Annotated in this window: 93 protein-coding genes and 1 riboswitch (1 of these 94 only partly in view); of the genes, 56 read left to right on the plus strand and 37 right to left on the minus strand. The window is 60.5% G+C overall.

What is annotated here, in order from left to right; genetic code table 11:
* Positions 1 to 447, minus strand: partial view of a bacterioferritin gene (locus ACQK2L_RS22500; protein ID WP_425399297.1) — the 5' portion only. 45 nt of this gene lie to the left of the window's left edge; the window shows 447 of its 492 coding nt (coding positions 1-447); its start codon is at positions 445 to 447; its stop codon lies beyond the left edge, outside the window.
* A gap of 621 nt (positions 448 to 1,068) precedes the next feature.
* Between ACQK2L_RS22500 and ACQK2L_RS22505 the strand changes: the two genes are divergently transcribed.
* The 5 genes from ACQK2L_RS22505 to ACQK2L_RS22525 all read left to right on the plus strand — a co-directional run bounded on the left by ACQK2L_RS22505 (position 1,069) and on the right by ACQK2L_RS22525 (position 9,412).
* The gene (locus ACQK2L_RS22505; RefSeq protein WP_425399298.1) at positions 1,069 to 2,175 is read left to right on the plus strand and encodes a serine/threonine-protein kinase; all 1,107 of its coding nucleotides are present in this window, start codon (positions 1,069 to 1,071) and stop codon (positions 2,173 to 2,175) included.
* Positions 2,176 to 2,244: 69 nt separating this feature from the next.
* Positions 2,245 to 3,546, plus strand: a complete 1,302-nt coding sequence (locus tag ACQK2L_RS22510; protein ID WP_425399299.1) for a hypothetical protein — start codon at positions 2,245 to 2,247, stop codon at positions 3,544 to 3,546.
* A gap of 96 nt (positions 3,547 to 3,642) precedes the next feature.
* Positions 3,643 to 4,695 (plus strand): tRNA dihydrouridine synthase DusB, encoded by a 1,053-nt coding sequence (dusB, locus tag ACQK2L_RS22515; protein WP_425399300.1) that lies wholly within the window; start codon positions 3,643 to 3,645, stop codon positions 4,693 to 4,695.
* A 171-nt stretch (positions 4,696 to 4,866) separates the two neighbouring features.
* Complete coding sequence (locus ACQK2L_RS22520; protein WP_425399301.1) at positions 4,867 to 7,953, plus strand: PSD1 and planctomycete cytochrome C domain-containing protein; 3,087 nt, start codon at positions 4,867 to 4,869, stop codon at positions 7,951 to 7,953.
* A 7-nt stretch (positions 7,954 to 7,960) separates the two neighbouring features.
* Positions 7,961 to 9,412 (plus strand): DUF1501 domain-containing protein, encoded by a 1,452-nt coding sequence (locus ACQK2L_RS22525; protein ID WP_425399302.1) that lies wholly within the window; start codon positions 7,961 to 7,963, stop codon positions 9,410 to 9,412.
* Here ACQK2L_RS22525 and xdhC read toward each other — a convergent pair.
* Genes xdhC through ACQK2L_RS22540 form a run of 3 tightly spaced genes read right to left on the minus strand, consistent with a single transcriptional unit; the run spans position 9,393 to position 14,091 of the window.
* On the minus strand, positions 9,393 to 10,178 hold the full coding sequence (xdhC, locus tag ACQK2L_RS22530) for a xanthine dehydrogenase accessory protein XdhC (RefSeq protein WP_425399303.1): 786 nt from the start codon (positions 10,176 to 10,178) through the stop codon (positions 9,393 to 9,395). The two genes, ACQK2L_RS22525 and xdhC, sit on opposite strands and share 20 nt — an antisense overlap.
* Positions 10,175 to 12,604 carry a xanthine dehydrogenase molybdopterin binding subunit gene (xdhB, locus tag ACQK2L_RS22535; protein ID WP_425399304.1) on the minus strand — a complete coding sequence of 810 codons (2,430 nt, stop codon included), beginning with the start codon at positions 12,602 to 12,604 and terminating at the stop codon, positions 10,175 to 10,177. The genes xdhC and xdhB overlap by 4 nt, the downstream gene beginning before the upstream one ends.
* A gap of 2 nt (positions 12,605 to 12,606) precedes the next feature.
* Positions 12,607 to 14,091, minus strand: coding sequence for a xanthine dehydrogenase small subunit (locus ACQK2L_RS22540; protein WP_425399305.1), 1,485 nt, complete (start codon positions 14,089 to 14,091; stop codon positions 12,607 to 12,609).
* Positions 14,092 to 14,260: 169 nt separating this feature from the next.
* Between ACQK2L_RS22540 and ACQK2L_RS22545 the strand changes: the two genes are divergently transcribed.
* The 3 genes from ACQK2L_RS22545 to ACQK2L_RS22555 are packed head-to-tail and all read left to right on the plus strand — an operon-like array spanning position 14,261 to position 17,529.
* On the plus strand, positions 14,261 to 15,511 hold the full coding sequence (locus ACQK2L_RS22545; RefSeq protein WP_425399306.1) for a Zn-dependent hydrolase: 1,251 nt from the start codon (positions 14,261 to 14,263) through the stop codon (positions 15,509 to 15,511).
* Between the two features lies 1 nt (position 15,512).
* Entirely contained in the window at positions 15,513 to 16,274 is a 762-nt protein-coding gene (gene allE, locus ACQK2L_RS22550; RefSeq protein WP_425399307.1) for a (S)-ureidoglycine aminohydrolase, read from the plus strand.
* Between the two features lies 1 nt (position 16,275).
* Positions 16,276 to 17,529 (plus strand): M20 family metallo-hydrolase, encoded by a 1,254-nt coding sequence (locus ACQK2L_RS22555; RefSeq protein ID WP_425399308.1) that lies wholly within the window; start codon positions 16,276 to 16,278, stop codon positions 17,527 to 17,529.
* Here ACQK2L_RS22555 and pucL read toward each other — a convergent pair.
* Positions 17,526 to 18,377, minus strand: a complete 852-nt coding sequence (pucL, locus tag ACQK2L_RS22560) for a factor-independent urate hydroxylase (RefSeq protein ID WP_425399309.1) — start codon at positions 18,375 to 18,377, stop codon at positions 17,526 to 17,528. The genes ACQK2L_RS22555 and pucL overlap by 4 nt on opposite strands.
* 69 nt (positions 18,378 to 18,446) lie before the next feature.
* On the opposite strand from pucL, the gene allB reads away from it, so the two are divergent.
* From allB to uraH, 3 genes are read left to right on the plus strand one after another with little or no spacing between them, the layout of a single operon-like run.
* On the plus strand, positions 18,447 to 19,754 hold the full coding sequence (gene allB, locus ACQK2L_RS22565; RefSeq protein WP_425399310.1) for an allantoinase AllB: 1,308 nt from the start codon (positions 18,447 to 18,449) through the stop codon (positions 19,752 to 19,754).
* Positions 19,751 to 20,275, plus strand: coding sequence for a 2-oxo-4-hydroxy-4-carboxy-5-ureidoimidazoline decarboxylase (gene uraD / locus ACQK2L_RS22570; RefSeq protein ID WP_425399311.1), 525 nt, complete (start codon positions 19,751 to 19,753; stop codon positions 20,273 to 20,275). Before allB ends, uraD begins: the two co-directional genes overlap by 4 nt.
* 10 nt (positions 20,276 to 20,285) lie before the next feature.
* The gene (uraH, locus tag ACQK2L_RS22575) at positions 20,286 to 20,627 is read left to right on the plus strand and encodes a hydroxyisourate hydrolase (protein ID WP_425399312.1); all 342 of its coding nucleotides are present in this window, start codon (positions 20,286 to 20,288) and stop codon (positions 20,625 to 20,627) included.
* A 33-nt stretch (positions 20,628 to 20,660) separates the two neighbouring features.
* On the opposite strand, the gene ACQK2L_RS22580 is transcribed toward uraH, so the two are convergent.
* The 3 genes from ACQK2L_RS22580 to ACQK2L_RS22590 form a co-directional block, all read right to left on the minus strand.
* Entirely contained in the window at positions 20,661 to 21,911 is a 1,251-nt protein-coding gene (locus tag ACQK2L_RS22580) for a M24 family metallopeptidase (protein ID WP_425399313.1), read from the minus strand.
* 55 nt (positions 21,912 to 21,966) lie between these two features.
* A complete protein-coding gene (locus ACQK2L_RS22585; protein ID WP_425399314.1) occupies positions 21,967 to 23,583 on the minus strand; it encodes a glycoside hydrolase family 172 protein in 1,617 nt (538 codons plus the stop codon).
* Positions 23,584 to 23,913: 330 nt separating this feature from the next.
* Complete coding sequence (locus ACQK2L_RS22590; RefSeq protein WP_425399315.1) at positions 23,914 to 25,518, minus strand: sigma 54-interacting transcriptional regulator; 1,605 nt, start codon at positions 25,516 to 25,518, stop codon at positions 23,914 to 23,916.
* Positions 25,519 to 25,744: 226 nt separating this feature from the next.
* Here ACQK2L_RS22590 and ACQK2L_RS22595 point away from each other — a divergent pair, with 226 nt between their 5' ends.
* Complete coding sequence (locus ACQK2L_RS22595; protein ID WP_425399316.1) at positions 25,745 to 26,326, plus strand: carboxymuconolactone decarboxylase family protein; 582 nt, start codon at positions 25,745 to 25,747, stop codon at positions 26,324 to 26,326.
* 58 nt (positions 26,327 to 26,384) lie between these two features.
* Here ACQK2L_RS22595 and ACQK2L_RS22600 read toward each other — a convergent pair whose 3' ends face one another.
* On the minus strand, positions 26,385 to 27,350 hold the full coding sequence (locus ACQK2L_RS22600; protein ID WP_425399317.1) for a D-2-hydroxyacid dehydrogenase: 966 nt from the start codon (positions 27,348 to 27,350) through the stop codon (positions 26,385 to 26,387).
* A gap of 265 nt (positions 27,351 to 27,615) precedes the next feature.
* Here ACQK2L_RS22600 and ACQK2L_RS22605 point away from each other — a divergent pair, with 265 nt between their 5' ends.
* The 4 genes from ACQK2L_RS22605 to trhA all read left to right on the plus strand — a co-directional run bounded on the left by ACQK2L_RS22605 (position 27,616) and on the right by trhA (position 31,620).
* Positions 27,616 to 27,780: a hypothetical protein gene (locus tag ACQK2L_RS22605; RefSeq protein ID WP_425399318.1), complete on the plus strand. Its 165-nt coding sequence runs from the start codon at positions 27,616 to 27,618 to the stop codon at positions 27,778 to 27,780.
* A 9-nt stretch (positions 27,781 to 27,789) separates the two neighbouring features.
* Positions 27,790 to 28,884, plus strand: a complete 1,095-nt coding sequence (locus tag ACQK2L_RS22610; RefSeq protein WP_425399319.1) for a DoxX family membrane protein — start codon at positions 27,790 to 27,792, stop codon at positions 28,882 to 28,884.
* 49 nt (positions 28,885 to 28,933) lie between these two features.
* Positions 28,934 to 30,814 carry a Gfo/Idh/MocA family protein gene (locus tag ACQK2L_RS22615; RefSeq protein WP_425399320.1) on the plus strand — a complete coding sequence of 627 codons (1,881 nt, stop codon included), beginning with the start codon at positions 28,934 to 28,936 and terminating at the stop codon, positions 30,812 to 30,814.
* Positions 30,815 to 30,894: 80 nt separating this feature from the next.
* On the plus strand, positions 30,895 to 31,620 hold the full coding sequence (gene trhA, locus ACQK2L_RS22620) for a PAQR family membrane homeostasis protein TrhA (protein ID WP_425399321.1): 726 nt from the start codon (positions 30,895 to 30,897) through the stop codon (positions 31,618 to 31,620).
* A gap of 78 nt (positions 31,621 to 31,698) precedes the next feature.
* Here trhA and ACQK2L_RS22625 read toward each other — a convergent pair whose 3' ends face one another.
* The 8 genes from ACQK2L_RS22625 to ACQK2L_RS22660 form a co-directional block, all read right to left on the minus strand.
* Complete coding sequence (locus ACQK2L_RS22625) at positions 31,699 to 32,997, minus strand: citrate synthase (protein WP_425399322.1); 1,299 nt, start codon at positions 32,995 to 32,997, stop codon at positions 31,699 to 31,701.
* Between the two features lie 370 nt (positions 32,998 to 33,367).
* Entirely contained in the window at positions 33,368 to 37,270 is a 3,903-nt protein-coding gene (locus ACQK2L_RS22630; protein ID WP_425399323.1) for an FtsK/SpoIIIE domain-containing protein, read from the minus strand.
* Positions 37,271 to 37,365: 95 nt separating this feature from the next.
* Entirely contained in the window at positions 37,366 to 37,590 is a 225-nt protein-coding gene (locus tag ACQK2L_RS22635) for a hypothetical protein (RefSeq protein ID WP_425399324.1), read from the minus strand.
* An 18-nt stretch (positions 37,591 to 37,608) separates the two neighbouring features.
* On the minus strand, positions 37,609 to 38,196 hold the full coding sequence (locus ACQK2L_RS22640; protein ID WP_425399325.1) for a hypothetical protein: 588 nt from the start codon (positions 38,194 to 38,196) through the stop codon (positions 37,609 to 37,611).
* Positions 38,197 to 38,229: 33 nt separating this feature from the next.
* Entirely contained in the window at positions 38,230 to 38,715 is a 486-nt protein-coding gene (locus tag ACQK2L_RS22645; protein ID WP_425399326.1) for a YfcE family phosphodiesterase, read from the minus strand.
* 18 nt (positions 38,716 to 38,733) lie between these two features.
* Positions 38,734 to 39,006 carry a WXG100 family type VII secretion target gene (locus tag ACQK2L_RS22650; RefSeq protein ID WP_252854435.1) on the minus strand — a complete coding sequence of 91 codons (273 nt, stop codon included), beginning with the start codon at positions 39,004 to 39,006 and terminating at the stop codon, positions 38,734 to 38,736.
* A 162-nt stretch (positions 39,007 to 39,168) separates the two neighbouring features.
* The gene (locus ACQK2L_RS22655) at positions 39,169 to 42,546 is read right to left on the minus strand and encodes an aminotransferase class I/II-fold pyridoxal phosphate-dependent enzyme (protein ID WP_425399327.1); all 3,378 of its coding nucleotides are present in this window, start codon (positions 42,544 to 42,546) and stop codon (positions 39,169 to 39,171) included.
* Between the two features lie 331 nt (positions 42,547 to 42,877).
* Entirely contained in the window at positions 42,878 to 44,383 is a 1,506-nt protein-coding gene (locus ACQK2L_RS22660; protein WP_425399328.1) for a BBP7 family outer membrane beta-barrel protein, read from the minus strand.
* 285 nt (positions 44,384 to 44,668) lie between these two features.
* On the opposite strand from ACQK2L_RS22660, the gene ACQK2L_RS22665 reads away from it, so the two are divergent.
* The 19 genes from ACQK2L_RS22665 (at position 44,669) to ACQK2L_RS22755 (ending at position 62,694) form a co-directional block, all read left to right on the plus strand.
* Complete coding sequence (locus ACQK2L_RS22665) at positions 44,669 to 45,634, plus strand: hypothetical protein (protein WP_425399329.1); 966 nt, start codon at positions 44,669 to 44,671, stop codon at positions 45,632 to 45,634.
* Positions 45,635 to 45,773: 139 nt separating this feature from the next.
* A complete protein-coding gene (locus ACQK2L_RS22670; protein ID WP_425267245.1) occupies positions 45,774 to 45,872 on the plus strand; it encodes a 50S ribosomal protein bL37 in 99 nt (32 codons plus the stop codon).
* A gap of 93 nt (positions 45,873 to 45,965) precedes the next feature.
* A complete protein-coding gene (locus tag ACQK2L_RS22675; protein ID WP_425399330.1) occupies positions 45,966 to 46,487 on the plus strand; it encodes a 3-hydroxyacyl-ACP dehydratase FabZ family protein in 522 nt (173 codons plus the stop codon).
* Between the two features lie 65 nt (positions 46,488 to 46,552).
* Positions 46,553 to 47,383, plus strand: coding sequence for a rhomboid family intramembrane serine protease (locus tag ACQK2L_RS22680; protein WP_425399331.1), 831 nt, complete (start codon positions 46,553 to 46,555; stop codon positions 47,381 to 47,383).
* Between the two features lie 51 nt (positions 47,384 to 47,434).
* Positions 47,435 to 48,076: a tRNA (guanosine(46)-N7)-methyltransferase TrmB gene (gene trmB / locus ACQK2L_RS22685; RefSeq protein WP_425399332.1), complete on the plus strand. Its 642-nt coding sequence runs from the start codon at positions 47,435 to 47,437 to the stop codon at positions 48,074 to 48,076.
* Positions 48,077 to 48,191: 115 nt separating this feature from the next.
* On the plus strand, positions 48,192 to 50,798 hold the full coding sequence (locus ACQK2L_RS22690; protein WP_425399333.1) for a PAS domain-containing protein: 2,607 nt from the start codon (positions 48,192 to 48,194) through the stop codon (positions 50,796 to 50,798).
* Positions 50,795 to 51,409: a response regulator transcription factor gene (locus ACQK2L_RS22695; RefSeq protein ID WP_425399334.1), complete on the plus strand. Its 615-nt coding sequence runs from the start codon at positions 50,795 to 50,797 to the stop codon at positions 51,407 to 51,409. The genes ACQK2L_RS22690 and ACQK2L_RS22695 overlap by 4 nt, the downstream gene beginning before the upstream one ends.
* Positions 51,410 to 51,736: 327 nt before the next feature.
* Positions 51,737 to 52,360, plus strand: a complete 624-nt coding sequence (locus ACQK2L_RS22700) for a response regulator transcription factor (RefSeq protein ID WP_425399335.1) — start codon at positions 51,737 to 51,739, stop codon at positions 52,358 to 52,360.
* Positions 52,361 to 52,651: 291 nt separating this feature from the next.
* A complete protein-coding gene (locus tag ACQK2L_RS22705; RefSeq protein ID WP_425399336.1) occupies positions 52,652 to 53,566 on the plus strand; it encodes a hypothetical protein in 915 nt (304 codons plus the stop codon).
* A gap of 32 nt (positions 53,567 to 53,598) precedes the next feature.
* Positions 53,599 to 54,195, plus strand: a complete 597-nt coding sequence (locus ACQK2L_RS22710; RefSeq protein ID WP_425399337.1) for a hypothetical protein — start codon at positions 53,599 to 53,601, stop codon at positions 54,193 to 54,195.
* 10 nt (positions 54,196 to 54,205) lie between these two features.
* A complete protein-coding gene (locus tag ACQK2L_RS22715; RefSeq protein ID WP_425399338.1) occupies positions 54,206 to 55,462 on the plus strand; it encodes an NAD(P)/FAD-dependent oxidoreductase in 1,257 nt (418 codons plus the stop codon).
* A 128-nt stretch (positions 55,463 to 55,590) separates the two neighbouring features.
* Positions 55,591 to 55,806 (plus strand): DUF3311 domain-containing protein, encoded by a 216-nt coding sequence (locus ACQK2L_RS22720; RefSeq protein WP_425399339.1) that lies wholly within the window; start codon positions 55,591 to 55,593, stop codon positions 55,804 to 55,806.
* Positions 55,803 to 57,428 (plus strand): sodium:solute symporter family protein, encoded by a 1,626-nt coding sequence (locus ACQK2L_RS22725; RefSeq protein WP_425399340.1) that lies wholly within the window; start codon positions 55,803 to 55,805, stop codon positions 57,426 to 57,428. Before ACQK2L_RS22720 ends, ACQK2L_RS22725 begins: the two co-directional genes overlap by 4 nt.
* Before the next feature lie 45 nt (positions 57,429 to 57,473).
* Positions 57,474 to 58,775: a glycosyltransferase family 4 protein gene (locus ACQK2L_RS22730; RefSeq protein WP_425399341.1), complete on the plus strand. Its 1,302-nt coding sequence runs from the start codon at positions 57,474 to 57,476 to the stop codon at positions 58,773 to 58,775.
* A gap of 97 nt (positions 58,776 to 58,872) precedes the next feature.
* A complete protein-coding gene (rpsR, locus tag ACQK2L_RS22735; RefSeq protein WP_425399342.1) occupies positions 58,873 to 59,148 on the plus strand; it encodes a 30S ribosomal protein S18 in 276 nt (91 codons plus the stop codon).
* A gap of 118 nt (positions 59,149 to 59,266) precedes the next feature.
* Positions 59,267 to 59,692: an acyl-CoA thioesterase gene (locus tag ACQK2L_RS22740; RefSeq protein ID WP_425399343.1), complete on the plus strand. Its 426-nt coding sequence runs from the start codon at positions 59,267 to 59,269 to the stop codon at positions 59,690 to 59,692.
* Positions 59,692 to 60,360 carry an ABC transporter ATP-binding protein gene (locus ACQK2L_RS22745; protein ID WP_425399344.1) on the plus strand — a complete coding sequence of 223 codons (669 nt, stop codon included), beginning with the start codon at positions 59,692 to 59,694 and terminating at the stop codon, positions 60,358 to 60,360. The genes ACQK2L_RS22740 and ACQK2L_RS22745 overlap by 1 nt, the downstream gene beginning before the upstream one ends.
* A 40-nt stretch (positions 60,361 to 60,400) precedes the next feature.
* Positions 60,401 to 60,898, plus strand: coding sequence for a HEAT repeat domain-containing protein (locus tag ACQK2L_RS22750; RefSeq protein ID WP_425399345.1), 498 nt, complete (start codon positions 60,401 to 60,403; stop codon positions 60,896 to 60,898).
* 137 nt (positions 60,899 to 61,035) lie between these two features.
* Positions 61,036 to 62,694 carry an ABC1 kinase family protein gene (locus ACQK2L_RS22755; protein ID WP_425399346.1) on the plus strand — a complete coding sequence of 553 codons (1,659 nt, stop codon included), beginning with the start codon at positions 61,036 to 61,038 and terminating at the stop codon, positions 62,692 to 62,694.
* Positions 62,695 to 62,804: 110 nt separating this feature from the next.
* On the opposite strand, the gene ACQK2L_RS22760 is transcribed toward ACQK2L_RS22755, so the two are convergent.
* Entirely contained in the window at positions 62,805 to 62,927 is a 123-nt protein-coding gene (locus ACQK2L_RS22760; RefSeq protein ID WP_425399347.1) for a hypothetical protein, read from the minus strand.
* Positions 62,928 to 63,218: 291 nt separating this feature from the next.
* Positions 63,219 to 65,396: an SPFH domain-containing protein gene (locus ACQK2L_RS22765; protein WP_425399348.1), complete on the minus strand. Its 2,178-nt coding sequence runs from the start codon at positions 65,394 to 65,396 to the stop codon at positions 63,219 to 63,221.
* A 200-nt stretch (positions 65,397 to 65,596) separates the two neighbouring features.
* A riboswitch (cyclic di-AMP (ydaO/yuaA leader) is annotated at positions 65,597 to 65,778 on the minus strand.
* Positions 65,779 to 65,968: 190 nt separating this feature from the next.
* Between ACQK2L_RS22765 and ACQK2L_RS22770 the strand changes: the two genes are divergently transcribed.
* Positions 65,969 to 66,391, plus strand: coding sequence for a hypothetical protein (locus ACQK2L_RS22770; RefSeq protein WP_425399349.1), 423 nt, complete (start codon positions 65,969 to 65,971; stop codon positions 66,389 to 66,391).
* Between the two features lie 34 nt (positions 66,392 to 66,425).
* On the opposite strand, the gene ACQK2L_RS22775 is transcribed toward ACQK2L_RS22770, so the two are convergent.
* The 6 genes from ACQK2L_RS22775 to ACQK2L_RS22800 all read right to left on the minus strand — a co-directional run bounded on the left by ACQK2L_RS22775 (position 66,426) and on the right by ACQK2L_RS22800 (position 73,390).
* The gene (locus ACQK2L_RS22775) at positions 66,426 to 68,801 is read right to left on the minus strand and encodes an FAD-dependent oxidoreductase (RefSeq protein WP_425399350.1); all 2,376 of its coding nucleotides are present in this window, start codon (positions 68,799 to 68,801) and stop codon (positions 66,426 to 66,428) included.
* A 252-nt stretch (positions 68,802 to 69,053) separates the two neighbouring features.
* Positions 69,054 to 69,710: a nitroreductase family protein gene (locus ACQK2L_RS22780; RefSeq protein ID WP_425399351.1), complete on the minus strand. Its 657-nt coding sequence runs from the start codon at positions 69,708 to 69,710 to the stop codon at positions 69,054 to 69,056.
* A gap of 68 nt (positions 69,711 to 69,778) precedes the next feature.
* Positions 69,779 to 70,573: a ZIP family metal transporter gene (locus tag ACQK2L_RS22785; protein ID WP_425399352.1), complete on the minus strand. Its 795-nt coding sequence runs from the start codon at positions 70,571 to 70,573 to the stop codon at positions 69,779 to 69,781.
* Positions 70,574 to 70,990: 417 nt separating this feature from the next.
* Positions 70,991 to 71,647, minus strand: coding sequence for a DUF4956 domain-containing protein (locus ACQK2L_RS22790; protein WP_425399353.1), 657 nt, complete (start codon positions 71,645 to 71,647; stop codon positions 70,991 to 70,993).
* 13 nt (positions 71,648 to 71,660) lie between these two features.
* A complete protein-coding gene (locus tag ACQK2L_RS22795) occupies positions 71,661 to 72,440 on the minus strand; it encodes a polyphosphate polymerase domain-containing protein (RefSeq protein ID WP_425399354.1) in 780 nt (259 codons plus the stop codon).
* Entirely contained in the window at positions 72,437 to 73,390 is a 954-nt protein-coding gene (locus tag ACQK2L_RS22800) for a DUF1559 domain-containing protein (RefSeq protein WP_425399355.1), read from the minus strand. Before ACQK2L_RS22800 ends, ACQK2L_RS22795 begins: the two co-directional genes overlap by 4 nt.
* 325 nt (positions 73,391 to 73,715) lie before the next feature.
* On the opposite strand from ACQK2L_RS22800, the gene ACQK2L_RS22805 reads away from it, so the two are divergent.
* On the plus strand, positions 73,716 to 74,228 hold the full coding sequence (locus ACQK2L_RS22805) for a GNAT family N-acetyltransferase (RefSeq protein ID WP_425399356.1): 513 nt from the start codon (positions 73,716 to 73,718) through the stop codon (positions 74,226 to 74,228).
* A gap of 67 nt (positions 74,229 to 74,295) precedes the next feature.
* A complete protein-coding gene (locus tag ACQK2L_RS22810) occupies positions 74,296 to 75,375 on the plus strand; it encodes a sialate O-acetylesterase (RefSeq protein ID WP_425399357.1) in 1,080 nt (359 codons plus the stop codon).
* A 17-nt stretch (positions 75,376 to 75,392) separates the two neighbouring features.
* On the opposite strand, the gene ACQK2L_RS22815 is transcribed toward ACQK2L_RS22810, so the two are convergent.
* The 5 genes from ACQK2L_RS22815 to ACQK2L_RS22835 all read right to left on the minus strand — a co-directional run bounded on the left by ACQK2L_RS22815 (position 75,393) and on the right by ACQK2L_RS22835 (position 85,296).
* On the minus strand, positions 75,393 to 76,868 hold the full coding sequence (locus ACQK2L_RS22815) for a DUF1501 domain-containing protein (protein WP_425399358.1): 1,476 nt from the start codon (positions 76,866 to 76,868) through the stop codon (positions 75,393 to 75,395).
* Between the two features lie 29 nt (positions 76,869 to 76,897).
* A complete protein-coding gene (locus tag ACQK2L_RS22820) occupies positions 76,898 to 79,801 on the minus strand; it encodes a PSD1 and planctomycete cytochrome C domain-containing protein (RefSeq protein ID WP_425399359.1) in 2,904 nt (967 codons plus the stop codon).
* A gap of 36 nt (positions 79,802 to 79,837) precedes the next feature.
* Positions 79,838 to 81,322 carry a DUF1501 domain-containing protein gene (locus ACQK2L_RS22825; RefSeq protein WP_425399360.1) on the minus strand — a complete coding sequence of 495 codons (1,485 nt, stop codon included), beginning with the start codon at positions 81,320 to 81,322 and terminating at the stop codon, positions 79,838 to 79,840.
* 4 nt (positions 81,323 to 81,326) lie between these two features.
* Complete coding sequence (locus ACQK2L_RS22830) at positions 81,327 to 83,801, minus strand: PSD1 and planctomycete cytochrome C domain-containing protein (RefSeq protein ID WP_425399361.1); 2,475 nt, start codon at positions 83,799 to 83,801, stop codon at positions 81,327 to 81,329.
* A gap of 373 nt (positions 83,802 to 84,174) precedes the next feature.
* Positions 84,175 to 85,296 carry a PEP-CTERM sorting domain-containing protein gene (locus ACQK2L_RS22835; RefSeq protein WP_425399362.1) on the minus strand — a complete coding sequence of 374 codons (1,122 nt, stop codon included), beginning with the start codon at positions 85,294 to 85,296 and terminating at the stop codon, positions 84,175 to 84,177.
* 576 nt (positions 85,297 to 85,872) lie between these two features.
* Between ACQK2L_RS22835 and ACQK2L_RS22840 the strand changes: the two genes are divergently transcribed.
* From ACQK2L_RS22840 to ACQK2L_RS22865, 6 genes are all read left to right on the plus strand, one after another.
* Entirely contained in the window at positions 85,873 to 86,439 is a 567-nt protein-coding gene (locus ACQK2L_RS22840; RefSeq protein WP_425399363.1) for a sigma-70 family RNA polymerase sigma factor, read from the plus strand.
* Positions 86,439 to 88,055, plus strand: coding sequence for a hypothetical protein (locus ACQK2L_RS22845; RefSeq protein WP_425399364.1), 1,617 nt, complete (start codon positions 86,439 to 86,441; stop codon positions 88,053 to 88,055). Before ACQK2L_RS22840 ends, ACQK2L_RS22845 begins: the two co-directional genes overlap by 1 nt.
* A gap of 39 nt (positions 88,056 to 88,094) precedes the next feature.
* Positions 88,095 to 88,544 carry a hypothetical protein gene (locus ACQK2L_RS22850; protein ID WP_425399365.1) on the plus strand — a complete coding sequence of 150 codons (450 nt, stop codon included), beginning with the start codon at positions 88,095 to 88,097 and terminating at the stop codon, positions 88,542 to 88,544.
* A gap of 83 nt (positions 88,545 to 88,627) precedes the next feature.
* Positions 88,628 to 92,713, plus strand: coding sequence for a dockerin type I domain-containing protein (locus tag ACQK2L_RS22855; RefSeq protein ID WP_425399366.1), 4,086 nt, complete (start codon positions 88,628 to 88,630; stop codon positions 92,711 to 92,713).
* A gap of 66 nt (positions 92,714 to 92,779) precedes the next feature.
* Positions 92,780 to 93,766: a DUF1559 domain-containing protein gene (locus ACQK2L_RS22860; RefSeq protein WP_425399367.1), complete on the plus strand. Its 987-nt coding sequence runs from the start codon at positions 92,780 to 92,782 to the stop codon at positions 93,764 to 93,766.
* A gap of 102 nt (positions 93,767 to 93,868) precedes the next feature.
* Positions 93,869 to 95,587, plus strand: coding sequence for a PQQ-dependent sugar dehydrogenase (locus ACQK2L_RS22865; RefSeq protein ID WP_425399368.1), 1,719 nt, complete (start codon positions 93,869 to 93,871; stop codon positions 95,585 to 95,587).
* A 398-nt stretch (positions 95,588 to 95,985) separates the two neighbouring features.
* Here ACQK2L_RS22865 and ACQK2L_RS22870 read toward each other — a convergent pair whose 3' ends face one another.
* The 4 genes from ACQK2L_RS22870 to ACQK2L_RS22885 form a co-directional block, all read right to left on the minus strand.
* Positions 95,986 to 96,675 (minus strand): phosphonatase-like hydrolase, encoded by a 690-nt coding sequence (locus ACQK2L_RS22870; RefSeq protein WP_425399369.1) that lies wholly within the window; start codon positions 96,673 to 96,675, stop codon positions 95,986 to 95,988.
* Positions 96,668 to 97,837 carry a TIGR03364 family FAD-dependent oxidoreductase gene (locus tag ACQK2L_RS22875; protein WP_425399370.1) on the minus strand — a complete coding sequence of 390 codons (1,170 nt, stop codon included), beginning with the start codon at positions 97,835 to 97,837 and terminating at the stop codon, positions 96,668 to 96,670. Before ACQK2L_RS22875 ends, ACQK2L_RS22870 begins: the two co-directional genes overlap by 8 nt.
* A gap of 31 nt (positions 97,838 to 97,868) precedes the next feature.
* Positions 97,869 to 99,254: a DUF5690 family protein gene (locus ACQK2L_RS22880; protein ID WP_425399371.1), complete on the minus strand. Its 1,386-nt coding sequence runs from the start codon at positions 99,252 to 99,254 to the stop codon at positions 97,869 to 97,871.
* Positions 99,255 to 99,411: 157 nt separating this feature from the next.
* Positions 99,412 to 100,593, minus strand: coding sequence for an AI-2E family transporter (locus ACQK2L_RS22885; protein WP_425399372.1), 1,182 nt, complete (start codon positions 100,591 to 100,593; stop codon positions 99,412 to 99,414).
* Between the two features lie 237 nt (positions 100,594 to 100,830).
* Here ACQK2L_RS22885 and ACQK2L_RS22890 point away from each other — a divergent pair, with 237 nt between their 5' ends.
* From ACQK2L_RS22890 to ACQK2L_RS22920, 7 genes are all read left to right on the plus strand, one after another.
* Positions 100,831 to 101,250 carry a CsbD family protein gene (locus ACQK2L_RS22890; RefSeq protein ID WP_425399373.1) on the plus strand — a complete coding sequence of 140 codons (420 nt, stop codon included), beginning with the start codon at positions 100,831 to 100,833 and terminating at the stop codon, positions 101,248 to 101,250.
* Positions 101,251 to 101,266: 16 nt separating this feature from the next.
* A complete protein-coding gene (locus ACQK2L_RS22895; RefSeq protein WP_425399374.1) occupies positions 101,267 to 101,716 on the plus strand; it encodes a hypothetical protein in 450 nt (149 codons plus the stop codon).
* A gap of 24 nt (positions 101,717 to 101,740) precedes the next feature.
* Entirely contained in the window at positions 101,741 to 101,923 is a 183-nt protein-coding gene (locus tag ACQK2L_RS22900) for a hypothetical protein (RefSeq protein ID WP_425399375.1), read from the plus strand.
* Between the two features lie 4 nt (positions 101,924 to 101,927).
* Positions 101,928 to 102,383: a phage holin family protein gene (locus ACQK2L_RS22905; protein WP_425399376.1), complete on the plus strand. Its 456-nt coding sequence runs from the start codon at positions 101,928 to 101,930 to the stop codon at positions 102,381 to 102,383.
* Between the two features lie 58 nt (positions 102,384 to 102,441).
* Positions 102,442 to 102,633, plus strand: a complete 192-nt coding sequence (locus tag ACQK2L_RS22910; protein ID WP_425399377.1) for a hypothetical protein — start codon at positions 102,442 to 102,444, stop codon at positions 102,631 to 102,633.
* Positions 102,634 to 102,725: 92 nt separating this feature from the next.
* A complete protein-coding gene (locus ACQK2L_RS22915) occupies positions 102,726 to 103,553 on the plus strand; it encodes an ABC transporter permease (RefSeq protein WP_425399378.1) in 828 nt (275 codons plus the stop codon).
* 83 nt (positions 103,554 to 103,636) lie between these two features.
* Entirely contained in the window at positions 103,637 to 105,043 is a 1,407-nt protein-coding gene (locus tag ACQK2L_RS22920; RefSeq protein WP_425399379.1) for an arylsulfatase, read from the plus strand.
* A 6-nt stretch (positions 105,044 to 105,049) separates the two neighbouring features.
* On the opposite strand, the gene ACQK2L_RS22925 is transcribed toward ACQK2L_RS22920, so the two are convergent.
* Positions 105,050 to 106,480 carry a DUF1501 domain-containing protein gene (locus ACQK2L_RS22925; RefSeq protein ID WP_425399380.1) on the minus strand — a complete coding sequence of 477 codons (1,431 nt, stop codon included), beginning with the start codon at positions 106,478 to 106,480 and terminating at the stop codon, positions 105,050 to 105,052.
* Positions 106,481 to 106,849: 369 nt separating this feature from the next.
* Between ACQK2L_RS22925 and epsC the strand changes: the two genes are divergently transcribed.
* Positions 106,850 to 107,773: a serine O-acetyltransferase EpsC gene (epsC, locus tag ACQK2L_RS22930; protein ID WP_425399381.1), complete on the plus strand. Its 924-nt coding sequence runs from the start codon at positions 106,850 to 106,852 to the stop codon at positions 107,771 to 107,773.
* A 102-nt stretch (positions 107,774 to 107,875) separates the two neighbouring features.
* Entirely contained in the window at positions 107,876 to 109,729 is a 1,854-nt protein-coding gene (locus tag ACQK2L_RS22935; protein WP_425399382.1) for a hypothetical protein, read from the plus strand.
* A 9-nt stretch (positions 109,730 to 109,738) separates the two neighbouring features.
* Here ACQK2L_RS22935 and ACQK2L_RS22940 read toward each other — a convergent pair whose 3' ends face one another.
* Positions 109,739 to 110,113: a helix-hairpin-helix domain-containing protein gene (locus ACQK2L_RS22940; protein WP_425399383.1), complete on the minus strand. Its 375-nt coding sequence runs from the start codon at positions 110,111 to 110,113 to the stop codon at positions 109,739 to 109,741.
* 219 nt (positions 110,114 to 110,332) lie between these two features.
* Here ACQK2L_RS22940 and ACQK2L_RS22945 point away from each other — a divergent pair, with 219 nt between their 5' ends.
* A complete protein-coding gene (locus ACQK2L_RS22945; protein ID WP_425399384.1) occupies positions 110,333 to 111,310 on the plus strand; it encodes a hypothetical protein in 978 nt (325 codons plus the stop codon).
* Positions 111,311 to 112,146: 836 nt separating this feature from the next.
* On the opposite strand, the gene ACQK2L_RS22950 is transcribed toward ACQK2L_RS22945, so the two are convergent.
* Positions 112,147 to 112,272: a hypothetical protein gene (locus ACQK2L_RS22950; protein ID WP_425399385.1), complete on the minus strand. Its 126-nt coding sequence runs from the start codon at positions 112,270 to 112,272 to the stop codon at positions 112,147 to 112,149.
* Positions 112,273 to 112,475: 203 nt separating this feature from the next.
* Between ACQK2L_RS22950 and nadC the strand changes: the two genes are divergently transcribed.
* Positions 112,476 to 113,384, plus strand: coding sequence for a carboxylating nicotinate-nucleotide diphosphorylase (gene nadC, locus ACQK2L_RS22955; RefSeq protein ID WP_425399386.1), 909 nt, complete (start codon positions 112,476 to 112,478; stop codon positions 113,382 to 113,384).
* 988 nt (positions 113,385 to 114,372) lie between these two features.
* A complete protein-coding gene (locus tag ACQK2L_RS22960) occupies positions 114,373 to 115,134 on the plus strand; it encodes a hypothetical protein (RefSeq protein WP_425399387.1) in 762 nt (253 codons plus the stop codon).
* The last annotated feature ends 209 nt before the right edge of the window (positions 115,135 to 115,343 follow it).

The following is a 115,343-nucleotide window of genomic DNA, read 5'->3' on the forward strand; positions in this document are numbered from 1 at the left end:
GTAGGCCGGCTCGCCCATCCGCTCTAGCAGGTCGAGTTGCAGCTCCAGCCAGCTCATGTGCCCTTCTTCGTCTAGCACGATCTGCTCGAAGATGCTTCGCGATCCAATATCGCCGGCCTCGTAGGCCTTCTTGGCTGCGCCGGTGTAGAAGCAAATGGCTTCCTTCTCGTCATCCAGATCCAGCTGGAACATCTCCGCCAGCGACTTCGCCACGACGGGAGTCTTGTCCAACGTCATCTCGGGCGTTCCCTTAAGGAACAGGATGCGATCGAGAAACGTCTTGGAGTGACCGAGTTCCTCGGTCATCTCTTCGCCCATCTGCGCGGCGAGGCGGTCGATGCCCCAATCGCTTAGTACGCTACCATGCAGTTGGTACTGATGAGCGGCGGTGAGTTCCATGGAGAGCGCCTTTTGCAGGTCGGCGAGCACCTCTGGGTTGGTAGGCATTTGGGGATGGACCTCCATTCCTTGATTCTAGACCGAAGGGGATGGCGCAGGCGGACTCGTCCTCGCTCCCCCGTAAATGGGTGAGAACTCAGTCTAGGAGTTGCCCAACATCGGTTCAATCGGACGCAAGTCGACCAGGTGCCGATATCGACAGACCTTTCGGTTTGGGCAGCTTTTCGACGGACGGCCGGACGCCCCCCCCTGCAGAGGGTCCTCCACGAGTTGCGTAAAACCGATCGTGCGCCACTCGTGAGTATTTCGTCGCGAACTGGCGGCGGGCCAGGAACCTCTGCTAGGCGCGCAGATGTCGAGTACACCGCGCACGTGCGCCCAACCACGCTTGCATTAGCGAGTACATCCGCACTGTGTGTTGCCATGGGACTAGAATCTCGGCAAAAACCCAAAAATAGTCGTTGCGCAGCAACTTCTGTAGAAACCGAATGAAGCTTCGCGGTATGACAATTCCAGCTGGACATTCTTGCTAGCGGCGAAGTAAAATCAGAGGACGTGGCGGGGATATCGACTCATCCCACCAAGTGCAGACAAGTGCCCTGTGGGAAGAATCTGTCCCTTGGAAAAAGGACTACGCCACGACTCATCAGGTGGAGCGACACAACCATAATGGATAGCAGCACTACGATTCTACACTCACCGCGCACGGTGGGGCCGCATGAACGCCCGCCCGGCCAAGACGTGGATGAGATTCTTCGTTCTTACGGCGAACTGATACAGCGAAGTAAACTCGGCTGGACTGAGCATCTGCGGCTCAGGCGACTGCTCGGAACCGGTGGTCAAGGACAAGTATATTTGAGCGAGCGCCGTGGCTCCGACGGCTTCACCCTGCCGGTAGCACTCAAGTTCTTCTCGCCAGAGCGGTTCGAAGGCGAACGCGACTACGTCGAAGCGATGCGGCGGATGGCCCAGGTGGGCTGCCACGTGTCGAAGATTCAGCACGACAACCTGCTGGACGTTTACAACTTCATCGAGCGCAACCGCGTCCGCATTCTCGAGATGGAATGGGTCGACGGCTATGATCTCGACATTCTGCTGACGCCCTCCATGCTCGAGCGCGCACGGCAGCAAGTGGGCTGGGAACGTTGGGAGTACATCAACAATGTCGTCGTGACCCGCGGCCCGGTGCGCCCCCGCCTGAAGCCGGGCATGGCCGTAGCGATCATGCACGAAGTGCTCGCGGGACTCGCCGCGCTGCACCGCGAGGGCATTGTGCACGGCGACATCAAGCCGTCGAACATCATGGTCAAACGCACGGGGCATCCGAAGATCATCGATATCGGCTCGGCTGTGGAACTTTCGAACCTGCCACCGCAGCGAACCTGCACACCGCAGTACGCAGCGCCCGAGATCCTGGAGCGCGAAGACGTCTCGCCTCGCTCCGACCTGGCCAGCGTGGGCTACGTACTGGTCGAGGCGCTGTCGGGTCGTCCCCTGTTCGCGGGCATTAAGGACTACGCGGCGATGCTCGAAGCCAAGCGCACCTTGCCGCAGCGGCTGGAGAAAGTGGTACCGCCCGAGGTTCGCGACAGCGAACTGCTGATGACCATTTGCCGCCGGCTCACGTCGCCCGATCCGATGCTGCGGTACGCCAGCGCCGAAGAGGCGATTACTTGCGAAGACGGTTTGGCCGAGTTCGAACGGACTCTCGTGCGTGGCGACCTGGCCAGCGAATACGAAAACGAAATGCGGGTGTGGCTGGAAGAACTCGACTGACCTTTGCAGGCAGCCGCGCACTCCGCCAAGCCCCCCAACGCAACACTCCAGTCAGGAAGGAACTGACCGATGCGTTTGCTCGCCACTCTCTTGTTGCTGCCCGCCGCGACGACGCTTGCCCAAGGCAGTCGCTACGAATCGCCGCTTGGGCCACCTCCCGAGCCCGCGGGTAGTGCGACCACTGGGAACGAAGCACGCGAGTTACTCCGCAACTTTGATGTTTCGCAGGGCAACTTGCCCGGTGACAATCGTACCGCTCAGCCCGCCAGCGAAACGCCTGCGGCGCGACCCATCGCTCCGCGCGACACCGCCACCCCGGCTCGCGCACCGGTCGCCACACCGCCCAACTCTTACACAAACGAATCGCCGTACGGGGCCGCGGCATCCGCAGCCACCAGCAGCCGCACGCCCACCGGATCTAGCGCGCCCGCGGACACCGAACACGCGAAGAGGCTCATGGAGGCGGCGCTCACCCCACCTGCCAACACGCAACTTTCCGGCAGCGCTGTCTACCTGGTGGACGTGGTGGCCCGGGTCAGTTCGCGCAGCGAGCAATCGGAGTGCATCGGCGCCTACTGGGATCTCTGCAGCGGTGCGGCCGACTACTATCTAAGCCTGCGAGAACTGTCCGACTTGGGCAACGTCGTGGCGCGGTACGGCCAAACGGCGACTCTGCAGCAGTCGATGAAGAAACTCGAGAAGCGTCGCGACACCGCGTTGGCAGCCGCTCGGGCGTCGCAACGCCGGTTGGCATCGCTGATGGGCCGCAATCAATCGTCGCCGCTACCGCTGCCAGGCGATATGCCTCATTGCAGCGGCTACAAGACGTATCACGCGCAATACTTCCCGACCAGCGACTCTCCCGAAGCGGCGGAACTCGACAAACTGCTGCCGCTGCGTCACGCCGAACTGCTGGAGGCGGCGGCCACTGTGTCGCAGGCCGAGAAGTTTTTCAACACGTTCGCCAACCGCCCGATGAACGATCAAGGCGTTGAGCTGTTGATGCACCTGGAGGGACTGGCGCTCAAACGGCGTGCATTCGTGCAGATCGCGCGCGACTACAATAAGCGAGTCGCCCGCTACACGGAACTTGCCCGCCCCGGCCAATTAGGCGCGAACCGTTTGGTGTCGATGCTGATCAAGACCAATGGCAACGTGGCGAGCCGCACTTCGGAGCCAACCCAGCCTGGGCTGAATACTCGCTCGGAGTTCGAACCTCCCCGCACCTTTCAGCCGGGCGGCAATCCCCTCCGCGATACTGCACCTCGCTTGGACGAGGACGTGATGACCACCAGCGGCGAATCGCCTAACATGGTAGAGAAGGTCGCACCGGGAGAAACCTCGGTGTTGCGCCGCACCGAAGCCGAGTAGCCCGCTCGCAAACAGAGCTTGCTCCGTTTATCCTGGTGCTATGCTCCTTTCCACCGAAGTTTCACGAAGCCCTCGTGCTTCGAAGCACCTGCGTCGATGACCACGTACCACGGCAACTCGACCCGCGCGCTGGCGCCCCCGATTTGGATCGGCCCCCTGAAGGTCGATCCGCCGATCCTGCAAGCGCCGATGGCGGGCTTCACGAACTATCCGTTTCGACAGATCGTCCGGCAGTTCGGCGGCGCGGGACTCCTGGCGACCGAGATGGTGAACGCCAAGGGATTCGTGTGGCTCGACGAACAAGAAGCCACCCACCCGGATCGTTTGTGGGGTGTCGCCGACGAACCCCGCCCGCTGGCGGTGCAGATTTGGGATAACGACCCACCGACGCTGGCCAAGGTCGGCCGGCGGCTGGCCACCGAATACAAGGTTAGCGTGGTCGACATCAACTTTGGCTGCCCAGTGCGGCAAGTCACCCAGAAGGCGCACAGCGGCTCTTACCTGCTGAGCCAGCCGGAGCGGATGGGACAGATCATCGAACAAGTCGTCGCTGCGTGCGCCCCGACACCGGTTACCGCCAAGATTCGCCTCGGCTGCACGCGCGACAAAATCAACGCCACGGACATTGCCCAAGTGGTGGAAGGTTCTGGTGCGGCGGCGCTCACCGTACATGGTCGCACAGCGGCCGACATGTTCCGCGGCGAAGCCGATTGGGAGCAGATCTCCGAGATCAAGCCCTTTCTGAAGAACATCCCGCTCATCGGCAATGGCGACCTCGACACGCCCGAGAAAGTAGTGCGGGCATTCCAAAATTTCGACGTCGACGGAGTGATGATCGCCCGAGCAAGCTTAAACAAGCCGTGGCTGTTCGCGCACGCCGCCGCGGCAGTGCGCGGCGAGCCGGTACCACCTGAGCCGTCGTTGGAAGAACAACGTCAACTGATGATGCACCACTATCACCTGGTTTGCGATCGCTTCGGCGTGGAAAAGGGAACCGTTTTGATGCGCAAGTACGCTTGCTGCTACGCCCAAGGCCGCCGCGGGGCCCGCGACTTCCGCAAGCACGTGGCCAAAGTCACCACGCGCGACGAGTTTCATCAAGTGGTGGACAACTACTTTCCCCGCGATCTTCAGCCGGCGCCGGTATAGCCAAACGGGCCCTGGACGTTTCACGAATCCTGCTTTTTTCAAGCAATTCGTAGAAACACATTTTCAGCGCAAAGCAACCACCTGGAATTGTTGATAGCATGCGACTGCGTGTGCTACGATGATGGATAGTTCCGGTTGAATCATTGCTTCCCTCTCTCACGCCAGGCGACGATGCAAACTTGTAGGCAGATTGTTTATCTATTGCTTTGTTTGTCACCCGTGGCCGCTGCTCCTTCCGCCCAAGCGGTCGACTTCCGGCGTGATGTGCTTCCGCTCTTGTCCGATCGCTGCTTCAGTTGCCATGGTCCGGACGAACATGCGCGCGAGGCCGACTTGCGACTCGACGATCGTGAGGCGGCGCTCGATTACGGCGCCATCGTGCCGAACGATCCTGACTCCAGTACGCTGGTCGAACGGATCTTTGCCGAAGACGACAGCGTGATGCCTCCCCGCGACGCGAAACAGAAGCTCTCGGCTGCCGAGCGCGAAATCCTCAAACAATGGGTGGCCGAAGGGGCCGTGTACGAGAAGCACTGGTCCTTCGTACCTCCTGAGAAAGCGCCTGCGCCTGAGGTGGAAGCCAAGAGCTGGCCAGCGGGCGCGATCGACGAGTTTGTCCTGGCGAAGCTCGAGTCACTGAACCTCAAGCCGAGCGCTCCAGCCGATCGCTACACGCTCGTGCGACGACTATACCTCGACCTGACCGGCTTGCCGCCATCGGCCGAAGAGGTGCAGGCGTTCGTCGAAGACGACTCGCCCGATGCCTACGAGAAGCTGGTCGACCGCTTGCTCGCGAGCCGTCACTTCGGCGAGCGGATGGCGCTCGATTGGCTCGATGCGGTGCGCTACGCAGATACCAACGGCTACTCAATCGACGGCGGCCGGCACATGTGGTTATGGCGCGACTGGATCATCAACGCGATGAACCAGAACATGCCGTACGACCAATTCCTGGTCGAACAGTTGGCTGGCGACTTGCTCGAAAACCCCACGGATGCGCAGTTGATCGCTACCGGCATGCAGCGGAACAACATGGTGACTCACGAGGGGGGAACCATCCCGCTAGAGAACCTGACAAACTACAACGCCGACCGCGTGAAGACCCTGGGCGAAGCGGTCATGGGCCTCACGCTTGGTTGCGCGCAGTGCCACGACCACAAGTACGACCCGATCACTCAACGGGACTACTACCGGTTGTTTGCCTACTTCAACACGGTTAGCGACAAAGGGCTCGATGGCAATGGCGGCGTCAACCCGCGTCCCTACTTCAAATCGAAGTCGGTGTTGCAAACCGGGGAAGAACCGGAACTGCGAGTCACCATCGCCCGACTCGAACAGCAGCTCGCCAATCAAAACGAGGCCGACATCGCCGTGTGGGAAGATGAGCAGCGCGCTGCACTCAGCCGTCGCGGCGTCGACCTGGAATTACACCCAACGCGTGCGCTACGAATCAGCACTCCCAACGCTGGGAGCGGATTCGACATCCAGGGTGAGCGAGAAATTCGCATCACCTCTCCTCCTTCGTTCGCTGCCTTCGACGTGCTGCTCGAACTACCCCAGATCGACACCGACATCACCGGTGTTCGTGTGCGATTCCTGCCCGATGCCGAGCGTGGTGGAGCGATTGGCCATGGCAAGGTGAATAAGAACGATTCTCGCGGCACGCTGGCCTTGTCGGCCCTGTCCATGAGCGCCGACCCCGCCCCCGGCGATCAAGTGAACCTGCACCACTTGCGCGGGGCGAAGCAAGTTACCGCGAGCAGTTGGCGCGAAGGATATCGCCCTGAATTGGTGCTCGACCCTCGCCGTCGCAATGGCTGGTCGCCCAGGACCGAAGGCAGCGGCCCGCAGCATGTAACATACACGTTCGTCGAGCCCGTTCGCGCCGACCAGACGCCCTACCTCACGGTGCAACTCAATTTTGGCATCGGCAAGAAGTTGGTCGGATCGAAAATGGAGATCGATGTGATCACCGGCAACGACGACGGTAGCACGCTGCCGCCAGAGATAATCTCGATCATCGAAACGCCGCCTGACCAACGCACGGAAGAACAAACACAGGCTATCAAGGACTACTTTGCCAAGCACTCCGCAACCACCGAACCACTTCGCATCGCGCTGGCCAACGCTCGTGAGCGTCTGCGTGTGGTGACTGAAGAGTTCACCACGATGATCATGGACCAGGCGCAGAAGCCGCGGACGACGTATATCCTGGCGCGGGGCGACTACTCGCAGCCGGGCGAGGTCGTCACGCCAGGCACGCCCGAGGTGCTACCCACCATCGAAGGCACAACTCCCGACAACCGTTTGGGCCTCGCGCTGTGGTTGGTCGACTCCAAGCACCCGCTCACCGCCCGCGTCGCGGTGAATCGTGTGTGGAAGCAGTTCTTCGGTGCCGGGTTGGTCCGCACGCCGGCCGACTTTGGCCTGCAGGGCGCGTATCCCTCACACCCTGAGTTGCTGGACTGGCTGGCCGTCGACTTCATCGAGAGCGGTTGGGACGTGAAACGCTTGGTGCGAATGATCGTTACCTCCAACACCTACCGCCAAACCGCGGCCGCGCCCAATGAACTACTTGTTCGCGATCCGCTGAATGAACTCCTGGCCCGCGGCCCACGCTTTCGCCTGCCCGCTGAACTGGTCCGTGACATGGCGCTCAGGACCAGTGGCCTGATGGTCAATCGCCTGGGTGGCCCGAGCGTGAACCCCTACACGCCCGGCGACTTGTGGCGCGAGGTGAGCCATTACGGCAGCACACCGGCCACGGCTCAAGCCTTCGTACAAGACCATGGTGAGAAGCTCTACCGCCGATCGCTTTACACCTATTGGAAACGCACCGTTCCGCCGCCCAACATGGCAGCGTTCGACGCGCCCAGCCGAGAGACTTGCGTGGTGAAACGCGGGGCGACGAACACTCCGCTGCAAGCATTGGTGCTGCTGAACGATACGCAGTTCGTCGAAGCCTCCCGCGCGTTTGCCGAGCGTATCTACGCACACGACTCCAGCGACGAGGTCCGGCTGCGCTGGGCGCTGCTCGAAACGCTCTCGCGCCCAGCTACGGAAGCCGAGTACGATGTCGTGCTGCAAACCCTCACGCGCGAACGAGAACGTTACGCCAACGACGCCGAAGCGGCGGAGAAGTTACTGGCTGTAGGCGAATCGCTACGCGACGTGTCGATCCCGGCCGCCGAACACGCCGCCTGGACACAAGTCGCAACGCTAATGTTGAATCTGAGCGAAGCTATCACCCGAAACTGATCTCACCATGAACCATCCGGCTTACCAGCACGAGTTGAATACCACCCGGCGGGCATTCCTAGGCCATTCGGCGCGTGGCATCGGCGCAGTTGCGCTCGGCACGATGCTGGCTGCCGACCAAGTGTCCGCCGAATCGGCGGTGGCGGACCTGATTCCGCACTTCGCCCCTCGCGCGAAGCGCGTGGTGTGCCTGTTTCAGGCCGGCGGTTTGTCTCACGTCGACCTATTCGACTACAAACCCACACTCCGCAAATTCCACGGCCAGGAAATCCCGCCCGAAGTGAAGGGCGATCAGCGCCTTACCGGCATGACGAGCGGCCAGTCGGCCTATCCGGTCACGCAGCCCCTCGCACCCGGACGGTTGTGTGGCGAACATGGCACATGGATCAGCGATCTGTTGCCGCACACGCAGAAGATTGCCAACAAACTGACGATCGTCAAATCGATGTACACCGAGGCCATCAATCACGATCCGGCCATCACGTTCGTCAACACGGGCAACCAACAGCCGGGATATCCGAGCATGGGCGCGTGGGCCAGCTACGGCCTGGGCAGTGCGAATCGCAACCTGCCGACGTTCATCACCATGACTTCGCAAGGATCGGGTAAATACCCTGGTCAGCCGATTTACTCGCGGCTGTGGGGCAGTGGCTTCCTGCCTTCCACCCACCAGGGCGTGGGACTCCGCCCCGGGGCGAACCCGGTGTTATACCTCGACAACCCACCCGGCGTTTCGCGCGCGCAGCGCCGTGAGCTGCTCGACGAGCTTGGGCAGATGAATCACATGGCCGCCGAGCGGATGGCCGACGCCGAAACACTGGCCCGCATCGACGCCTACGAGATGGCGTTCCGCATGCAGATGTCGGTGCCGGAACTGATGGACCTTAGCGGCGAGTCGCCTGAAACGCTGGAAAGCTACGGCCCCGACGCCATGCGCCCGGGCAGCTATGCGGCGAACTGCCTGCTGGCTCGCCGACTGCTCGAGCGTGATGTGCGATTCGTGCAACTCTTCCACCGTGGCTGGGATCAGCACATCGCCCTGGCGAAGCAGTTGCCGCGGCAATGCCAGGACATCGATCAACCGACTGCCGCGCTGGTGAGCGACCTGGAGCAGCGTGGCCTATTGGATGATACGTTAGTGCTGTTCGCCACGGAGTTCGGCCGCACGGTGTTCACCCAGGGCAGGTTCGAATCGCCAGCCGCGGGGCGCGATCATCACGGTCGCTGCTTCACCATTTGGATGGCGGGCGGGGGTGTTCGCGCCGGCATGGAGTACGGGAGCACCGACGACTTTTGCTACAACATTGCCGAGAACCCCGTTCACCTGCGCGACATGCACGCCACACTGCTGCACTGCCTGGGCATCGACTTCGAGCGGTTCACCTATCGATTCCGCGGCCTCGACGTCGGCCTCACCGGGGTCGAGCCGGCGCGAGTGGTCAACGAGATTCTGACATAAGTGCGTCGCGCACTTCCAGCAACTGCGCGGCGATGCTCACGGCAATCTCCGCGGGGTGGTTGGTGCCGATCGGCAATCCCACCGGGCAGTGAAAATCGATCTTCTCAGATGGAATGCCCGCCTCGGCAAGGTCCTTCTTCAGCACTGCCGCCTTAGTCTTACTGCCGATCACGCCAACAAACGGATACGTCGTGTCGCCGGCGAACAACCGTTTGAGCACCGGCAAGTCGCTGCGATGCCCTTGCGTCATGCACAGTACAAACGACTTGGAAGAGAGACTCTCGACGTAGTCGGCAGGCGACGCCAGTTGGATAGCCTCCACTTGCTGCGGCAGATTCGCCAGCCACTCCGCACGCGGATCGACACACGTCACACGGCAGAGCAATGCGACCAGCAAGCGCGTCAGCGCCTGCGCGACGTGCCCCGCGCCGAACACCACGATGTCCCACGCGGTGCCACCGAAGCATTCGAACAGCAACTTCACGCGGCCGCCACAAGTCATGCCGACATCGGCCTTCAGGTTCCAATCGACAAAATGGCATGTGCTCGCATCGGCCTCAAGCATCTCGCGGGCCTGATCGATCGCTTTGGCTTCGACGCGCCCGCCACCGACGGTGCCGCAAGCGAGACCGGCGGTGGTGACGAGCATTTTCGCGCCGGTATCCGAGGGCGTCGAGCCGGACGCCTCGACGAGTGTGACCATGACGCAGCGTTCGCCGGAGCTAACAAGTTCCGCACACCGCTGGAGCAGTACGTCGGGAGTCATGATCGACCCGCCCGGGGCTTCACCGCGCCCACTCCGTTAGTCGGAGCACCGTTGTCGGCCGACTTCGCGTCCCGTGGCGCGGAGGACGCGGTCAGATCGGTAAGTGTCATCAATAGCTCCTCGCCCGTGGCGGGCAGGGCTAACTCGAATGGCTTGCCATCGGCCACAGAAGCAACTGCATTGCGGGCGGCCAGCCAGACGGCGAGCCCCAGCATCAGCGGCGGCTCGCCCACGGCCTTGCTATGGCGAATGTTCTTCGTGTGTTTCGTGTTCGCGATGAAGTCGACGTTAAACGTGCGAGGCAGGTCCGTGATGTTCGGAATCTTATAGGTGGTTGGGCCCGTGGACAGCAGCCGACCGGTGTCATCGAACAGCAATTCCTCGTTGGTCACCCAACCAACGCCCTGCATGAAGCCACCGATCACCTGGCCACGGTCGATGCCCGGGTTGATCATCTTGCCGACGTCCATCAGCAGGTCCGCCCGATCGAACACCAACTCGCCGGTCAGGAGGTCGATGGTCACTTCGGCAACCGCCGCGCCGGTGGTGTAATAAAAGAAGGGATTGCCACGCCCCGTTTCGCGGTTGTAGTCGACGCCCGGCGTGGCGAAAAAGCCGCGGGCGCCCAGGTCGATCCGCTCTCGCCGGGCAATGCTGCAGAACTCACCAAACGCCAGCCGCGCGTTGGGATCGAGGTCGCGGTCGTCGTAGACCAAGCCCCCTTCAATACAAATATGCTCCGGCGACGCGACGAGGCCTTTCTCGACGTCGGCCAGCAGCACGGCGGCAAACTCCCGCATGCGGTGCTTGATCTTCTTGCACGCGTTCACCGCAGCCGCCCCGTTCAGGTCGGCGCCGGCGCTGGCGGCGGTGGGCGAAGTGTTGATGTTCTTCTCGGTCGAGGTGGTCATTAACTGCACCCGATCGATCGAGAGCCCAAACTCGTCGGCCACAATCTGCTTGAGCTTGGTGTTGAGCCCCTGCCCCATCTCGGTGCCGCCGGTCGACACCTGCACGGTGCCATCCATGTAGACATTCACCAGCGCGTTGGCTTGGTTCAAAAACTTGGTGGTGAACGAGATGCCAAACTTCACCGGCGAAAGGGCGATACCTTTCGCATGAGTGCGACTCGTGGAGTTGAACTTCTGGATCTCGCGGCGGCGACTCTCATAGCCGGAACTCTCGGCAAGTTGCTCGAAGATCTCGTCGAGCACATGGTCGCGAACAATCTGCCCATAGTGCGTCTGTTGCCGCCCGGCGACGCCGTCCTGGTAGAGATTCGCGCGTCGCACCGCGCAGGAGTCGATGCCCAGGTGTGCGGCGATTCGCTCGATGCCGTTTTCGATGACCGCAATGCCCTGCGGTCCACCAAAACCGCGGAACGCCGTGTTGGGAGGCAAGTTCGTACGGCAAACCTGCCCCGTGACGCGCATCATCGGGATGCTGTAGGCATTGTCGGCGTGCAGCATCGTTCGCTCGAGTACCGCCGTCGACAAGTCGGCGAACGCACCGCCGTTGGAGTAAAACGCCATCTCGGCCGCCAGCAGGCGACCCGTGTTGTCGAAGGCAATGCGATAGTCGCACTGGTACTGATGCCGCTTGCCGGTAATCGCCATGTCCTGGGCGCGGGTGAGCACCAACCTGGCGGGCTGGCCGGTGGCCGCGGCGACTATCGACACCATCACAGCAGTAAGCGACGATTGGGTTTCCTTGCCGCCAAAGCCGCCGCCCATCCGCGGGCACTCGCACACCACCTGATGCATGCCCATGCCGAGCGCTTCGGCCACGACCGTCTGCGTTTCCGTCGGATTTTGCGTCGACGAGATCACCCGCACCACGCCGTCTTCGCGTAGTTCGGCGAGCGCGGCCTGCGTTTCGAAGTAAAACTGCTCCTGCCCGTTGCTGTGAAACCGCCCGGCGAGCGTATGCGGTGCATCGCGAAAGGCAGCGTCGAATTGCTTATCGTCTTCCGCGGCAGGGCTCGTCATGTGCCGGTGGGGGCCAATGAACGACTCGCACTCGATGGCTTTGTCGATCGACAGAATCGGTTCGGCAGCCTCGCACACCAGTTCAATCCTAGCGGCCGCCTCAGAGGCGGCTTCTTGCGTATCCGCTCCGATGACCACGACGGGCTGGCCGATGTAGCTGAGTTGTTCGTCGACCAGAAACGGCTCGTCGGAGATGATCGGCCCAAAGTGATTTGGCCCACCAAGGTCTTCATGCGTGAGCACGCAACGCACGCCGGAAGCCGACCTGGCCGCTTCGAGTCCCTTGATTTCCTTCAGCCTGCCCGCGGCGATTGGCGAACCGACGAACGCCACGACCAACTCGCGCTCGCGACGCGGCAGGTCGTCGATGTACGCGGCCGTGCCGGTAACATGGCCAACGGCCGATTCGTGCGGAATGGCGTTTCCAACCTGGGGCATAGTCAGCTTACGGGGACAGTTAGGCTCGTGGAGAGATCGAAGTAACACTTGGTGAACAGATTCTCGACCAGTTGGCTGCGGTAGCCGGCGGTGCCGCGAACGTCGGAGATCGGCTGCACCAACCCGCGGGCAATGCTTCCCGCCAGCTGGAACGTGGCTAGCGTGAGCGGTGCGCCGGACATGACCTGCTCGGCTTTCGGAAGTCGTACGACGGTTGGACCCACACCTCCAACAGCGACGCGCACACCCGTGATTTGGTCGCCATCCAGTTCGAACCAAAACGCGGCGGTCACCGTGCTGATGTCCATGTCGCGACGCTTGGAGATTTTGTAAAGCTTGATGGCCACGTCGCTGGAGGGCAGCGGAGTTCGCACCTCGGAGATTACTTCATCCGCCGCCAGGTCAATCTGCTTATACCCCTGGTAGAATTCGCCGATTGGCAACTGCCGCGCGCCGCGGCGGCTGGCGAGCGTGAGCGTCGACTCCGCAACCATCAGGAAAGGAATCGAGTCGGCGATCGGCGAAGCGTTCGCCAGATTGCCCGCCAATGTGCCGAAGTGCCGCACTTGGGGGCTGCCGAAGCGGAGCAGCACTTGATGGAACTCCGGCAAGCGGTCGGCGATCACCTCGTCGATCTCGCTCCAGGTCGCCGCACCGCCGCAGACGAGTTCATCGCCATCGATCCCGACCGTGCGCATTGCCGGCACTTGGCCGGTGGCAATCACTTGTTCTGGCTGATAGCGACCATGGTTGTGCTGCACGCCAAGGTCGGTTGCGCCGGCCACCAGGCGAGCGTCCAGATACTTGGCGCGGACTTCAAGCAAGTCGTCAAGGCTCCGCGGCACGGCTACCAGCCGCTTGTCGCGTCTGGGTGCAATGCAGACGGATTGTTCATGCAGCTTGGCGAGTTCCTGTAACATCGCCTTCGAGTCGAACAACGTATCCATCAACTCTGCAGTGCTGAGATCGACTCCGATCGCCGCCTGCAAAATCTGTAAGTAGCCGGTGCAGCGACACAGGTTTCCCGAAAGCCCCAGGCGTACGTCCTCTTCGTCCAGATGTTGGGTCTTACTTGCGGCCTGCTGCTCCTCGACCATCCCGTGCATCGCCATGACGAAACCTGGCGTGCAGAATCCGCACTGGCTGCCGTGACAATCGACCATCGCCTGTTGGATACCGGTCAGCCCGCCTGCTTGCCGCAATCCTTCGACCGTGACCACGTGCCGACCATCCATCTGAAACACAAACGCGATGCAGGCGTCGACCGATTGATACACGACCGACGTGCTGTCCGAGTCTGGCGTGCCAACCAACACCGTGCAAGCACCGCAATCGCCTTCGGCACAAGCGATCTTCGTGCCGGTGAGCCGCTCATCGTCGGGCGGGTGATAGCACAGCCGTAGATAGTCGGCGAGCGTTTCGAGAGCCGCATCGGTGCCGACTTCTCTTCGTGTGCCGTTGACGTAGAGTACGATTGAGTCGCGCATGGCGGAGGCAGTTTCTCCCGAGGAACTTAGCGACAATCGCTTTCCGCCGGCAGCAGATTGTCTCTTAGCTTAGCACCAATTATGATCTAAGTCGATACTACATTACACGTTAGAACGAACCACCGCGGTCGTCAACTCGTTTGTTGGCCGCGTTTGCAGAGCTTCGACTATGGACTCACGCGCAACCACCCTGGCCCAAAGCGTCCTCGCACGCTGCGACGAGTTGGGACAGTGCTCGAGCGAGCCCGGCAGGATCACGCGACTGTATCTCGACGAACCGATGCGCGCGGTTCACGTGCGATTGTCGGAGTGGATGCACCAGGCAGGCCTTTCGCCGCACGTGGACAATGCGGGTAATTGCATTGGGCGGCTACGTGGGCACCGCGAAGAGAAAGTGCTGCTCATCGGCTCGCATCTCGACTCGGTACCAGGCGCCGGCCGGTACGACGGGGTGCTGGGCGTGCTGATTGCCGTGGCCGTGAGCGAGCTATTGGCCGACCACCAGTTGCCGTTCCACCTGGACGTGATCGGCTTCAGCGAAGAGGAAGGGGTTCGCTTCAAAATGCCCTACTTGGGCAGCGCCGCGGTGGCTGGCCGGTTCGATCCCGCGTGGCTGCTGCGCGAGGACGAGCAACGCATCACCATGCGCGACGCGATGAGCTCGTTTGGCCTCTCGCCCGACGACCTCGACTCCTGCAGGTACCACACCGATCAGGTGATCGGCTACATCGAGCCCCACCTGGAGCAAGGCCCGGTACTCGAGCGCAGCGGTCAGCCGCTGGGAGTAGTCACCGGCATCGTGGGGCAGAGCCGATTGCAGCTTGCGTTCCGAGGCGAAGCGGGCCACGCAGGCACCGCCCCCATGGCCGGGCGCCGCGACGCCTTGGTCGCCGCCAGCGCGTTCATTCAGGAAGTCCGCAACACGGCACTGAATATCGATGGCCTTAAGGCCACCGTCGGCTCGATGCGAGTCCACCCGAACACTCCGAACGTGATTCCTGGCAGCGTCGAACTGACGCTCGACATCAGGCACTTGGCCGACGACGTGCGAAACCACGGAGTCGAAACGCTTGTGGCTGCCGGGCATCGCTCGGCCGAAGCCGAAGGTTGTACGTTCGAGGTACTCGAAGAGACTTCGCAACATTCGGTGAATGCCGACGCACAACTCATGTCGATGCTGACCGATGCAGTGAACGAGTGTTGCGCCGGGCCAGTGCTGCTCGAAAGCGGTGCGGGACACGATGCGGTGATCATGGGACAGCATTTCCCCATGGCCATGCTGTTCCTCCGCCATCCAGGCGGCGTGAGCCATCATCCCGACGAGCGGGTAGAACTGGACGACGTTGCCGTGGCCATCGAAGTCCTTGGGCGGTACGTTCTACGGTTGGCGGAACAATTTACTCACCAGCAGAGTGTCTGATATGCAACAATCCCCGTTTGGCGAAACACGCACGCGAGTCGAGTTCAACCACGCGCTGGTGGCCGAGGATGGCCACGTCGTTTCGCCGCTGGTGGGTTGGAACAATGCTGAGGGAGTCGTGCTCATCTCTCCCGCCATGAGCCACGGTGCGGCGACTCCTCGTTTTGTACAGTACCTGGTCAATGGCAGCGAAGCTTGCACCACCACCGGCGCCGACGCGCCGATTGAACGACTGGTGTACGTGCTCGAAGGCGACGCCAATCTGGATGGCGAGACGCTCCCAGCCGATTCGTTTGCGTGGTTCTCGCCAGGCGACAGCTACACGTTGAAACTGCCCGCAGGCGCTCGCGCCTTAGTGTTTGAAAAGAACTACGAACCCCTAGATGGCCACAACACACCCGAGCGAGTCGTCGGCACACTGGCCACCGCGCCGAAGGATCCTTTCCTGGGTGATCCCGAGGCGATGCTGGCGACGCTGCTGCCGGTCGAGCCGTCATTCGACATGGCAGTGAACGTATTCGAGTACACACCCGGTACGACGCTGCCTTTCGTCGAGACGCACGTCATGGAACATGGGCTCTACATGCGGTCGGGCCAGGGAGTCTATCGCCTGGGCGATTGCTGGTATCCAGTGCAGCAAGGCGACACGATCTGGATGGCCAGCTATTGCCCGCAATGGTTCGTTGCGATGGGCAAGGAGAGTGCGTCGTACATCTACTACAAAGACATTCACCGCCCGCTGCTGACCAACCCGGCAAGCTAAAATGGAATTTCCCACCCTGCAAGTCGATGCAGCGCAGTTGGTTAGCGAACTCGAGCAGCTCGCAACCTACTCCGATTGCAGCGAACCACCACCCGCGGTAACTCGGGTGGTGTTCACCGAGACCGACCTTCGCGCGCGCGACTACTTAAGAGGGCTGTACGAAGCGGCCGGACTTACGGTGAGAGTCGACGCAGTCGGCAACACCTTCGCCCGCTGGGAAGGCACGGAGCCCGAATTGCCAGCCGTGGGAACCGGCTCGCACACCGATGCGATACCGCACTCGGGGATGTACGACGGAACGGTCGGCGTGCTGGGCGGGCTCGAGGCGATCCGCGCACTAAAGCGCAGCGGGTTTCAGCCCCGGCGATCGATCGACGTGGTAATGTTCACATCCGAAGAGCCCACGCGCTTCGGCGTTGGCTGCACCGGCAGCCGATTGATGAGCGGAGCGATGACGCCCGAAGAGCTGGCGGGACTCCAAGACGAAGCGGGAACCACCTACGACGAGGTGCGCTCACAGGCGGGATTCGAGGGCGAGCTAACCTCGGCTATGCTCGACAAAGAAGCCTACAGCGCATTCGTCGAACTGCACATCGAGCAGGGCCCTCTGCTCGAGCAAGCGGGCGAGGCCATCGGTGTGGTCACCGCCATCGCCGCCCCGGCGACCGTGCATTTCGAAGTTACCGGCGAGGGAGGCCATGCTGGCGCGGTACTGATGCCGATGCGCCGCGACGCGTTGGCCGCGGCGGCCGGCATGGTTTTGGCCATCGAGCGTTTGGCACTCGATAGCAGCAGTCCCGATCTGGTCGCTACGGTTGGAGAACTCGACGTCCATCCCGGCGCGGTGAACTCCATCCCCAGCCGGGTGCGTTTCACGCTCGACCTACGCGACATCGACGGCGAGAATCGCGACGACGTGCTCGACTCGATCATCGCCGCCTGCACGCAAATCGCCGCTGGGCGGCGGGTCGAAGTATCGCACAAGGTGCTCAACGCCGACCCGCCAGCGGTGTGCGACGAGCGAATCGTCGACGCCGCCCTGCAAGCGGCAACGAAGCTCGGACTGCCGCACCGCCAGATGATCAGCAGGGCGTACCACGATTCGTTGTTCATGGCCCGCGTCGCGCCGACAGGCATGATTTTCATCCCTTGCCGCGGCGGAGTGTCGCACCGCCCCGATGAGTACACCTCGCCTGAGCAGCTGGAATCCGGCGTGGCGACCTTGGCGCTCACGCTCGCACAGCTTGCCAGCTAACGCGCGACGGTGGCCGTGATGTAGCCGAACGGTTCGTCGGTCACCACGAACACCTCATTCTCGTTCTCCATGCCAAATCGGGCGAGGTCGGCCAGGATGTGATGCTTGTTCGGCAGCGTAAGCGTGATCTCCGTGGCCGCCGAACACGCTTCGAGCGCCGCTGCGCCCATCAGATACAGTGTCTCCTGCACGCTCTTACTGTAATGGTCGATGAACTTCGCCAGTAGCGAGTCGACGATCGCCTTCCGCGCAGCCGCGTAGTCGACCTTCGAGCCATCGTACTGCCACTCGGCCGTCACGTCGGTCGCCAGGATCCGATCATCCGTGTCGGGCAGGGTTCGATACCGGCTCTGGTGAAAGTCGGCAAATCCGGTCTCGGTGGTCTTGGCGATCAATAGGTGCTCAAACCCCGCGGCGACCTGCGGATCTTCGCCGCGGGACTGGCGAACCGTGGCGGTTGGGGTCATGCCACCGCTGGCGACAAACGAATGCGGCGAATCGAGCAAGCGGTTCCACACTCGCTCTTCCAGCATCACATGACACGCGGTCACATGTTCGTACTCATCGAGAAAGTGCCGCGTGATCGTCTGGCCGAACGACTCGATCGAGGTCATCGGATCGTCTTTGGCCAGCACATAAACCGTGTTCTTGCAGGTATCGGTCGCTACCACCGCGCGGTTGTCGCCGTCGAGATACGCCGCATCGAATGCCCCTTCGATTTCAACGTCCACCGACACTTCGACAAACTCGTGCGTCTCGTCCTTCGGTGCGGCAGTGCGTGGTCGGCGGACCTTACTCACGCGAACACGATGCTTACCATAGGTGTGCTTCGCCAGCTTTGCAGCCATATCAACCTCTTCAGGGTCCTGGTATATTTGCTCTGTGAAACGCCTATGATAGTGCGAATTCCGCCAACGATGCCAGACGACAATTCCAAATCGCCGAACCAGTGGAAGCTCAGCAGCCAACGCGTCGTGCTGGCCGATGGCGTTCGGCCAGCGACGTTAGCGATACGCGACGGTCGAATTGCCGCAATCGAACCTTATAGCGCCACCGCTGATGTCGATTACGCCCAAGTCGCGATCCTGCCGGGCTTGTTGGACGTGCATGTCCACTTCAACGAGCCGGGCCGCACGGAGTGGGAAGGCCTGCAATCGGGCACCGCGGCCGCCGCCGCGGGTGGAGTGACTTTGGCTGTCGACATGCCACTGAACAGTTCGCCGGTGACGACAACAGTCGAGGCGCTCGCAGCAAAGCGGCGAGCGGCGAGCGGAAAGCTATCTGCCGACGTCGGTTTCTACGGCGGGCTCGTGCCTGGAAGCGAGTCGAACGTTGCGGATTTGCTCGACGCTGGCGCGCTCGGCATCAAGGCTTTCCTGTGTCACAGCGGCATCGACGAATTCCCCGCGGCTACCGAGCGAGAACTTCGCACAGCAATGCCGGTGCTCGCCGAGCGCGGCGCCCCTCTGCTGGTGCACGCCGAGCTAGTCACACCAACGCCTTCGATGAGCAACCCGCGGAGCTACGCCGACTACCTCGCCACACGTCCACCGAAGTTCGAGCAAGATGCCATCGAGTTGCTCATCCGGCTCTGCCGCGAGACTGGTTGTCGTACGCACATCGTGCACCTCTCGGACGCCGGAAGCCTGCCGATGCTCCGCGCGGCCCGCGAGGAAGGGTTACCACTAACAGTGGAAACCTGCCCCCACTATTTATACTTCGCCAGCGAAACGATCCCCGACGGCGCGTGCCAATACAAATGCGCCCCACCGGTGCGCGACTCGGCGAATCGCAAACTCTTGTGGCAAGCACTCGAAGCGGGCGACATCGACTTTGTCACCTCCGACCACTCCCCCTGCCCTCCCGCGGACAAGCGACAGGACGAGGGCCGCTTCGATCTGGCGTGGGGCGGAATCAGTTCGGTGCAACTGACACTTCCCATCGTGTGGACGAAGGCTAAACAATGCGGCATCGGGCTGGATCGCGTAGCCCAATGGCTGTCCGCCGCGCCTGCTCGGTTTATCGGCGTTCCTGCCGGCATCGAAGTCGGCCACGAGGCAAACCTCGTGGCCTTCGACACCGAGGCGACGTTCACCGTTCGCGGCAGCGAACTCCTCCACCGCCACCCGATCACGCCCTACGAAGGCCAAACGCTTACCGGCATGGTGAAAGCCACTTACCTGCGCGGCGAGCCGGCTACTATCGGCAAAGGGCGGGCGTTATGAGCCAGGACTTCATCGAGCAAATCAACTCTCTCTCCGACGAGGCGACTTACGAGAAGCTGCTTGCCTGCTGCGGCTCGAAGTGGTGGAGCCAGCAGATGACCGCCGCGCGGCCGTATGCAAACGTCGATGCACTGCACGCGGCGGCCGATAAGGAGTTCGACCGGATGCCTCGCGATGCGTGGCTCGAAGCCATCGCCAGCCATCCGCGGATTGGCGACCTCGAGTCGCTGAAAATGAAGTTCGCGGGTAACAAGCAGTGGTCGTCTGGCGAGCAAGCGGGCGTCGCTTCTGCGCACGACGACGTACTAGAACGGCTGAAAACCGGCAACGACGCCTACTTCGAGAGGTTTGGATACACGTTTGTCGTGTGCGCGACTGGCAAGAGCGCAGGCGAGATGCTACAAATCCTCGAAAGCCGCCTCTCGAACGATCCGGAAACCGAACTACCAATCGCAGCGGCCGAACAACGCAAGATTACTCACCTGCGCATCGACAAACTCGTCGCAGACCACCCGCAGTAGCGAGCCTCCCATGAGCGGCATCTCCACCCACGTGCTCGACACCTCCCGCGGCAAACCAGCTGCCGACGTTCCGGTCACGCTGGCACGACTCGACGAGTCCGGTCTCGTGGCCGACACGTTTCACGGAGTGACGAACGACGACGGCCGAGTGGCCAACTTGCTGGGCGCGACATCGCTGGCCGCCGGCGACTACCGCATCTCGTTCGACCTTACGACCTACGCCCAGCAGCACTTCACCGCCTCGTTCTACCCGCAGGTCGATATCACGTTCACCGTCGGCGACGCTTCGCAGCATTTCCACGTGCCGCTATTGCTCTCGCCGTTTGGGTATTCGACGTATCGCGGCAGTTAGCGAGCAGCGAAAAATAGCCCCAGCTCGCGCTGCTCACACCAAGTGCAATTCCGTCTGCCGCCCGTCGATATAGTGTACCCCATCGGCCGTGATCGCCGCATCTTGCTCCACCGGGAACGCAACGAGCTGGTTACCCCATTCGGGCACTTCGACGTCGACGCGTAGCTCCACGGTGTAGGCCGTGTTTTCGTGCATCACCACGTCGCCACGGCCGGCGATGGCCGTTTGTTGCCAGGGCAGGCCCATCAGCGGGCCGGGTTCGTGCAGCAGGTGGCCTAACGAATGGGAGTAGATCTTCGGGTGGCTGAGTCCCTCGGCGTGGGCGCGCTGCAAGGCTCGCTCGAGAATTGCATTGCCGCTGAGGCCACACTCCCAGCTTTCGGTGAAGATGTCCTCCAACCGATTCGCTTCGTGCAGCCCACGAGTCAATCCTTCGGGCGCAGCGGTCTCGCCGGGGCGCAGCACGTAAGCGAGTTCCTGGTGGTCGCTCTTGAGTCGCAAGTACTCGACGCCCACGTCGCAGTGCAACATGTCGCCCGGGTGGATGACTTTGGGGTTGCTGCCCTCGGGCAGCGGGATCCGCTCGTCGCGGTACAAGCGGTAAAACGGCTTGAACGACAGCGGCAATCCTAGGTCGCTGGCCAACTGCCAGTACGCCCATTCGAGGTCTTCAGTCGTGGTGACTCCAGGCGTGATGACATCGCGCGAATAGATCTGGCGCATCATCGCGTGGGCGATCGCGCACGTCTGCTCGTACAGTTCCAGCTCTTCGGGCAGTCGCGTTTCCAGCCAGCGAATGCACAGCGGCTCGGCCGATTGGCACCGCGAGGCGAGTTCGCCACCGATCGACTCGAACAACCGCGCTTTGAGCGACGAAGTCAAACCGTCGGCCGCCCAGATCACGTCGGACGTGTTGATGCCGATCCGCTTGGGCGAACGTTGCTCCAACGCATCCCTCAGCAACTGCCATTGGTCCTTCTCGCCGAGCGGCTCCCACGTCGACGGGGGCATCAACCCCAGCATGCTGGTGCGTGAGATGTTGATCCGCTCGATCTCGCTGCCGTTGTCGTAAAACAACAGCACTTGCAGGATTGGCGCCCAAACTTCCATCGGCACCATGGTGTTAAACACCGGGTCATGATTGTCTTCGTGGCCAATGATCAGCCACGCGTCGAAGCCCGTCTCGCGCATCACCGCCGGGAGCAAATGCTCCAAGCGATGCCCGAGCGTCTGATTGACAATGCGCGCCTGCTCGCGGATCGGAAGGACCGACGGAAAACTCATCGCACAACACCTCCATGAGGAACCCAAAACACCTGCAGCGCGCACTCCCTCGTGCTCAGTCGTAGAGCTTGGGCTCTTTCTTCCAGTCCTTGTCCTTGTCGTGCCCCATCTCGATTACCCGCGGACGACGTTCGCGCAAGCGAACCGACTCGAGGCCCAGGTAGTTGCCCGACGACTTGTGGTTTTGTCCTACGCACTCCAGCCGCAACACGTGCTCGCCCGGCTCGGGCCAGAAGTCGAGCAGGTGGTACTCCCACTCGTCGATGCCATCCTTGTAGAAGTCCATGGTGCCGCCAATCGCCACCCCGTCGAGCGTCGCGCGATACTTGCCATAGTCTTCAGCGCGGGTGGCATTGATCAACAGCCGCAGCGGCTCCTTCTTCTTCACAGTGAACGGAATCTCAATCCAGCCCTCGTCCTGGCTTTCCGGTTTGAAGAACACATGCCCTTCCGGATAGTTGTTGATATCCTGGCGGCGGATGTGGCCGTGGCCATGATCTAAATTGTCGAGCATGGCCGTAGCGTGGAACGTCTCGCGCTCGATGCTTGGCAGCGTGCGCTCCTTGGCATGCGGCGCGCGAGCCTTGAACGTGGGCGTGCCGGTCTGGTACCAAAATGCAACACTCGAATAATCGTCTTGCCGCTCGTTCCAGCTATTGGCCACGTACTTGGGATTCTCATCGGGCGACATCCAGCCGAAGTGCTCGATGGTGACCTTGATGCTCTTATTGAACACCCACGGATCCTGCACGTGCCAGCGGTACGCGCTGGTATGGCCGCCCACAATGCCCCACTGGTCGAAGTACGGCGTGCCAAAGTATGGTGTGCTCGTTGTCTGAAGGCCCCAGGCCGACAGGAAATAGTCCTCGGTGCCAGTGCCCCAGATCGAAGGCTTCTCTTCGCCATCGATGTACACCTTCTCGTCGCCCTCGCCAAACCAGGAAGGACTCCGCGAACGCACGGCCAGCACCGTGCCCACATAGTGGCCCTTGCCCTCGGTATCCAGGATCACGTAGTCGCTGCCTTGCTTCACCGGGTATTCCTGCTTGTACTGCGCGTAAAAGTAAGGAATGTCGTCGGCGATCGATTCCTTCTTGATCCAGTCGATGTTGTAGTACAGCAGGCTCACCGGCTTTTCGCTTTGGTTCTCCACCTCGATACGAATCGACTTGCGGAACGGCATGTGCCAGAAACAGTTGTACGAATCGGCATCCTCAACCACCACCGGCACACTGATCACTTCGGCCCGCTTGCCGAAGCAGTTGGCGAAGAAGTCACCTACCGGGGCCTCGACCGCGGGACGGTCGCTGCCATCGTAGTAGATGCGAAGCAACATTTCCTGGTGATTGGCCGAACCGTCCTTCGCCCAAGTGTGCTTCTGCGGGCCGAGGAACGTCATCCAGATGTGTGTGATCACGCCGGGACCATTGGCCTCCATCAAGACGCGCGTCTTGCCAGGGTCCAGATTCTTGTTGTCCCAATTGCTGTTGGGGTCGAGTTCGCCGTTGGGATCGAACTTGCCATCCGGGCCAACACGATGGGCCGAGGTGGCGCGCATGCTGCGACCTTCCATCGGTCGCGCGAGATCTGCGAGCCCTTGCGCCAGGATGGGACTGGCAAGCGTTGATAGTGCGACTACCACAAGCAAATAGGAACGCAGCAATGAATTCATCGGTGGTGCCTCTCGAATAAGGTCCAACAATATTGGCAAGAGTTGTAAGAGTATCTCGATGTTCGGGCGACGGGTATCGAACTGAGAGAGATCCTTCCGGTCTGCGAGCGCACCGCCAGCGCGATGGGCAACCTATGGAGATATGTCAGCAATTCGAATTGTTGCAGACATTTCTTAGAACTCGCCCTTATCTCCCCTCGCACGAACGAATCCCGTTATACCTTGGCCTGCATGGGCTTTCCACTGAGAGGCGAAAAAGCAAACGACCTCAAAGGCTGAACTAAAAACCTGAACGCGGCCGCTGAAAAACGGAGCCCACCGCAAGCCGAATCAAGAGAAACCCCCGCGCCGAATCCCCATCGCCTTGAGCCGGGAGTTAAGCGTCGTCGGCTTTAGTCCCAGCAACTCCGCAGCACCGCCAGGGCCATAGACCTTCCCATCCGCAGCTTCCAGCGCCCGAAGCAGATTGGTTCTCTCGATTTCGCGCATCTGCTGGTCCGTGAGCAGCTCTGCGGCGGCGGGAACGGTCGCCGCCACTGACTCGGGCGGTGGCGCATCCAGGCTTACCTTCAATGGCCCGCCGCGCGACAGGATCACGGCGCGTTCCACCACGTGCTGCAACTCTCGTACATTGCCCGGCCATTCGTACTGTTCCAATTGGCGCACCACGGCTTTGGTGAGTCGCGGCGGCGCGACGCCAAACCGACGGGCCGCCTGCTGCAGGAAATGGTCGGCCAGGATGCCAACGTCTTCGCGACGCTCGCGCAGCGGGGGCAACTCGATCGGAAATACGCTCAGTCGGTAGTACAAGTCTTCGCGAAACCGCCGATGACGCGATTCCTCGCGGAGGTCGCGATTCGTAGCGGCAATCACTCGCACATCAACGCGCCGTGTCCGCTCCTCGCCGATCCGCTCAATCTCGCCTTCCTGCAATACTCGGAGCAGCTTGCTCTGCAGGTCGAGCGGCACTTCGCCCACTTCGTCCAGGAACAGCGTACCGCCATCGGCCAATTCAAACCGGCCCACCCGGTCGCGCAGCGCGCCGGTGAATGCTCCTTTCACGTGTCCGAAGAATTCACTTTCGAACAACTCACGCGGGATGGCCGCGCAGTTGACCTTGATCAACGGCCGCGAAGCGCGGTAGCTCCGGCGGTGAAGCTCTCGCGCCACCAGTTCCTTGCCGGCGCCGCTTTCGCCAAGCACTAACACGGTTGAGTCGGTGGGGGCAACCAGTTCGATCTGCTGCCCCACGTTCCGCAGCGCCGGGCTGGTGCCGAGCATCTCCCCGAAGCCTTGCTCTATCGCGACCTCTTCTTGCAGATACTCATTCTCTTCTTCCAACCGCGTACGAAGTCGCTCCACTTCGCCCCACGCCTGCGAGTGAGCGATGGCGACCGCCGCATGGTCAGCAATCATCCGCAACCAATCGAGACACGCGGTGCCGATCTTCACGCGGCTGAACACTCCAAGCACGCCGAGCACCACGCCGTGGTGCATCAGGGGCTGGCCCGCGAAACCAGTCACGCCTTCACGCTTCACCCAATCGTGGTCGACGATCCACTCGGGCGCTTCGGCCAGGTCGGGCACCTCGAGGGCTTCGCCGGTATCAGCAATCCGGCCAACCTTGCGCACCCCGATCGGGAAACGGCGAAAACGCCCGTCCAGTCGACCGAGGTCCTCCGGCGGCTCGGCGATGGAACGCCCGCTGCTGGCCACCAGGTGCAGGCACTCCGTACGGTCGGGACACTCGCCGGCCATCGGGCAGGTCTCGCATCCCTCTCCCGGCTTCACCAGCCAGAGCCGCGCCAGGGCAACCGCCTCGGAGCTGCCAATCCGTGTGACCAATAACTTGAGCAGCGACGCGGGATCACGCTCCTGCGCCAAATCGAGCAGCAGTCGCTTGGGATTGCCAAACAGCGCGGTCATGGGAGGCATGGCGTTCATACCTCAAGAATAACGACATTTCGTGTGCTCGAACCGACATTTCACTGTTTTGCGATATTTCGTTACGTGTCGCTATCACGGGAAAATTGCCACAACTCCTTCAAACACAACCACTTAAGTTGGCCCATGTGATTTTGGCACGGCGTATGCCTAAGCAAGGAAACAACGAGCCTCGAGCTCAAATGATCACAAAACTTCGTTTCAAAAGGAGAGTGTCATGTCCCGTCTACCTCAAATCCAAGACGATCAAGCTACTTCGCCGCAGGCTGGTTTGTTTGCCGCAGCCAAGTCGAAGCTGGGCAAGGTTCCCAACATGGTCCGCGCCATGGGCAACTCGCCGGCCGCCTTGCGTGGGTACTTCGAGTTCTCAGGTGCGCTCGGCTCTGGCGACGCCCTCACCGCCAAGCAACGTGAGATCGTCGCCCTGGCGGTGGGCGAGGCCAACCGCTGCGAATACTGCCTGGCGGCCCACTCGACGCTGGGCAAGATGGCCGGCCTGGAGCCGGACGCCGTGCAGGCGGCCCGCCGTGGCGATGGCTTGGACGATGCCAGCCGCGCCGTGGCACGATTGGCCACGCAAGTTGTCGAGAAGCGTGGCCGCGTGGCCGATAGCGAACTCGAAGCGTTCCGCGCCGCTGGATTCGGCGACGACGCGATTGCCGAAGTGGTCGGCAACGTGGCGCTGAACATCTATACCAACTACTTCAACAACCTGGCGGTCGTGGATGTCGACTTCCCCGCCGCGCCGGAATTGACCGGCCAGCACGCGGAAGCCTGCACCACCGGTTGCAGTGCTTGAGTCTTCACGCCCGGGCCGCCGCGCGCGGCGGCCCGGGCTTTCTTTTTGGTCTAGTTGACTAGTCCACGACGGGAAATGGAAAACCCAATTCCTTGTCGGTCACGTTCTTGAGTGTCTCGCCGGCGCGGTAGCGGCGCAGGTTTTCGCAGAAGAAGTCCGTCATGTCCTCAATGCGAGTCTTGCACTGGCCGCCAACGTGAGGAGTGAGCACCAGATTCGGCGCGGTCCACAGCCGGCTATCTTCGGGCAGGGGTTCGATTTCCGTGACATCGAGCCCCGCGCCCCACAGGTGGCCGCTTTCGAGGGCGTCGACCAGCGCGTCTTCCACGACCACGGGGCCGCGGGCCATGTTCACCAGCACGCTGCCGGGCTTCATCAGGCCGATCCGCCGCGCGTCGAACATGCCGCGCGTCACGTCGTTGAGCGGCACCGCCAGGATTACCGTGTCGCACCGCGGCAGCATTTCGTCCAACTGATCAGCCGCCAGCAGCTCGGCCACGTGCGGTGGCTTGTTCACCGGAAACCAGTCGGTCGCCAGGATGGTGGTCTGAAACACGCTGAGCACCTCCGCCAATCGGCGGCCGTTGCCGCCCAGGCCCACGATGCCCACCGTGGTGTGGTGCAGATCTTTGGTCGGGCGGCGGATGAACTCGCGCTTGCCGGTCGCCTCGAAGAACACCGGCAACCGCCGGAGCGACCCGCAGAGTAGCGCCATCGTGTGATCTGCCACTTGGTTGGCCAGCACTCCCGAGGCGCTGGTGACCAGGATGTCGGACTTCACGACCGGCGGCACCAGGCAGTGATCCATGCCCGCGGCCGACGACTGAATCCACTGCAAGCGGCCAGCCGCCACGACCTCGTCCCACGGCACCGGGACCTTCGCATGCCCACAGTAGATGTCGGCCGTTGGCAGCAACTCCGCAATCCGCTCCTGCCCGGCGTCGACCACCTCCCAGTCGGGCGCGGCGGCTTGGATTTGGGCAATATGCTGGGACTCTACCGGGTAACAAAGGACGATTCGCATCTGGCGGTGGGGCTGTGGGCTAATGAATGGGGGACTGGGCTAACCGATCGCAATTCAGCCCTATTATGCCAAGCGGAAGGGGGCGCGACGATGGTGGGTACACTCGAGAAACGGCGAGTTTCACTGTCCAAAGTCCCGCCGGGTTGCCATTCCCTTGTGGGGCGAAATACGTGGTTGCATTCCGGCCATCGCCAACGTACGGAATAGGGACCAGCGGCTGCTTGCTTCCTGCTTTTGGGGCGCCTCGAATCTCTTTTTTCCGACTATGTTGGCAATTCTCCTGCAACTTCGCTATCATGTTCGTAGCGACTGGCTGGAGCCGTCGCTAGCGGCCGATGTGATGCACTGCCCCGTGCACGTCGGCGGCTCCCTCCCACCATGTCAGCAGGCGGCCGCACTAGGCGGTGTTGTCTGGTCTCCCATCACATAGGGCACAAGCGTGGCGAACAACGGTTATCGCATCGGCGCGTGGGCTGCGGTTTCCATCGTAGCATTGCGACTGATCATCGGTTGGCACTTCCTCAGCGCAGGCCTGGAGAAGTTCGAACCCGGCTGGACATCCGAAGGCTTCTTGCGCTCAGCAAACGGCCCGATGGAGGACTTCTACAAGTCGATGGCCCCGCTACCGCACGAGTGGGACAAGTTGGTGACCGAAGAGTGGCCCGGCGAGTTTGAGCATGAAAAGGATCGTCGGTATCTGAGCAACACCGGTTTGCAGGAAGAGCCGTATGTAGCCGAGCGAAACGAAGAAAAGAAGATCATTGCCAAGATGCCGGATGGCTCCACGGCGGCAGATGACAAAGTGGGACACATCCCATTCCCAACTAAAGCTTACGGTCCTTGGGCCAGCCGCATCGCCAAGGACTGGACCGACACGGCCGAGAAGTTCAAGAAGATCGGTGGCATGACTGAGGAGCAGATCAAGCTCGTCGACTACTACACGCTGCGTCAGCTCGAGCGGCTGTCGAACTATTTTGACCAGCGTCGTGCGATCGTCGCCGAATATCACCACGAACTCGACCGACTTCGAGGAATGCTCGACGAAAGCGAGTCGGGCAAGACGGAGTTGGCCTACCTGGAAGACCGCATCAAGCGGAAGGAGGCCGAAGTGGAGGCTACACCCCGCAAGTGGGTAGCCGATCTCGAGGCCGAACAGGCCATGTTCTACGAGCAGCTTCGCTCGCTGGTGAGCGAAGATCAACTGAAATCGGCCACCACCAAACAGCGGCTCGCCACGACGTTCGATCCCCCCAAGAAGATCCAAACCATCGACAAGGTGGTGACGTGGGTCACCCTGGGCGTCGGCGTGCTGTTGATATTCGGCCTATTTACCCGGCTGGCAGCGGTGGTGGGTGCGGGTTTCCTCCTTTCGGTCATCTCGACCCAACCGCCTTGGGCCGAGGGAGTGCTGCCAACCATTAAGCTGCTGACCGCGTACCAAGGGATAGAGTTTGTCGCCCTGTTGGTGTTAGCCGCAATCGGCGCGGGCACCTGGGCGGGGCTCGATGGGCTGCTGTTCCGTCGGGAAGAGTAATAAGCAGTATCGCACAGAGTCACGAGATCAATCATTACGGCACTCTCAGGTGCCCTTCATCCAAGTCGCTGGAGGTTATCAGGCGATGCAATTGACTGACGAACAAAAGAAAGAAGCCAAGGCTCACTATGAGGAAACGTTGCGAGTCAGTCGTCGCGGCTTCCTCCAAACAGTCACCGCCACTGCCGGCGTGGGCGCTTTGGGCTTAGGCGCTGCCTACTTCTCCTACGAGAAAATTGACGAACCGCTCCGCGTCGGCATCATTGGCACCGGCGACGAGGGCAACGTGCTGATCGGCGCGCTGAATCCCGACTACGTCGACGTCAAAGCGATTTGCGACATTCGCCCGTCCAACGTCTGGCGAGCCTTTAACGGCGACTGGCCCTCGAGCAAGATGCAGCCCGCCCGACCTGGGTTGGTGAACGTCTATGGCAAGGCGAAGGGCTGGAAGAACGAAGAAGATGCTCGCCAGGACGTGAAGGTCTATACCAACGGATACGACGAGCTGTTGGAAGACGACGACATCGAAGCGGTGATCATCGCCTTGCCGCTATGGCTGCACGCTCCGTGCGCCATCGACGCGATGAAGGCCGGCAAGCACGTGCTGACCGAGAAGCTCATGGCCCACAGCGTGGGCGAGTGCAAGGAAATGGCCCGCGTCGCCGAGGCTGAAGGAGTGCTGCTGTCCACCGGACATCAGCGTCACTATAGCGTGCTGTACGCCAATGCGGTGGACACCATCCAACAAAACATCATCGGCGACATCCACCACATCCGCGCCCAGTGGCACCGCACCGCCGACAGCTGGCGCCCGCCGCTGCCGGAAGCAAAATTCACTGCCCGTGACTTCGATCTGGGAATTCGAGCGTTAAGAAAGGAAGTTGCCGAAGCCAAAAAAGCTGGCAATAAGGAGCAGATTGCCAAAGCCGAGGCGGCCCTAAAGGCCTTTGACCAACTGCACGGCGTGATCGGCAAGCACAAGAGCGTCGCTGGCCGAGTGAAAAGCGGAAAGTTCGAAGGCAAGGAACTCGAAGGCTGGAAGATGTGCCTGGCGCAGCTCGACAAGCTGATCGAGGATGCCAACGTGAATGCGGCCGCCTACGGCTATCAGACGCACACGCTACCTGGCGGCTACGTCTGCCAGCCACTGGAGGAACTGATCCGCTGGCGACTGTGGAACCGCACCGGTGGCGGCCTGATGGCCGAGCTTGGCAGCCACCAGCTCGACGCGTCGGGTATCTTTATCTCGGCGCAGTTCAAGGGCCACCATAAGGTGAATCCGCTAAGCGTCACTGGAGTGGGAGGTCGGCACCTGTACAAGGAAAACCGTGACATCGACGACCACGTCTATTGCACGTTCGAGTATCCCGGCAAGGGCTACTTCATTGACGATGACCCCACAAAAGGCGAGAAGGATACCAACAAGAAGGTCGTGGTCACGTACTCTTCGATCAACGGTAACGGCTATGGTGGCTATGGCGAAGTGGTGATGGGCACCGATGGCACGCTGATTCTCGAGCGGGAGAGTGAGACCTACTTGATCGGCGGCAACAAGCCAACCGAAGTGAACGTCGCGGCTGCTGCAGCTCAGGACACTTACGAAACGGGCGGCGGCACCGCTGTGGCCGCAGCGGTACCCACAGAGAACGTCAGCCGGGGCTACCAAGAAGAGATCGAGCACTGGGCTTGGTGCATACGCAACAACAAGCCCGCCTCAACACTGCACTGCCATCCCAAGGTCGCGATGGCCGATGCGGTGATCGCTCTGACCAGCAATCTGGCGATGGAGAAGAACGAGCGGATTGAGTTCAAGCCTGAGTGGTTCGAGATCGATTCCGACGAAGTCCCAGCCGGCGAACCGCCGAGACAGGCCGGGGACATCGAGAAGTCGATCTTCGGCGCACCGCAATCCACCGACACGACCGCATAGCCATGCGGTCAATTCGGCTGTTGCGCAACCGCCGCACGGTGCTCTGTTAGCTTCGCGGTGGGTCGTGCTACAATTCGTCGATGCCCGACGTCGTTCCAGTATATGGCATCCCCGGATTTCGCGAGCCGGTCAGCAGCATCACGCATTTGATTGGTGCGGTGTTCTGTCTGGGCTACGCGCCGGCACTCGTGCGGCGGGGCTGGCGTCACCATTGTAGTCCTTGGGCGCTGGTGGTGTTCGCGTTCTCGTCCGTGGCGCTGTTGTCGCTCAGCGGCGTCTACCACATGTTCTCTGAAGAGGGCTTCGTGCGGCCCATCATGAAGCGGCTCGACGTAGCGGCCATCTTTGTGATGATTGCCGGCACCTGCACACCGCTGTACATGATCCTGTTCAGCGGCATCGCCCGCTGGGTGCTGATGCTGTCGGTGTGGGCGGTGGCCATTGCAGGGCTGACGCTCCGAGTGATCTACTTCGACACCTTCTCGCCCTGGTTCGGCCTGGCGATCTTCCTGGCGATGGGCTGGATGGGCGCCGCGGCGGGTGTGGTGATCTGGCGGCGGTACGGGCTGTACTACCTTCGGTACCTGGTGGCCGGCGGACTGTCGTACACGCTGGGCGCGGTTTGCCTGGGCCTGGAATGGCCCACCCCGGTGCCGGGCTACGTGAGCTACCACGAGGTCTGGCACCTGGCGGTGTTAGCCGGCATTGGCTTTCACTGGGCGTTCACCTGGCAAGTCGCTGGCGGCCCACCGACACCGCACCACGACTGGGAAGAAACCGTACCAGTGCACTGGGAGGCGGATTAGTTGCTTCGCTGCGGATAGATTGTAGCCGGAGGCACACCTCCTGCCTCCGCGAGAACCGGCTTTCGCAATTACGCTCCGCTACCGCTTGTCGCGATCGACGTAGTCACGCTCGGTGGGACCCATGTAGACCTGGCGGGGACGGTAGATGCGGCTGTTGGAGTCGCGAACTTCCTTCCAGTTGGCGATCCAGCCAGGCATGCGGCCGATGGCGAACATCACCGTGTACATGTTGGTGGGAATGCCGATGGCCCGCAGCAGGATACCCGAGTAGAAGTCGACGTTGGGGTACAGGTTGCGGCTGACGAAGTAATCGTCGCTGAGGGCAACTTCCTCCAGCCGCTTGGCGATGTCCATCAGTGGATCCTTGCGGCCCAGCTTGTCCAGCACCTTGGCAGTCTGCTTGCGAAGGATCATCGCCCGCGGGTCGTAGTGCTTGTAAACGCCATGACCGAAGCCAAATAGCTTCTCCTTTTTCTGCTTGACGTCTTCCATCAGTTGATCGACGTTGGTCTCCGACTCGTGCAGCCGCTCCAGTTGCTCGATGACCGCCACGTTGGCACCACCGTGCAGCGGCCCCCACAGGGCACATACGCCGGCGGCACACGAGGCGAACAGGTTTGCACCGGCCGAGGCGACCATTCGCACGGTCGAGGTCGAGCAGTTTTGCTCGTGGTCAGCGTGCAGAATCAAGAACAACGACAACGCCCGCAGGATGTCGGGGTCGAATTCCTGCGCGTGCGTGGGCTGCGAAAACATCAGGTGCAGGAAGTTGCGGCAGTAGCTGTAGTCGGGTTCGGGATAGATGAGCGGCAGCCCCCGCGAGGTACGGTAGGCGTACGCAGCGACGGTGCGAATCTTCGACAACAGCCGGGCGGCGGCGTTCTCGATGTCCTTATCCCCTTCGATGTCCCACGTATCTGAGTTGTAGCAGGACATGGTGTTGATCATCGCCGACAGGATCGGCATCGGATGGCCACTCGAAGGAAATCCGAGGAACGAATTGCGCATTCCCTCGTGGATCATCTCGTGCTCGGAGAGCAGGTCGCGGAAGTGAGCAAGTTGATCCTGAGTGGGAAGTTCGCCAAAGATCAGCAGCATGGCCGTTTCGACGAAGGTCGATTTCTCGGCGAGTTGTTCGATGGGGATGCCACGGTAGCGGAGAATACCCTCTTCGCCGTTGATGAAGGTAATGTCCGACCTTACCGACCCCGTGTTGCGGTACCCTTCGTCCAGCGTAATGACGCCGGTCTTCTCCCGCATCTCCGAGATATCCACCGACACCTCGTTCTCGGTCCCCACCACCACAGGAAGGTCGAGCGACTGATCACCGATCTTCAACTCGGCGCTTTTGGGAACTGACTTGGATGGTGTCGTCATATGCTTTCTCCTTGTGATCGGACCGGCTGGTCGCGGTCAATGCGGCAGTTGTTCCTATGTATTCTTACAGCAGTCAGGCTCCGCTCAACCGGGTGGGTCTCCCCGGAGTGGGCCCAGCGGACTGCTCTTTTCGTTCCCTCCCACCTGCGGCGTGAATCGACACCCAACAGGTGCGTCCCCCGGGTGGGTGGACAGCACTGTTAGCGTAGCACGACTACCGCAGTTCGGCTACGCCCTCCAGGGCAAGCCGGAGGACTCGTAGCCCACAAAGTCCGTGCGTTTTTCCACTTTTTCCCATTCGGAACTCGTGGAACCCACCAGTGCGCTATTGGTGCGTGCTGCGGCAGCTACGAGGTCCCTACGAAACGGGTCACGCCTTGTCGACAGGCTGCCGCTGCTCAAGGCCGCGAGCCGCCTGCTGCAGCCACTCGTCGGTCGGCAGGCCGTAGGGACGGAACTTCTCGGCCTCGCCAGTCTCGTCGTTGTAGATCAACGCGCGATGCGGTGAGAGCTGGCTGGCGGCCGGCGTGTCGAGCAAATTGCTGCTGTCGGCGGCCGACATCTGGAACACCACCCGCATTTCGAACTCACGCAGCGCCAATCGGTCGAACAACCGAGTGACCGCGTTGTAGCCGTCACACCACACCAAAGTGTGGATTCCCCATTGCGGGCCGTTCTTGAGGATCTCGGCAAGCTGCTTGTCAGGCGCTGGTGGTTTGTCGCGGTCCATCGAGAAACTGAAGTCGTCTTCGCTCTTTCGCAAATCGCGTAGCCGCGATGCATTGTGAATCACCAGGAAGATGGGCGACGCCGCGTCGTCCCCTTTGGTGTCGCGGCGGGTGAGCTCTGTTGTGACCTGCTGCAGCACATCGGGCACGTTGCGTGGCTCGACAAGTTCCGCCGCGTCGCCCATCGCCGCTGTGACTCGCTGCCACATCCCTTCGCCCACTTCGCCCGGGCGGGTTCCGTCCATCACGTAGAACTTCGCCTTCGGCTCGACGGCGGCCAACGAAATCACCGCCGTGGTCATCACGCCAAGCGCCGCGGCAGGCTGTTGGCCCACGACCAACAGATTGCTGCCGCCGTGCGGCGCGAAGGCAACCGATGTGGGCGGCTTTATCGCCACGGCAGAGCCCAACCACGCGGTGGGTGGTGTGTTGGAACCGCTCGCCGCGACGCTGGCTACGTCCCCTGCCAAGAGCGACACCAAGGCCATGTTCTCCAACGGGTCGGCCGGTGCGTTGCCTTCGAACACAATTGCCTCGTGCGGACCGCGTCCCCGCTGGCTCCGCAACTGGTCGACCTCCGCCAAGTGCCCCGCCCGCTCGCGATCGGGCAGCCAAACTACTTGGAACGGCTGATTGCCGGACACGAGGCCATTCTGGTCGTTGTAAATCGCCTCGCCGGGACGACTAAGGAATCGCGCGGCCTGATTGCGCTCGTCGCTCAGGATCAGATGAGCATCTGCCTCGCTGCACTGCAGCGCCACCCGGACCGCCATCTGTCCCAACGTACTGCGGGCGAGCGAATACGCTCCTGACAAAGTCTGTGAACCCAGCAACACGTGCATGCCGAACGCACGACCTTGCCGAACCAAACGATCGAGCAGCAGCCCGGCCTCTTGAGCCAGCTTATCATCTTCGACGAACAGCTCCTGGAACTCGTCAATCACCAGCAGCACGCGAGGCATCGAGTCGCTGGGATGGTCGGCGCGGTAGTCGCCCAAACTCTGCACGCCCGCTTCGCGGAATTTCTCACCGCGGCGGCGGAGTTCCTCGTCGAGGCGTTCCAAAACGCTGAGGCCGAACTCACGTTCGCTCTCAATCGCGATCACCTCGGCGTGAGGCAGGTTGTGCGTCGCGTACGACTTGAACTCAACGCCTTTCTTGAAGTCGACCAGGTAGAACTGCAGCTCGTCGGGACTGAAGTGCATCGCCCCGCTCGTGACTAGCGCGTGCAGGAACGTCGACTTACCCGAACCGGTCTTTCCGGCGACCAGCAGATGCTGCGCGGTACCTTTGCCCAAGCGAACGTACTGCAGGCGGTTCGCGCCGGCACGGCCAACGGGGATGGCCAACTCGCGATCGCACGTGCCAGTCCACAATTTGTCCGCGTCCGGCGCCACGACTTCGAACGGCACTTCCACCCGAATCGAGTCCTTGGCCTCCTTGCCCGCTTGTTTGATCAAACGGACCAAGGCTTCGCTTTCCAAAGTCGGTGGCAGCTCTAGCGGCATGCGTTCGAAGGCCGGGTAACGCCACACAAACCGACCGGCCGACTCGACCCAATCGAGGAACACCGAAGGCGACACCAGATCGTCCATCGCGAAATCGTTCGGCATCCGCTGCTTGCGATCGTGCGACAGCAGCACATAGATACCGCATCGCGGGCCGCCGGCCACGAGGCTCAACAGGCGACGTGCGGAGGTGTCGGAGAAACCGTGCGGGAAGTTGGCGATCGTGAGCACCTGAAACGGCTCGGCCACCTCGCCCGCCTGCTCGTTGTACTCGTGGATCGAAGCGTACTCGTTCCGCAGATACTTCTGCAGAATGGTCTCCATGTGGGCAGTGAGTCGGGTGAGTTGCTCGTCAATGTCTCGCGATTCCGACCAAATGCGGCCGTTGATCAACCCTTCGTCGTGGTCGGCAAGATGCATGAACGAAGAGAAGCTCTCTCCCAGGCTCACCGGATCGCAAATCGTGAACCGCACCTTGCCCGGCGGCATCGCGGTGAGGAAGCGAACCATCAGAGTTTGCAGCAGTTCGACCGCCACCGCCCTGCCCTCGCCGTCGGCGCTAGCGACCAACGAAGGTTGTTCGCGGAGCGTGACCAAAGTAGGTAACTCGAGTTCGGATACTTCGGGGCGCAGCTCCGGGTTGCTGCTGAGGGTGTGTTTGACCTTGGCCAGGTCCAACGTCGCCGCGCCGAACTGAATCGCTTCGGTCGGCTCGGTCGGCTTTGGCCACGCCGCATAGTCGGTTTGGTTCCAGTCGGGGAATAATTGGTCGCACCGCCTATGCATCTCGCCCAGCTCGCTGCGAATTGCCTCGAAGCCGGTGAACCATGCGTCGCGCATCGCTTGCCAATCGCCCTGCTTTTGTTCGCGAGCCGCTTGGAGCGCCGCGTCGCGGTCGGCTTTGGCCTGCTTGCTCGCAGCATCGTGCTGCTCGCGCAATTGGAGCATGGTGGCCCGATGTTCCGTCTCAGCCGTGGCGGTGTCTCGCTGGTTGTTGTCTTTCAGCTTGGCGAGCAGCGCTGGATACTTCTCATGCGCGGCCGACAAGGTCGACTCTTGCCAGCTTTCGATCTCTGCCAGCGCGGTGCGGGCGGTAGTTTCGGCTTCGGCGAGGTCTTTGTCGCGAATCTCGATCAGTTGGGCCGCTTCCCGCCGGCTCTGATCGCGGGCGACCAGCACTGCCAGGTCGATCGCCCCGCGCGAGGCAGCGGTTTCCGCGGCGAATTTGGAATAGGCGTCGGTGGCCCATTTGACCAAACGCCGGCGAAGCACGAAGCCGCCCAGGCCGCATACCAGGGCCGCGCCTGCTAGGCTGCCGGCCAGCCATACTGGCCAGTTGGGCCAGCCGACGACGAAACCCAACGCCACTAGCAACACGAGCCATACGATCACCGGCACCGCGAACGGGGTGAATCCCTCGAATAGTTGCGAACTCCGCCGACTTTGCATCTCGCTTACCAGACTGCGCGCCGAATCGATCCGCTGAGCGATCTTGGCCTTGGCGACCTCCACACTCTCGGGCTTCTCGGCATCTTCCGAGTTCGTCTCGGAGGAAGGCGGGAGTGAGGGAAGCTCTTCGCGCCATAGCCGCCGAGTGCGGAGAATCTCCTCCACATCGGCGTGCAGTTGATCGATGTGCGCTTGCTGGCCGGCGAGCTCCTGCTGCGTGGCGGCAAGCGCCTCGCGGGGATTGTTCTTGGCTGCATCGAACACTGCTAGCGCTTGCCACGCCGCCTGTTTCTTGTCGTCCTTGGTTGTGCGGACAGTCGACGTGTACTTCGCTTCGGTTTGCTCGCGAATCTGCTTGTATTCGGCTTGCGTGCTACTGCGAACCTGCTCGTACTCCGTCTGCAGCAACTCGATGCGGCTGTTGTGTGACTCTTCCTGCTCTTTGGTTTGCTGCTGGTACCGAGCCTCCGCTTGCTCGGTGCGCTCGGTGCACTGGCCTTCTGCCGACTTTCTGGCCTGCTCGTAATCGCGAGCAATCCGCTCTTCTTCGAGTTGTCGCTGGTTGGCGAGCCGTTGCAGGTCTCGCATCAGTTCGAGTTGGCGTCGAGTAGAAAGCAAGTCGATGTCCGAAATTCAAGTACCAAAGGCCGACGAACTAAACGTCGCCAACAGAAAACAAATCCTCAACGCTCGCAATCTCGCTGGGCTTCCCGCAGCAGCAGATCCATCCTGCCTATGGCGTCCAGTGCGGTCTTCACCACGGGAATCACGGGCTCCAAGTGATGCTCCTGGAACGCGCGGCTCGCCTCGTCGTTCCACTCGTCCGTGGCTTCCGCCCAGGCAAGTTCTAGATGCTCCAGCGCTCGGCGGATGCGACCTGCGCCGGATTGTAAATCACATGATTTCATCGTTCGAATAGCTCCACATTATTCGCTGTCGCGTTTGACGTCGGTCTCATCGGCTTCCTGATCCGGCTCGTCTCTCGCGTTGCCCATCACGACTGACATGTCCAACTTCGGAATCCCGCTGGGAGAGCCCATCTGATGATACTCGTCGATGCGGGCGAGCAAACGCCCCAGGGCGGCCATCGCCTGAGGGACGTCGATCTCGCCGCAGGTCTTGAGCTGGGCGATGCGGCCTTCGTATTCGAACAGTTCGTGGCGGACTTCGCGACACCAGTTTTTCAGCCGCTCGGACTTCTGCTCACAGTAAGCCAAATGGGCCTGAGCCTTCTTCAGGGCGGCGCGCTGCTCCGTGCAACTGGGCCGTTCGTCGGCCACCGGATACATCAAGCAGCGATGCAGGTCCTTCTTGGCCTGCTCCACCGCGTCCCACGCCATGCGCACCTGGTTTTTCCAATACCGCGGCCGATCGTGCTCCAACCAGTCCAATAGCCGCCTGCTTTCGGCGGCAATCTCCGTGAGCCCCTCGTCGATCTCGTGCGCAAACTTCGCCAGCGCCACCCTCACCTGCTCGATGGCTTCCGTGTTGTGAACGTAGGCGGGTCCGGACATTACTGTTTCACCACCGAGGGCACAGAGATCTCTTCAATCTATCTGATGGAAACTCACAGCATTTGTCACGAGGTTAATCGTTGCCACCGTGAATTGATCCGCACGATGAAGCGATCCAGGGCACACTCTCCTCACCTGTCCTTCTATCCAATCGGCTCTCTCGTGAAAGTGCCCCGTTAGCAAAAGCTCGGGGTCGCTGGCCAAAACGGATCGCAGGTCCGACCGAAGATGGCCGTGTGTTACACCGATCCGACTGCCGGAAACCTCAAACGTGCCCCCCCACTCCAAACAGTTCGCGTCAAACTCTTCCGCAGCTTGCATCAACTCCGGCACCATATCGCAGTCGTGATTTCCAAACACAAAGTAGAACGGTAGTCTCGAGCAAGCCTCGATGATGGGGCGAGTTGTAATGTCTCCACAATGTACCAGCAATTCCGCTTGGTTGCACTGCAAGAGAGAGACGGCGCGTTCGGTGCGGTCGAGCTGATCGTGAGTGTCGGACAAAACGCCGATCACCATAGCCGTTGCTCCCAGTCCCTACCGCTGCGTCAGGTAGTCCTCGATCCGCTCTGCTTTGCGGATCAAGAACGGGGCGTGTTCGTTCGTAGCTTCGATGGTGCGGGCGATGGCTTTGATGTGTTGCTCGAACTCCTCGACGAACTTCTTGTGCTCTTGGTCGCGCCAGGTGGCGCTCAGCGAGTGCAACTGCCCGGAGAGTGCGGTAAGCCCCGCCTCGAGTTCGGCGTTGAACTTCTTCAAATTGGCGGCAAATCGTCGCAGTTCATTCGGGTCGACAATGGCTTGCGACATGGCAATCTCTCATAGCGTGGACAGAGTATAGGAGAACCTTCATTATATCCCCGCAGAAGGCCTCAAGCGAGCACTTGGCGAACCAGGTGCGTTAGCGACTGGAGGTGTAGTCGCAATGGCACGCTTTCTCCGGGCGCTGACGCTTCCGGCTCGCCTAAGGATTTATGCCGCTGAATTGCTTTTGGCTAATTCGCGTGCGTGCTTGGCGGTCAGGGCCACAGTGGTGCGAATCTGCTCGGGCGTGTGATCGCTTGTGAGGAAGAATCGCAATCGCGCGGCCTGCTCCTCCACTGCCGGGTGCAAAATGGGTTGCACGTTGATGCCCGCGCGGAACAACCGATCGGACAGCCGTAGTGCAATGGGCGAGCTACCGGTGATGACCGGAATGATGGGTGTTCCGCGACTGGCGCCCGTGTCGAGCCCAGCTTCGTTGGCTAGCGACAGGAACAGCGAGGCGTTTTCCTGCAGCTTCGCCACTCGTTGGGGATGTTGCTCGATCTGCATGAGCGACGCCAGCGCCGCGGCCGTATTGGCCGGCGACAAACCAACGCTATAGACGAATCCCGGTGCGGTGTACTTCAGGTACTCGACTATCTCACGGCGAGCAGCGATGTAGCCGCCACAACTGCCGAGCGACTTGCTCATAGTGCCCATCCACAGGTCCACACGCCGGGCGTCGATTCCAAAGTGGGCCGCGATGCCACGACCGCCAGGACCAATGGTGCCCAGCGAGTGGGCTTCGTCGACCATCAGATAGGCCTTGTACTTCTCCTTGATCTCGACGAATTCCGGCAGCGGGGCAACGTCGCCATCCATGCTGTAGACGCCTTCGATCACGATCAACACGCGACGATACTCGTTGCGGCACTTGGCCAACAACTCGCGACAAGCTGTGGGATCGTTATGCGGGAACGCCCGCCGACGGGCACCGGAGAGCTTGCAGCCCTGCACAATGCTGTTGTGCGACAAGGCGTCGTGCAGAATCAGATCGCCGGGACCAAACAAATGTCCAATCGTGGTTTCGTTCGTGGCGTGGCCGCCGACCATCGTGATGGCCGACTCGACGCCAAGGAAATCGGCGATGGCGGTTTCCAACTGGCCGTGCAGTGGCTTCTCGCCGGAAACAAGTCGACTGGCGGAAACGCTTGTTCCGTACCTAGCAGTGGCTTGCTGCGCAGCAGCCACCACCAACGGGTCGCCCGACATTCCCAGGTAGTTGTAACTGCAGAAATTCACCATCCGCCGACCATCGATGGTCGTGCGATCGTTAGTGACCCCTTCGTGAACCGTGAAGTAGGGGTTGGGCAGCCCTTCCTGCTCGGTCAAGGCCAGAGAATTCTGCAACGAACGATACTCAGGCGACTGGGCGAAGTCGTAGTCGCCGGGTTCCGGCTCGCGTTTCTCCTTGGGCACAGCGTTCAGGCGACCGAACTCGGATTCAATCTTCTCGACGATGTCGGCCGGAGTCTGCATGTCGAGCACGGCTTCTTCGGAGAAGCGGCCGCCGAACGTGTCTTCCAGCAGGGCGACAATCTCCATTCGCTCTAGCGAATCGAGACCCAGCGTTACCAAGTCGGTTTGCAAGCCTACGCCACGTGCACGGTCGCCGGCAACTTTGCGGATGACCTGCAGGACTATATTCGTGGCTCCACCGTTTGGAGTTTCGTCATGCATTAGTGATGCAGCGTTGCTTGTCGAACTAGTAGTGGCAACGACGTTCAACTCGCCAGCCAGATACTGCTGGCGACAGGCGTAGCGTTGCAGTTTACCGCTGGAGGTTTTGGGTAGCGAGTTTGGCGCGACCATCACCACTTCGGTGCACGGAACTTCGTGCACTTCGGCTACTCGACGGCTGATAGCTTCGGCCAGCTGGGCCGCCTGCTGCTTCTGGCGGCGGGCCAGTTCTTGGACCACTACCAGTTGCTCGCCACAGTCGCCCTCGATGGCGAACGCCGCGGAACGAGTGCTCGACAGCGCGGTGTCGACCGAACGAGCCGAGTTCTCGATATCATGCGGGTAGTAATTCACCCCGCGAATGATCACGAGATCCTTGCGACGACCGACCACAAACAAACCGGCCCCGTCCGACACGCCTAAGTCGCCAGTTCGCAGGTAGCGTTTCTCGTTGCCCGGCAGCTTGGCGGCGAACACATCGGCAGAGAGCCCCTCGCGCCGCCAGTAACCTTGCGAGACGCTCGTGCCAGCTACCCAAATCTCGCCCACTTCGCCATGGGCGCATTCGCGTTTTGATTCGGGGTCGACAATCCGGACATCCTGATCCAGAAGCCCATGACCACACGACACCAGAGTTTGCATGGTGCACGTCTTGTCGTTGGCTTCAGGCACTTCGAGGCGACCCTCCTGCAGGGCCGAGGCGTCCACCGTGCTGGTCCGCGGCGCCGGCAGACGCTCGCCACCAGCGACCAACAGCGTCGACTCGGCGAGTCCATAGCAGGGGTAGAAAGCTTCGCGGCGGAAACCGTGCGCGGCAAACTTTTGGGCGAAGCGGTCAAGCGTCTCGGTACGTATCGGCTCGGCGCCGTTGAACGCCAGACTCCAGCTACTTAGGTCGAGAGCGGCCGCCTGCTCGTCGGTAATCCGTTCGACACACAGGTCATAGGCAAAGTTCGGCCCACCGCTAATCGTTGCGCCGGTCGTGGAGATCATCTGCAGCCACCGGACCGGCTGCTGCAGGAAGTGAGCCGGTGACATCAGCGTGCAATACGTGCCGGCGTACAATGGCTCGATCACTCCGCCAATCAATCCCATGTCGTGATACAAGGGTAGCCAAAACACCGCGCGATCGTCTCGCGAGGTCTCGAACCCTTCGCGGATCACCGCGGCGTTGGCCAACAGGTTGCGGTGCGTGAGCATCACCCCCTTGGGATCGCCAGTGGAGCCGGAAGTGTACTGCAGGAAGGCCAAGTCGTCGGGCCCTGCAAGAGTTGGCTGCCAATTGCTGGCCTCGGACGAATCAAACTGATCGGTCGCCCACCAGGGAAGCTTGCGCAGCACCGCTTCGGAATCGAGCATGCCATCGGTGCGCAACAACGCGTGCTCGGTGGAGAGCACTACCGAGGCATCCGCATCCTGAACCACGCGATCGATGCGGTCCGCATTCCGGTTGCGCCGCGGCGGGTAAGCCGGCACGGCGACGACTCCGGCGTACAAGCAGCCGAAGAATGCCGCTACGAAATCGAGCCCCGAAGGATAGAGCAACAACGCGCGGCCGCCGGTGAGCCCAGCTTGCTGCAATCGGGCCGCAATGGCACGCGCTTGCAAGTCGAGCTCGGCATAAGACAGGTGCTGCAGCTTCTGATCGCCATCGACCGCATAGCTAAAAGCCAGTTGGTCGTCCAGTTCAGCGGCTCGCATGCGGAGCAGTTCAACCAGAGTATGGATGGAGAATTCGACTTCGCTGGAAATGGAGGGTTTTGTCGAGTCCAAGGCGTGCCGGTCGACGATGGGTCGACCACTGCCCCAACTGGGCAGTGTCACGCGTGGCGACCGAGCCGCACTCGTGGCGGAGGAGACATTCATGCTGGGTTGGGGGGCTTGGCAATGACTGGGGGGAGGGGATGAAGCACACGATCGGATTTCGTGTACTCTCCCTTCATCGACCAATCATCGCCCTCCAGCGGTGATCGTCGGACTTCCGCCCTATTGAAACGGCTCTAAGGGTCGCAAACGTCACGGTAACTTCAGCGGCCATTCCGGCCACACCGGCACTCTCACGGGTCAACCATCCAATACATGACCATACAATGCAACATTGTTACCAAACAAAGAGCCGCTAGCAACACGTGGGTTGCTAGCGGCTTCTAGGCTGAGTTTACCGGTTTTGCACGTTTTTGACGTTTCTCAGGACGACCTACTGGCGGATTTCCACGCCGACGTTCACGCCGGTGGAGAAGATATCTTGGGTGCCCGCATCGCGGAAGCCCATCACACGGCCATCGTCGTACAAGGCGTAGTCGACTGCCACGCCGGCCCGGCGGACGTTGTCAACGAACGTTCCCGTCCACCCCAGGCGGACATCGATGTTGTCCGTCAATCGGTACTTGGCATTCAATCGCAGTTCGCCCACTGGAGAGAACTCGTTGGTTGCCTTGCCGTAGGAGAACGACTTGCCTCGCAGGAAGTAGGTGCTGTTCACTCTCGCCGGAACGGCTCCTTCCATGATGAAACCGGTTTGCGTCCAGTCCTGAATATTGTAACCGAACATGAACTTACCATCGCTCTCAATAGTCCAACGTCCTCGTTTGTGCCTCCAGTTGAAGCCCACCTGGGGACCAACGATGTTGTTGACAATCGTGGTGTCCCAGCGGCCGTCGCCCATGATGAAGCCATCGTAGCCGGCGAACAGGAAGTTGTCGTCCAGCTGGTAGAATCGAGCACCAGCGCTCACTTGGAAGAAGTTATTCTGATTCCTGACCAGGAAGTGGTCGTTCTTCAGGCGGTAAGCCCTCATCATCTCAAAACCGTTGATCTTCAGCGTGTTGCGGACCTCAACCGTGTTATAACCGGTGGTCAAGGTGACACCATCACCATAGTCGGGTGGGAATCCAAAGATCAGTGTGTCGACCACGCCGTCGCCGTCCAGGTCGAAGCCCTGGGCACCGTGCTGACCGTTGTTGTTTCTATCGTCAGCCACGTCGTCGCCATCGAGCCAGCCATCGCCATTCGCGTCGCCCGGCAGAAGACCTCCGACCACCGCACTATCGTCCAGGTCGAGGAAGCCGACCAGCAAGCCAGGATCCGTGCGGAACGATACAAACACGGTTCCCAAAGGCGAATAAGGTGGGCCGTCATCCGGCAGGAAGTTGTCGTCCACAACATCTGGATCATCGTCGTCGTCGGTATCAGGCTGGTTGGCCGTGCCACGCACCGTCTGATAAATACCAAGGTTCACACCTTGAATATTGTCCGGGCCATTCAGCACGCTGAACAACCAGCCCTTGCCGTCTTCGCTCCAGTAGCCAAACTCGTAGCGATCGCCGGTGTCGAAATCCGCTCGTGGGACCGCATTGTGAATGCTGTTGGTAATGGTGGGCGGCTGAATAGGCTGCGACGTGACCGGATCGAGTGGGACGCCACCGTACACCCGGAACGCGGTTTGAACCGTATTCGGATCGCCCACCTCCACCCGTTCCCCGGTACTGGCCCAGGCAAGCTTGTCGTAGTGGAAGAAGAAGCCGCACTGGCAATCGCAGCCCCCGCAGTCTAGGTCGAGGTCCACCGGTTCAAAGAACCGCATGTCGTTCGACTCGCAGTAGAACGGACTGCACTGGCTGTCGATTTGAGCAGATGCATTCGTTGCGAGACCTGTCGCAATAAGCACTGCCAGCAATGTGTTTTTGAGTGAAGAGGCAGACATGTGCGTTAACTACCCTTTTGCTGAGGCGCGGCGGGACGGCGCGTGTCTATCGCGCCGACCCCGAATTGGAGTTTGTCTGTGTGGGTAGTATCGGAAGCGCCGGTCGTAGGAGTTGAGTAACATTGGTAAGGAGTAACGAAAATCGCGAGTTTCACGCCCACGTGCCCCCAGATACGCCGGTATCGAACCCCTGGCTGATCTGAAGTGCGAATTGCCGCCAACCGGGTGGCGAACGTATACTTAGGGCGTGTTTTTGCCAAATATCCCGGATTGCGAATTCCCGTCATGAACCAGACTGCCATCCGTTTGACTCAGATCTCGACGATTCCACCTTGCTTGGGCGTCCTGGCCGCTAGCATCTGGCTAGCCGCCAGTGTGGCGAACTCGCAGCCAGCAGTGGCTCCGCCTGCTGCGGAGCCCGATACCGCCGAGGCCGAGAAGCTCGGCAGCGAGTGGGTGCGAGTGAAGAAGGACGACAAAGGCACCCCGCTGGCCATGCAAACGGCCATCATCCGCTATCGCTCCACGCCCGAGGCCGGCAAGCCAGCGGTCGTGGTCGATCTGGTAGGTGCCGTACACGTGGGCGACGCAGCCTACTACGAGGTACTCAACAAACGATTCGAGCAATACGACGCTCTGCTCTATGAATTGGTAGCCCCGGAGGGTACCCGCATCGAACCCGGCACCAAGGCCTCCAGTCGCCATGCCCTGGGCGCCATGCAGAACGGGATGAAGTCGATGCTGGAACTGGAGCACCAACTGGAAAAAGTGGATTATACGAAAGAGAACTTCGTCCACGCCGATATGTCGCCCGATGAATTCTTCGAGAGCATGAAGGCCAAAGAAGAGAGCTTCCTGAAGATGTATTTCCGCTTGATGGGCCAGTCGATCGCCCACCAGCAAGCGATGAATGCCGAAGGAGCGACTCCAGACATCGACCTGATGCAAGCATTGTTCGCCAAGGATCGCCCTCGGCGGCTGAAGATTGCCATGGCCGGTCAATTGGCCGAGATGGAATCGTTGCTTACCGCCTTTGGCGGCGAAGAGGGCTCGACACTGATCACCGAACGCAACAAGGCCGCCCTGGAGGTGCTGCGCGAGCAAATCGATGCTGGCAAGACCAAGCTGGGAGTGTTCTACGGCGCGGGGCACCTGGACGACATGGGAAAACGGCTTGAGAAGGACTTCGGACTCAAACCGGTCGAGCTGACCTGGCTGGACGCCTGGGATTTGCGGGCCAAGTCGAAGTAGGTATTCGGGTCGTCCGAGCCGTTCCCGCTTGGCGCTTTCTCCCACCGAGCAGAATTGCTATACTGCGGGGCTTAGGCCGCTTTGGCGGTCGTCCGTAGCTAGCCCCTCCCCATTTACCTCCCCACTACGAGATATTCCGATGGCCAAGCCCGGTAGAAAAGTCAAGAAAGCCAACCACGGCGCCCGCCCTGCGTGCAGCCGCCCTCGCAAGGAACGTCGCCAAAAGGTGAAGACCTAAAGCCCTGCCCGGCCTACGGGCCTTGGCGGCGCCGACGGCGTTCGAGTGCGCTGCGCTCGGTTGCAACAACATTCCTCCTCTAGAGAACCTGGCGTGCCCGAGAAGGACCTGATTCTCGATCCGGCGGAACTCGACCTGAACCGCGTGTTGGCGGAAATGGACGAGATACGCAAGCACATCCCGCAGCGCCACGAGATGGAGCAAATCTCCGCGGTTGTGTACGACGACCCGGAACAAGGCATTGCAGCCGGCTACAAAGACATGACGGATCAGGAGTTCTGGATCCGTGGCCACATGCCAGGCATGCCGCTATTGCCGGGCGTGTTGATCTGTGAGGCGGCCGCCCAGCTATGCACCTATCAGGTGCAGAAGCACGGGGCGATGGATGTGAACATGATGGGGTTTGGCGGACTCGATAAGGTGCGCTTCCGGGGCATCGTCCGCCCGGGCGACCGCCTGCTATTGGTCTGCAAGCGGCTGGCTATCCGCCCGCGGGCCATGATTCGTTGCGCATTCCAGGCATTCGTCGACACGGCATTGGTGTGCGAGGGCGAGCTGGTGGGCGTTTCGATTCCGGTAGAAACCATCCAGGACATGGATTCCAATAAGCGGTAGCGCCGCAGGCACTCCGCGTCGCGCGAAGGATCGATCGAGCGGCTGCGCACCTTCACGCACACGCCATGATCCCACTCTACGACATCAATCCGCACCGCCGCTTTCCGCTGATGACCATTCTGCTCATCGTGGTGAACGTGTGGATCACGTGGCAAACGCATCTGCTTCCCGCTCGCCGACAGGCGGAGGTCGCGTTCGAGCACGGCTTTATTCCGCTGCGGCTCACTCACGTTGACGACCCACAGCCAGTCCGCATCCGACAACCCATCGGCCCGGAGAAGGTGCTTCCCAACGGTCAAAAGGCTCCGCAGGATATCCTTGAGCTGGATCTGCCGAACAACTCGCTGTCGGTCTACAGCACGATGTTTACCACCATGTTTATGCACGCAGGTTGGCTGCACCTGATCATGAACATGTGGATGCTCTGGATTTTCGGCAACAACGTCGAAGATCGGCTGGGCCATTTTGTATTCGTGATGTTTTATGTGGCCGGTGGCGTGGTGGCGACTCTGTGCCATTGGGCCATCGATCCCGAGAGTAAAATCCCCGTGATCGGCGCCAGCGGTGCCGTCGCGGCGGTGCTGGGCGCGTACGCGCTGACTTTCCCATGGGCGAAGGTCAAGACAATCGTCTTCCTGGGCATTCCCCTGCTGCTGGATGTTCCGGCGTTCATTCTGCTGGGCCTGTGGATGGTGCTGGAGACCCTGGCGGCCATCCTCCAGTGGAACGTTGCCTCAGGCGTGGCTCACTGGGCCCATATTGGCGGGTTTGTGGCAGGACTGCTGCTCATGCCGCTGCTAGCCATTGGCCGCCCACCACCCGGCGAGGACTGGAACAAGGAAACCGACAAGCTGTTCCAATTCGAAGATCCCAAGCCGCTGACCGAACGCCAGTAGCGTCGCACCAGACAAACACTTTCCTCTCTTGAGTAACGACTGAATTCGCTTATGGGCCGCCGGGCTGTACCTTCGATTGATCCTTCGCTCGACCTCCATCGGCATCTGAAGACGCTCGACCAGTTGCCCGAGCCATGGGACCCGGTTGCATTGTTCGGGCGGGAGGCTCCGCTGGAGGTAGAAGTGGGGAGCGGCAAAGGACTGTTCCTGCAGAACGCGGCCCGAGCCATGCCAGAGCATAACTTTCTGGGCATTGAGGTCGCCCACAAGTACGCCCGCTTCTCGGCATCGAGACTCGCCAAACGGCAGCTGGACAATGCGGTGATGGTCTCTGGCGATGGCCTGCGACTGTTTCGCGAGATGCTGCCCAACGCCAGCTTGGCAGCCGTGCACGTTTATTTTCCCGATCCCTGGTGGAAGAAGCGGCATCGCAAACGCCGAGTTCTCACACCGGAGTTTCTGGCCGATGCAGCACGAACTATTCAGTCGGATGGCTTGTTCCATTTTTGGACCGACGTAGAAGAGTACTTCCACACAACTCTCGAATTGCTGGCCGACGTCGCCGACTTGCGTGGCCCGGAGCCGGTAGAAGAGAAATCCCCAGAGCACGACCTCGACTATCGCACTCACTTTGAGCGGCGAAAGCGGAAAGATGGGCTGCCCATTTACCGATCGGTCTTCACTCGTGTTTGAATGCAAGTTGCCAACGAAGCACCGGTCCAGCTAGACTATGCTTGTGGCGGATGCGGCTTGCCGAACAGCGGTCGCGGCAAACCTCACCCACGTTAGCCTAACGACCTGCTGCGTTATGCCGATCGAATCCGACGTTGCTGACTCTTCTTCCCGCGCGGGCTATCGTTCGTCGTTCGAGCAACTGCTGACGTCGCTCAGCACACGGTTTATCAACCTGCCCGTCGAGTCGATCGACGACGGCATCGTCGAAGCCCTCGAAAAGGTAGGCAGCTACACCGACGTCGATCGCTGTTTCGTCTACCAATACAAGGACGCTGAGGAGAAAACAGCGCAGCTCACACACGAATGGTGCGCACCGGGCATCCCCAGCCTCAAGGAGCGTCTGCAAAACATCGAAGTGGCGCCGCTCTCCTGGATCACCAGCCAACTGGCGGCCAACCAGCCAGTGCACGTGCCGGACACGCACGGACTGCCAAACGACGCTGCCCCGGTGAAACAGTTGTTCGAGAAGTTGGGCATTCGCTCGGCGTTCTATTTGCCACTGTTCTTCGAACATGGCGGCACCGGCATGCTGGGCTTTTCCTGCGTTAGCCATAAGAAGGCCTGGTCGAGCGACAGCATGGCGTTGTTGGAGGTCGTGGGCGAAATCGTCGTCAACTCGATAGACCGTCAGCATACGTTCCGCGAGTTGGAAGCCAGCCGCGAACAATACCGATCGGTCGTCGAGGACCAATCGGAATTCATCGCCCGCTGGAAGCCGGATGGCACGCAGACATTCGTTAATGGTGCACTCAGTCGATTTCTTGGGCTGACTCCAGAGGAGCTGCTGAAGCGGAATGTCTTCGAATTCATCCACCCCGACGATGCCGAACCTCTAAGGAAGAAGGTTGCATCACTAACTCCCGACCAGCCAGCCATATTCGACGAGCAACGCATCGTGCAAGCCGACGGCACTATAGCTTGGCACGAATGGTGGGATCGCGGTTTGTTCGACAGTGATGGCAATCTCTACGAGGTTCAATCGGTAGGGCGCGACATCACCGCCCAGAAGCAAGCACGAGAGGAACTCGACTACCGCCAACAGTTGGAGTCCCTGATCCTGAACCTCACCTCGAGGTTCATCAACTTGGAACCGGACGAGCTTGGCGACCAGATTATCGACGCACTTCGGCAGGTAGGCGAGTTCGTCGGTGGCGATCGTTCGTACATCTACCTACTCCACCAAGAGGCCGGAGAGGTTGAACTGGCTTACCAATGGCTCGCTCCTGACGCTATCGAACCACCTCCGGAGCTGCAAAGGGTTTCGACGATCGAGAATGCATGGGGAATGCCGGCACTCGAACAAGGTTTGCCGCTAATGATGTCGTCGCTGGACGAGATTCCCCCAGGCAGTGAGAAGCTCCGCAAGGACATCGAGAGTATTGGAATTCAATCTTTCATCGTGGTGCCGACGTTCTTCGAGAATCGTCTGTTTGCCTTCCTGGGCATCTCCAGCAAGGAGCGTGGCAGGGAGTGGTCGGAAGAAACGGCCGCCATCCTTCGCTTGCTGGGCGAGGTATTTGTCAACGCACTGGCCCGCAAGGCGGCCCAGGAAGCCTTGGCGACGAGCGAAGAGCGACTGAGCCTGACGATCGACGCGGTGGCCGATGGTTTCTACGACTGGTATATCCCCAGCGATCAGGTCTATGTGAGCGACAACTGGCTTGCCAGTCGCCGCCTGCCACTGGGCAATAACTCGCTAGACATGGAGGATTGGGAGAAGTCGATCCACACAGATGATCTCGCCGAAGTTGCAGATCGGGTTGCCGACCATCTGGCAGGACGCACGGGAGTATTCCAGTGCGAGTACCGTGTCGTCTTGAGCGATGGATCGGTTCGCTGGATGCTCGATCGAGGTCGCGTGATTGATCGCGACGAGGCCGGGGCGCCGCTGCGGATGGTGGGCATCGACCGCGACATCACCGACGAAGTCGAACGACGGCAGCGACTCGAAGAGTCCGACGCTCGCCTGGCGCATTTGGCGCGCGTTGCGACCATGGGCGAAGTGGTTGGCGGCATCGCCCACGAAGTGAATCAGCCTTTGCACGCTGCGGCAACGTTTGCCAACGCGATGACGACGGCCCTGGAGAACAAAGAGCCTGGGTTTGTAGAACGCGTAGCGGTAATGGGTCGCAAGATATCCACCCAGATCAATCGCGCTGCGGATATCATTCGGCGCCTACGCAACTTCACCCGTCCGCAACAGGTGCACATGGCTCGCTTCGACTTGAACGGGCTGGTGAGGGAGACGGCCGAGATGCTGGGCTTTGTCTCGCGTCGCAAGAACATCCGCGTCGAGTTTCACCTCGACGAGTTCCTGCCCAAAGTAACCGGAGATCAGGTACAGATTCAGCAGGTGATCGTCAACCTGTTGCGAAATGCATTCGACGCAGCAGGCGAATCCTCTGCTTCGCCACGGCGGGTCTCCGTCTCCACCTCGCAGAGCGGGGATGGTGTGTTGATGGAAGTTTGCGACAACGGCACTGGGCTGACCGGCGGGGTGGAAATCGAATCGCTGTTCGACGCTTTTACCACCTCGAAGGAGGAAGGTATGGGCATCGGACTGGCGATCTGTCGCTCGATCATCTCCAGCCACCACGGTAAGATATGGGGACGAGCAAACGAAGATGTTGGCATGACGTTTTCGGTCCTACTGCCAGCCGATAGGGAGGCTGATTCATGAGTGATTCGCCCACCGTATATATCGTGGACGATGACGACGCTTCGCGCGAGTCGGTCGAGATGCTGCTGGACGAAATGAAAGTGGCTTATCAGTCCTTTGAGTCGGCAGAGTCGTTTCTCGAAAGCTACCAGGGACAGCGACCGGGGTGCCTGGTGACCGATGTGCGCATGCTGGAAATGAGCGGGCTGGAACTACAGGAGGAACTTCAACGGCGCGGCATCAGTTTGTCGGTGGTGGTGGTAACCGGATACGCCGATACGCCGGTCATCGTCAGGGCGATCAAGGCTGGGGCGGTCACGCTGTTGCAGAAACCGGCCCGCAACCACGAACTGTGGGACGCCATCCGCGAGGGGCTGGCGAAGGACGTCGAGAACTACGAGCAGGAACTGGAGCAAAAGGAATTGCAGTCCCGCCTCGAATCACTAACCCCCGCTGAGAATGAGGTGCTGAACATGATCGTCGATGGCGTACCCAATAAAACGATCGCCACACGGCTCGATATCAGCGTGCGAACCGTCGAGGTTCGTCGCCAGCACATCTTCACAAAACTGAAAGCGGATTCCCTCGCCGAGCTGGTCCAAATCGTCATGAAAGCAAAGCTCTCATCGTAGGACCTGCAGATTGCCGACGCGTTATTGTGGGCACCCACATTCCGACTTCGGCAACCCACCTTATTCCGCGGAATTCCCCATCTTTTTTGCTGATAACCGGCCCGTATTCTTAACATAGTCATCACATTGGCGGCCGAAGAACGTTAAAGGCCATCCGGGATGACTCACGCGTACGCCCGTACGGATTTCACCTCACACAAACGGGCGTCGGGCACAGGCAAGTACGCCAAGACTAATTGATTGCCACAACAAATGGCAATGACTTTTTCTACGGAGACCGGAAAGATGGCATTTATAGGCACGGAAATTGGTGGTGGTACCAGCGTTATGAGTGAAACCCAAGTCGACACCGTTTACATCGTCGAAGACGACGACAGCACCCGCGAAGCTCTTGGCGAATTAATTCGCCCCACCGGCGCGCGGGTCGAAGCGTATCGTTCGGCCGAAGATTTTTTGAAGGCCTACGAACCGCGCAACCCAAGCTGTCTGTTGCTCGACCAACGCTTGCCAGGCATCAGCGGCTGCGAGTTGCTGCGACAACTTCGCAGCGAAGGAGTACCGGTTCCCGCCGTATTCGTCACCGCCTACGCCACGACTCCCATGACAGTCGACGCGATGCGGATGGGTGCGGTAAACGTATTGGACAAACCGTGCTGCGAAAACGAGTTGCGGGATGCGATCGGGCTGGCCCTGTCGGAGCACCGTAAGCAACTCCGCCGTTCCGCAAACCGACGCGAGGCCGCTTCGCGGCTGGAGCAGCTCTCCCCCAGCGAGCGCGATGTGCTGACCCGCGTGCTCGACGGCGTGCCCAACAAGCAGATCGCCCGCGAATTGAGCGTCTGCATCCGCACCGTCGAGGCCCGTCGGAGCCGGATTTACAAGGCGATGGGCGTCCAATCGGTGGCCGAATTGACCCGGGCATGCGTCTCGGCAGGCTTCGTAGACGCCTGAACAGACGATCGTGGCAAAAAATCTGGGTGATTTTTCCCTCGACGCGTAATCTTTTGCTCCCTGGAAGTGCTTTCCTCATAAGCACTTACAGAGCAGTTCAAGCTGCCGGCGCCACGGCAAACGCCCCCTCCCCTATCCGTGGCGTCGGCCGGCTTGACCCTCGACAGCCCCTCGGCGGCTGCCTATGCTCTACCTCTGAAAAGCAAGATGCGGTTCATCCCGCCAGGCTCACCGTTGAGCCGACCCATAACACGCGGCATTTAGCGTGTTGTCCCTTCCCACCGAACTTTTATGTTCACTACCAACCAATCAGCGGTCGCCGCGAAAAGCGGTTCCGCCGAGCGGCCCTCCTTCCGCGTGGCAACGCCTGCTGGCGCAACCGCCTCGCCCACAGCGAGCGACTGGCTGCACCAGTGGAATGGCCGGGTGGTCTCCACCGCCGCGGCCGTGGGTGCGTTGGTTCTCTCCGAACAACATGGCGGCCAGCTGGGCGACAGCTCGCAGCCGCTCGACATCGACTCGGCCTACCAGGGCGACCTCAGCGAATTGATCGTCAGCAGCATGCACTGGCTGGCCCGCCGGCAACTCGCCGATGGTGGTTGGTCCAGCCTGGCCGACGACACCTCGGATGCATCGGACTTGATGACCTCGATGATCGTCCGCGCCGCATTCCAACTCACCGGCGCCCCAGCAGCTTATGCCGAGCTTGGCTCGCAGATGAACACGTTCATCAAAAAACAGGGCGGCGTCGAGAGACTCAAGTCGCACTTTGGCCCGCTGCACAGTGCAACGCTCCTGGCGCGCGGCGCTAGCGCCCTGGCCGAAGTAGTCGATTGGAAACAACTACCTTCGATCCCGATCGAGACCGCGAACTTCGGCACTTCAAACTCGCGCGTCGAGTTCTGGACCGATCGCGAACCGGTGCTTCCAGCCATTGTGGCGCTGGGAGTCGCTAGTTTTAGTCTCAATAAACCGGTGAACCCAATCACTTACTGGCGCAGGTCTCGCGCGTCGCAGCGCGCCATCGACTGGCTGGCCAACACCCAGTCGGAAGACGGCAGCTTCTACCACAGCATTCCTGTGACCAGCATGGTGCTGATGAGCCTGTCGAGCATTGGCCACACCAAGAGCCCTGTCGTGCGACGTGGTGTCGAGTACCTGTTTGCCGAAGTACGCGGCGACGGAAGTTGGCCGGGAGCATCTTGAACGTCGGCCGTCCGGAGCGAGGCAATTCAGCAATGGCGGAGTCGACCGGCGTCACCCACCAAGTTAGCCAGTCCCGTACCGCGGAACTCACCGCGCGGGCGGCCATCTTCTCCACTGACCTAGAGCAGCTTGGGCGTTTTACGCCCGTCGGCGAGGACGACCTGCCGGCTTCCTACGCCACGCTGCTGGCACACCACGACCACATGACCGTCACGCTGGAAGCGTACTGGGAATCGCTGGTGGCCGTGCGAGTGGTCCGGGAGCGGCTCGACAGCACCATCTACGCCCGCCAGAGTTTATTAGCTCGTCATTCCGACGGGGCGGTCGTACAATATGGGATAATGAGCATCGACCTGGCCGACCTGCCCCCGAACGTCCGAGAGGCGATCGAAACGGGCTGTGCGCCGCTGGGTCGAGTGCTGATCAAGAACAACCTGTTGCGCGACGTGGAACTGCTGGCGTTGTGGCGGATTGAGACCGGCGACGAACTCGCCAAACACCTCGGCGTACCGGCGGGCGACGTGATCTACGGACGCTCGGCCGCCATCCACCTGTCGGGCGCGCGAGCGGTCGACCTGTTGGAGATCGTCACCGACCACCCCACCGTCCCGCCGGCCGAATCACCTTGACGCTGCGAAGATGTCCGATCTGAAACCGAGTTACGACTGCATTGTGATCGGCGGCGGCCCCGCCGGCTCCACCGCCGCCGCATTGGTGGCCGAGGCAGGGCACTCCGTGCTGCTGGTCGAGCGCGACAAGATGCCCCGCGAACACGTGGGCGAGTCGCTTATGCCGGAGAGCTACTGGGTGTTCGAACGGCTCGGCGTGCTCGAGCAGCTCATCGCGTCGAGATTCTCGCGCAAAGTGGGCGTGCAATTCGTCAACAACACCGGTCGCGAGTCGCAACCGTTCTTCTTCCGCTCGCACGACCCTAGACCTTGTAGCGAAACGTGGCATGTCGACCGCGCCGAGTTCGACAAGATGCTGTTTGATAACGCCGCCACCAAAGGCGCCCATGTGCGCGACGGAGTGCGCGTGGTCGACATCCTCATGCGCGGCGACCGTGCCGTCGGCGTGGTTGTTCACCGCGACGGAACGGAGCATCGCATCGCATCGCAGGCGGTTATCGACGCTTCGGGACAGCAGACAATCTTGGCCAACAAGCTCGGACTACGTCGAGTAAACCCCGATCTGAAAAAGGCCGCCATCTGGCGGCACTACCGCGGTGCCGAGCGCGATGAGTCGGGCGGCGGGGTGAAGACCATCATCCTGCACACCAGCGACAAGAACGCGTGGTTCTGGTACATCCCCCAAGCCGACGACCTGGTGAGCGTGGGCTGCGTTGCCGACAACGACTACCTGCTCAAAGGTCGCGGCAAGCCCGAGCAGACCTTTGAGGAAGAACTCGCTAAGTGCGAAGGCGTCCTGCAACGGGTCGCTGGTGCGGAGCCCCTGGACGATCTGCGGGTGGCAAAGGAGTTCTCCTACATGACCGACCAGTCGGCCGGCGATGGCTGGGTGCTGGTGGGCGACGCCTGGGGCTTCATCGATCCGGTCTACTCCTCCGGCGTGTACTTCGCTCTGCAATCGGCCTGGCTGGCCGCCGACGCGGTGAGCGAAGGCCTGAAGCAAGGCGACACCTCCGCGGCGCAACTGGGCAAGTGGGAGCCCGAGTTCAAAGCGGCCACCAACTCGGTGCGAAAACTAGTGCACGCCTTCTATTCGGGTGAGTTTCGCGTCGGCAAATTCGTCACCGAGCACCCCCATCACCACGGCAATCTGACCGATCTATTGATCGGCCGTATCTTCAAGCCGGGCGTCGCCATGATGTTCGACGACCTCGACCCCTGGCTCCAGCAGCAAATAGCCGAATCGAATTCGCGCGACGCTGTTTAGCCTGACACGCAGGTGTGGTACACTCGCACGCTGTCGTTTGGGGCAAACCAGACCTTTCGTTTGGCACTGCGCCATCGCGTCCAGCAGGCGGAAGCATCCGCCACTCAAGTCGGGAGTGTGGCCACAACATGAAGCATGCGGTTTGGATAATCATCGTTGCGTTGTTGATTCTGCATCAGGACTTTTGGTGGTGGGACGACGGATATCTGGTATTCGGCTTCATGCCGATTGGCCTGTTCTACCAAGCGTGCATTTCCCTGGCGGCGGGCATCACCTGGTATCTGGCGACCATCTACTGCTGGCCCGCCGAGCTTGAAGGCACGGAGGGAGGTCCGCAGCAATGACGCAGCTTGTGATAATCGCGATCTACCTCGGTATCGTCCTCTCGCTTGGCTTGTTCGCCAGTCGCTTGTTTCGCGGCACTTCGAGCGACTACATGCTGGCCAGTCACTCGATCGGCCCGTTCCTGTTGTTGATGTCGCTGTTCGGCACCACGATGACCGCCTTCGCTCTGGTGGGTTCCACCGGCGAAGCGTTTGTCCGCGGCATTGGTGTGTATGGAATGCTCGCATCGAGTTCTGGCATCATCCACTCTTTGTGCTTCTTTGTGCTCGGAGTGAAACTCTGGCAGTTTGGCAGGAAGTACCACTACCGCACACAGATTCAGTTCTTCCGCGACCGACTCGAAAGCAACTCCATCGGCCTGGTGATGTTTCCGGTGCTGGTCGCGCTGGTGATTCCCTACTTGCTGATTGGCGTCATGGCCTCCGGCACGGTGATCAACAAGGTCACCGCCGGACGCATCGACAAAGGGCAGGTCGTGGCCGAAACGGTCACCTTCGAGCAGGGAACGTTCCCCGACTTCTTGGAACTCGGCGAAAACAAGGACGGCGAGATAACATTCGCCGCCGGTTCGGCCGGTGGTGTACCGAAGCAACTCGCGTCACTCGCCATCTGCTGCGTGGTACTGACCTACGTGTTCTTCGGCGGCATGCGTGGCACCGCGTGGGCCAATGCCCTGCAAACTTGCATTTTCATGGTGCTGGGAGTGGTTACGTTCTACGTGCTAGCCAACAAGCTAGGCGGCCAGGAAGGGTTCTTTAACAACCTGAAAGCGCTCGGCGAGAGCATCCCGGAGAACAAAGCCACGCGGGTAGACATTTCGAAGTTGAAGTTCACGACCTATCTGCTGGTGCCGCTGTCGGTGGGGATGTTCCCTCACCTGTTCCAGCATTGGCTCACCGCCAAGAGCGCGGGCAGCTTTAAAGTTCCAGTGGTGCTCCATCCCATCTTCATCATGATCGTATGGGTGCCCTGCGTACTGATCGGCGCTTGGGCTGCTGGCAGCTTGGTCAACGTGCCAGCGCCGGTCGCTGCCAATCAGAACGCCGTATTGCCGTTCATGGTGAATCAGCTCAAGATCCCGGAGCTTGCCGGCTTGCTCACCGCCGGTATTCTGGCGGCCATCATGTCAAGCCTCGACAGCCAATTCCTCTGCGTCGGCACCATGTTCACCGAGGACGTGCTGGTACACTACGGTGGACGTGACCGTTTCACCGACAAGCAAGTCATTTGGGCCGCGCGAGTCTTCATTGTGCTGATCGTGGCGCTCACCTACTTCTTCAGTTTGTTCGATCCACGGGGAGTGTTCACACTCGGCGTCTGGTGTTTCAGCGGGTTCAGTAGCTTGTTTCCACTGGCATTGGCTGCGATCTATTGGCGGGGACTGACCAAAGCCGGCGCGTACGCATGTGTGCTGACGGCCATCGGCACTTGGTTCTATCTGTTCCGAGCGTCAGGATACGCCGAAGACGAAACCTACGGAGTGCAGCTACCCTTTGCGCCCGAGGGATACGAAGTGATGCCGGTAACCTACATGATTGCAGCTTCCACCGTCGCCATGATCGTCGTCTCCCTGGTTACGCCCAAACCCTCCGAAGCGACGCTCAAGAAGTTCTTTGCTTAGCGAGCTACTCGCTCATAGCCTACAGCTTCCAGCCCAGAGCCACGCATGCGCATCGCCTACATCGCCGCCGGGGCCGCTGGAATGTATTGCGGCAGTTGCCTGCACGACAACACGCTGGCCCGTGCGCTGATGGACCGTGGGGAGGACATTCTGCTGGTGCCTACGTACACGCCGATTCGCACCGACGAAGTCGATGTGAGCCACCAGCAAGTGTTCTACGGGGGCATCAACGTCTACCTCCAGCAGAAGTTTCCGCTGTTCCGTCGCACTCCGCGTTGGGTCGACTGGCTGTTTGACCAGCCATGGATGCTCAACATGGCGACTCGGGGCGGGCCGAGTGTCGATGCGTCGAAGCTCGGCGACATGACCGTCTCGATGCTGCAAGGCGAGGCGGGCCACCAGCGTAAGGAACTGGTCCGTCTGGTCGACTGGCTGCTCGACGAAGTGAAGCCCGATGTCGTGCACTTGTCAAACGCCATGCTGATGGGCTTCGCGCGACTCATCGCCGATCGTGGTGGACCGCCGGTCGTCTGCTCGCTGTCGGGCGAGGACATCTTCCTCGAGAAGCTCACCCCGCCCTACTACGATCAGGCGCGAGCGCTACTTTGCGAGCGAGCACGCGACTGCAACGCGTTTGTGTCGCTCAACGAGTACTACGCAAACTTCATGTGCGACTACCTCGACATCGATCGCGACCGCGTGCACGTCATTCCGCACGGGCTCGACCTCGAGGGGCACGCGCCGGCCGACCAGCCGCCGCGGCAACTCGTTGTTGGCTGCCTCGCGCGAATCTGCCACGACAAAGGGCTGCACCTACTGGTCGAGGCGTGCGAGCACTTGAGACGTACCGCACCCGAAATCGACTTCCGGTTGCAAGTGGCCGGCTATCTGGGCAAGTCGGACGAGCCGTACCTGCGCGAGATCGAAGCGCGCGTCGCCAAGGGGCCACTCTCCGGACGTTTCGATTACCTGGGCGAACTGGACCGGGCGGGCAAGATTGCGTTCCTCCAGTCGCTATCTGTGTTTGCTCTGCCCACGGTGTATGCCGAGAGCAAAGGGCTGCCAGTGCTCGAGGCCTGGGCCAACGGGCTGCCGGTCATCCTGCCGGAGCATGGCAGTTTCACCGAAATGGTGACCGACACCGCCGGTGGGGTGCTGCACGTGCCGCACGACACGCTCGATCTGGCGGGGCGGCTGGCCGAGTTGCTGGTCGACGCCGAACTGCGAGCCACGCTGGGCCAGGCAGGCCGGGCGGCCATCGAACAGCGTTATCGGGCCTCGCACATGGCCGAAGCCCACATGCAACTGTACAGGACGCTCGCGGGCAGCCTGAAAACCAGCGGCTAATTGCCGCTCGGTACGGGTTGCATGCCACGCGTTTTGCGGTAAAATGTGGGGCTCAAACCGTTCCTAACTCAGTTTTCATACAGTCGAGGTTACCACCTTGCCCCCCACCAGCCGCCGACCGAGCCGTCCGTCCAAGCGACGCAGTTCCGCCAAGAAGACGCCCAAGAAGGATCCGATTTACGTCGATGGCGTTAAGCCACGCCCGATGTACGTCGACTACAAGGACCTGGAGCTCCTGGCGAAGCTCACCAACCGCCACGGTCGCATCGTCAGCCGCCGCAAGACCGGCTGCAACGCCGCCAGTCAGCACGCGGTGTCCCGCGCCATCAAGCGGGCACGCTTCATGGCCCTCATGCCGTACGTCGGCGACTGAGTGCGGCCACAAGCTGCCGACCAACCGAATAGAACAACGTTAGCCCTTGGCCGCAGGTCGAGGGCTATCGTCTTTTATCCCCGCCACCAGTTCTCTCCCCCGCCAACAACGCAGCTTGATGCCCAAGACATTCACCACCAAGCGAATGGTCGAGTTCTCCGATACCGACATGGCCGGCATCATGCACTTCGCCTCGTTCTTCCACTACATGGAATCGGTGGAGCACGAGTTCATTCGCAGCTTGGGGCTCAGCATCTACACGAAGATCGACGGGCAGCCGATCAGCTTTCCTCGAGTGGCCGCCAAGTGCGATTTCAAATCGCCTGCCATGTGCGAAGACGTTCTCGACGCAGAACTGTACATCTCGCGCATCGGTCGGACCAGCATCACCTACCAGATCAACTTCTCCAACGGCGGCAAGCCCGTGGCCCATGGCGAAGTGACTTGCGTCTGCTGCAATATCTATCACGACCGGCCGCCTGAGTCGATTCCGCTGCCCCAGGAAGTCGTCGACTTGCTCTCGCCTTACGTAGCGGCCGCCTGATGGAGATGCTGGAAGTCGACAACGTGACCAAGGAGTACCCCACGCCGGCCGAGCCGCTGGTGGTGCTGCGCGGGGTGTCGCTCACGCTCGATCGGGGGCAGAGCCTGGCCATTGTTGGTCCCAGCGGCTCCGGCAAGAGCACCCTGTTGGCGATTCTGGGCGCGCTCGACCGGCCAACTTCGGGCAAGGTGCAACTCGGTGCGGTCGACCCGTTCGATCTCTCCGAAAGCCAGCTCGCAGAGTTCCGTCGCGACCGCGTGGGCTTCGTGTTTCAGGACCATCACCTGCTGCCTCAGCTTTCGGTGCTCGAGAACGTGTTGGTTCCGCTGCTGGCCGACGGACAGCCGGCGGCCGAGGACATTCAGCGTGCCGAAACGTTGCTGAGCCGCGTGGGCCTCGCCGAGCGAATCACCCACCGCCCTGCCGAACTGTCCGGCGGCGAACGACAGCGGGTGGCGATCGCTCGGGCATTGATCCGCTCGCCAGCACTACTATTGGCAGACGAGCCGACGGGCAATCTCGACTCGACCACTGCCGAGGCCATCGCCCGCTTGCTGGTGGAGCTGCAACAGGAGCATAATTCCATCCTGGTGGTCGTCACGCACAGTCAGTCTCTGGCCGGCGCGATGCAACAGCAGAAGCGAATCGAAAACGGACAGTTGATTTAACCACGGCCCCTCGCCCCCCATTCCCTCGCCCCCTCCTCCCATGCACATTTCCGATCTCGGCAACATGCTTTCCTCCAGCGACGTCAGCGAGCGGCGCCGCGCCGCCGAGCTGCTGAGCCAAAACGCCGACGTCGCGGCCGACGTGGCAGTGGAACTGGTCCGTGCAGTGGGCGACGCCGATCGGCAGGTGTCCGAGTACTGCGTGTCGACGCTGGAAGAACTCGGCGAGCCCGCGCCGAGTCACTTGGAGCCGCTGTCCGAACTCGCGACCAGCGACAACGCCGACGTCGCCTACTGGGCCGTAACGCTGATGGGACGCGCAGGCGTGACATGTGCCGAGCACTCGATGCTTCTGGGCGACATCGTCGCCAGCGGGGCCGAGCCCCAAGTCCGCGAGCGCGCCGCCTGGGCCCTGGCGAGGATTGGTCCCGCGGCGGTGGTGGCGGTGCCACAACTCGAAAGCTGCCAGGACGCCGAACCCGCGAGCCTCGCCCGGGCGGTGACCAAGGCGCTCGAGGCGATTGAGCAGAGCGAATAACGCCCACGCCCCCGGGGCAATCACTACAGCCGCGCTATTCCCACCCCCTACGCTTCAAGCCGCGTAGTTTGTCCGGCAGCGGCGGCCAACTAGAATGGAGGGATCGCCCTGCCCTCTTTCTGTGCCACCCGACTGCGATGAAGATCACCACCATTCCGCAGATCCCGCGCAACATCAATCGGTGGCGCGAAATCCTCTCGGTGCTCAGCAAGTATGGGCTGGCGGGATGGGCGAGTCGGTTTGGCATCAGGTTTGGTTCCAGCTTGCTCCGCAATCGGCAAGGCAAGACGCTCATCGACGCACGGCACGAAGAGCGGATTCGCCTGGCGATCGAAGAGTTGGGGCCGACGTTCATCAAGCTCGGCCAGGTACTCAGTACGCGGCCCGATCAGGTGGGCTTTACGCTGGCCGACGAGCTGAGCCTGCTGCAGCAGAACACGCCGGCCGATTCGGCCGAGCAAGTGATCGCGGTGGTGGAAGCAGAACTCGGGCGGCCGCTGGCCGATTGCTTTGCAACGTTCAACCACGAGCCGATCGCCTCGGCCTCGATCGGCCAAGTGCACCGCGCCACGCTGCCCGACGGCACTCCGGTCGCCGTGAAGGTGCAGCACACTGGCATCGAGCGACAAGTGCACGTCGATCTGGAGATTCTCTCGGGGCTCGCGCAGTTCGCCGACAGCGTGCCCGAGTTTCAACCTTATCGCCTGAGCGCGACGATGAGCGAACTGCGTCGGATGATGAGGGCCGAACTCGACTTCTGCCGCGAAGCACGCAATCAGCAACAATTCGCGCGGCACTTCGCAGGCGACCCGCGCGTCCGCATCCCCGAGATCTACTCCAACCTGTCGACCAAACGCGTGCTCACGATGGAGTGGCTCAACGGCGAGAAGCTCTCAAACCTGGTCAACGATCCGACCGCGGCCGACAAGCTGCCTGAGTACGCCCATCGGGGCGCGGGTATCTACCTGAAGATGATTTTCGAACACGGCTTCTACCACGCCGACCCGCACCCTGGCAACCTGATGCTGATGCCCGACGGGGCGATTGGGCTGCTGGATTTCGGCATGGTGGGCCGCCTGGGCGACTCGCTCCGCGAGCAAGTGGAAGACCTGCTGCTCGCCTTGTCGATGCGGGACTCGCACCGGCTGACCAACGTGGTGATGCGGATCGGAGCCACCCCGCCCGGCCTGGACGACGTTGCCCTGTCGAGCGACCTGTCCGCGTTCGTCGACCACTACGCGTACCAGTCCATGAACCAGTTCGACCTGTCGGGGGCGTTCACCGAGTTCATCGAGATCGTACGTCGCTACGAAATCATGCTGCCCAGCTCGATAGCCTTGTTGATCAAGACGCTGGTGATGCTCGAAGGCATGGCGCGGATGATGCAACCGAATTTCTCGCTGATGGAGCTGGTCGGACCGTACCGCGGCAAGATATTCCGCCGCCGACTGTCGCCCAAACGCCACGCCCGCAAGGTGCGCGGGATGCTCGCCGAGTTGGAGCAACTGGCGGAAGTCGCGCCGCGGCGGCTGCGCGAGATCCTCGAGCAGGTGCAACGCGGCAAATTCGACGTCCACCTCGATCACCGCGGACTCGAACCGTCGGTCAATCGCCTGGTACTTGGCATGATCACCAGCGCCCTGTTCGTCGGCTCGTCGCTGATGCTCAGCCGCGAGGTGTGGCCAATCCACGGCATCTCCATCCCGGGTACTATCGGCATGGTGTTCAGTGCCATCCTAGGCCTGAGAGCAGTTCGCGCGATCAACAAGTCGAGCCATCTCGACCAGCGAAAGTAAGCTCGGCCCCACGACTTCACCCTCCCGCTTGCGGGAGGGTCGCACCTGCATTTGGTGCGGGGAGGGTAACGGAGCCTCCAACCGGCCAAGATTCGCCGTCCACCCCGACATTACGCTTGCGAGCTGTTCGCCGCAATCGCCGCCTCGATTTGCTCGTTAAGCTCTTCGAGCTGCGAGAGAATCTGCGTGTGCCGACGATCGATGTCGTCGAAGGTTTCCGAAACGTCGGCCATGGAGCAATTGCGGGCGGGAGGCGGAGGGGGGAGCGTCGCGCGGCTTTGCTGACCGTTTAGCCGCCGCGCGACGCGGGGGACAGCAGTGTAAATCGGCTGTCGATGCGGCCCGCTGCCGACCAGTTTCCCGTAAACATCGACGCTAGCAGTTGTGGCTGGGTAAACCTTACTGGCAATGCCGGTGGTAGGCCCTTCGGGCCTAGGAATCGCCGGTTTACTGGCGTAGCAGGTCCAGTTTGGCGGAGGCGCCCCCGAAGGTTCGGCGAGCGCCTCCTCCAATATGCCCAACCGTTACGCTTTCGCTTCGGTGGGCACCTCGCTCACCAGTTGCTCAGCGTACGACTCCAGCTCCTTCCGCTCGCTGGCGTCGCCGCTGAGCTCGAAGCCGGATCGCTCTGCCACCAGCAGTTCGATCAGCGTGCTGAGCAGCCCTCCGGGGGAATTCACGCCGCCGCTCTGCTCGGTGCCGCCGGCCACGAACAGCCGCTCGGGCACCAGCGGTTGCGCGCTGTGCGACAGGTTCTCGGCCGCCTGCGTCAACGCGTACAAGCGGGGATCGCCGAATGAGCCGATTCGCTTCAGCAGCACCGAAGCCTCCGCGAGACCCACCTGCGCCACGCGCTGCGCCTGGGCTTGGCCGGCCAATTGGTCGCGTTTGGCCTCCGCCTCGGCGACCACCACGGTTTGCTCCGCCTCGCGGCGCGAGCGGGCCAATTCGGCGTCGGCCACCACGACCGTCTGCTCGGCTCGCTTGCGGGCCTGAGCCAAATCAGCCTCGCCCTGGCTTTCGGCCACCTGCACTCGCGAGCGCGAGTTGGTGATCTCGGTCTGCATGTCGGCCAAGGCTTCCGCCTCGTACAACACCCGGCGTTTATCGGCCGCGACGCGCTGCTGGGCGAACGTCTCAACCTGCTCAGTGGAGAGTTGCCGTAAACGGAGTTGCTCCAAGAGCGTCTCGATCTTGTCGTCACCTTCGCGCGGGTCGGGCTTGCCGATCAACACGTCGACGCACTCGATGTCGAAGTCGTGGAACTTGTCGCGGAGTTTCTTTCGCGCCTCTTCCTGGATCGACTGCCGGTCGTGCAGTAGTTCAAGCATCGTCTTGGTGTGGGCGATGTCGCGGAAGAACGCGCTGAGCATCGGATCGAGCGTCTGCGTGATCAGTTTCTTCACGTCGCCAAACCGTTGGATCACGCCGGGAGCGCGCTGGTAGTCGATGTGCACCACCACCGACAGCGGTAGCAGTGGTTCGTACGCATCCTTCGTCACCAGGTCGATCGACTTCAGACTCTCGTCGAAGCGATGAAGCTCGGTCTTGCCGGTGATCCAATGCAACACGAAGTTGGTGGTCGGCACCAGCACCACGCTGCCGGCCGATGTGTTGAACGCGTACTTGCCTGGCCCCAGCGGGCGTTCGCGGACGCCGCGTTCGCCTTCGCCGACGCGCTCGCCGTGCCGGAATCCGGCGCCGGTGACGTCCTGCCCTTCGCGGCCGTAGTAGCTGACCACCACGCCCACCGATCCGATCGGCACGACGGTTTTGGGGATCAACTCCACCGACGCGAACCAGCGGTTGAGAAAGTAGGTGCCGTCGGTGAGCGGAACATACTGCCGGCCGCGGCGACCGCCGGAGGCCAGGAACGCTTCGGGATCCTGGTAGTTGTTGTGGTAGTGCAAGTCGCTAGACGTGGTGCCGACCGCCGGGGCGATGATCTCGCCGGGTGGCAGCGACGGTCCATCGTGCACGGTGACGATGCCGATGCTGTCGATTTCGCGGCATCCGCCCTCCTCTCCGTCGCCCACAAACTGCACCCCGCGGCCAATCACCACGGGCCGGAACCCATCCACGTCGGCCAGCGCGTCACGCCAACCATGGATGGCGGCCGTTTCGTTGCGGTCGAGCAAATGGCTCAGCGTGTGGACCTTCGACTCGGTGATCACCGTGAACACCGCCAGGTTAATCGCGTACACCCCTTCGCGCAGAATTGCCCGCTGGCGCCCGCGCTGACCGCGGATCTGGCCGATGAGAAACTCCGTCGCGTCCTGATAGTCGTTGCACGCGACCACGCGGCCGAGCGTTTGGCTCGACGGCAGCGGCTGACCATCGCGGGCGTAGACGTAGGCAATTTTGCCCTCCGAGACGGTCACCAACCGCACCTTGTGCACCGCGTACTGCCAACGCCAATAGCCCCAGTGAAGACCACCACGAAGCAAGCGGGCCTGGTAGCCGGCCTCGCCGTTCATGGCGATGATGCGGCCTTCGCCGACGTAGCCTCTGCTCGACCACAGCTTCTCGACAATTCCGACGCGGTCGTTAGGGATGTAACGCACGGTGAGCCACAAGAAACCCAGCACAAACAGCGGCACTGGCAAAACAAGCAAGTGCCATGGGCTGAACCAGGCAAACCAACTCGCGTCTTCCGTGGCCGCTAACAACAGCGGCGACTCAACAGCACCAACAAGAGACATCTTACGAGCCTTTCCGTTGCCCCGAGCGCAGCGTGCCGCGTGCGCGCAGCATGGCCGCTGGTGGAATGCAAAAGTCCACGCACCGACGCTTGCCACTGCAGCGACGCACCGAACATGGGAGCAACAAAAAATCGAAGCGCCAGAGAAATGGTGCCTCGTCGCCAGCGGTGGGCGACCAAGATACCCTTCCAATTGGCCGGACCACACGTCCGACCGGCCGACGAGGTTAGCTGACGGGCTAGAGCTGGAAAGTGCTCCGACTCGCACACAGCGAATCTGCGCCCCGGGAAGCGATGGTCAGGCAAACACGCCACACCGCCGACTTCCAATTGGGTCCCCCGTATCCACGTCCTGGCGACGCGGAATTAGGCTACTGGGGCGCAATTTATACACGCTGGCCGTGGAGGGCAAGAGGGCAATATTACCTCGGCTCCCCCGAATGGGTTATGCTGGACGGGGGCGCAGCGAACGGTCGAGCAGTAATAGCACTGCTGGTCTATACGCCACTCAACGCGGGATAGCGTTAGGGCGTTTCTGGGAAGCAGATCGCACCCGAGAGGAGGCCATCAGAAATGAACCTGGAAGAGTACAGTGATATCGGACTTAAACTGCTCTGCCCATCGATTCTGCGGATCAAAGAGAGAACTCCGAATCTGTACGCCGAGTCGCAAGGCGGAAGTTCGACAATGGTGCTTCTGTTAGATCCGCCCGGTGCGGTTTGGAGAGAATGGCGGAATCTCGTGCGCGCTCCGTTGGGGAAGAATCCCATGCTAGAAACGACAATCCTGCGGCAAGGCGAAGTGAATTTACCTTACGATGGATACGAGATCGTTACCCAGCAACGCGTCATCGCCACAGGCGACCAGAGTTTTGGATGGGCGATGGTGCTATCGCCACGGGACAAGCGTGTCGTCTGGACTATTGAGGACGATGGAGAATTTAAAACCAAGAAGGAAATGTGGACGGAGGTCGTTAGATCATTGCGGGTCGAGTGAATCATACGGCTGGGTGTTACCAGATTGCGCACCTCTACTCCTTCACCGGCCCGTAGAATTCCACTTCCCACACACGCGAGATGTCGTTCTGGGTGTTAAGGATGGTTAACCGGACGCGCTGGGTTTTCACCGAGTCGAATTTGGTGGCCCAGTTGATCGCCTTGTTGGCTTTCACGTCCACGCCGGTGGTTTGCCATTCGGTGCCATCGAAGTATTCGAGTTTGAAGTCTTCGATGGGAGCGTTGATCTCACTGCCGGTGTTGTAGCCCGAGACGATGCGGGCGGCGCCGACTTCGATGGGCTTGTCCCACTCGAACTCGACGACATGCGGCAGCTCACTGCGCTCGAGCCAGCGATTGCCGTTGGTATCGACTCGGCCGTTGCCATCGTTCAGCAGCAAGTAGGACTTCACCTTGTTGGTGGCTGCTGGCACTTCCACCTTGGCTTCACGCGCGAGGTTTTCGCCAGCCGACTCGAGCCATTCGACGACTTCGAGCACCATTCTCTCCGATCGGCCGGGGCCGGGGCTGTCGGTGGCCGGCTTGCGCCCCATGCCGCTTGCCATGAGCACCTGCATCTCGCTGAAGTGATCCTGGTACACGCCGCGCGGCGTGGTGTTGTGCTTCTTGCACAGGCCGGCGGCCATGCCGATGATTTCTCCCTGGCACCCACAGGTTCGCATCACGCGCACGGCACCCAGGGCGTCGTGCGTCACGCTGATGCAACGGCCGGCCATCAGCAGGTTGTCGATGTTGCGAGAGTACAGCGAGCGATAAGGGATCCAGAACGGCCGTTGTTCGGCCCGGGCGGGGAAGTCGCCGTGATTTGCCTTGGCGATGAACGCGTCGCCTTCGAATCCCTTGTTGTACCGCTTGTCGGCATAGTGCAAGTCGTTCGACCATCCGGTGGGCACGCACCCGTCGAGGAATTGGCGATCGGTCTTCAGGTCGTTCAGGTTCAGAACCACGTCGCCCATCAATCGGCGCGACTCGCGCTTGCCGAGAATGTACGCGCACCAGTTCAGTTCGTGGTTGGGCAGCACCTTGTCGACGTTTTTCATCGCGTCCCAGGCGCCGTACATGGCTCGGAAATTCCAATCGCGGACGTATTCCATTTCCTTGATCGGATCGCGATCGAAACCGCTTTCCCAGTACCAGCCACCGAGCTTCAACGGATTGGGTTTGTCCTTCGACCGCCCCGGGAACGGCTTGTCCGACAGGTCCAGCGCCCACGGGCAGCGAGGAAACGGCACGGGCTCATCCGACACCTGGGTGCCGGTGTTGATGGCGTTGAGGTCTTTGCACTCGCAAACGCTCCACAGATTGCAGGGACCCATGTGGTCTTCGGCCTGCATCTCGAAATCGGCGCCGGCCAAGGCGCCGACGCAGGCGTCGCCTGTGCAGTCGGCGAACAGGTCGGCCTTGAAGCGGAACCGCTTTCCGGTGCGAGTCTGTTGAGCGATCACCGCGTTGATGTGTCCATCCTCGGCCTCCACGCCATTCATGCGATGCTCGAGGAATAGATGAATGTTGGGCTCCGCCTGCACAACGCCCAGCTTCTTCTCGTCTTCGTAGATCTCAGCCGTGTTATCGGCGCCGTAGTGAGCGGTCTTTTCCTGCTCAAGTTCCGCCACCACGTCGCCGATCCGCGGCCACGGCACCTTGTTTCGCGCGCCTTGCAGCCACACGCGAACTTCGGAGCTGTTGTTACCGCCCAAGACGGGACGATCCTGAATCAACGCGACCTTCAATCCCATCCGCGCGGCCGACAGCGCGGTGCAGGTGCCTGCGATTCCCCCGCCGGTGACCACCAGGTCGAACTCTCCGGCGAGTTGCGGTTCAGCTGGCAGGCCGAGGCACACACGGCGGAATTCGGCCATCTCGGGATCGGCATTCGGCGGCACGAAGTCCGGATCGCGGGCGAGCAAGATGGCGTCGCAGCGCCCTTCGAAGCCGGTCAAGTCGTGCAGCACCACGTCCGTTTCGCCGGCGGGCAACTCGATCGAACCACCATCTTGCCAGTGCCATTCGGCGCCCACGGTGCCGAACGTGGTCTGCAACGTCTTACCATTGATCGCGACCTGAAACATGCCAGGCGTGCCGGGGGCGTTCCAGCGAGCGACCCAGTCCTTCGTGCGAACCCACACTTTGTAGGTGCCGGCCTTGGCGATCTTCACCTTGGTCACTGCGTCGTCCACTGGCTTGCCCAGCCCGTGAGCCAGCAAGTAGGGCGACCCCATGTTGTCCATGAACTGCGGGTCGAGCGCCCATCCGCCGTGCTGATCGAAACCTTCCGCCTCGATCAACACCAACGAGTCATCGGCAGCCACTGCTCGCTCGGTCAACAGCCAGCCCAAAGAAGCGACCACCATGAGGACCAGCAGAATACGCTTCGTGTAACAACTGCGCATGAAAACCACCTTGGCAATTGGGATCGGAACTCGATAGAAGAGTACACCGTGATCGGGAGTGCACGAATGGGGGGCTCTGTATTGTCACGAGGTTCCGCGCTGCCCGCAACTGAAGAAGTCACATCGGAACGAGAACGCCCGAGAAATGCCCTGCGACTTTCCGGGTTTTGCGAACTGCTTTTCGGGAAATCGGACTTCGTCGACACTGAATGCCGGCTCTCTCGATTTCAAGAGCTTCGACGCTCAGTAGCTCTAATCCATCGAAACCCACCGCGACCACGCGCTGACTGGCCCTTGCTTGCCGCGATTCGCTCCTGGTTTGGTGGGCACGGACTGCGTATCGGTGGGGAACAAGAACACACCACCCAGCAGCACTTCGCGCGGGTCGATGGCTGTCCACTCGTAAACTTGCAGGCTGCGGAGCACTCCGCCGCTGGACCAGTAGGAGTTCCAACCCGCGGCGGTGGCCAAGAGCAACAGGTTTTGCGTGGCGGCCGAGGCGGCGGCGATGTGTTCCATGTTCCGCTGAGTCGGCGCGAACTGCTGAATCTCCAGCGGCGGGTCGTGAGGGTCGGGCAGCCACGTGACCACTGCCATGGCGTCCGCCGTGGCAAGCATCTTGGCAATGTTGCCCGATTCGATTTGCTCCGCCTGGAGCCGCCCGAGCAGTCGCCGACAGTTCTGGCCGTCGAACAAATGGAATCGCCACGGGACGGGCGAGGTGAGGGGTTCGTCGCGGTGGAGAGTGTCGGCCGGGAAGTGGAACGGCGCGCAACTGGCAGCCTCGAGCAACTCGGCGAGTCTCGCGCGCGACTCGGGCCCCGGCGCCTCCCAGGGATGCTCCGGGTCACCAAGCACCTTGAGAGTATGCCGGGCCTTGATCGTCGATTGAAGGGAATCGAGGTTCATGGTTGGAATGATAAACGAGTCCGGCTTGCGGCTACAGGGGGATGCACTCGGTGGTTCGCTCAGCATGATCACAACTGGTGGGCTTCGCCGACGATCCAGCGGACCAGGCCGGTAATGGCGAGTCCTGCGATCAGGGCCACGTAGCAACTGGGGCGGCAGCAGTGTTGAATGAGTGTCGCCCGCTTCATCTCGTGCAGCGTGCCCATGTAGAGAAACGTTCCGGCGCCGAGCGACAGGACGACCGCTTTGACGACGAGCGCCGAGTCGGTGATGTACTCCTCGGCGAGACCACCGGCGACGATGCCGAGCGGCGTGATCGAAGCGAACGCGGTGAACAACAGTAGCGTTTGCCCGCGCGAGAGCGTGCTGCGGACCATCGCCAGCGCGAGTGCGAATGCTGCGGTGCCCTTGTGCAGGATGATGGCGATGAAGATGAGTGCGGCCGCGTCGGGATCGCTCATGCCGAGCATCGCCCCCAGAAAGAACGACGGCATGGCGATCATGGCGGTCAGGACGATGGGAATCGCCGCCGGTAGCGTTGCGCCGGGCGACGCGGGCTGTTCGTGCGACACGTAATGCCCGCTCAAGTGCTCCATGGCGAGCATCGCCAGGAACGCCACGATGGCGATAGCCGACGACCAGGGATAATTCATATCGGGCACCGCCTGACGAAACACCACAAACGCCGACGGCAACATCATCGTGAGCGAAAGCGCGAGGAACACGCCCGACGAAAAGGCCTCGCCGAGCGGAAAGCCCTCGCCCAACCGCGCCCGCTCCGGGCGGGACAGCGGAATGTAACCGCCAGCAAACGCGCATAGGAGGATGATCACCAGGTAGACCCATTGCAGAGCGGTTAGCATGATTTGTCTTTCTGGCGATTTTTTTGGGGTGGTATTTAGAACATCTAGCGATTGTGTATGCGACCTATGCCAACGATTACCACTTTCTTTCTCGCTGGTTGTAGTAATCTTACACACTCATGGGAAAATGCGTGTGCCGTTAGATGGGTGGGCAGAATACTCCGGGCGGTGAGGCGTCCGGTGGTGGATTGTGTCCGCCGCGGCGATTTGGGTTTTGTCCCCTAGAAGAACATGTGGGGAACAACGCGCGAGGTTTTGTCGCACCCCCCGAATGGTATTACCGAAGAAACAAGGGTTTTTACGCCCGGACGGGCCCAAAACGCTTGGGGTTTTGGGCCAATGGATCGTGTAGTGGGACAAAACGGACAACACCGTTTTGCGTCCCGTGGATTCTGTCGACCGAAACAAGAAGGAGAATTAGAGTCGCTTGCCGCGGCGGGAGATGTTGACTCCGTCGACGTCCTGCACCGATTGTTGGTGGGGGTGGTAGAAGATGGTGATGGTCACGCAGTCGCGGACCAGGTCGATCTTGCCGATTTCGAGCCGCGAGATCGTTAAACCGGTCCGCTCCTCGAGGTCGGCCAGCAGTTCCTCGTAGCGATCGGGATGCACGAGTTCCATCTTCTCGTACAGGACCTCCTCTTGCGACTCCTGGCGCAACAGCGGCATCGATTCAAGCCACGCCGGCAAAGCGGTCATCACCGAGTTGGCCATGATCAACTCAAGCCAGCTCACTTTCAGATTGGCGAGCGAATTAATCACGCCGATGCCGATCACCGTGAACAAGTAGGACATTTCGCGAATCGGCATGGTGTCGGTGCGATACCGAAGCACGCCAAAGATAGCGAACAGGCCCATCGCCATGCCGAGTTCGAGCTCAAGCTTCTTCAACGTAAAGCAGATGAAGAAGACCACCGTGCTCAGCATGTAAAACGTAAACAGATAATCCTTACTGCGAGAACGCCGATAGTAAACAAGCCGAACCAACACGGTAACGGTCAGCAGGTTGATCGCATAGCGACCAATCATCTTAATGAAATCATCGTCGTAGAGCGGTACTTCAAATAGCTCCATGAAAAAGCAACTTTCACAGGGTGTGCGAACCGATGGCCATCAACTTGCGTTTGAATCGGTTGCGTTTGAGATTGGGGTCGAGGATGGCGCTGCCGATGCAGTATTTGCTGAACCGCATAGGGCGAATGCCCATCTGCCGGAGGCACTGTCGAATGGGAGAGTTTCGTTGATTGCGTTCCTGCTTCACTTCGATGATCATCACATCGCTGAGCGGCTCATCGCGGCAGTCGTCGCAGAACCTGAGTTCCGTATCAATGGTCACCCGCTCTGCAATGCCGATGCCGGCGAGCGTAATACGAGAAAACAGGGTCCAAATCTGGGGCAGGAGTTGGGTGTACTTGGAGTTCGTGCGACCAAGAAGATCCCGCGAGTCGTCGTTCAGCTCTTGTTCGATGGTGGGGATGGCAATGCGTTTCTTGTCGGTCCTGCCACGATTGGTCTTCCGCTTGACCTCGAAGAACGTCACGCCCGAACTCTTGTATCGACGCTGGCGAAACTTGAGCCTGGTCCCCCGCTGATTGTGATGATCGAGGTAGCAGTCGCGGCGAAGAGTATCGAAGTAGAGCGATTCGTACGGCGAGCGCCGCAGCCCTTCCACTTCCAATACTTTGTAGGTGTCGCGCAGTTGAGCGAGGAGCGTTGGCAGCACCTGATCGCTGGCCACAAACTTGGTATCGACCCGATTCATCAGGCTCACCGAGTCCATCTCGCTGAGCGTAATGGGCGTCAACCTGGCCAACTCCGAGTCGATCTGGTCGGACAACGTGGTATCGCTGGAACCGGCATTAATCATTGCTGGAGCGCCTCGACGATCTCTTCGCCGTTCCGAGAGCAGTAGCAACGCAGCACACTAGGTTCCATGTCGTCGGTAAGAAAATGAACCGAGCCATCCGCCGCCAAAGCCATTGCACCACCCGAGTGATCGGAGAACACGCGCTCGTTCTCCCACACCTTGGGCGGTACTTCGTCGTTGATGCCCTTCTTGATATGCGTGATGTTGCCACCGAGCGCCCACGCGCCGGTCAAACCCTTCACTTCGCCTTGACTGTTAACGTCCGCTCCTCGCCCGGAGCACTCCACCACCATCAGCGTGTTCGACAACCCGTCGGTCACCTTCGCGGCAGTCACCGCAGGTGGGTCGATAAGCACGTCCTCTTTCTCGAGCCCCTTGGTGCCGAGCAACATGCCGCGCTGTGGTCCGTAATCCATGCCGGAGGCCGGGTTCGTCTTCTTTTTATCAGGTCCAGATACGCCCAGGTAGTCGATGCACCCCAACCCTTCGCCTTGTTGCCCGCCAAGACCTTGAATGAAACCCGCAGGCGAGCGATGCTCTTCGAGCGTTGCAGCACTCGGGCAGAGATAGATGGGAATCAACTGACTGGTCGCGGCGATGTTCTCCGGCGCGATCAGGCGGTAGTTGAAGTCAATCTTGTCGTAGAGCGCCTCTTGCTCGAGGTGATTGAGAATGATGCACGCCCACGCGTAGTCGTAGGTGTTAGCATCGGTTCTGGGGCCGGACCAGCGTTTGCCGGGGGGGAACTTCTTGCTGGTGCTTTCGAAGTTCAGAATGCCCAGCCCCACCTGGCGGAGATTGTTCTTGCAGGAGGAGCGACGCGCCGCCTCGCGGGCCATCTGCACGGCCGGAAGCAACAGGGCGACCAAGACCCCGATAATGGCCAGGACGACCAACAGTTCAACCAGTGTGAACCCGGATTTCGAGCGAGAAAGACGATGCTGTGGCAAGGGAGTTCCTCAAATAATGCCTGGGCGTGACATGGGTAGGCCGGTCACGCCGCACTTCTGATTCCGTTCGGCCTCTTCTTGAGATCTATTCTTAACAATTTCTTAACACCATTCTATATCCAGAAGACCGTTTGTAGCCAATTTTTTGGAAGTTCTTTTGTTCAGAAGAGGATTGACAGAGTCAACTCCAGTGAATTCGCGTGGTCAACCGCAAGGCCTTCCATCCAATTACCTTCGAACTGTGCCAGGACGGTCCAGTTGCCGTTACCTAACCGCACACTGGCACACCGCCAGAAAACACGAGCCATACTCCCCTCAACTACACATGAATCACCACATCACGATCCGCGACGAAACAGCGGCCGACATCGACGCGATTACCAACGTGACGATCGCCGCCTTCGCGACCTTGGACCTAAGTAGTCACACCGAACAGTTCATCGTCCGAGCATTGCGCGCTGCCAATGCTCTTAGTGTTTCGTTGGTAGCCGAATACAGCGGCGCGATAGTAGGGCATATCGCGTTCTCCCCTGTCACGGTGTCCGATGGCACGTCCGACTGGTACGGACTCGGCCCGGTGTCGGTGCTGCCTGAACACCAACGCCAGGGCATCGGCAAGGCGTTGGTACATAGCGGTCTATCACGGCTCGAAAAGTTGAATGCCAATGGTTGCTGCCTGGTTGGGTATCCGGAATACTACGGTCGACTTGGCTTTGAGAATCCAACCGACCTTTGTGTAGACGGAGTTCCTCACAACGCGTTTTTTATCCAGCGGCTGGCCGGCGAAACACCGCGCGGCCATGTCGTGTTCCACGATGCTTTTTCAGCAACTTCCTAATGGACGAGAAAATAGTCGTATAATGCGGGCTGAGTCTAACAAGCCGTCGATCATCCGGGAACATGTAATGAAGCTCTTTGCAACGATTGTCGCTGTGGTTTCGCTGCTGGCCGCTGCCGAGTGGGCCACCTCGGCCCAAGATGCTCCATCCAGTCCGGACAAGGTGCAAGTGTTCATCCTGGCTGGTCAGTCGAACATGGAAGGCAAGGCCTCGCTCGAAACACTTCGTCGCCAAGTGAAAGCAGACCGCACGAAAGAGTTGTTCGCGCCCTTGCACGACGGCCAAGGGAACTACCTGGTGAGAGACGATGTCTACATAACGTTCTTCGACCGGCACGGACCGCTGGAGGTTGGGTACGGCAGCCGTGGTCGATTTGGACCCGAACTGGGCTTTGGCTGGAAGGTTGGCGACGTCATCGATCAGCCGGTGCTGATTATCAAGGTCGCTTGGGGAGGCAGGTCGCTGTTCCGCGACTTCCGCCCACCTTCGGCGGGGATGCCGGAACAAACACGACTCGAACAAGACTTGCAAGCAGCACGCAAGAAGAACCCGGAGGCCACGCTCGACGACGTGCGCAGCAGTTATGGAAAGTCGTACCGAGACATGCTTGAGGAGATTGCTCGCGTTCGAGAGAACTACGAGGAACTCTTCCCCAAGCTTAGGGGCAAAGAGTTGGAGTTAGCCGGGTTCGTTTGGTTTCAGGGCTGGAACGACATGGTCAACGAAGAGTACTCGCGCGACTATGCCAGAAACATGATTCACTTCATTAGAGACGTTCGCGATGAACTAGAGTCCCCCAGACTACCGTTCGTTATCGGTCAACTTGGAGTGGGCGGCCCCTACACCGGCGACAATGCAAGGACCGACAAACGAGAACAGTTCAAGGCGAGACAACTCGGTGCGGGCGGGCTGCCGGACTTTGCAGGCAACGTCCAGGTGGTGAAGACCGACCAGTACTGGGACCCTGAAGCCGCCGAGGCGTTCAAGACTTGGCGCGACGACATCGACGCGTGGCGGAACTTCGGCGACGACCGGCCGTACCACTATCTGGGCAGTCCCAAGATCATCTACGAAATCGGCCAGGCGTTCGGCGAGTCGGCCCTAAGATTGAGAAAAATGGCTGCTGTGCGCCGACAAGCAAGCTAAAGCGCTTTCAAGTTCAGTTACGCCAGCATTTCCTTCACCACGCGCGCCGGCTTGACGCCGGTGAGTCGTTGGTTGAGTCCCTGGTAAGGGAAGATGAGTTTTTCGTGATTCAGACCCATCAAGTGCAGCAGCGTGGCGTGCAAGTCGCGAACCTGAATCGGTGTGCTGGTCGGGCTGTAGCCAATCGGATCGGTCTGACCAATGTGGGCGCCGCTCTTCACCCCTGCGCCGGCCAGCCAGATCGTAAACGCGTGAGGATGATGATCGCGCCCGATGTACCTCATTTTGCGACCGCCCCGATTCTCGCGCATCGGCGTGCGTCCAAACTCTCCGCTCCACACCACCAACGTTTCGTCCAGCAGCCCACGTTGCTCGAGGTCTTTCAGCAGGGCGGTCATCGGCTTGTCGATTTGCTGACACTTCCGAATGAACCCCGCGTTCAAGGCCTCGCCTTCGGCTGCGCCGTGCGAATCCCACCCCCAATCGTAGAGCTGAACGTACCGCACGCCACGCTCGACAAGCCGGCGAGCAAGCAGGCAGTTGTTGGCGAAGCTCTCCTTGCCCGATTCTATGCCGTAGGCAGCGTGGGTATGAGTCGACTCTTGGTTGATGTCCATGGCGTCGGTCGCAGCCATCTGCATTCGGTAGGCCATCTCGTACTGCGAGATTCGTGTGACCGTTTCGGGGTCGCCCACTTCCTGGTAGGCCGATTGGTTAATGCGACTGATGGCTTCGATCATCCTGCCGCGCAGTTCGCGATCGATGCCGTCGGGGTTCGACAGGAACAACACCGGATCGCCCTGCGAACGACATTGCACTCCTTGAAACACACCCGGCAGAAAGCCCGATCCCCAAACGCTCTTGCCAGCGCTGGGAGTCTTGCCACCAGAAACCAGCACCATGTAGCCCGGCAGGTTCTGGTTTTCGCTACCCAATCCGTACGTTACCCAGGAGCCAACCGACGCGTAGCCCAAACGCTGGTCGCCGGTGTGCAACAACAACTGAGCCGGAGCGTGGTTGAACTGTTCGGTCTGCATCGAGTGGACGAAGCAGACGTTGTCGACGACGCTCTCGAAGTTCGGCAGCCGATCCGAAACCCAAGTGCCCGACTCGCCTGCCTGATGGAACGGAAATACCGGCCCCAGGAGTTGCGGTGTGCCCTGGATGAACGCGAAACGCTGCCCTTCGATGAACTCTTGCGGGCAGTCCTTGCCATCGAGTCGCTCGAGTTCTGGCTTGTAGTCGAACAGTTCCAACTGGCTGGGCGAGCCGGCCATGTGCAAGTAGATCACCCGCTTGACCTTCGCGTCCCAATGCCCGGAACGGGGGCGACCTGGGTTCGCCGGATCGATCTGGATCTTTTCGGCCGACGCTTCCTGTGCGAGTTGACCAGCCAGCCACAGCGACCCCAGACCAGCCATTCCCTTGCCCAAGAACGTGCGGCGGGTTTGCGCCTGAAGCGTGTCGCGAACGTATTGCTGCGCGGGTTGCATGAAGTTAACTCGGAAAGGATGTCACTCGGCTACTTGGTTAACGAACCGTCGAGGTTGAGGATGGTGCTGGCCACGACCGTCATCGCGAACTGATCGGCGGAGTCATCCGGCGTGTCGGATGACTCCGAGGGGCTCTTCTGGAGTGCCTGCTCGTGCAACAAACACAACTCGTCGATCACCGCGTCGGCGGCTGGCTGGCCGGTTGCCTGGCGATAGGCCCACGCGATCTGGTCGCGAGCGTTGGCTCCTCCTTCGTTGCGAGCGCGCTTGGCGAACGAGTCGGCCAGTTCCATGAACGCGGGATCGTTGAGCGTTACCAAAGCCTGGAGCGGAGTGTTCGTTGCAATCCGCCGCGCGACACACACCTCGCGGCTATTCATGTCAAACGCCAGCATGCTGGGGTACGCACTGGTTCGCTTCCAGTACGTGTAGATGGCGCGGCGGAAACGGTCCTCGCCCTGCGAGGTCTGCCAACTACTTCCGTTGTAAACCGATTGCCAGACCCCGTCGGGCTGGTAAGGCATGACCGCCGGTCCGTACAGATGCTGCGAGTACCGCCCGGAGAGAATCAGCGCCTGGTCGCGCAGCATTTCGGCTTGCAAACGGCCCCTTGGACCGCGAGCGAGCAACTGATTGCGGGGGTCACGCTCCTGTAAGTCTCGGGACACGCGTGCATCCTGCCGATACGTGGACGATAGCACGATCTCCTTGAGCAACCGCTTAACGCTCCAGCCCAACTCTCCTTGAAACTGCATCGCCAGGCAGTCGAGGAGCGCCTGGTTGGAAGGCTCCTGCCCGCTGGCGCCGAGGTCTTCGACAGTCTCGACGATGCCGAGTCCGAACAACTGCTCCCACAGTCGATTCACCATGGTGCGACTGGTGAGTGGATTGCTATCCGATGCGATCCAGTGGGCGACGTCGAGTCGATCGGCCGGGCCGTCACTCGCCAGCGGCGGCATACTCGCCGGCACGCCTGGCTGCACCGTATCACCACGTTCGAGCCAACTTCCACCGACGAACACTTGCGTCGGGCGCGGCGCAACTGGGTCGCGTTCTTCAAGCACCGGAACAAGTGTACTCAGAATCGCACGCAACTGCTCACGGACGCTGCCAAGTTGGTCGCGCAGCGTTTTGTACTCTTGGCCATTCAGCAACGTTGACCACTGTGGATTCGTCGACACGCTGAATCTGCCCCGACGGATCACCTGCGAGGCCAGTCCCGACGTGTTGCGATTCTGGTGCAGCACCAAACGCAGTGTTTCCCCCTCGGCTAGGTGGAGAGGCTCGGCCAGCAGGAACACCGCATAGCGGGGGTGGTAGATTTTGGTGAACACCGACCAGCCACTATGGTTGTCGTGCAGACTGTCCTCCGGATCGAACTCGGGATCCAACTCGTCGCAAAAAGCAGCCTGCAAGGCAACTTCCCGCGTCTCCGTCCCGTCGCTGGAAACGACGAAGCACTGTAGTCGCGACAGGGCGAATCCCTCCTCAGGGATGCGTAGCGACTTCTCGGGATCCATCGGCAACGCATCAATCCGCAGGGCGGTGATCGGCTCTTCGCTGGAGGCGGCGCAGTCGATCGTATAGCGCGACCCTTGGGAGATGGTGCCGCCGGCGACCAACTCGTTGTGCCCATCCGACTCGCGAATGGTCAATTCGGCCGCCCCAGTCGATTTAGCACCGGTGAGTCTCAGATTGTCCCACTGACGAGCGTCCGACATCCCCTCGGAATACAGACGGAACAACTCCGTGCGAAGTTCCACCTGGCGCTGCTCGAGTTGCTCGCACTCTGCAACTTGGTCCTGCGCTTTTGGCACGCGAAGCACGGGGTAATCTTCGGGCAGGTCACAGTCTCGCGTATTGTTCAAAACCGCGAGGAACTTGTAGTACTCCTCGTGCTCGAACGCATCGTACGGATGCGAATGGCATTGGGTGCAGCCAAACGTCATTCCCTGGAACACTTGCCAGGTGGTGTTCACCCGGTCGACGACCGCGTTGAGGCGGAACTCTTCGTCGTCGGTGCCGCCTTCGGTGTTGGTCTGCGTGTTACGGTGAAAGGCGGTTGCCAGTCGGTCGTCGAGGCTTGCGTTGGGCAGCAGATCCCCGGCCAGTTGCTTGACGACAAACTCGTCGTACGGCATGTCGGCATTCAGCGCGCGGATCAACCAATCTCGGTAGGGCCAAATCTCTCGGTGCGGATCCTTCTCGTACCCTTGCGTATCGGCGTAGCGGGCCAGGTCGAGCCACATCGAGGCCCACCGCTCGCCGTAGGCGGGCGAAGCCAGCAGGCGGTCGACCACTTTCTCGTAGGCGTCGTCCGAGCTATCGGAGAGGAAGGAGTTCAACTCACTTTCGGTGGGCGGCAGGCCCGTCAGGTCGAACGTCACCCGCCGCAGCCACTGAGCTTTGGGCGCTGCCGGCGAGGGAGCCATGCCTTGCGATTCCAGCCGGGCCAGCACGTGGAAGTCGAGTGGGCGGTTGGGCCAGTTGGTGTCCCTTACCGCTGGCTCGGTAGTTGGCTCCGGCGGAACCAGCGACCAATGCTCCTGCCACACCGCGCCCGCGTCGACCCACTGTCGCAGCAGCGAGATCTCTTGCTCAGTAAGAGCCGGCCCGTGCTCGGCGGGTGGCATGCGATAGTCTTCGTCGGGGTCGGAAACCCGTTCGATCAAATACGACTGCTCCGTGCTTCCGGGAACGATGGCCGGCTCGCCGGAATCGCCTACGGAGAGCGCCGAGGTGCGGTACAAGAACGAGATGCCCCCCGCCTGTTTGGGACCGCCGTGACACGCGACGCACTTGGCAACGAGGATGGGTCGAATGTGCTCGTTGAACGAGATCTGCTGCGGCTCATCGGCCGACGCGTGAGGAACCGCGAGCAGCATCGCGATGAGCAACACAGCACAACCGCCGGCGCCAGGCCGGTGGAACATCGTTCGTCGTTGGATCACTGAGTATCGCATTCGCAATTACGCTAGAATCTCGTCGACAACACGCCCATGCACGTCCGTCAGGCGGAAATAGCGTCCTTGGAAGCGATACGTCAGCGCCTCGTGATTGATGCCCATGAGGTGCAAGATCGTTGCCTGAAGATCATGCACATGCACGCCGCCTTCCGCCACGTTGAAACCGAATTCGTCCGAAGCGCCGTAGGTGATACCCGGCTTCACTCCGCCGCCGGCCATCCACAGCGTGAAAGCATACGGGTGATGGTCGCGACCCCACCGCGGGCGGTCGTCGATGTTGCCTTGGATGAACGGCGTACGCCCGAACTCTCCGCCCCACACCACGAGCGTGTCATCCAGCATGCCGCGCATCTTCAGGTCGCGGACCAGCGCCGCACTCGGCTGATCGGTATCGACGCACTGCGTGTATAGTTCGGTCGTGATGGTATTGTGCTGATCCCAGCCGGCGTGCATCACCTGGATGAACCGCACGTCCCGCTCGGCCAGCCGCCGCGCCATCAGGCAGTTGTAAGCGAACGTACCAGGCTCGCGAACCTGCGGGCCGTACATATCCAGTATGTGATCCGGTTCGTCGGAGAAGTCGGTCAACTCCGGCACGCTGGTTTGCATCTGGTACGCCATCTCGTACTGCGCGATGCGGGTTTGAATCTCCGGATCGCCCGCCTGGGCGTGCTTGAGCGCATTGAGTTCGGCCAGGTCGTCCAGCATCGCGCGGCGGAGCTCCGGTCGGACACCATCGGGATTGCTCAGGTACAGCACCGGATCGGCGCTGCCGCGGAACTTGGCCCCCTGGAAACGCGACGGCAGGAAGCCGCTGCCCCAGTAGAAATCGTAGAAGATCTGCCCGCAGGTGGTTCCCTTGCTCACCGAAGTCATCACCACGAACCCCGGCAGGTCCTCGCACTCGCTCCCCAGCCCGTAGTTGAGCCACGCGCCCATGGTGGGACGCCCGGGGATCTGTGCGCCGCTGAGCATGAACGAGATCGCCGGGGCGTGGTTGATGGCGTCGGAGTGCATCCCCTTCAAGAAGCACAGGTCGTCGACGATCGTCGCGGTGTGCGGCATCAAGTCGCTCACCCAGGCGCCGCTCTCGCCGTACTGGTGAAACGGCTCGACCGGCGCGAGCATCAACTTGCCTTGCGCCTGCCCTGTCATCGTGCTGAATCGTTTGCCGGCGATCAGCTGATCCGGGACCGGCGTACCGTGCAGCTCGTGCAGCTTCGGCTTGTTGTCGAACATGTCGACGTGCGTCGGGCCACCGTTCTGAAAGAGGTAGATAATCCGCTTCGCCCGGGGAGCGTAGCTGGGAAAGCGGCTCCGCACCGCATCGAACGACTCCGTCGCCGACGACTCCTTGCCCATCAGCGACGCCAGCGCGGCCACGCCCACCGCACCGGCCGAGCGGCCGAAGAGCTGTCGGCGATTGATCGACAGCTGCCCTTCTCGCAGCGGCGATGGTGAATCGGGATGGAGTATGCGGTAACTCAATGGACTACTCTTTGGTAAGCGTCTCGTCTAGATTCAGCACGTTCAGGCAGAGCGAGGTCCATGCGGCGTGCTCCTCGGGCGGAAGCGAGTCGTCCCGCTTCGATTCCCCGAGCGCCAAAAACTTCTCCGCTTGCTGGGGATGCTCGGCATACTCGGCTTGGGCCGTTGCAAGGGTTCGTTTCCAGATAGCTAGTTCGTCAGGAGTAAGCTCCCTGGCCAGAACCCGCTGGGCTAGGTCCTGCAGCCTGGCGTTCTCGTCCTGGCTGGCTTTCATAACGTTCTCGGCCAGTTCCCGTGCGCTTTCGACGTAAGTGACGTCGTTCAGCACCGCCAAGGCGTGCATCGGTGTGTTGGTGCGTGCGAGGCGGACCTCGCACACCTGGCGCTTGGCTGAGTCGAAGAACACGGTCGGCCCCACGATGCGACGCCAGTAGACAAACAGACTGCGGCGATACAGTTCGTCACCCTGGCCGGCCTTGTGCACGCTGTTGCCAAACGTGGCCTCCGACCACACCCCAGGCGGTTGGTAAACGTTCACTGGCTTGCCACCGAGCTGAGGATTCAGCAGCCCCGAGACCTGCAGCGCCTGGTCGCGAATCATCCACGCGGGCAGCCGGAAACGAGGGCCTCTTGATAGGTATCGGTTCTCTGGATCGAGTTCGTACGACTCGCCCGAACGGTCGTACGAACTTCGGCGATAGGCGTCGCTGGTCACAATGATCCGCAGCAGGTGCTTGGTATCCCACCCCGACTCCATGAACTCTGCCGCCAGCCAGTCCATCAACTCGCCGTTGCTGGGACGTTCGGACTGAACCCCAAAGTCCTCCACCGTCTTCACCAGCCCGACGCCAAAGAACATCTGCCAGAAGCGGTTCACGGTTACGCGCGAGGTGAGGGGCTGATCGCGAGAAACGAGCCAGTTGGCCAGCGCCAGGCGATTGGGCTTTTGGCCTTCGGCAAGCGGTGGCAAGGTCGACGGTACCGCTGCGGGTACTTCTTGGGCCGGTTGGTTGTAGAGCCCTCGGTCGAGCACGTAGGTCGGCCGCGGCTCGGGCAAGTCTTCCATCACCATCACGCGGCACACGCCCTTTTCGATCTTGTCGCGGCGATCTCGAAGTTGCTGCCAGGAGTTGCAAAACTCAATCCACTCGGGCGACGAGTCCGCAAAGTGCTTCTTCAGTTTCTGCCAATCTTCCTTCCCTCGTTTCTCCAAGGGTTTTTCCATCACCGACTTTACCGTGTCGGGCAGTTCGACCTCCGACGAGGAACCGCCAGACGCTTCGGCTTTCGGCCAGAGACGCGATTCCATATCGGACAATTGCTCGTACGCTTCGTCGAGCGAATCTCCAACTAGCTGCAGGTCTTGCTGCTGCTGTGGAGTGGGAAGTCGCATCACCGGCTGGGTTTGTGGATTGCCTCCATCGCCGGTGACCGGTGTTTGATTGAAGAACGCAGTGAGCGAGTAATACTCCTGCTGGCTTAGCGGGTCGAATTTGTGGTCGTGGCAACGGCAACAGTTCAGCGTGAGCCCCAACCACACAGTGCCCATGGTCTCGGTCATGTCCATGACATAGTCGACCCGATTCTCCTCGGGTATGCGGCCGCCTTCGCCGTTGATCATGTGGTTGCGATTGAACGCCGTGGCGAGCACCTGATCGCTGGTGGGTTCGGGCAGCAGGTCGCCCGCGAGTTGCCAGACCGTGAACTCGTCGAAGCCCAGGTTGTCGTTGAACGCCCGCACCACCCAGTCGCGCCAAGGCCACATGGTGCGTTCCGCGTCGCCCTGGTAGCCGTTGGTATCAGCGTAGCGCGCCGCATCGAGCCAGTCCCAGGCCATTCGTACGCCGAATTGCTGGGAGGCGAGTTTTCGATCGACCAATCGCTCCCACGCATCGGGCCGCTCGTCTGCCAGAAACTCCTCCACCTCCGCAGGAGTGGGCGGCAGCCCGGTCAAGTCCAACGAAAGACGGCGTATTAGCGTCCGCTTGTCAGCCGCCGGAGCGACTTTCCAGCCGAGCTCGTCCAACTGCGCGTTCACAAAATAGTCCACCGGATGCTGTCCGACAGGCACCTTGGGCCGCTCCACCCGCTCGAACGCCCAGTGATTTCCCCACTCCGCACCTTCCAGAATCCACTGACGGATCGTTTCGATCTGCTGCTGGGTGAGCTTACGATGCAAGCTGGCCGGCGGCATCTGCATCGAGTCGTCGGTGGTAGTGATTCGATTCCACAACTCGCTCCGCGAGAGATCCTTGGGCACCACGGCTGCGTAGTCGCCCCGATCGAGCTTCACGCTCTCCTCTTGGTCCAAACGCAGATCCGCTTCCCGGGACCCTTCGTCCGGACCGTGGCACTGGAAGCACGCGTCCGACAGAATCGGCAACACGTCCCGCGAGAACGTGACGCGGCCCCAACTTGAAGCCGGCGCCAGCATCGCACTGGCCACGACGACCAGCCAACAGCGGGTGAGATTTTGCATCGAGAGCTTCCGCCTTCTCATCAATGCCACAAAGTCTCGCTTCCTCAAATGAACTCCCCCCAATTACGAGCAATTTTCATCATAGACCATGATGAAGCTCATCGATATTGTCATTCCACATCCTCTACAGTCTGGTACGGAAAAGACGAACTTCGCTGTCGGTTTCGACCACTCGACACCCCCAAACTGGTGGGGCCGTGTAGCTCTATCTTGGGCAACCGGTATTCACTAGTCTTTGGCGGGATGGCACCTAGAGCCGCAGTGGTACTACAGCCTCCTATTTTCACGAAGACCCGCTTAGCCGCGTCGCAAATGCAACGCGACTAAGCGGGCTCGGCTGCCATTGCTTTGTCGGCCTTACAGGCTCTACGTATCAAGACTTCCTGCGGTTGGCGATTCCCAGGCACAGTACGCCCAATCCGACCAACGTGGCCGTGGCGGGCTCTGGCACCCGGGCGACACGCACCGCGTCGGCGATCACAAATTCGTCTGCGCCATTGGTCATGGTCACGGTGATCGAAGTGCCCATCGGAACAAAGGTACCAAGCGACTGAAAGTGCTTGGCAATCCCAAAGTCGTCGAGTTCGTACGCATCGGCTAAGGGTTCGAGCTCCTGATTCACCAAGACGGTCTGATCGCCACCATCGATTCCACTGATGGTATAGGGGACGTTCTGCCCACGGTTGGCGTGGGGCAACCAAGTCGTCGAAACGTCGACTGGCACGCCAGGCGTGAGGCCATCGAAAGTCCACTCCGAGCCCAGTACACCACTGTGACTCGCGGCACCGTCCTCCAGGTCGTACCAGTGGTCCTGGTTGTAACCCGATACCGTCGTGTTGTAGCCGTAGTTGTTCCAGATCCAGAGAGAGTCGCCACCATTGGCCCCGGTGCCTGTGCCTTCGCCCAAGAACGTGTGGGTTGGATCGCCGTCGTCCACCACGGTACCCTTGCCCAAACCGGGAAGGGTCGAGACTCCAGGCATGGTGCTGATGCGAATCGAGTCGGCCATCATAAAGACATCGCTAGTGAGTGCATCGCCGTCGTCGGCCAGGCTCACGGTGAGGTCGCCATCGCTCACAGTGACCTGTCCCAGGTTTTTCCAACCGATTGGCTTGCCAGATACCAGTTCGTAGAAGTCCCTGGTGGAGTTTTGCTGATCGACAACCACGTCGCCCAAGCCATCGCTCACGGTGAAACGCGCCGTCGTGGTGCGGTTTGGCTCAGCCGTCCAGTTGGCCGACACGTAGTAGGTGCCATTGGCCAGCCCGGAGAAGGACCACATTGACGTGGCGTTGTTGTTCGCACCCGACTGATAATGCTCTCCTAGTCCCAACCCCGTAAACGAATTGTCTGCCCAGTCTCCCGGGTCACTCACGCCGTGCTCCGCATCGCCAAAAACAATGATGGTCTCAGCATGGGTGTTGCTCAAAGACAAGAAGGTTACAGCAAGCAAAGCTGCCACGACCCCGTAGCACTTACCAAAGATTCCACTCATTAGGTCGCTCCCAGAGAATTGTTGAGGACTGCGGCACCCCGCTTCTCAGCAGCCCCCTGCGCTGCATGGTGAAGCGGTGCTTCCATCCAGGTGTCAAAACATCAGACGCGCGCTCTTCTAGTTCTTGTTCCTAACGCCTGTCAGCTAGAAATATTTTTGGTGTGACACGCCCGCCATCCCCCAAAAAAGTCCCGCCATCCCCGCAGCATTGTGTTGATCCAGACCTTCCTCGGGGAGTAATGTAGAGAGGCCTGTTGGATTGCAGAGAAAAATGGAAATATGTCCAAATTCAGCAGCCACTGATCCTTTCTTCTCGTCTCAAGCTTTGCAGAATGTGGAGGCTCCTTCCTTCAATACACCTCGAATTGCCGTGTGACGCGCAAATTTGAGTTCTTTGACTTTTTTCTCTGCAATTTGTACTTCCGTTTCACATATCCCATTGTGGCGGTGCAAAACGGGCGGTGGGAAACGGGGAATACCTGCATGACGGTAGGCTTCTCGGCCACCAAGTCAGTGTTGTGCCCACCGGAATTGGGCATGAGTATCCTCTAGGTGCCACCGACACAGAATTGCCTCATGAAGAGCTCCTCCGAAAAGCAAACCAACCGCGCGAAACTCGATAGCGACTACATGCGATTGTGGGCGGCGAACCAGCGACGCGTTCACGGGTTCATCCTCACGTTGCTTCCCTACGGGCTTGATGCCGACGAAACACTTCAGGAGGTGAGCATCACAGCCTGGGAGAAATACGCGGACGTCGCCAATGACATCGCCGGCTCGTCGGAGGCCTTTGTCAAATGGGCATGTGCCATCGCAAGGTTTAAAGCACTGGACTGTATTCGCAAACGAAGTTCCTCCGGCCGTATCGTGTTCAGCGATGAATTGGTTGAAGAGCTCGCCATTTTGCAGGAATCGCAAGCCGAGTACCTGGAATCGAGAAACGACGCCCTGATTGGCTGTATTGCCAAGCTCAGCGAGCGCGATCGAAACCTGCTACGTGGGAGATACGAGTCGGAGATGTCTGTCAAACAGATTGCCACCGCCGTAGGACTCTCGGTGCGAAGCGTGTACGCCTCGTTGCAACGCATTCGACTGTCCTTGCTGCGGTGTGTGGAAGTTACCCTGGATTCAGGAAGCGTGTAGTGGACGACCCCAACCAACAACCCGTTCGACTCGCTGAACTCATGCAACTCGTGAGCGCCTGCCGCGAAGGCGTGGCGACCGACGAGCAGCTCTTGCAACTCCGCAAGGCACTGGAGTCCAGCCTCGATGCACGGCAAGCGTTCGTCGAGTTGATGCATCTCGAGAACACGCTGAGCTACCAACTCAGCGGCCACCCTCAGTCCGGGTCGCTGCTCCCCACCGAAGGCGTGTCGCCGATCGATGCGTCCAGCAGTCTCCCCCCGAACACACCACTGAGCACGCTTCGCTCTTTGAAGCAGTTGGAATCTCACTCCGATGCCCGAACATGGTCGCTCCACCGCGTCGCCTGGGCCGGCCTCCTGGCGTCGTGCCTGGTATTGGCGGGCTGGCTGTTTGGGCGGCATTCCCAGAACGACTCCAAGCAAGTAGCAGTCGCCTCCGGCGGCACTGCCCAAGGCGACGACCAGCAAGGCTCCATCCCGCTGGCAGCGGAGATCGTGTCGTATTCTCCCGGGTCGCGTTGGGGACTCATGAACCTGGCAGTCATGCCCGGCGGCACCAGCCTACGTCCCGGGCAACCGGTGCAGCTGGAGAGTGGAACCGCAAAGATTCGTTTCGCCAACGGCGGTATCGTGGTCTTGCAGGGCCCTGCGGTGTTGGAAGTGCAATCGGGCGAAGCCGGCTTCCTGCGGGTGGGCAAGGCGACGCTTCTCACTTCTGAAGGTCGCGGACCGGTGCAACTTACAACTCCCAGCAGCAGAGCAACCGTCCGCAACGCCGATCTAGGTGTGGTGGTGAACGAGACCGACGGTTCGGCGGATGTCTGCGTCCTGGCGGGCAATGTCGAGGTCGCGCTGCTGAACGACGTGGGCATCGAATTGAAACGTGAAACGATTGCCGAAGGGTTTGCCGGTCGTTTTCAAGCATCGCGGCGCGCGATGTTCCGCATCGAACTCAACGAACAGACGTTCATCCGAGAAGTCCCCGAGGCCTACATCGCCTATCACAATCTCCCCGGATTCCCTGGCGATCAGGTGGATTTTGAAGGTGCCCTCGGAATGGACTTTGTCGTGAAAGACCCCATCGAGATTACAAAACTTGGGGTGTTTGATAGCGATGCCGACGGGCTGCGTCGCACCATCACGGCTGAGCTGTGGTCGCGCAACGAAGCAGGCACCGCTTATCGATTTGACGACGACTTTGGCGGCGATCTGTTAGTGCGAGAGGTATTCACCGAAACCAACCCGGGCGACTTGGTCGCGTCGAATCGATTCAAGTCGCTTCGCACTCCGCTCCACCTGGAACCTGGCGCGTACACCATCGTCGCCTATGGATATGGCGAGGAGGAACCAAACGGCAACGAGGGGGATCGTTTCCGAATGCTACCCAAAGCTCAAGAACAGGCAAGCTACCGGAAGTCGCTTGCCTCCAAGACACTAGACGACGGCCGTGGCGCCATTCTTTTTGTTGGTTCCGCGCGGTTTGCATTCCGGCCAGGTGTCTTTCCTGCCATCGTCGATCCTGGAAGTGTCAATCGCTACCGTGCTGGCACCTTCGAGTTCAGACGCGCGAAACCGGAGAGAGATAAGCGCGCAACTCAAGACTATTCGATCTAAGGTCCTAGCATACACAGTTGGATGAGGAGCCCCTGACGCGTGCGATATGTACACATAGTTCGAATAGCGGCGTTGGCCTGCATCGTCGTTACGACGCTTGGCTGCAGCGGAAACTCGCGTCCCAAGACCATTCCCATATCGGGCTCCGTCAGTTACGGCGGAGGCGAGTGGCCGGCCGCCGGACAAATCCACTTCCTGCCACTGGAGCCCGCCGAAGGATACCCTCGCCGCCCTGCCCTGGCCAACTTCGACGCGGACGGAAACTTCGATTCCCCTACGTCCTGGGAACCAGGCGATGGAGTCGTACCAGGCAAGTATCGCGTGTACATCGAGTGCTGGAAGATCAAACCAACCATCGACGGGCCTCCACCGGTGAGTTATGTAGCCGACGAGTTCATGTCGGGAGCCATGTCGGAAATTGAAGTGGACATCACAGTCGACTCGCGGAACGAATCATTCCATTGGGACATAACGCCGCGAAACGGGTAAAGCAACATCTACCCGCGTACCTCAGACAGATCAAGCCATCTGAACGGGATTCTCTTCGAATGCACAGCCTAAGGACATCAATCATGAGTGGTTTCACGCTGTCCCTGATATCTCAACGGACGCGCCTCCTCACGAGCCTCCAACTATTCTGTTTTGCAGCCATCGTTGGCGTCGCCGACCGCGGAACAGCTCAAGTCATCGCCCTGGAAGTCCCGTCGCCGTTGGCTGGCAACCAAGGCTTTGGCGGTGAACTTGGCATGGACTTCGACGTCACCACGTTCGACATCGAAGTCACCTCGCTGGGCATCTTCGATTCATTGCAGGATGGCCTCACTGGTGCTGCCACAAGCGTCCACGTCGAACTATGGGAGCGAGACAACAACGGAACTCCGGATACGCCTGGCGATGACACGGGCGTCTCGGTTCTCGCATTTCAGACTTTCACGATGGGAGACGATGGCACCCTTATGGCAGGAAGCCGGTTCAAGGACATCTCGACGCTCACCCTCACGCCTGGAAGCTACTCAATTGTGGCAGGTGGCTTCACTGCAGACGACCCGCTGTGGAACTTTGGCATCCCCGGTTCCACCACGGAGCAACTCTCCACCATCAACGGCAGCGGCGGGAACGTTCGCTTCGTGGGTCGCAGCAGATACGGTGCTAATTTTGCCCCAGGCAGCTTCCCTGGCGTCGTAGACGTAGACTTGGTGAACCGATACCACGCTGGCACATTCATCTACGAACAAACGGTCGACTTCGATGTCGCGTTGAAGCTGGAAGTCGATCGCGACACCGGCGAGCTCACGATCGTCAACCGCACTGGATCGAACACCACGATCCTCAGCTACGCCATTCGATCGGCCAACGGCTCGTTGGATCCGATGTCCTGGACATCGATCGCCGAAAACTACGATGCAGATGCCCCGCTGCCCGATGGTGGCAGCGTGGACCCCGACGACAGCTGGGTGGAACTCACCAATCCCGCCAACCGCACCGACCTGAGTGAACTGGAAGTCGGCGGCATTGGACCTTCCAACGGGGCGACACTTGGACTTGGTCAGTCCATCGATTTGGGCGTCGACGCTTGGATCAGATCTCCTACAGAAGATATCACGTTTACCTATCTGCTCTCGGACGGTTCTATCGTCGAAGGCCTTGTGGAGTTCTTGGGCACCACGCAGACGCAGCCGTACATGGTGGGCGATTTGGACTTTAACGGAACGCCGTACGAAGTCGCCGACTTCACTTCGGTGATGCTTCCTAACCTGATCAGCGATTTGGCATCGACGCTGTCTCCAGCGGAAGCATATCAGATGGGCGACATGAACGGCGATCTGCGTGTGGACGAATTGGATTTCCGCATCTTCAAAGAAGCCTATCTCGCTCAAGGCGGTTCCCTGGCGTTGCTCACCGGTACCACTGTTCCCGAGCCAGCCACTTGGATTGTCACCTTCATCTTGGGAGCTCTCTGCATGACTTGCGTGAGAAAGTCGCACGGCGTACTTGGCAAACCAGTGCGAGCTTGGTTGGCAGTTGGTTGCTTCGTAGCTCTCGGCATGCTCCAGCAAGCGGACGCCCAAATTGTTGCACTGGAAGTTCCCACTCCGCTGGAAGGAAACCAAGACTTCGGTGGCGAACTTGGTATGGACTTTGTCGTTAACGAATTCCCCATCGAAGTCGGCTCGCTCGGTTTCTTCGACTCGCTGCAGGATGGCATCATGGGCGCTGAAACCAGTATTCACGTCGAAATCTGGCAGCGTGATGACGGAGGAACACCCACGGACCCCGCCGACGACACCGGCATCGCTGTTGTCGCGAGTAACACCTTCACTTTTGGAAATGACGGCACTCTCAGTGGAGGAAGTCGCTTCCAGGACATAACGCCTGTCACACTCGCGCCTGGCAGTTACACCATCGCAGCTGGCGGATTTACGGCGGACGATCAACTCTGGAACTATGGAATCGGCTTCGACGACACTCAGCTCTCCACCATCAACGAATCGGGCGGTATCGTGCAGTTCGTTGGGGCGTCCCGATTCAGTGCTCAGTTCGCTCCCAACAACTTCCCTGCCTTCTTCGATGGCGGGCCGGAAAACCGTTACCACGCTGGTACCTTCAGCTATTCTTTTGACGTCGAGCCCCTCGTCCTGGAGGTAAACCTCACATCCGGCAACGCGACGATCCTGAACGAAGGAGACGACACGTTCGACATCGATACTTACAAGATCCTCAGCGACACCGGCGGCTCTGGCTCGCTCGACAACAGTTGGTCGGGGTTGGGTGGCGACTGGCTCAAAGGTGGAGCCTCGGATGCTTACGCTCTCTCGGAGTTCAATCTCGGATCGTCGCTGGTCATCGGCCCCAGCGGAAACCACTCGCTGGGTGGTGTATTCAATACGAGCACCGGAGCCGAGGATCTGAGCTTCGTCTACACCACCGGAGGACTGGTCGTGATGGAGGGCACCGTCCGCTACGTCACCGGCGGCGTCGATGCCGACTTCAACGGCGACGGCACCGTGAACATCGCCGACTACACCATCTGGCGAAACTCCCTGGGCGCCACCGGAATTACGCCCTACGACCTGGGCGACGCCGATGGCGATGGCAACGTCACCTCCACCGACTACGATCTGTGGAAGTCCAACTTCGGCACCGGCGCCGCTGCGGCCGTTGCCACGGCCCAGGTCCCCGAGCCCTCCAGCGTGGCTTTGATTGCCATCGCTTTCGCCGGAGTCTTGCTTGCAGGATTCCGTAGTCGCACAGCATCCCTGCGTTTGGCACCGGCCCGCGCGGTTGTTCGGTCGTCGCTGGCTCTGCTGGCTGCCGCCGTGTTGAGTCAGGTCAGTCTGGCCGATGTCACCAACGACCGACTGTATCTGTTCGGTGACACATCGGCGGAGGACGCCGCCAACGCACCGGGCTCGGTGGTTGGCAATGGGCCGAGCAACGTTTCCCCCGGAAAAACACTGGACGACCAAGGCCCGAGCGGTGCCTACGACGACCTGAACCAGAATGGCGATCCGGTTTACGCCGACGTCGGACCCGGTGGCCTCAACCGGCCGGGTGCTGGTGTCGGCGACTTGGGCATTCGATTTCTCGGCGGCGACGACCGGCTGTTCACCGACCAGGAGAATACCTTCGCCCTGAATCGTCCCGATGAACTGGCAGGGCCGACCTCGGTCGGAGTCGATACACCCATCCTCCCCAGCTACCCCTTCAACTACGACGGCATCACCGCCCGTGGTTTGCAGGCGTGGGTGTACCCCGACCAAAGCGCACTCGGCACTGCCCGTCAGGGCGTGGTATTTGATACCGTCGCCGCTGGTGGCGTTGCGATTACGGCCGATGGCTATTGGACTCAGGTGAACGATGGCCACTTCTCGGACAACAGTTTCCCGGTCATCCAGCAGGTCGACGGCGACCAGTGGAGTCACGTGATGCATCACATTCACCGCACGAACGATCCCGGCGCCCCGGGCGTGCTTCCAGGCACAGGCTCCAGCGACCTCGGTTTCACCGCGGTGCTCTATGTAAATGGCATCGCAGTATCGGCCAACAACGACACTCCTGCACCCGGTGACATGTTCGCCGGGATGCGAACCGGAGCCCTGGTAATCGGGGCCGAAGAAGTCTCCGGCGATGGCATCACGGCTGCGTTCGACAACCACTTCCAAGGTGTGATCGACGACCTGGAAATGTACGTCTACGGCGACAACTCCAACCTGACCGGTCCTCCAGCGGGACAGGATTACGGCCAGTTCGACTTGTTTGCCGACAACAAGTGGATCGCGGACGCCATCACCAGCACGGTTCCTGGCGGGGAGCTCAAGACGGGCGACATCAACCGCGATGGGAATGTCGACTCGCTCGACATCGACGCGTTTGTCGATGGTTGGCTGAGCCAGAAGGTTCTCGTCGGCGCTCACAACAGCGCTACCGTCGGCGACTGGGAGACCTGGGGATGGGGCGACATGGACCACGATGGTTTCGTGTTCATGAACGACGCCTACTTGCTGCACGAAGCGCTGCTGGCCAATGGGCAAGGTGGTTTGGGCATGTTTGGCTTCCCCGGCGGCGTGCAGGTGCCTGAACCTTCGAGTGGTGCCATCGCCCTGCTGTCGGCGCTGGCTATCGCACGCGTGGCGACCAAGCGGGCGACTTCCAAGTGACACCCAACTAGTTTTCGCATGAGAACTGCAACGAGCAGGACCCTCAAGCCTCGAAAGGACAATACCGTGAGAAACCGAGCCACTCAGGGAAGAACTAAACCGTTCTCGGCAATCGCAGCGTTCACACTGGTCGAACTGCTGGTGGTGATCGCGATCATCGGTATCCTGGTAGCCCTGCTGCTGCCTGCGGTGCAAGCCGCGCGCGAAGCCGCTCGGCGTTCCCAGTGCACGAACAATCTCAAACAGATTTCGCTCGCGCTGCACAACTACGAGTCGGCTCACGGAAGCTTGCCCAACGGTTCCACGGCCAGCTACTGGACAGGGCTCGGTGGCACGTGGATCATTCGCATCGCTCCCTACATGGAGATGCAGAACATGTCCGACCTCTACAATCCCGCACTCGCAGTGCAGGATCCGGCGAATCGAGCGGCCATCACCACGGTGATTCCCGCGTTGATTTGCCCCAGTGATCCAACGAGCAACATACCCCTGCAAGGTGGCAACGACTTCCAGCCCTACAATCCCAAGGGTGCAATGGCGCTGTGGTATCCAGCCTCGATGGGCCCCACGCGCGACGGAACCGCCGTCGGCAACTCCTGTACCTTCTGCCCGCATCGCCACCCGAGTTGGTGTTGCCTGGGACACGACTATGGGCGTGGTGGGTTCAAGGATTTCGCTGGGCTGATTGCTCAGTCGGACGATTCCGTGAAGCTCCGCCAGGTTACCGATGGCCTGAGCAACACCTGGATGGTCGGGGAATCGATTCCTTCGCATTGCTCGTTCAACGGTGCTCATAGCCATAACTTCGCGGTGGGCGGAACCTCCATCCCGCTGAACACGATGATCTCCAACGAAGGTGAGAACAACACCAAGTGGTGGTCGGCTTGTGGTTACAAGAGCTTCCATACCTCCGGCGCCCACTTTGCTATGGGCGACGCCAGCGTGTCGTTCATCTCCGACAGCATCGACTACTACGTCTACAACGCCAAAGGCAGTCGGGCTCAGGGCGAGACCGATACACCTCCGCCCGAGGACGTCCCCGATCGTCGGTAGGTCGACGCCGCTTCTTGCGACAAGCCGGACTCCAATCCCTTCACTCCCTCCCAGGTGGTGACCCGGGGCATCTACGCCCTGGGTCACCGCGCCTGGTTCGCTATGCCCAACCCAGTCCAACTTCCGCCCCGACTCGAAGCTCGACGACTGCTGGCGATGATCACCTTGCTCGCATGCTTCCTGCATGGCGCGGCACTGGCGGTTACCCCACCGCCAGTCGAGTCGGGAGACTTGCACGTCCGCTTGGAAACGATCGCTGCGGGACTCGATAGCGTGCCGAGCGAGTTGCTTCCCATCGATCTTGCCGAGTTTCCCGATCAGAGCGGGCGATTGCTGGTCGGTACGTTTGGGGGCACGCTGCGAGTGATCGACGAAACCGCCGGCCTGCTGCCCGATGCGTTCATGACACAGGGGCAAACCAACAACTCGGTCATCGGCGTCGATGGCGATCATGGGCTGACCTCTGTGATGTTCCACCCCGACTTCGCCGACACGGTCGCTCCGGGTTATGGCAAGCTCTACACCATCACGTCCGAACTCACCGGCTCCGGCACCGCCGACTTCGGCGCTGGCAGCCACCATCAAAACGTGATCCGCGAATGGGACCTCTCCGCCGGCGGAAACACCATCGGCTCGAACACCTTCCTCGGCTCGGTCGCCAACTCGCGCGAGGTGCTTCGTTTCGATCAGCCCGGGCCTTTCCACAACGTTTCTGATCTTGCTTTTGACGACGACGCTTACCTCTACATTGCGGTGGGCGATGGAGGATCGAACCCCAGCACCGCGCAGAACGTTAACACCGCGCTGGGTAGCGTGCTGAAGATCGATCCACTCGATCCCACCACGACCGCTACCGGCCGAGGGGCCGCAAGCAACAACAACCAGTATCGGATTCCCAGCGACAACCCGTTTGTCGGCGCCAGTGGCCTCGACGAAGTGTGGGCGTACGGTTTGCGAAGTCCGTGGCGATTGAATTTCGATAGCATGACAGGCGACCTGTGGGTTGGCGACGTCGGGGCCGGTAGACGAGAAGAGGTCGATCTGGTCCAGCGGGGCGACAACCATGGTTGGAGCACCTACGAAGGAACCGCTGGCGTCGCCGCCCCTGACTCGATCGTTGGGTTTACGTTTCCTGTGCTCGAGTACGACCGCGACGAAGGGGTCACCGTGATCGGCGGCTTCGTATATCGCGGTTCTGCGATTCCTGCGTTGCAAGGCAAGTACGTGTTCGGCGAACTTGGCCAAGGACTGCCCACCTCGCGATTGTTCTATGGCGAGATCGACCCGCAAGCGGACGACTATGGAACGATCTACGAGTTCCAAATCGATCCGACCGGCGCGCTCTTTCCCGGCGACACCGCCGGATCGACCAACCTGCTGCCCGACCGAATCATCAGCATTGGCGAAGACAGCCAAGGCGAACTGTACATCATCGCCGGACAGGACCCGCGGACGCACACCCCCAGCGCTCCAGGCGGATTTGTCATCCGCATCGACCCGGCGGCCTACGTGCCTGGCGACTTGAACGGCGATGGCGTTCCCTTTCAATACGACGACTTTCACGACGTGATGCTCAACTACCTCATCAGCAGCCACCCCACGCTCGACCCTGCCGAAACCGCGCTGTTCGGCGACTTCGATCGCGACCTCGACGTCGACGAAGACGATTTCCGCTACTTCAAACAACGCTACTTGGAACTCGGCGGCAGTGTCGCCCTGCTGGCTGTGCCCGAGCCACCGACTGTCGCTCTCGTGGGCATCCTCTTCGCCGTCTTGCTCTACCAGCCGGCCCGACGCACCCTGCGCTGCTTGCCAGCGTAAGGGGGTTTTGTCCCAAAACTCCATCCATTGGCCCAAAACCCCAAGCGTTTTGGTCCCCTAAGGGTCGAACAACCCCTTATTTTCTCGGCAATACCATTCGGGGGGTGCGACTAAACCCGCCGCGTTGTTCCCCGCATGTTTTCGTTGGGGCAAAACCCCGACGGTCGCCGTTCGCTCCGCCGAACGAGCGCGCAGCTACACTCGCCCAGAGCTTGGACGCCCAACAAAGACATACGATGATGCGGCCACAAAGACGTTAGTGGCGCGTCGTCCACCGTCTGGTGACGGTAGCTACCGGTGGCGAAGCAGATATCGCCCCACTCATTAGATCACGCCGGCGCGCGATTTCAACGCCGATTCTTTTACACTTGCGTTTTCTATAGCGCGGCCAGCAACGGCTACTTTGTGCACTCTTTTGTCACGACGGCATCGACCAACTCCGAGAGATTCTGCAGCACGGCCGTGGGTCCCGCTTCCAGCAGTTGCGCTTCGGATTGAGCGCCAGTGGTGACGCCAAAGGTCATGCCGCAGCCGGCGTTCTTGCCTTCGTCGATGTCGATTTGCGAGTCGCCCACTTTGGCGACAGCCTCGGCAGAAGCAACGCCGGTCAACTCCATCGCCTTGTAGATCATGTCGGGGTGCGGGCGGTTGTTCGGTACGTCGCTGGCGGTGACCAAGGCGTCGATCTGGTTGCCAACTTCCCAGCCCAACTTCTCGACGAGCGACTCGGCCGTCGCGCGGTCGTATCCCGTGTTCAGCACCGACTTGATGCCGTGCTGGCGCAGCGCGGCAAACACATCCGCCGCGCCCGGCTGCTCGCGAACATTCAAGTCTCGATACGCGGTCGCCAGCCGCTGTTTGAAGTCGGCGAAGATCTTTTGCACCTCTTCTTCACTGTGCTCCTGGCCGTCGAGCGCGAGCACGTCGCGAATCGCCTGCGACTTCTCCTTGCCGGCACCGTAGGCTTGCACCTGGTCCTGCGTAAATTCGTAACCGGCCGCGTTCACCGCCGCCCGCACGGTCTTGTAAACCACGTTATCCTCGTCGACCGTGGTGCCGGCCATGTCAAACACAACGAGTTCAATCACGATAGATGCTCCTCAAGTCATGCTGGGCGAATCCGGCGCTGCTGGTCATGCCCTTGCCGCCGATCGCCGTGGCGATGTGAATGTTCGGTTCGACCTCTTTAGTGAAAATGCCCGTTGGGTGGCTGGTCTGGCAATACACGCCATACCACGCGGCCTCGACGTTCCAGCTCGGCAGGTCGAAGATCTTCCGGCCTTCGGCAAGGAAATAGTCGTTCACGTCGCCGCGCAGCTCGAACGAAAACTCCTCGCGGGCGGGGACGTACTCGTGCGAGTCGCCAACGATGATGCCGCCGTCGGGCTCCTGCTTGAATAGCATGTGGATTCCGAAACGTTTGTCGAAACTCTCCTTCGGTTCGCGAGCCTTGATGGCCGACCACGACGCACACTCGCTGAAGCTCTCGTAGCGGCGAATCGTCAGCCCGGTCAGCACGTTGCCTGGCAATGTGGCCTGCGGTTGGGGCTCGAGTCGTAGCATCTGCAGCTTCACCAGTTCGATGTCGCTCTCACGAAATACCTGCGGATACAGCAGCTGCAACTCGGCGCCGCAGCACAGCATCACCTTCTCCGCCCGCACCGTATGCCCGTCGGTAGTGACGACCGTGACTCCGTTGGACGAAGGCTGCAGTTCGGCAACGCAGGTCCGAAAGAAGCACTGAAAGCCCGGCTGCTCGCGGAGATAACCGTGCAGCCGCTCGATCAATAACCGTGGCGTTACGGACAGTTCTTCCGGAAAATACAACCCGCCGCGGCAATAGTCGCTGCGAAGCTGCGGGTAGCGATCCCGGCATTGCTGGGCAGTCCACAACTCGGAGGGATAGTCGACCGCGGTGTTGCGCTGGTGCAGTTCCTCCAGCAGCGTCATCTCTTCCCGGTCGCTGGCCAGGTAGATGCTGCCGAGTTGCCGCATCGGCAGCGGCCACTGCTGGTGGATGGAGTGGTAGATCTTCAGACTCTCCCGCCCCAGAGTCTGCCACTCGTGATTCATGCCCGATGGGACCACCTGCCCGAAGTTTCGCACCGAAGCCCCTTGTGGCGCGGCAGTGCGCTCCACAAGCACCACCCGCAAGCCTCGCTTCACCGCGTGGTAGGCGTAGAAGGCGCCGAGGATGCCTCCGCCGATGACGAGCAGATCGGTCTCGCCGCTGGGATGATCGGTTTGCATGGCTGACTACGACTGACCTCCGACTCGCAATTCAAGATGCCGTGGCGGGATTCGGTTCGGGCTCGCCGGCCGCCGGGAAGTCATCCGCGACTTCAACGTTCGACGTAACCCGGTAGTAGTGAACGATCAAAAACACGGCGATGGCCATGCAAATGATCGCTACACCCATCGAAATCCACAACAACAATGGCAGGTAAGTCATCTCACCCGACGATAGGTTTCGGTAGACCATCACTCCCACGTAACCAAGGTAGCCGATGGCGTCGGCCAGGTACATTAGGTACCCGATGGTGGCCGTTTCGCGAAACGTGGCGATCATTCGCTCGAACACTGTGGTATGGATGATCACGTAGGGAAGGTACATCCCGGTGCCCAACAGCACCATAAAGACCATGGGCGCAAAGACTTCGGACTGCTGCTGTCCACAAAGTCTCGCCATCGCCGAGAAAGCGCCTGACTGCTGGCCCACCACCGTTGCGCCCACAATCAAAAACCCTGCGCAGAATATCCCTAGTGAACCGAGAAACGCAGCACGATTACTGCGAATCCAGATCGTTAGCCCTGTAACGATCACCACCGCGATCATTACGAAGAACTCCGACCAACCAAACACATCCGGCTCGCCGTCGACTCCAAGTTCCTGCCAGATCTCGACAGCAAAGTCCTCGCGGATACTCCGAACGATGGTCAGCAGGATGTAAATGATAATGATGCCGATCAGCCCTGTGGCATGTCGCCGGAAAAAGCTGTGGCGTGCTTGGCGATTCATCGTGGTTCGTCGAGTGCGTCGCTTCTCGTCTTCGGCTGTTGGTGGAGGTATTTGCGACAGCAGCCACACCGACAGCAGCAGTGGCACGACAAAGATCAAACCCGCCAGGAATGGCATCCAGTAGTCGCTGACGTCATGGTAATCAATCAATCTTCGGCCCACGGACTTCACGGCGCCGGAGCCAAAGATGAAACTCGCGCACAGCCCGGCCGACAGCGCCTCGGTCACTTGCCGGCCTTCCAGAAATCCCAAGACGAGGCCAAAGACCATGCCCAATGGCAACCCGTTCACAAACAGCCAGAATACGTTCCAACCTGGCGGCGTCACGGCGAACAGCAACAGCGCCAGTTCGGCGACGCCGATTAACCCCAGCACCCCTACCGCTCGGTAACGTGGCGGCATCTCCGACACCACCTTGATGCCAATGAACTTCGAGATCGTGTAGCCAAGCAGTTGGGCGGCCACCAACACCAACTTGTAGTCGACACCCTGCCAGGGGCTCTCGTCGAACGTGGCCGCTTTAAAGGGCTGCCGAAAGGCGTACATACAAAAGTAGGTGCCAAACGCCGCCACGATACAGTAGGCGGAAAACACCGTGGGCGGCGCATGAGAAAGCCAGTTGCGCACGCGGAGACCTTGCTGTTGCATGAGCCCGATTTGTAAAGATTAGGTGAAGACACGCAAGCCGCCCAACCGCTCGCCACTGCAAACTAACAGACAGTGGCAAGCGCCGTAAAGTATGCCCGCAATGCCGAATGCTCGATGGCTCTCTGCAGTCGAACCATCGGCGTCACCGCCAGCCGAGTTAGCGTCCCAGGAACACGCCCAACGGCTCGAGTCGCGGTTGGCTGTCGCAGAAGATTTTGAGAATCAGCAAGTACGGCACCGCCAGAAAGATTCCGCCAATCCCCCAACACCACCCGCCCAGGAAAACCGCAATCAGTATCACGACAGGATTCAGGCTGACCGACTTTCGAAGCACCGAGGGTGTTACCACGTTGGCCTCCACCCCATTGGCCGCCAGGTAGATGGCGGGGGCGAGCAGCGCGTGGGGCAGCGAATCGAACTCCGCGGCAGCGACCACGAACACCACGCACGTACCGATCACCAACCCCGCGAACGGAATGTAGTTCAGCAGCGCCGCCAGCACTCCCCACAGCAACGGTTGAGGCATGCCAATCAACCACAGCCCGCAACCAATCACGGCGCCAAGTCCAATGTTGATAAGCGTAATCGTCCCCAAGTAGGTGGACATCTTGTGTTCCACCTCCTTCGCCAGGAGCACGGTGTCCCACTTTTCTGTCCAGGACTTCTTCAGTTGCACCGCCTTCTCGAGAAACTGATCGCCGGCGGCCAACAGAAAGAACAACAGCGACAACGTAATGCCCACGGACGCGGCAAAACTCCCGGTGGTGTTCAGCAGTTGGCTGGTCAACGCGGGTTGCTCGACACGGACCTCGGTGAGTTCGTTGCTCTGCTCGCCCTCTGTCATGGACGTCAGCTTGTCGAGTTCCTCCTCCGCCTCGGCAATGCTTTCCAGCGGCCCTCCCATGCCTTCGAGTTGTTCACGAACCGAGTGGAGGCTCGTTGGCACTTGGTCGAGCCAGTGGTTCGCGGGCACCCAAAGAGATCGCGCGACGACGACCAGCACCACAGTGAACGCCAGAAAGACAACCAAGGCCGCAGCGATTCCCGGCAGGCCCGCGCGCGTGAGTTGCCTTCGCACTGGCTTAAGCACTAACCCCAGCACCACGGCCATTGCAATGGGCTGCAGAATCGCACGGGCGAAATACAGCGTGTGGAACACCGCGAGGATCGCCAGCACAACAAGCAATAGCCGAATGCGGCGCAGTTCGACACTGGCAGGCGTGGCGGAATCGCCCGAGTCCTCGGGCGCGGCCGCAGGTTGCAACCCTTTATCCACCCGCTGATGGTGTCGGGCAGCACCGGGAGTCTCGCTCTTAGTAGGCACCGTTTCGTCGTTCATCGCCGCCTCACGGATTCGACGCACCAATTACTGGAGGAAATCGACACCACTTCGAAAAGTAATACCCACCAGCACTTGGCGAGTCTATAATAGTCACCAGGCTTTTCAAAAACACCCGGTGAGGTGTTCGAGGTCTCGATAAATTGGGTCCTCGCAACTTGGGTCGCCGGGCGGCCTCGGGGATAGTTGCGATTCTACTGAACCAGGTAACAAGAATACCAGCGGTGGAGAAGAAAGATGGCCACACAAAGTCAGATTCAAGGCGGTTGGACGGAACTTAAGGGGAAGGTCAAGGAAGCCTGGGGACAGCTGAACGAAGACGAGTTGCGTGAGTTCCAAGGCAACCTCGATCAGTTCGTGGGCTGGATTCAAAGGAAGACCGGACAAAGCCAAGCCGAAGTGGAGCGCTGCCTGGCGGATCTCGAGCAGCGGTTCCGACCCGTCTTGCAGCAAGTGACCGAAACCGCTCGCGAGTACTACGAACAGGCCGTGGGCACTTCGGGCGAGGCGGTGGATCGCGTGAAGGGCGAGATCCAAGCCCAGCACGCCAAAGCCGAACAGTTGGTTCGCCGGCGACCGATGGAGTCGGTGGCCGTTGCGTTCGGCACAGGGCTGGTGGCCGGGGCAGTTGTCGCATTGATTCTTCGCTCGAAGTAACCGAGGTATCCCCGCTATGGCCTCGCCGAACTCTGGCCACTCGGCATCCTCCGACCCAGGATCCAATGGCCGACCCAAACCCGATCCCGCAGAGTTGCGAGCGCGCATGGCCAGCGTGCGCAGCGATCTGGAGCGAGACATTGCCGGAGTGTCGCACAAGGTTCACGATGCAACGCACTGGCAGTACTACGTTAAGAAGTTCCCCTTCGTGTGCCTGGGCGCAGCCATGATTGCTGGCTATGCGTTGGTGCCTTCGCGAAAGCAAGAGCCTATTGCGCTGACCGACGAGCAAATCAAGGAGTTGGCCGACGCCGGTAAACTTCACATTGCTCCGGAACCCAAGGGCAACCAAACCGCCAGCATGGCGCAACAAGCGGGGCTCGCCCTGGGCTCCATGGTCGCCCGGGCTGGTTTGGATTACTTGGGAAAGATTCTCGCGCAGCAAGGCATCAAGAAGGACGAATAACCACCGAGTTTGCAGGCACCCACGATGAACGTTACTCCGACACAAGAAGTTCCTAGGCCCGCGGAGCAGGCGCCAGATCAAAACACGACCGCAAGCGGAGTGCAGGAGAAGGTTGCGGAGTGGATTGGAAACCATCCGGTGCTGCTATTGGGGACCGGCGTGGTCCTCGGTGCGACGATCGGATGGTTGGTGAAGCGAAAGCAGTAATGCCATGAACGACGTCGCAAAACCTCCCGCCAAACAATCGTCGCGGCACCTTATTCGCAACTTGCTCGAATTGGGCGAATTGCAAATTCTGCTGATGCGCGCGGACGCGGCTGCGGCCATCCAGGCCACCCGAATTGCCGCCATCTGCGTGGCAGTCGCCTTGTGCTTGTTGCTGGCCGCCGCGCCTGTATTATTGCTGTCTCTGGCCGCGTGGCTGGAGACCTTCGAATTCTCCAAGCCCGCCAGCCTTGGGCTGGCAGGCGGAGGCGGTGCGCTACTGGCCGGCGGCCTGCTGCTGACCGCCCGCTCGGCCGTGAACCGCGGCCTGGCGATGCTGTCGGATACCGTGGACGAGTTGGTGCAGAATATCGATTGTGTCAAACGAGGACTCGCCGACGCACAAGAAAGCGAAGGTTCCCACGAGAAGGCTTCACAAAACGGGCGAGCTGGCAGTAGTTAATCCGCTGGCTGGAAGTGCAATCCTGAACGAGATCACACGTAGAGGAGATAGAATGGAGATGTACGAGACACCTGCTGACTCGAGGTCGCACCAGGATCACCCGCCGGAGCAAAGGGACCGAACGGACATGCACCCGATCCCCGATTTCGTCGACTACGTTCACGAATATGCTCGACAAAAACCGCAGGTGGTCGCACTCTGCTGCTTGGGCGTGGGGTTTGTCCTCGGCTGGAAGCTGAAGCCGTGGTAGATTGAAGGCCGTGCCGAGCGCAGCCTGCGGCAACGAATTCACCATGACTAGCTGCTACTGCTCTCCGCGCTGCGTGAGTCTGGAACAAGGGAATGTCTCGCCAACCTGCAAGTGATTTTCCGTTCTACGTAGTGCTCGTCTTGATCAGCAGCACCTACTTGCTGCTGATCGCCGCGATGCTGGTGGCCGACGCAGTGTACCTGTTCGAGCCGCCGACGGCCGAATCAGCCGATTCGGACCGCGCGGGCAATGCGATTCTCCGGTCGTTGGCCGATCCGAACATCCAGTACTCCATCTGGCTGAGTCTGGTTTCCACCTCGATCACGGCCATCCTGTCGCTACTGTTCGCGGTACCGATTGGCTATCTCTTCTCGCGACATCAGTTCTGGGGGAAGAACTTCCTGGACGCGATGCTCGACATTCCGTTCGTGTTGCCGCCGCTAGTCGTGGGCCTGAGCTTGTTGATCCTGTTTCAGTACTTCGACGAGTCGATCCGTTCGCGCATCGTCTACCAAGTGCCAGCCGTGATCCTCGCGCAGTTTGTCGTGTCTTGTGCACTGGCGGTGCGCGTGATGCGGGCGACGTTCGACCAAATTGAGCCGCGACTCGAACAAGTCGCGCAAACGCTCGGCTGCAACCGCAGCCAGGCCTTCGCCCTGGTCGTGTTTCCCGAAACCACCCCCGGCCTGATCACCGCCGGCACCTTGGCCTGGGCTCGGGCGTTGGGCGAATTCGGGCCGCTGCTGGTGTTCGCGGGTGCGACGCGCGGCAAAACGGAAGTTCTCTCCACCACGGTGTTTCTGGAACTCAGCATCGGCAACCTGCCGGGCGCGGTGGCCGTTTCGCTGCTGATGATCGCCATGGCGTTCGTGGTTTTGGTGATTGCACGCCGCTGGGGATCGCGTCACCTGACGCTGTAGCGATTCTTCGCCACGCGGTATGATGAGGCTTGCGGGTTGGTAAAACCGCTTCCATTCGAACAAGTCCCAGCGAAAGGACTCCGATGATTCGTTACCTTCCATCGATTGCCGCCGCCCTGCTCTGCTTCGCCTCGCACGCACCGCTGGCTTTTGCTGAGCAGGATCAGCCGAACATCATCTTCATCCTGGCCGATGATCTGGGCTATGGCGACCTTGGTTGCTTCGGCCAACAGAACTTCGAGACGCCGCACCTCGATCAGATGGCCCGCGATGGAATGAAGCTCACCCAGCACTACGCCGGCAGCACGGTCTGCGCGCCGTCGCGGGCTTGCTTGCTGACAGGCACGCACACGGGGCACGTTTATCAGCGATTCAACGGTAACATCCAGTTCCGCGAAGACCCGCACGACATTACCGTCGCCAAAGTATTGAAAGAGGCCGGTTACCACACCGCCATGATCGGCAAGAGCGGACTTTCCTGCCGCAGCGAAGACGGCGCCATGCCCAACCGCAAAGGCTTCGATCACTTTTTCGGTTACATCGGCCACGGCGCGGCCCATCGTTACTATCCTGAGAAGCTGTATCGCAACGGGGCGGAAGTGCTCTACCCCAACAATCACGGCAAAGAGGGCGATCAATACAGCGGCGACCTGTTCCTGGCCGACGCGCTGGACTATCTCGAACTACACGCGGGCCAACCGTTCTTCTTGCATCTGTCGCTGCAGCAACCGCACGCGGACCTGGCCGCTCCGGACGAGTGGAAGGAGCCCTTTGTCGACAAATTCGACGACAAGCCTTTCATAGGAGATCACTATCGGGCGGAACCACATCCCAAGGCGACCTTCGCCGGCATGGTGACCTACCTGGACGACACGGTAGGCAAGATTCGCGCGAAGCTCGAAGATCTGGGCATCGCCGACGACACGCTCATCATCTTCAGCAGCGACAACGGAGCGATGAGCGAGGGCGGCTGGAGCCGCGAGAACTTCAATAGCAGCGGCCCCCTGCGTGGCGGCAAACGCGACCTGTACGAAGGCGGCGTCCGCGTGCCAACCATCGCCTGCTGGCCTGGAAAGGTTGCCGCGGGCAGCGAGTCGTCGCACATTTCCGCCTTCTGGGACTTCCTACCCACCGCGTGCGACGCCGCCGACATCGACACACCCGACGATCTCGACGGCATCAGCTACTTGCCAACCCTGCTAGGCGAAGGCGACCAACCAGAGCACGAGTACCTGTACTGGGAGTTCTACGAACGAGGCGGCAAGCAAGCGGTTCGCTGGGGCGACTGGAAAGGCGTGCGACTAAACGTCAACGACGCGCCCGACGGTCCCTTGGAACTGTACGATCTGTCGACCGACATTGGCGAAACCAACAACGTGGCCAGCAAACATCCCGACGTCGTAGAGAAACTGGCCAAAATGATGGACAAAGCCCACGTCGATTCCACGCTGGTATCGTTCGGCAAACGCGCCAAGAAGGCGAAACAATAGGCCGCGCTAGACAATAATGTCCTTCACCACGTGGCCGGCGACGTCGGTCAGGCGGAAGTCGCGGCCCTGGTAGCGGTAGGTGAGCCGCTTGTGGTTGATGCCCAGCCGCTGCAGCATCGTGGCGTGCAGATCGTGCACGTGCACCACATTCTCCTCCGCGTTGTAGCCCAGCTCGTCGGTGTTGCCATAGGTGACGCCCGGCTTGATACCACCACCGGCCAGGAACATGCTGAAGCCCTTGATGTGGTGGTCGCGCCCGAGGTTCGAGTTGCTGCCCTTCTTCTGGGCCATCGGCGTGCGACCGAACTCACCGCCCCACACCACGAGCGTGTCGTCCAACAATCCGCGTTGCTTCAAATCGCGGATCAGCGCGGCGGTCGGCTGATCGGTTGCGTTGCAACAGATATCCATGTACTTGCGCAGCCCGCCGTGGTGGTCCCAACCACGGTGGTACAAGTGAACGAACCGCACACCCCGCTCCGCCAAGCGCCGGGCGACCAGGCAGTTGTAGGCGAAGCTGCCGTCGGCCCCCTTCACGCCGTAGCTGTCGAGCACGTGCTGCGGCTCGTCGGAGATGTCGGTCAACTCCGGCACGCTCATTTGCATGCGGAACGCCAGTTCGTACTGGGAGATACGCGTGCTGATCTCCGGGTTGTGAACGAGCGACTCTCGCATGCGGTCGAGTTGCCCAATCGTATCGACCACGTCCTGCTGCCGCGAGCGGGTGACGCCCGCCGGATTCGAAACGTAGTGCACCGGGTCGCCTGCGGAGTGGAACAAAACGCCCTGGTACTTGCTCGGCAGGAACCCGCTGTGCCACTGACGCGAAGCGATGGGCTGAGGGTTGCGTCCAGCGCGGCTCACCATCACCACAAAGCCCGGCAGGTCGTCGCTCTCGCTGCCGAGGCCGTAGTTGACCCATGCGCCCATGCTCGGCCGACCGGAAATCTGCGTGCCGGTGTTCATGAAAGTGTGGGCGGGATCGTGATTGATCTGTTCGGTCTTTAGCGAACGGACAATGCAGATGTCGTCCGCGATTCCCGCGATATGCGGCAGGTAGTCGCTAATCACCTGCCCGTTTTTGCCGTGCGCGCGAAACTTGGTCTGCGGTCCCCAGCAACGGAGTTGCTGGCCCTGCAACTGCGCGATCGGCTGTCCGGCGGTGACCGACTCGGGCATCGGCTCGCCGTCCATCTGGGCCAACTTGGGCTTGGGGTCGAACGTCTCCAGGTGCGACGGACCGCCTGCCATGCACAGGAAGATCACTCGCTTGGCCTTGGCTGGGTAATGCAGCGGCTGCACTACTCCTTGGGAGATCTGGTCCTGCACAGCCTTGGCGGCAGCACCGGCATCGCGGGCCAGCAGTTCGCCGAGGGCCAGCGAACCCATACCCAGAGAAGTGGTCTTCAGAAACGTACGGCGAGAATCGTGCGACATGAGTTCCTGGAGGGCAGGAGGAACGGGAGGCGGGAAGCTCACCCGATTATAACAGCTTTCCCCGCCTGCGGGTAAACCGTTGCGAGTCAGGCAGAATCGCTAAATTCGGCCTATCTGGAATGCCGAGTTTGCCTTTGGACATTTGCCGAGACGACCAAATCGCCGTAGAATGTGGCCAACATGGGCAAACTTTACCGCCATCCGCTGCACGCACTCCCTTTCGCACGCTGCGTCTGTACCAGCCCGGCGTAAGCGCCGGACCCTGCGCCCGTCGAGCGAAGCGGCACGGCTGCCGCCGCTCTCCCTTTCTCTGCTAGCTGCCCCGCGCTCCCGAACTAACGAGCGCTCCCACCGGAAGGAACGTGACCCATGGCGACCGATTTCCGCCTGAAAGACCAACTGCCCAAGCTTACCAAGCGACTGGTCGAAACCTACGACAACCTCGGCACCATCAACCACCTGGGCCACTGCCCGCTGCCGAATTATGACGAAGTGATTTCCGTTATTCACGACCTGAATGAAATTCTCTTCCCAGGATTTCGCCGCCGCGAAGGACTGCACCGCGGTAACGTGGAGTTCTACGTCGGCGACCTAGTCGATCGTTTGCACGACTGCCTCACTCGCCAGATCGGTCGAGCGCTGCGGCACGAAGCTGGCGCCACCGACACTTGCACCGAAGACGAAGATTACGAGGCGCTGGGCCAGGCCAAGACGCTGCTGTTCCTCGACCGCCTGCCCGAATTGCGCAGCACGCTGGCCACCGACGTGCAGGCCGCCTACGACGGCGACCCCGCCTGCAAGTGCCGCGACGAGGTGATTTTCTGCTACCCGGGCCTCGAGGCAATCACCGTCTACCGCCTGGCGCACCTGCTGTACGAACTCGACATCCCGTTCATTCCGCGGATGATGAGCGAGTGGGCCCACAGCCGCACCGGAATCGACATTCACCCCGGTGCGACGATCGGCGACTACTTCTTCATCGACCACGGCACCGGTGTCGTGATCGGCGAGACCTGCCACATCGGCGAGCACGTGAAGATCTATCAAGGCGTGACGCTCGGCGCGCTGAGCTTCGATACCGATGTCGAGGGCAATCTGGTTCGCGGGCAGAAGCGTCATCCGACGATCGAAGATCATGTGGTGATTTACGCCAATGCCACGATTCTGGGCGGCGAGACGATCATCGGCCACGATGCTGTCATTGGTTCTAGTGTGTGGATCACCAAGAGCGTCGGCCCAAGGACCACCGTGCTGCTGGAAAAGCCCCAACTCCGCATGCGAGCCGAGGTGTAGTTTGCTCCCTCGCCGGAGGCCCACTTGCCTCCGCGAGCACCGATAGCGTCCTATACAGCGAGGTTGTGGTCCCGCATCACAGCACGTGCTAGACTGGGCCGCATGGCATTTCGCATCCTCAGTCACTTGGTTCGCTCGCTGTCCCAGATATTTGGGCCAGTGTTCAATGTCGAGATGGTCGCCAACGGGCGTCGGAAGCGATACTTCGCCCTGCGCGTTCTGTTCGGCTCATTGCTGCTGTTGTGCTTGTGGTTCTGCTACATGGAGGCGGTCGGATACAACAACCGCACAGGGCGACTCTCGATCGACGATGCGGCGAAGCTCGCTTCGGGGTTCTTTTGGACCTTTGCTTGGCTAACCACCGTCGCCGCGCTGGTCATCACGCCCGCGGTGGCGGCGGGGGCGATTTCGTCGGAGCGCGAACGGCGTACCATCGAATACCTGTTCGCCACCGATCTGTCGAACGCCGAAATCGTACTTTCCAAACTGGCGGCCAAGCTCTTGCTGTTAGGCAAAATGGTGCTCGTGGCGTTGCCAATCCTGGCGATCTTTCGATTGCTAGGCGGCATCCCAGGTAACCTGCTGGTGATGTTCTTCGCCAGCCTGGCCAGCACGGTCACCATGATTACCGTGGGAGCGATCGCCATCTCGGTATGGACTCCCAGGGCCCGCGACGCCATCATCCGTGTGTACCTGGTAGAAGCTCTGGTCTTCGTGCTTCCGTTCATCTTTGGGATTACGATATTCACCATCGGCACCGGCGGCACCCTCGGCTGGCTGATCGATTGGCTGGGGCACGCGTTCTCCTTCTTCATGCGGATCAATCCACTGGCGCTGCTCTTGGAGCAACAGACACTCACCATGAGTGGGATGGCGGCCAACTCCGCCAATGTGTGGAAGTCGATCGGGCTACAAACCGCCACGTCGGCAGTGTTGGCGGTGCTGGCCGTGCTCGCAGTTCGCCGCGTGCATCTCCGTTCGGTCAGCAGTGGCGAGAAAGAAAGCCGCTTTGACCGTTGGACGTCGTCGTTCCGCTACCGGCCGGCGCTCCGCAGCCATCCCATGCTGTGGAAAGAACTATTCGCCCGCTCGGCCGTCACCAAGTTGGGCATCCTGGGCCGGGTCTCCATCGCCCTGTTAATGCTCTCCACGCTGACACTGGCCATTGGCGCCTACATCTACGTCCTCAGTTCCAACTTTGGCGCCTGGAACACACCAGGCGAGATTTACTTCGCAACGTCGATTTCCATCACCGCCGTGTGGGGCGTCGGCATCGCGATTCTGATGGGGCTCCGCGCTGCGGGACTCGTCACCTACGAGAAGGAACGCGATTGCTGGCTGTCGCTCATTTCCACTCCGCTCAGTGGCAACTCCATCATCGGCGCCAAAGCACTCGGTAACATGTACGCTTTTCGCTGGATGTTTCTGCCGCTCGTCGTCGTTTGGTTCCTGCAACTTACGCTGACCCCGCTGTACCTGATCGCCATTCCCCTGAACCTGCTCGCCATCGGTGTCTCCGGCTTCTTTGCCACGACCGTGGGACTCGCCTACTCGCTGAAGCTATCCACGTCGCTCAAATCGATCGGCGCCACGATGGGCACTCTGTTCATGGTTGGCGGTGGCTACCTTTTCTGCTGCTGTGTTCCCATGGCAGTCAGCAGTGGTCCCGGCGGTGGGGACGACATCATGAAGATCGCCATGATTCTCTGCATCCCATTCCTGCAATGCGTACCCGGTTTCTTCGTCATGGAAGATGTGCTCTCACATGAGCCATGGATGGTGATCGACTACGTCTTGGGCGTTGGAATCTATACCGTGGCCTCCGTAGTCATCCTGACGACTCTCTCCACCCGCTTCGACGAACTGGCGGGCCGATCCGACGCCGCCCACGGCTACCCGGTCGGGCACACACCGCCCGCGTCATTCACGCCGCCAGCGGCGGGGCCGATGGGGTAAGACTGCGCGTCACGGTCCGGCCACCGCCCGCTCGTCCGGCAGCGGCAACAAGTGCGGCGACATCCTGGAGAGCTTCACCCGCCCAATACCGCTCACCTCGAGCAAGTCCTCCCGCGTACGAAACGGCCCGTTCTTCTCCCGCGTCTCAACAATCCGCCGCGCGAGGATCTCTCCTATTTCCGGCAACTGTGCCAATTCGGGCCACTCCGCCGAATTCAAATCCACCAAGAACTCATAAGGCACCGGCTCCGCCTCGTCGACCTCAATCAACCGCCCCGACCGGCCGCCCGCCACCAGCCACGCCACCAGTGCAACGGCCAACAACACGGCGACAACCGTGGCGATGGTGCTTTGCTCGGTGGGTTTGAGGAGGGGGCGGGGCATGATCGGCCAAATCGTCGAAACGCAGTAGCCTTAAATGACTCCCCAGATATCTCTTAGATTCCCTGTAATAAGGTATCCCAGACCGCGTGGAGAATATGGCCTGCACACTCTCATTTGTTCAGTATACCACACGACATCGGCTCACCGCAATAATCGGTGCTGTCGCCCTTTCAACTTTTGGCTCCCCAACCACCTAAACTCCAAACAAGGAGGCCTGTGATGCCGGTACTTGAAACTCTCGGCGGGTTCCTGGGATCGCTAGCGATGGACGCGGTCGTCCGCAAAGTAAAAGACGACAGCGTTGAAGCGTTGATTGAGTACATATCTGATGAAGCCAAAACACAGAATATCGAATTGACGCCAAGAGATTTGACCACCCTAGTGGGACTTCTTTCGGGTTCCGAACAGCTTATTCGGTCGCTGGTCGCAAAACTCATACCTACTCGTTTTAGTGGCGTCACCCTGTGCGGAGCGTCTGGGTCAGGCAAGTCGTCAATCTGTCATTTTTACCTTACTGGCGATCTGATGTCGGCTGGACAAGCTGTCTCAACTCATGAGACACTTAGTAAGCCAGCCAGACAGGGAATCTGGTCGTACGAGATAACGGACACGCCAGGACAATACACCGATGACCAGCATGCCCGTGAGGCTGAACGTGAAATTGAACAGGGAAAAAAGAGGGTACTGCAACTTGTGTTTGCAGCAGGCCACCTAAAGACTGCGGACGGTCGCCTACAAGACAAACAACGACCGGGACACGACCCTGCCACGGACTTGGTGTCTCTGCTTACCCAGACCGCTGAGGAGGAGATTGAGTGGATTGACAAAGCACTAAAAAAGGTTGGTCCTCTCGGAGACGGAAACAAATTTGACTATCTGATGATAGTGATTAACAAGATGGACTTATGGTTCGACTATTACGATCATGTGCGTTCGTACTACTCGGGCACACTAAATGCCGAGCCACCCGCGGGGGCTTCTCAACACCTAACCGTCGATCGCTGCAATCGACTGCAGGACTCATTGAAAGCACTCACGGGCGCATGGTTGAAAGCTGACCGGACACCATCTCTACATTGCGCGGCATCACAGTGCAACGTATTTGAAGACGAAGTACGACCTGCTGTTGGGCAAGAAGCAGCACTGCAAACGATGCGCCTTCTCAGGGCAGAGACCTTTCGTCGATTCATGGAATAGAGCAATATTTTAGCATGGGTGAATCTAAATACACTAAAGAACCACTCTCGATTGAGAGCGAAGTCAAGTCGTATCTGTACGCAATTGCTGCTTGCGCACTATTGGCGCTGCCCGGATGCTACATGAGCCTACGGTGCCAGTCCGACGCAATGAATACCGTCAAGCTATTGCACGAATTTTCGCCATCGGGCCCTAAGCAAGTACCCGTGCTGACAAGGTATAGCGTTCCACTGACGTTACACTTGTCGTGTCTTACGGCAATGCTGGCGACCATGCCCCCAGGCTTGATTGGTCTCACCTACTTAACGAAGTACCGCAGGGCGGCCAATGAGCTTCGGCGAGAATTTGCATCAATTGCTAATGTCGAAGCCAGCGTTTCTGTGGTTCGTTCTGTCCCCCTCTATGCTCACAAGGAATTTGCAAGAGCCACTTGGTATATCACACTATCCTACTGGTTCATTGTACTATTGATTACATGCCTAGCATCCTGGGCTGTGATTGACCTACGGAGAGCAGATACTTCTACAGTCTCCTCGGCAAGCAACCTTGTTCAGAATCCGTGTGTGGACATTCGCAAGTCTTGACAGATGGGTGGCTCAGCCCTACTTGGTTTCGGCGTACTATCGTTCGATGCTTATCTTCCGGCAGTCACAGTCCGCTCAATTTAGAACGAGCTTTGAACACCGCGCAGTCCGACCAACCACAGCCGGCGCAACTTCAGCCTGGGCTAGCCTGACCAGAAGGACCTCAGCTGCTCCATTCAAGCCCGGCGAATGCCAATGGCCGAGAGTAGGTTCTCGTAAATACTGCACAGAGCGCCCCAGCGGATCGAACAGCTACAAACTCGTTACTGCAGGCCAATCGGCCGCGTTCACGTCCACCAGAAACTCATACGGCACCGGCTCCGCCTCGTCGATCTCAATCAACCGCCCCGACCGGCCGCCAGCGACGAGCCACGCCACCAAAGCAACCGCCTATAGCCCGGCAACAACCGTGGCAATGGTGCTTTGCTCGGTGGGTTTGAGGAGGGGGCGGGGCATGGGGTGCTATGCTCTTGGTCCTGCACGTAGAATCTAAGTTTGCTGAACGCTATCGCCGATGAGCTACGCCTCGTCGGTCAGAACCTCCGAATTCTCGTGAAACACCAATTGGGAACTTAACCATTGTGAACACCAACTTCCAGCAAGTCGACTGGTCGGACGAAGTGGCCGAGGCTGCTCGGCAGTTGATTCGGCTGGCCATCCGCGAGGACGTCGGCGAGCAGTGCGACTGGTCCACTCGCTGCCTGGTGCCGCCGGAGGCCAAGGGGCGGGTGGCGATCGTGGCGCGGCAGGCGGGGGTCGTCGCCGGGTTGCCGATCGTGCCGCTGGTGCTCGAGGAGATGGGTGCGGTGGTGGAGTTTCAGTCCCTGGCGAGCGATGGCGACTCGATTGAGCGCGGGCAGACGCTCGCGACGCTCGACGGCTCGGCGGCCGACATTCTCACCGCCGAGCGGGTGTTCCTCAACTTTCTGGGACGACTCTCCGGTATCGCCTCGCTCACTCGCCAGTACGTCGACGCTGTCGCCGGCACCGAGGCCGCTGTGTACGACACCCGCAAGACCACACCCGGTTGGCGAATGCTGGAGAAGTACGCCGTGCGGCGCGGCGGCGGTTTCAACCACCGCTTGGGATTGCATCGCGCGGTGATGATCAAGGACAACCACGTCGCCCTGGCCGCCCAGGAAGGAATGACCCTGCCCGCAGCGGTAGCGGAAGTTCGCACCAATCTAGCGGCTGCCCAGGCGGAAGTCGAAGCCGTCGAAGTGGAAGTCGATACGCTGGAACAACTCGAAAACGTGCTGGCTGCCGCGCCGGACATCGTGCTGCTGGACAATATGACGCTCGACCAGCTTCGGACAGCAGTAGAATTGCGGGCGGAACGCGGCCCGCAGATCGTTCTCGAAGCCTCCGGCGGCGTAAACCTCAAAACGATCGGCGATATCGCTCGTACCGGCGTCGACCGCATCAGCGTGGGGGCTTTGACCCACTCGGCTGTGGCGCTCGACGTCGGATTAGACTGGCGTGGCGGCTGAAATCAGGGCAATTCCCGCCGGGTGTTTGACACCCCCTGCTGGTGGCCTAGCTTTGCGGTGAAAGGCGGACTCCGGGGAGGGGTCGCCAATCGCCGACGCGGCGGGTTTTAGCTGGGAGCTAGAGGGGACCCCGTCGCGTCATTTTTATGCGCTATGCCAGAATTCCTCCCCGTTCCGCGCAATCGGGAATCTCGAATTTATCGAAAAAGCTCGTTGACAGCATTTCTACGGGCGATTATCGTGAAAGAGTGGCTATGTAATAGGTACGTGGCCAGGGTAGATTTATTCCTTCACAGCTACGGGGAGCCGTCCTCATGAATGTCCGAAAAGCGGCGATTAGGTGGCGCTGCCACATCGCTCGCTTGGCATTCACAAGCCACGGCTCCCAATTCCTCACATAGCTCCCAGCTTTCTCTCTGATGGCTGGTTGGTTCTTCCGGGATTCGGGAAGTGCCGGTTTGCACGTTTGTACCGCCTGGGAACGGTCCGTTTCGCGTGCGCGTCGGTAGTCGCGGCTTTGAAAAAATCCGTCTCCACGCTCGTTCGGCAGCGAGGTGTTCGCCCCGGTTGTGTCCATACGCAGCCTGGTGCGAGTCGATGCGGCCGTGTGTGACGCCGAATGTCCAGGTGTTCGTTCGATGGCAATGTCGCGCGCCCTCGGAACTGCGCTAGCGGTCCCCAGTGCGCCTCACACGACTAGTCTTGCCGCTCTTTTAAACACTGCTCCCCTAGCGCCACGACGCTCGCCATGCGGCTAGTGTCTTGCAGCGTTCAGGCAGCAGTTGCGGTCGACCTTTCGCACTCAGCCATTGCTGCTGCGCAGTGCGGTACGACCCTCGTTTTGAAACCAGTATCGACACCACAGCATCCCTGCCGCGAGTGCAGGCGACTGCTAGATCCAATTGAGGGAAATTCTATGACTATTGCACACAACGGTGCGCGCTTCGCGAGCTTATCTGGGCTTGCATTGTGCCTCTGTAATGTTGCCGTGCTTGTTGCGAGCCCCGCTCACGCGGTGATTGAGACAGCCGGCTTTGAAGTTTCATTCTGCGAAAAGGAAATGGTCCTCGAGCATCCAGACGAGATGCAGTACATGAAGTTTTCCATGTGGGACACTCCTTACGAGCGCATTCGCAATCGCAGCATGCCCTGGGTCGAGGTGAAGAATCTCGACAATTCCGACGGCAACCTGACCGAATACAGCATGACGATTGGCGACACCGACTATAACTTCTCCAACGCCCACTATGGTGCGTACGCCATCCTTAGCGATTCGACTCCCGACGTACTCATTCAGTCCATTGTCTCTACAGGCGATCAGCTGACACTTACGTTTGGCAACGGCGGCTTGGCTCCTGGTGAGACCGTACGCTTTGGTATCGACATCGATCCCGATCCGAACATCGACGGCCTCTTCCCGCATCCTGACTTCCGCCTGGTGCTGTTCGACATGAACAACATGGACGGAAACGGAACCAACGACAACTCGGAAGTGTCCGCCAAGTTCGAGGATCCCAACGACAGTTCAATGACGGCGATCGCTTCGACCCAGTTGCCGGACTATGAAGTCACCGGCAACCAGAGCGACTACTACAACCAGTTCATTCGTCCGTACGGCGTGATGGAAGGCGTCGACATCTTCAGCGATGGCGGCCTGGTGACCAACCCGATCCCTGAACCGTCCTCGGGCGTGGCCGCTATTTTGGTGGCAGCATTGGCCGCCGGACTGTGGCGTCGCCGACGGCTTTAGGTCGGCCTTCACGTCTGGTTGTTACAAATCAACTCGATGGACGCACGCCTAGGCTGCAAACGCCCAGTCGCTGCCTTACATCGACGCGTTTTGGGGTACTTGAAATGCTGGCACAAATACAACTCGTTGGCTGCGCGAGGGATCGCGGGATGGCCTACGCGTGCCTGGGGCGAAGGCCCCGGGGGCACGCAGGCAGCTCGCGACGCCGT

Source organism: Aeoliella sp. (genome assembly GCF_965227375.1).
Classification (GTDB): Bacteria; Planctomycetota; Planctomycetia; order Pirellulales; family Lacipirellulaceae; genus Aeoliella.

Excerpts from the sequence above, each read along its gene's own strand:
- ACQK2L_RS22805 (WP_425399356.1), top strand. The coding sequence starts at position 73,716 with ATGAATCACCACATCACGATCCGCGACGAAACAGCGGCCGACATCGAC.
- ACQK2L_RS22635 (WP_425399324.1), bottom strand. The coding sequence starts at position 37,590 with ATGAAATCATGTGATTTACAATCCGGCGCAGGTCGCATCCGCCGAGCG.
- ACQK2L_RS22790 (WP_425399353.1), bottom strand. The coding sequence starts at position 71,647 with ATGGAGCTATTTGAAGTACCGCTCTACGACGATGATTTCATTAAGATG.
- ACQK2L_RS22520 (WP_425399301.1), top strand. The coding sequence starts at position 4,867 with ATGCAAACTTGTAGGCAGATTGTTTATCTATTGCTTTGTTTGTCACCC.
- ACQK2L_RS22785 (WP_425399352.1), bottom strand. The coding sequence starts at position 70,573 with ATGCTAACCGCTCTGCAATGGGTCTACCTGGTGATCATCCTCCTATGC.
- ACQK2L_RS22540 (WP_425399305.1), bottom strand. The coding sequence starts at position 14,091 with ATGCGCGACTCAATCGTACTCTACGTCAACGGCACACGAAGAGAAGTC.
- ACQK2L_RS22880 (WP_425399371.1), bottom strand. The coding sequence starts at position 99,254 with ATGCAACAGCAAGGTCTCCGCGTGCGCAACTGGCTTTCTCATGCGCCG.
- ACQK2L_RS22925 (WP_425399380.1), bottom strand. The coding sequence starts at position 106,480 with ATGTCGCACGATTCTCGCCGTACGTTTCTGAAGACCACTTCTCTGGGT.
- dusB (WP_425399300.1), top strand. The coding sequence starts at position 3,643 with ATGACCACGTACCACGGCAACTCGACCCGCGCGCTGGCGCCCCCGATT.
- ACQK2L_RS22875 (WP_425399370.1), bottom strand. The coding sequence starts at position 97,837 with ATGCAAACCGATCATCCCAGCGGCGAGACCGATCTGCTCGTCATCGGC.
- pucL (WP_425399309.1), bottom strand. The coding sequence starts at position 18,377 with ATGGCTGCAAAGCTGGCGAAGCACACCTATGGTAAGCATCGTGTTCGC.
- ACQK2L_RS22665 (WP_425399329.1), top strand. The coding sequence starts at position 44,669 with ATGAACCAGACTGCCATCCGTTTGACTCAGATCTCGACGATTCCACCT.
- ACQK2L_RS22645 (WP_425399326.1), bottom strand. The coding sequence starts at position 38,715 with ATGGTGATCGGCGTTTTGTCCGACACTCACGATCAGCTCGACCGCACC.
- ACQK2L_RS22660 (WP_425399328.1), bottom strand. The coding sequence starts at position 44,383 with ATGTCTGCCTCTTCACTCAAAAACACATTGCTGGCAGTGCTTATTGCG.
- ACQK2L_RS22630 (WP_425399323.1), bottom strand. The coding sequence starts at position 37,270 with ATGCGAGACCTGCAACGGCTCGCCAACCAGCGACAACTCGAAGAAGAG.
- ACQK2L_RS22910 (WP_425399377.1), top strand. The coding sequence starts at position 102,442 with ATGTACGAGACACCTGCTGACTCGAGGTCGCACCAGGATCACCCGCCG.
- ACQK2L_RS22750 (WP_425399345.1), top strand. The coding sequence starts at position 60,401 with ATGCACATTTCCGATCTCGGCAACATGCTTTCCTCCAGCGACGTCAGC.
- ACQK2L_RS22770 (WP_425399349.1), top strand. The coding sequence starts at position 65,969 with ATGAACCTGGAAGAGTACAGTGATATCGGACTTAAACTGCTCTGCCCA.
- ACQK2L_RS22705 (WP_425399336.1), top strand. The coding sequence starts at position 52,652 with ATGTTCACTACCAACCAATCAGCGGTCGCCGCGAAAAGCGGTTCCGCC.
- ACQK2L_RS22920 (WP_425399379.1), top strand. The coding sequence starts at position 103,637 with ATGATTCGTTACCTTCCATCGATTGCCGCCGCCCTGCTCTGCTTCGCC.
- xdhB (WP_425399304.1), bottom strand. The coding sequence starts at position 12,604 with ATGCCCCAGGTTGGAAACGCCATTCCGCACGAATCGGCCGTTGGCCAT.
- ACQK2L_RS22690 (WP_425399333.1), top strand. The coding sequence starts at position 48,192 with ATGCCGATCGAATCCGACGTTGCTGACTCTTCTTCCCGCGCGGGCTAT.
- ACQK2L_RS22905 (WP_425399376.1), top strand. The coding sequence starts at position 101,928 with ATGAACGACGTCGCAAAACCTCCCGCCAAACAATCGTCGCGGCACCTT.
- ACQK2L_RS22710 (WP_425399337.1), top strand. The coding sequence starts at position 53,599 with ATGGCGGAGTCGACCGGCGTCACCCACCAAGTTAGCCAGTCCCGTACC.
- ACQK2L_RS22510 (WP_425399299.1), top strand. The coding sequence starts at position 2,245 with ATGCGTTTGCTCGCCACTCTCTTGTTGCTGCCCGCCGCGACGACGCTT.
- ACQK2L_RS22625 (WP_425399322.1), bottom strand. The coding sequence starts at position 32,997 with ATGACGACACCATCCAAGTCAGTTCCCAAAAGCGCCGAGTTGAAGATC.
- trhA (WP_425399321.1), top strand. The coding sequence starts at position 30,895 with ATGCCCGACGTCGTTCCAGTATATGGCATCCCCGGATTTCGCGAGCCG.
- ACQK2L_RS22760 (WP_425399347.1), bottom strand. The coding sequence starts at position 62,927 with ATGGCCGACGTTTCGGAAACCTTCGACGACATCGATCGTCGGCACACG.
- uraD (WP_425399311.1), top strand. The coding sequence starts at position 19,751 with ATGAGCCAGGACTTCATCGAGCAAATCAACTCTCTCTCCGACGAGGCG.
- ACQK2L_RS22585 (WP_425399314.1), bottom strand. The coding sequence starts at position 23,583 with ATGAATTCATTGCTGCGTTCCTATTTGCTTGTGGTAGTCGCACTATCA.
- ACQK2L_RS22595 (WP_425399316.1), top strand. The coding sequence starts at position 25,745 with ATGTCCCGTCTACCTCAAATCCAAGACGATCAAGCTACTTCGCCGCAG.
- ACQK2L_RS22765 (WP_425399348.1), bottom strand. The coding sequence starts at position 65,396 with ATGTCTCTTGTTGGTGCTGTTGAGTCGCCGCTGTTGTTAGCGGCCACG.
- xdhC (WP_425399303.1), bottom strand. The coding sequence starts at position 10,178 with ATGACTCCCGACGTACTGCTCCAGCGGTGTGCGGAACTTGTTAGCTCC.
- ACQK2L_RS22795 (WP_425399354.1), bottom strand. The coding sequence starts at position 72,440 with ATGATTAATGCCGGTTCCAGCGATACCACGTTGTCCGACCAGATCGAC.
- ACQK2L_RS22895 (WP_425399374.1), top strand. The coding sequence starts at position 101,267 with ATGGCCTCGCCGAACTCTGGCCACTCGGCATCCTCCGACCCAGGATCC.
- ACQK2L_RS22655 (WP_425399327.1), bottom strand. The coding sequence starts at position 42,546 with ATGAATGTCTCCTCCGCCACGAGTGCGGCTCGGTCGCCACGCGTGACA.
- ACQK2L_RS22745 (WP_425399344.1), top strand. The coding sequence starts at position 59,692 with ATGGAGATGCTGGAAGTCGACAACGTGACCAAGGAGTACCCCACGCCG.
- uraH (WP_425399312.1), top strand. The coding sequence starts at position 20,286 with ATGAGCGGCATCTCCACCCACGTGCTCGACACCTCCCGCGGCAAACCA.
- ACQK2L_RS22820 (WP_425399359.1), bottom strand. The coding sequence starts at position 79,801 with ATGTTCCACCGGCCTGGCGCCGGCGGTTGTGCTGTGTTGCTCATCGCG.
- ACQK2L_RS22740 (WP_425399343.1), top strand. The coding sequence starts at position 59,267 with ATGCCCAAGACATTCACCACCAAGCGAATGGTCGAGTTCTCCGATACC.
- ACQK2L_RS22680 (WP_425399331.1), top strand. The coding sequence starts at position 46,553 with ATGATCCCACTCTACGACATCAATCCGCACCGCCGCTTTCCGCTGATG.
- ACQK2L_RS22715 (WP_425399338.1), top strand. The coding sequence starts at position 54,206 with ATGTCCGATCTGAAACCGAGTTACGACTGCATTGTGATCGGCGGCGGC.
- ACQK2L_RS22555 (WP_425399308.1), top strand. The coding sequence starts at position 16,276 with ATGGAATTTCCCACCCTGCAAGTCGATGCAGCGCAGTTGGTTAGCGAA.
- ACQK2L_RS22915 (WP_425399378.1), top strand. The coding sequence starts at position 102,726 with ATGTCTCGCCAACCTGCAAGTGATTTTCCGTTCTACGTAGTGCTCGTC.
- ACQK2L_RS22810 (WP_425399357.1), top strand. The coding sequence starts at position 74,296 with ATGAAGCTCTTTGCAACGATTGTCGCTGTGGTTTCGCTGCTGGCCGCT.
- ACQK2L_RS22815 (WP_425399358.1), bottom strand. The coding sequence starts at position 76,868 with ATGCAACCCGCGCAGCAATACGTTCGCGACACGCTTCAGGCGCAAACC.
- ACQK2L_RS22605 (WP_425399318.1), top strand. The coding sequence starts at position 27,616 with ATGTTGGCAATTCTCCTGCAACTTCGCTATCATGTTCGTAGCGACTGG.
- ACQK2L_RS22940 (WP_425399383.1), bottom strand. The coding sequence starts at position 110,113 with ATGCCCCGCCCCCTCCTCAAACCCACCGAGCAAAGCACCATCGCCACG.
- ACQK2L_RS22670 (WP_425267245.1), top strand. The coding sequence starts at position 45,774 with ATGGCCAAGCCCGGTAGAAAAGTCAAGAAAGCCAACCACGGCGCCCGC.
- ACQK2L_RS22640 (WP_425399325.1), bottom strand. The coding sequence starts at position 38,196 with ATGTCCGGACCCGCCTACGTTCACAACACGGAAGCCATCGAGCAGGTG.
- trmB (WP_425399332.1), top strand. The coding sequence starts at position 47,435 with ATGGGCCGCCGGGCTGTACCTTCGATTGATCCTTCGCTCGACCTCCAT.
- allE (WP_425399307.1), top strand. The coding sequence starts at position 15,513 with ATGCAACAATCCCCGTTTGGCGAAACACGCACGCGAGTCGAGTTCAAC.
- ACQK2L_RS22855 (WP_425399366.1), top strand. The coding sequence starts at position 88,628 with ATGAGTGGTTTCACGCTGTCCCTGATATCTCAACGGACGCGCCTCCTC.
- ACQK2L_RS22730 (WP_425399341.1), top strand. The coding sequence starts at position 57,474 with ATGCGCATCGCCTACATCGCCGCCGGGGCCGCTGGAATGTATTGCGGC.
- ACQK2L_RS22725 (WP_425399340.1), top strand. The coding sequence starts at position 55,803 with ATGACGCAGCTTGTGATAATCGCGATCTACCTCGGTATCGTCCTCTCG.
- ACQK2L_RS22835 (WP_425399362.1), bottom strand. The coding sequence starts at position 85,296 with ATGAGTGGAATCTTTGGTAAGTGCTACGGGGTCGTGGCAGCTTTGCTT.
- ACQK2L_RS22775 (WP_425399350.1), bottom strand. The coding sequence starts at position 68,801 with ATGCGCAGTTGTTACACGAAGCGTATTCTGCTGGTCCTCATGGTGGTC.
- allB (WP_425399310.1), top strand. The coding sequence starts at position 18,447 with ATGCCAGACGACAATTCCAAATCGCCGAACCAGTGGAAGCTCAGCAGC.
- ACQK2L_RS22830 (WP_425399361.1), bottom strand. The coding sequence starts at position 83,801 with ATGCAAAATCTCACCCGCTGTTGGCTGGTCGTCGTGGCCAGTGCGATG.
- ACQK2L_RS22650 (WP_252854435.1), bottom strand. The coding sequence starts at position 39,006 with ATGTCGCAAGCCATTGTCGACCCGAATGAACTGCGACGATTTGCCGCC.
- ACQK2L_RS22590 (WP_425399315.1), bottom strand. The coding sequence starts at position 25,518 with ATGCCTCCCATGACCGCGCTGTTTGGCAATCCCAAGCGACTGCTGCTC.
- ACQK2L_RS22755 (WP_425399346.1), top strand. The coding sequence starts at position 61,036 with ATGAAGATCACCACCATTCCGCAGATCCCGCGCAACATCAATCGGTGG.
- epsC (WP_425399381.1), top strand. The coding sequence starts at position 106,850 with ATGGCGACCGATTTCCGCCTGAAAGACCAACTGCCCAAGCTTACCAAG.
- ACQK2L_RS22945 (WP_425399384.1), top strand. The coding sequence starts at position 110,333 with ATGCCGGTACTTGAAACTCTCGGCGGGTTCCTGGGATCGCTAGCGATG.
- ACQK2L_RS22840 (WP_425399363.1), top strand. The coding sequence starts at position 85,873 with ATGAAGAGCTCCTCCGAAAAGCAAACCAACCGCGCGAAACTCGATAGC.
- ACQK2L_RS22505 (WP_425399298.1), top strand. The coding sequence starts at position 1,069 with ATGGATAGCAGCACTACGATTCTACACTCACCGCGCACGGTGGGGCCG.
- ACQK2L_RS22700 (WP_425399335.1), top strand. The coding sequence starts at position 51,737 with ATGAGTGAAACCCAAGTCGACACCGTTTACATCGTCGAAGACGACGAC.
- ACQK2L_RS22525 (WP_425399302.1), top strand. The coding sequence starts at position 7,961 with ATGAACCATCCGGCTTACCAGCACGAGTTGAATACCACCCGGCGGGCA.
- ACQK2L_RS22890 (WP_425399373.1), top strand. The coding sequence starts at position 100,831 with ATGGCCACACAAAGTCAGATTCAAGGCGGTTGGACGGAACTTAAGGGG.
- ACQK2L_RS22865 (WP_425399368.1), top strand. The coding sequence starts at position 93,869 with ATGCCCAACCCAGTCCAACTTCCGCCCCGACTCGAAGCTCGACGACTG.
- ACQK2L_RS22580 (WP_425399313.1), bottom strand. The coding sequence starts at position 21,911 with ATGAGTTTTCCGTCGGTCCTTCCGATCCGCGAGCAGGCGCGCATTGTC.
- ACQK2L_RS22695 (WP_425399334.1), top strand. The coding sequence starts at position 50,795 with ATGAGTGATTCGCCCACCGTATATATCGTGGACGATGACGACGCTTCG.
- ACQK2L_RS22885 (WP_425399372.1), bottom strand. The coding sequence starts at position 100,593 with ATGAACGACGAAACGGTGCCTACTAAGAGCGAGACTCCCGGTGCTGCC.
- ACQK2L_RS22900 (WP_425399375.1), top strand. The coding sequence starts at position 101,741 with ATGAACGTTACTCCGACACAAGAAGTTCCTAGGCCCGCGGAGCAGGCG.
- ACQK2L_RS22600 (WP_425399317.1), bottom strand. The coding sequence starts at position 27,350 with ATGCGAATCGTCCTTTGTTACCCGGTAGAGTCCCAGCATATTGCCCAA.
- ACQK2L_RS22545 (WP_425399306.1), top strand. The coding sequence starts at position 14,261 with ATGGACTCACGCGCAACCACCCTGGCCCAAAGCGTCCTCGCACGCTGC.
- ACQK2L_RS22935 (WP_425399382.1), top strand. The coding sequence starts at position 107,876 with ATGGCATTTCGCATCCTCAGTCACTTGGTTCGCTCGCTGTCCCAGATA.
- ACQK2L_RS22780 (WP_425399351.1), bottom strand. The coding sequence starts at position 69,710 with ATGAACCTCGATTCCCTTCAATCGACGATCAAGGCCCGGCATACTCTC.
- ACQK2L_RS22720 (WP_425399339.1), top strand. The coding sequence starts at position 55,591 with ATGAAGCATGCGGTTTGGATAATCATCGTTGCGTTGTTGATTCTGCAT.